The sequence below is a fragment of the Alteribacillus sp. JSM 102045 genome (assembly GCF_041949975.1).
In the GTDB taxonomy this organism is placed as follows: Bacteria; Bacillota; Bacilli; order Bacillales; family Marinococcaceae; genus Alteribacillus.
This window is the reverse complement of record NZ_JBHFQG010000014.1, coordinates 1-89,403: the sequence shown is the minus strand read 5'-3', so window position 1 is coordinate 89,403 and position 89,403 is coordinate 1. Positions and strand designations below refer to the sequence as shown.

Below are 89,403 nucleotides of genomic sequence, written 5' to 3'. Positions count from 1 at the left end.
GCTACTAAGGCTTTATTGCCAGTTTCGAGTGCTTCTTTTACCACTTGCAATTTAAAGTCATTGGAGTAAACGTGTCGTTTCATAGTCCATCAACCCCTTTGATTCTAGTGTAACTAAGTTACCTTTCGTTTGTCCAAAATCGCTAAGGGGCTTTAGAGTTCGGGTCCATTGTTACACTTGTTGGTAGGACACATTATACCGTTCAGCGATGGTTTGATAGTCCTTCTTATTCTCTATACAATCTCTAGCTATAAAAACTCGTTCTTCTAATTTTTGGTTGTTCTTCCTTTGGTCATTGGACGATTCACTTTTCCCCGTGGTTTTCATCTCTTTTTGACCATTATACTGCTTTATCCACTTTCGCAAAACCGACTGACTGGATATCCCGAAACGAATGGTAACCTCCGCCAGAGAATACTTCCCTGAGAGATAGTCGTGGACCGCCTGTAATTTTCTTCTTTCGAATAAGGGGATCCAGCTTTTGGAAGATTGTAAGGCTTCGAGGCCAAGGTGATTGTATTTTCTTCTCCAATCTTTGAAGGTGGATAAGCTAATCTGATAGTGTTCTATGATTTCTTTAATGGAAGACAGACCTTTTTCAAAAGCTTGGATAACCTCAAGCTTTTCTTGTTGTTTAAGAAATTATGTTTTTACAAGTTGTGGATAACTATCTCCATATTGTTTGATCCGCTTCTAGATTAAGCGCCCAGCCTCTCGGAGGCCCAAGACGGTTTAAGGAACTTTTGCTAGAATCGCGAACATCGTGTTCGCAACGCAAAAGTCAGCACATCCTGTGGAAGTAAGAGCGCCTTTCATGACTGAAGAACATTTACCTGTCGAGGCTGAACAGGGGCTTGCGCTTTTGTTCTGCATTAAACCGACTCTGTGCCATAAAAATACTCCCCTCCAGGCCAAACAGATTTTTTATTTTATCTGTCTACCTTTTGGGGAGCATATCATTTGGTACAACAAAAGGAATCTTTTTATGAAGATTTTTAATAGAAACCGGAGTTTCCATATAGATTTCACCGTCTGTATCTGCTTTCATTTGTTTAGAAGTTTGTAAATAAATATTACTGCTGCGGTAATGCTGAATGTCGCTTTGGTCTGCTTCCCAAACAAAAGGATTTTTTGCATTTAAATACTCTCTTAGTAAAGCTGCCCCTCCCTCACTTATAATAAAAATATCAAATTGACCGTCATCCATTTCATTATTTTGAAATGGAAGCTGGTTTGTCCCAATAAAGTTCCCGTTAGAGATAAGAACCATCACTGCTTCTCCATCGATTGCCTCTTCCTTTGTTTGCAAGGAATATGAAAAAGGTGAAGTATTAGTAAACGTTTGAAGAGCACTAATAAAATAACTAACTTTCCCGAATAGTCCCTTCCAATTTTCATTTATATTTTCTGAGGTTTCTGCAATTAAGCCTATCCCATAAAAATTTGCGAAGTATCTCTCATTCATTTTCCCTATGTCCAAATAACGAACTGTTCCGTTAATTAACGTTTCAACTGCTCTTTTTAACATTTGAGGAATGTGCAGTGCACGTGAAAAATCATTACAAGTACCGCCTGGTAAAATTCCAGCAGCAGGCGGATCGTTTAATTTGGCTAATCCATTTATGCATTCATGAAGCGTCCCATCTCCTCCAATAAGGAAAACAGCATCATACTCTCCGTCGATGTTTTCACAAATTTTTTCAGTATGTCCCTTATATTGTGTTTGAATAATGACTAACTTTTCTATATAAGAAGCTAAAACTCCTGAGGTTAACTCAAGATTTTTTTGAATCTTTTCTTGATTTTCATTTCCGTTAAATAGCAACAGGGCTTTTTCAAACATTTATTTCATCCTTTGACACCAATATTTTTTTACTAGATCCTTCGACTACTATTTACCCTTTTTAACAGCACATATAACAAATATTGCTTTCCAATCTTATAAACAACGCGGCAGGTTCTGGACCTTCTTCAGGAGGTCTTTCTAATGACCGGAGGAGGAAGAGATGGACCCCTAGCGGCTGAGGTCTGGAGTTAGACACGGATACCCCAATAAAGTGAGTTACCCACACATCAATAGCTTTATACCTAAAGCATAAAAACTGTCATTGATTACTTACAATGACAGCTGTATTATTTATTATATTCTCTTTTTTTGCATTAAAAACCTCTCTCCTCTTGCCGCATCTAATCCTTTCAAAATCCAGTCTGCATTGGGAAACTTTTTATTCATCATATGAACAGTTTTTCCCCATCTTTTATTTTTTTCCTCTTTATCCCCAGTTAGTAACACCCATGCCTCATTTTTAGTATTGTTTATATGCCGGCATATTACTATATGATTTTCCGTTTCGAATTCCTCCCACTCACTCGAATGGGTGAAAGCAGTAAACATTTTTAAACACTCGTCCATCATTGCAGCAAGAGATGTAATTTTTTCAGACACTGAATTAAAATCTCTGTTAGATATATATTTCCAATTGTGTTTTATGGTTAAAAGTAATTCTTTTCTAGTAGAGATATGGCCATAAGCCAATTCTTTTAGTATATCGTTTAAAAAGGTTTGAAGACTCAATGGCTGCAAAGGAGCGCCTTCGTTATGTAGCAGTAACTGAAAATTTTTCATGCCGCACCTCTCTCATTTAATCTTTTGATAACATAGGACAAGATTCACAAACTTCTTCGCAATGAGTTAATGCTTGATAAATAGAACACCATGACCGTCTCGCATAACAAATCGGTATAGATTGCTCTTTTGCTTTTTCTTTTAATTTAGCTGATACATTATGGTTAATGTAATCGGTAAGAACGAGTACCAAATCTGTGTGAACAGGAATTTTCTTATGAACCATTTTTACTTTTCGTCCGCTCACATGTGAAATTTCTTGAAAACCAATTTCTTTAAGCCTCTTTGGTATTGCTCCTAGCCTATCAGCACCTACAATCATCAAGGAATCCATTTTCAACCTCCAGTTTAATTGAAAATAATTCTCAATACATTTATTATAAGATTATTGAAAATAATTATCATTGTCAACTGATTGTCGAATTTAATTATATTTTTCCCTCACTTAGACACACTACATGGTAAAAGGAGTGATATGTTTTGAGTTTAGACAACTTACAGCCTGGGGATGTTAAATATGTTTTTTTTCGCAATCCTCATTCCCCTGATGTAGCAACAATTCATGCTGTTAAAGTAATGATTGACCCTGAAAATGAAAAGAAGTTATGTTTATTTGCTGACGGAGAAATCTATTCACTTGATGAAGAGTATGCTCTGTTTTCAACCTATCAAGAGGCTTTAACCGCTTATGACAACATTTTTGCTGAGGCTGATTATTAAGAGAAAGAAGTGCTTTTATGGTAAAAAAACCTTTTACTCCCCAGCTTGTCTACATGGAACCTAAGGCTTTAGACTATCCGTTAGGACAGGAACTGCATGAGAAGTTCACAAGAATGGGAATAGAAATAAAACAAACAACATCCCATAATCAAGTCAGAAATCTTCCAGGGAAAAATGATTTTCAAAAATACCGTGTTGCCAAATCAACATTAGTAGTTGGAATTAGAAAAACTCTCAAATTTGATAATTCCAAACCTTCAGCAGAGTATGCCATCCCTCTAGCTACCGGTTGTATGGGACACTGTCATTATTGTTATTTACAAACAACTATGGGCAGTAAACCGTATATCAGAACATATGTAAACGTGGAAGAAATACTGGATGAGGCTGATAAATATATAGACGAGCGTGTACCTGAGATTACCCGGTTCGAAGCTTCGTGTACTTCTGATATTGTCGGAATCGATCATTTAACCCATTCTCTCAAACAGACAATTGAACACATTGGACAGACGAAACACGGACGACTACGTTTTGTGACAAAATTTCATCATGTTGATCACTTGCTGGATGCTAAACACAATAACAAAACAAGATTTCGTTTTAGCGTAAATGCTGATTATGTGATTAAACAATTCGAGCCCGGAACTTCTCCTCTTTCTAAAAGATTAGAAGCTGCTACAAAAGTGTTTGAAGCGGGGTATCCTCTTGGTTTTATCGTTGCCCCTATTTATCTTTATTCCGGCTGGAAAGAAGGCTATGAAAAACTGTTTATAGAATTAGACAGTAAACTCCCTCGAAAGGACCGGGAAAAAATAACATTCGAATTTATTCAGCACCGGTTCACAAAACCAGCCAAACGAGTCATTGCCAAAAATTATCCTATGACCAAATTAGAGCTTGATGAAGAAAAGCGAAAGTATAAATGGGGCCGTTACGGCATAGGAAAGTATGTTTACCAGACAGATGAACAAAAAGAAATAAAAGAGACCCTTATACACTATATGGAAAAATATTTTCCAGGCTCAAAGCTTGAATATTTCACATAAAACTTTATTGTTAAAATAAAAAACGGACAGTCTTCTTAATACTGTCCGTTTTTTGGTGTATTATTTTTTTCTTGCTGCCGTTGAGAATCTAATTTTGCATCTATTTTTTTCTGTTCCTTTACTGGAGGACAAAGGCTTACAATGATATCGCCTGATTCTGGTTTAATGTTATTAACTTCCGTAGTGAAAAATTCGACTTTCCCTGTATGCTTTAGTATAAAGAGCAGTAACGTATCTGGTTCTCTTTCGCTTTTATATTTCTCAAAGTTGTATTGCTTGGTTAATTTTGTTTTTCTGAAGACGTAGCCGTTTTTCACTTTTTTATTAAGCTCTTCATACGTAGCTCCTTTTCTAAATAACACTCTGCCGCCAATTCGCTGTACAAGGTCATTAGGGTGCTCGCGATTATCATCATGCCAGCTCAATTGATATAAATCGTTACGGCCGATTTCGGGAACAAATGTCGTACATACAAGAGAATTGTAGGAATCTCTGTCTGTAGCAGCTATAAGCTTATCATATGGAGTCATATCCAAATAATATTCTGTTTGTTCCGAGAGAATTTCTCCGCGGTAATATGGCACCCCTGCTTTTCTTGAATTAAACAGGTATTCAAAAGAAGTATCCGCAATCAAGACCGGTATGCCTAATTCTTTTAATACTCTTGCTAAAGAGGTGCTGAAGGCGCTGCCCCCAACAATAAGCACACCGGGTTTTCCTTCAAGAGATAATCCTAATTTATTTGCCATCGGTCCTAATGTAAAGCCGTGAGCACAAACTGTAGCAAATACAAGGGCGAAGGTGAGCGGAGTTACAATGGAAGCTCCTGGATACCCTGCTTCTGCCAGGACATTCGCGAAATAACCTGCTACTGTTAACGCTACAATACCTCTAGGAGCAATCCATCCCACCAGTGCCTTTTCTTTCAAGGACAATTCTGTATTCATGGTAGATAACCAAATGGAAAGCGGTCTTACTACAATTAACATAAGAATGACATAGGCAATAATATTAGGATCAAAAATCTGCATAAGTGTTTCCCGTTCTAAAGAAGCTGTTAACATAATAAAAATGCCTGAAATAAGCAGTACAGAAATATTTTCTTTAAAATGCCGCATATCACTTAACGAAGCAATATGCATATTCGCAAGCGTCATCCCCATTGCCGTGACTGCCAGTAAACCTGTTTCATGCATTACTTCGTCTGCTAACGTAAAACAAGCAATCACTACAGCAAAGACGATAGGAGATTTAAGAAATTCAGGTACATAGCCGCGTTCGAACATAGTACCAATGCCTTTTCCGCATCCCCAGCCTACTGCTATCGCAAAAAGGGAGGCTAAAAGGAACAAAATTAAAGCTTCTACTGTAACTGTGTCTATCATTAAAAATTGAATGATTTCAAAAGCAAATACAGCCAGTAAAGCCCCAAATGGGTCAACGACTATTCCTTCCCACTTCAATATAGCAGCAGGTCTTGGTTTTAGCTTAGCCTGCCTTAATAAAGGAAGAATAACTGTAGGACCAGTTACAATAAATAGCCCTCCAATAACAAAGGAAACAGCCCAGGATAAACCAGCTATAAAAAATGCTGTTAATGAACCTAGGATCCATGCAAGAAAGGCTCCCAAGGTAATAATACGAAACACTGATTTGCCCAATCCTCTGATTTCGCGAAAGTCAAGGTTTAAACTTCCTTCAAATAAAATAATAGCAACCGCCATGGAAATAATGGGGTTGAACAAAGAACCAAAATCTTCTTTTGGATTCATAATTCCAAAAACCGGACCAATTAATAAACCAGCTACCGACATTACCACAATAGCAGGCATACGAAAACGCCAAGCAAACCATTGTGAACCGATACCTATAACGCCAATAAGCATAAGATGAGATAGTATTGAATCAAACATATCAGGTTCCTTTCTTTCTTATTTTTTTCAACGGAAGCCTCTTTTTCCTAATAACTGTTTCTTGTCCTGCTCCTCTCCACTTCACACATATAAAAGCTTCCGCAGCCGATATGAATTTATTTTCAAAGGAGAAAAATATCCTTTATTTATCCTTTATTATTCCCGAAATAAAACAATACAATATTTGCCCTTTATATTGCAATCAGTTGGATTCTATTGTATTCGTCAAGTTTTTCTCGATATGGTTAGAACACCACTATTTTCAGCACTCTATTTTTATACACCTTAAAAACCGGCTATCGCGCTTCGCTTGCGCCCCTCAGGCACGGTTTAACGCTTGGAAAACATGATAGGAATCTAATTGATTGAACACCGGATACTCGGACTGGGAAAAGGCTTCCTGAAATTTAAAGCTGTTATCGGTTTTGCAACCGGACAAGTTAAAGACTTAATTCCTAAAGACATTGAAAAAAGAAAAGTTGTTACCTCCTCCATGAAAGAAACCGATGTTTACATTCAAGGCGGAACATGGTTATTTAATAGCAGCCAGGAACTCTTTTGGCACCATCTTGATCAAATCACCTGAGGATCACGCTTCCATAGATGAGATTCACAAAGCGATTAATCACAAATTATAAAACGCTTTTCAATATTAACATATAAAAGCTGGCAAACAGAGCCCCTTTTCTGTTTGCCAGTAATTCAGACTAAACCTTATATACAAATATGGAAACAATTAATATTCATTAATCTCTTCTTTAATTTTTTTACCCAGGTGCCTTCCTGGTTCATCAGGAAAGCAATATATTTCTTCTCTCTCTTGAAGTTCTTTAACAGATACTGCTTCACAGTCTTTGTTTAAAAATGAAACACTATCAGTATATTGCAGGGTAGAAGAAATATGTGTGCCGTCTGCCTCTATTTCTACACGAACCAGCTCTCTTTTTTCCATCTTTACTCTTCCCACCGGAACTTCCTTTTGCTCGCTTCCATTATATACACATAGAAGCCTCCCTCCTCTTAGCTCCGACAAATAAAGAGTACCTTCCTCTTGATATAAATACTGATGAAGACCGCCAGCGTTGATCCGAAATGGCCTTGGCGGATATGTGTCGGTTGATCGATTTTCCGATAGTACAAGTACATAACCATGGCCCGTGTTTCCTACAAGTACTCCCTCTGTAGGTGTAAGAAGATCTGCACAATCAATGCACACTCTTGTACCTTCTCCAACAGGTATTATTTTATTTACAACACCAAGGCTTAATGGCGTTTCATTGTTTATATCATTCATGATAATTAGCTGCCTCCTCTTGCAATTACTACGTCGTTTTCTAGAAAAACTTGGCTTACCTCCGAGTCCTTATGGCGGATGACGTAATTTTACTTATACTGTTAACCATTAAAAATTATATGCTTTCCTGCCAGTATAAATTAAAATTTGAAACTTTTTGGTAACTCTATACGTCTTAATTATTAGAAAAACTTAGTTTTCGCTAAGTAAAGGAAACCGCCTAAGTTACTTCTGCTATGTTCGCGATAATCGTGTTCGCAACGCAGAAGTCACCACATCGTGTGGAAGTACGTTCTGTGACAACTTGGGATTTAGTACGTCCTGTACGTTGAAAGCTCTCGTTTTTTATATTGTTTGGCATAAAGTACTTTTGTAAAAAAAGAAAAAATGTATTCTAATTTCTTTTCTCGTGTAGACAAAGGAGGCTGCCATGCGACACCCTATTCTATATATTCTACTTTTACTCTCCCTGATAGGAAATATACTGATGGGCTCTGCCATGTATTATCAAAATAATCAATACGTAGAGAAAGAGAAAATTGAAAATTCTCTTACCCAAATGGGTTATGATTTAGCTGCTGCCATTAAATTCAGCACTTATCAGAACGAAGATACTGAAAACCCTGATTATCAATTAATGAAGGCCCAGCAATTACTTGATAACATGCTCACTCTATCTGCAAATACTTCGGATGACTCACGTAAATCCAGAATTATACATAAAGAAATAAAGCAGTGGGAAAGTTATATATCTACCGATCAGCCTTTTTCTATTAAGCAAATGAATGAAGAAGAACGCCGACACACTGGGGAATTGATCGGTAAAGCGTTCTCTAGTGAGTCATCTAAAAACTCGAATATTATTTAAATCGAGTAAATAAGTATTTCTCATCAGAATGACCTTTTCAGAGCGGTCTTAAAAATTATGCGTATTCTTTATGTTCCGTTTCTTCTGATTGGGACTTGCTTTGTGTTCTATCAGATAACGTTTCCCCCATTCTTCCATCAAGTAAAAGAGTTTATCAATAGACTTTCCATACTCAGTTAAAGAATACTCGACTCTTGGAGGGACAACAGGATACGATTTTCTAGCAACCAAACCGTCATTTTCCAATTTTTTTAACTGCTGTAACAATTAAAGTTAGTACCTAAATAGCCGTTTTTTTAGGAGGATAAACCTATGAAGGAATCGTCGCCTTTTATCATAAATTTGGCAAAGGAAATAGAAGCAAACAAAGAGGTAATTGCAGATAATGCTTTGTATTCTCAAAATAAGGACTCTGCTCCTCTCAGGAAGTATTCCAGCAGAGTAAAAGATTTATTTTCAGAGTTGGTTCAGTTAATCAGCACCCACCTTTCGACAGGTGAACAGCATGTATCTTCTGAAAGTCTGCAATAGAAACCGCTGAAGCCATTCCTGCCGAATCAGAAGAATTTCATACAGTAGTCCTCTCGGCCATTCCCCACTTAAGCTCGGCTTTATGGCGTTTTATTATAGAAGACAGTAAATATAAGGAACTTACAATTGTTGATTTACGAAAAGTTCATGTCATTATGGAACCTCATATTCATCGAATGACCCAAAAATATATGTCACTTTTCTTCTCTGCAATCTACCGCAAAGTAGATGATTTCAGAGACAAATAAGTGAAATATCTATTCCTGTTATAAAATTAACCAATAAGGTTGGTATGTGTCCTTTAATTGGTTTTATTGATGAAAATCAAGCTCAGGAAATTATGAATAAAACTCTCCATGAAAGAAGAACAAAAAGTTTCAATATCTTATATTTGACCTTTCTGGTGTTCATTATATTGACACCTATGTTACCCGTTATTTATTTAATATTATAATAATGGGTGTTAAGGTTATTATTACTAGTTTAAGTCCATCAGCAGCTTTATCAATGTAAACCTTGGAATTGATTTAAAATCTCTTAACATCAAAAGCAGTCTTCAACAAGTACTGGAATCGGTTGGATTAAAAACAATTGAAACAATTTAATAAGGACATGGAATATATATAGAAGAAAACAAAGAAAAGAAGCTGTCCCCTATAAACAGCCAGTGGTGATAATAAATCACCACTGGCTTTTAGTTTTCTCTTTCTATACAGGCAGTGCCATTGCGCTAATTCAAAAAAACCGCAGCGCTCGAGGTGAATCTTCTTTGATCAGGATCTGCCGCAGCACTTCCAGAAATGCGGGTAACTGGACTTCTAATTCTTTCCAGGTCACCGTTCTCCTGTTCCGGGTTACAAGCACCTAGCTTGATGACTGTTCCTCCTTGCTTCCTCCAGTTCCGAGTCCCAAAAACCTTCTTGGTTACCATTCCGGCTAGATTTCTTCTACTACCCTTCTGCTTTATTGGCCCGACGAATTCTTTTCCAGTTCTCTTACAATACCTTTTTTAAACTCACGTACAATGACCATGGAAAACAACAGCAGGAAAACGATTAATAAATAGTCAGGCAGCACTGCTATGTACCTGCCAAATGCAGAAAGAACTTGCACCATCAGTATAATGAACCAAATTCCAGTGAGAATTTTTAATATATTTGCCAATTTATATCACCTTGCATTTATAAGGATCTTACTTCTGATTATAACGCAAGCTTTTCCTTTCTTCAGCTTTTTTTGTAAAACAAACCAATTTTTATTATGAAATGATTTTGATTTGGAGAAAGTAGGAAGGAAGGAGGGTACATGCATGAAAATAATATTCAATCTTATGTGGGTTTTGTTTACAGCTTTAGTGATCAGCGGATGTAATAATGAAGCATCTCCTTTGGAGGATAATTCAGCAAATGACCAAGCTGTTCCGATGGAAGATGCAGAAGAAGTACTAGCAGATGTGATGAACACTTCAGAAAAAAGTGTAGCTGAAGCAAAAATGCAGAACACTAAAGGGGAAGTGATCGGGAATGTTCGTTTTTATGAAAAAGATAAAGCTGTTGTAGTAGAAGCTTTATTTGAAAAGGGTCTTCCAAGAGGTTTTCATGGCTTTCATATACATGAAACGGGTGTGTGTGACCCTAATGCAGCTGATGGTCCTTTCACTACTGCAGGCGGACATTATAACCCGGATGGTACTGATCACGGGGATCATGCCGGTGATATGACTATTTTATATGGAGTAGAAGATGGTTCCGCTTATTTGTTAACTGCATTAGATCGATTCAATCCTCAACAGTTAGCTAATGAGAACCGTGCTGTTATCGTTCATTCCGATGCAGATAATTTTGCAAATATACCCGACCGATACACTTCTGATTTAAGTAATGAAAGCGGGCCAGACGAGGAAACATTAAAAACAGGAGATTCCGGCGACAGAATTTCCTGTGGTGTTATAAAAGCTTCTAATTAAAAAAACTGCCGAAAGAATAAGCACCTGGTGTGTTTATTACTTTCGGCAGTTTTAATTAAATGGATGTTTCATTTTCTTCTTTAGATAAGAACCATCCTCCTAGAGCAATCAATACCAATACTACATAAAAGGTCACTTTCCATGAAGTTGATTCAGCAAACTCTTCTGGCAGAACTCCCAAGGCTGGATGTGACAATGTATAAATAGAAAGCTTTATCCCAACCCATCCAACAATAATAAAAGCAGCAACCTCAAGACCAGGTCTTTTCTTTAACAGTTTTACAAAAAAAGTTGCTGCAAAACGCATAATGATAACTCCAATTAATCCCCCTGCCAAAATAACAATAAATTTGCCGCCATCTAGTCCCCCTATCGTTTGAAGCGGTGTGTTAGGAAGCGTAACAGCAAGAGCAACGGCTGCTAAAATAGAATCAACCGCAAAAGCAATGTCGGCTACCTCGACTTTTAATACCGTTCCCCAAAAGCTTGCTGCATTGACGTTTTTTTTCTTCGCTTTTTCATCTGGTGTTTCTTTTTTCTTTAGCCAAACTTTTCTAACTATATGATTTCCAGACATGAAAAGTAAATATAGTGCACCAATAGCCTGTACCTGCCAAACATCAATCAAATAGGAAATAGTAAATAATGACGCAAACCGAAAAACGAAAGCACCAGCCAGCCCATAAAACAAAGCTTTTTTTCGCTGGTTTTCCGGCAGGTTTTTTACCATTATCGCCAGAACTAATGCGTTATCGGCTGCAAGTATACCCTCTAGCAAAATAAGCACTAATAATACCCATCCATATTCAAGAAGCAAACTAACGTCCATATAGATCTCCCTCATTTTATAGTTCGCTTATTTTACCCATATCGCCTTTATAGTTATACTGGGTGATTCTACATACTTATCTTATAAGCTTTTCCTTCATGCTATACTTCCTTGATCTTTAATTAAATTAAAAAAAACCTTTATCTGATATGATCAGATAAAGGCTCGAATGATTGATAAAAAAATGGAACATTTTACATTACCAGCACTGCTCTAATTCTCCGCATTTATTTCTTCGATTAATAATGATAATTCCGTCCATCTCTCCATTGCATCATCTAACTGCTCTTCTAATGTTCTTTGGTTTTCCATTAATTCCTGGACTTTTTCGAAATCACTTCCAGCTTGTTCTATTTTATTTTCTATTTCTAATTTCTTCTCCTCTAATTCAGCAATCCGGTCTTCCAAACCGTTCCATTCCTGCTGTTCATTGTAGGAAAGTTTCTTACGAGTACGTTTTGGTTTATGAATATTTTTATTTTTTCCTGGTTTTTCTTTTGGCGGCTGTTTTTGCTGAACGGTTTCTAAGTACTCCGAATAACCTCCTTGAAAACGTTCAATTGTATGACGAGAAGTAAATACTAAAAGAGAATCCACCACTCGATCTAAAAAATAACGATCGTGGGAAACAGTAATGACTACTCCAGGAAAATGATCTAAATAATTTTCTAAAACAGTTAATGTCTGGGTATCCAGATCATTGGTTGGTTCATCAAGAAATAACACATTTGGTTCTTTCATGAGCACCCCAAGTAAATACAGCCGTCTTCGTTCCCCGCCTGATAACCGGTGAATATAATTCCACTGCGACGGACGAGCAAACAAAAAGCGCTCTAGTATCTGTTCTGCTGTTATTTCTTGCCCATCTGCTGTTTGAACAACTTCTGCTATGTCTCTAATATATTCAATAACCCGCTTGTTCTCATCTAAATCTTCGTGTTCCTGTGAATAATAACCGATACGGACAGTCGACCCTGCTTCAATATGACCTTCATCCGCTTCGATTTTACCAGCCAGAATATTTAATAATGTTGTTTTACCGCTTCCATTAGGGCCGATTATTCCTAGTCTTTCCCCTGGTGTAACTATATAAGAAAAAGAAGAAAAAAGAGTACGGCCATCGTAGGATTTGGATAGATTTTCTGCTTCTAACACTTTTTTACCGAGACGTACAGAGCCGATAGCAAAATCAACATCCTGTTTTTTTATAGGGCCTCTTTGTTCTTTTAGATTTTCTACACGCTGCACCCTGGCTTTTTGTTTTGTTCCTCTAGCCTTTGGTCCTCTTCTAAGCCATTCAAGCTCTGTACGCAAAATATTTTTTCTTTTTATTTCATTTTGTTCTTCTAGTGCTTCCCGCTCAGCTTTCTTTTCCAAAAATAATTCGTAATTCCCTTCATAAGTGTATAAATTGCCTTGGTCTAATTCATAAATGCGGTTCGTTACTCTGTTTAAGAAATACCTGTCATGAGTGACAACCATAAAAGCTCCATGATAGGAGGATAAATATCTTTCCAGCCATTCGATTGACTCATTGTCTAGATGGTTCGTCGGCTCATCCAGAATAAGCAGATCAGCGGGTTGGATAAGAGCTTTTGCTATAGCTGTCCGCTTTTTTTGTCCTCCAGAAAGCTCATTTACTTTTTTTGAAAAATTTGTAATACCAAGACGTGTAAGGACTTGTTTTGCAGATGTATTGGCTTCCCATGCTTTATTTTCATCCATTTGCTGCTGAGCTTCAAGCAGCCTTTCCTGAAGTCTGGCATCCTCTGGATTTTGTTCGAGCTCACGAAGTGTTTTCTCATAACGGCGCATCGTTTGCATGACAGCAGATTCGCCGTAATAAATTTGATCAAGCACAGTAAGGTTTTCATTTAGTTCTGGATCTTGCGGGAGGTATTCGATATGAATATGGTTTGCATGATGCAATTTGCCTTTTTCTGCGTTGTCTACCTTGGCTAAAATTTTTAATAATGTTGATTTCCCTGTGCCATTAACACCAATTAAACCAATCCGATCATTTTCTTCAATTACGAAAGATATATGATTAAATAATTCTTTGTCTCCATAGGTTTTATATATTTGTTCCGCCCTCAATAAACTCATGTCGCTTCCCCCTTTTTACGTTGAGGAGATCATACCTATTATCATAACATGATATTAGGTCAAAATAATAACCGCCTGAAATCAGGCGGTTATCTATATTTATTACACATTTTTCTTTCTTTTTCTTGAGGGTCCATCATTACGAGAACGCGATTGTTTATAAGGTTTTTTCTTTCCTCGATGATTTTTCTTAAAGCCTTTTTTCCGGCTGCCTCTTTCTTTTTTTGGACGAAGGGATGCTTCCTCTGTTAATTTAATTTCTACGTTATCTGGCTCATTGGTGTTCATTTTCAAAGCTGCAGCTACAAGCGTAACCGGATCATGACCGCTTAGCAAGGTTTTTGCGGTGCTCTCTAAGTCTTCCGTATTCTCATTCTTCACTGTTTCTAAAAGTTTATTAACAACTTGCTGGTAACGCCCATGCATAGCCTCGGCATACGTTGGAATATCCTGACGGATCATTTTCTTTTTAGTGGTTTCTTCGATGAATTTTAAATGACTGATTTCTTTTGGCGTTGAAAAACTAAAAGCAATGCCTTCTTTACCGGCCCGGCCTGTTCTCCCAATGCGATGTACATAGCTTTCCGGGTCCTGCGGCAGATCAAAATTGTAAACGTGAGTAACGCCGCTGACATCCAGACCACGGGCAGCTACGTCGGTGGCAACTAAAATATCAATTGTTCCTTGTTTAAATTTGCGCAGCACTTTATCACGTTGGGATTGTTTTAAATCACCATGTATTCCTTCCGCCGCATATCCTCTGCGAGTTAAAGCTTCAGAAAGCTCATCCACACGGCGCTTTGTACGTCCAAACACAATAGCAAGTTCAGGTGGAGTAATATCTAATAGATGGCACAGCGTATCAAATTTCTGTTTTTCCGGTACTTCGATGTAACGCTGTTCAATATTAGATACAGTAAGACCTTTACTTTTAACTTTTACTACTTCTGGATCATCCATAAATTTAGCAGTCACGGACTGAAGGCGCTTAGGCATAGTCGCAGAAAATAATAATGTCTGGCGCTCTTCCGAAATTTCACTTAAAATGGTTTCTATATCTTCTACAAACCCCATGCTGAGCATTTCATCTGCTTCATCCAGTACAACCATTTTCATATATTTTGGACGAATCGTTCTTCTTCTCATATGGTCCATAAACCGGCCAGGTGTGGCTACAATAATTTGCGGGTTTCGTTTTAGTGCCTTAATTTGGCGGCTAATTTCCTGTCCCCCATAAACAGCAAGAGCTTGTACACCTTTAAAATGGCCAAGGCGGTTCAACTCTTCGGAAACTTGAATCGCAAGTTCACGTGTTGGCGCAAGCACAAGCCCCTGAGGGTGCGATTCTTCCTGGTTCATTTGTTCAATTAAAGGAATTCCAAATGCAGCCGTTTTACCCGTTCCAGTTTGCGCCTGTCCAATAATATCACGGCCTTCTTTGACCTTTGGAATGACCTCTGCTTGTATAGGTGTAGCTTCTTCAAACCCCATATTATTAACTGCTTGCAAAATCTGTTCATCCATCTTTAAATCAGTAAACAATGTCAATACAATATAACTCCTTTTTATCTATAAATTCTTCTTTATTTGATTTATTTATTCCCAACAAATGAATCAAAAAAACTGTATCCCGATTCCTTAACGGGATACAGCCCATTTTGGATATTATTTAAATTTATTTCGTTTCCAGTTTTCTGTTTATCAAAACAACTTATTCATATTACCACTAATTATGGTAAAGCGCAACTTTTTCTGCCAGAGGATTTACTCTTTGTTTTGCAGCTTCTTTAAAGCCTCGGCTAACGCAGGGTTTTTCATTTCATCGTCATCTTGCTGTTTTAAATATTTTTTTACATCATGCTTTGTTCCCTTACTTTGTTTTTCCTGCTTTTTTCTTTTATTGAAAGAAGACACCTTTTCTTTATAGCCGCATCGGCAGACAAATATTTGTCCTTCCCCTTCTCCACGCAGTTCCATCTTCTTTTTACATTGAGGACACCGCGCATTCGTTACCTTTGAAATATTTTTCTTATATCCGCACTCTTTATCTTGACAAACTTTTATTTTACCGCGTTTTCCTTTTACTTCAAGCAACAACTTTCCGCAATGCGGACAGGGGGTCCCACTAACATTGTCATGTTTAAAAGATTTAGAGCTTTGTTTTATGCTTTGAACTACTTCATTGGCATAGCTTTTCATTTCTTCTATAAAGAGATGTTTAGCAAGATTTCCCTTCTCAATATCTTCTAGCTGCTGTTCCCACTCTGCCGTCAACGTTGGAGATTTTAATTTATCTGGTACAAGCTCCAAAAGTTGTTTTCCTTTTGAAGTAATTTTGAGGCTCTTCCCTTTTTTTTCAATTAGAAAGCTGCTTAATAACTTTTCAATAATATCTGCTCTTGTTGCAACCGTTCCTATACCGCCCTTGCTTTTAATGGTATCTAAAAGCTGTTTATCTTCTCCAGACATAAAGCGGGACGGATTTTCCATTGCAGATAATAGAGATGCTTCATTGAATAGAGCTGGCGGTTTTGTTTCTCCTGTTTCTGAATCTGTTTTTGATATTTTAATTTTCTCTTTTTCGTTTAGCAGCGGAAGTTTTTCTTCTTTATTCTCATATTGAAGATTGGAAATTCCTTTCCATCCTTCCGTTAACACCCTTTTTCCTTTAGCGGAAAAAATCTCTTTATTTATAACTGCTGCTATTTCTGTTTGTACATATTGTGCCTGCGGAAAAAAAGCAGCCAAAAATCGCTTAATGACCAGGTCATAAATTTTCTTTTCCTTGTCAGACATAGCAGAAAACTGCGGGGGTTCTTCTGTTGGAATAATCGCATGATGATCAGACACTTTTTTATCATTAATCATTTTTTTATTTATGTTCCAGTCATTCTTTTTAATTTTCAAGACATGCTTTGCGTAGTTCTGTACGTCACATGCTTTTAAACGCTGTTTCAAAGTACTTCGTATATCAGATGATAGGTAACGCGAATCTGTTCTCGGGTATGTGAGTACTTTATGTGTTTCATAAAGGCGCTGCAGGATATTAAGTGTTTCTTTCGCTGAAAAGCCATAATGGTTATTCGCTTCTCTTTGCAGCTCCGTTAAATCGAACAAAAGCGGAGGGCCGTCACTTTTCTTTTTCTTTTGAACAGCTTTTATCATTATTGGGTGGTTTTTTACCTCTTTTAAGATCTGTTCTGTTTTATTATTAGAAAAGATTCGTGTCTCTCCATTTTGAGGATTCTTCCACCAAAACGTCACACCATTTTCTGTCACAGCAAATATCCGTTGAAAGGAAGTTGGTTTAAACTGAGCTATCTCATTTTCTCTTTGTGCCACCATTGCCAAAGTAGGGGTTTGAACACGCCCGCAAGATAAAGAGGCATTATACTTTGTAGTCAGAGCCCTTGTTGCATTCATGCCGACATACCAATCCGCTTCAGACCTCGCTTGAGCAGCATTATATAGATTTGTGAATTTTCTTCCATCCTTCAACTGCTTAAACCCCTGCTTTATAGCCTGATCCGTCACGGAAGAAATCCATAAACGTTTTACCGGCTTTTTTACCGCTGCTTTTTCAAGAATCCACCGAGCCACAAGTTCGCCTTCTCTGCCGGCATCCGTTGCAATAATCACATCTTTTACATCTTTTCGATGAAGCTGTGATTTTACAGCGTTGAATTGTCTACCTGATTTTTTAATAACGGAAAGCTTTATGCGTGAAGGAAGCATTGGCAAATCTTCGAGGTTCCATGTTTTATACCTTTTATCATAAGCTTCAGGTTCAGCAAGGCTGACAAGATGGCCAAACGCCCACGTTACAATATAACTGCTCCCTTCTATGTATCCATTGCCTTGTTTATTACAGCCCAGAACTTTAGCTATATCTTTTCCTGCCGAAGGCTTTTCTGCAAGAATAACTGATTTACTCATATGTAAAACCCTTTCTTCGTTAGTTATAACAGATTCATTAACGTTCATTTATTTTATCCCTCTTCTCACATATTAGCATATCATTTAACGCTCCTATTTAGCTGATTCCGCCTCTTGACGATTTAAACAAAGAACTTTATCGTAGGTTTCAATAATTGACCTTCTGTGACATATCTGTGACAACGCAGCGTAAAAAAGGGGGAAACCAATGCGCGTTACGATTCAGACAAAAATTATTTTACTGATTCTTGCCTTAATTATTTTTGTTACCATTACTTTGTCTGGTTTTTTTGCCTATTTAGAATCTATGGAAATAGAAGAATCTTTAGGTGATAAAGCGTTGTTAATTTTCACGCCCCAGCAATAGAAGGCAAGGCTTTAAAAGAAATATTGCCTTTCTCCAAAATGGAACGTGTTTTAAAGCATGGAAAGCCGGAATATAATCAGGAGCTTTCTTTAAAGGGAAGAGTATTCATCGTAAACCGACAGCCGATTTTTGATAACAATGAAATAGCAGGCGTTGTTTCCACCTTTCGCGATAAAACGGAGATGATGGAAATGGCAAATACACTTTCTGATATAAAAAGATATTCTGATGATCTTCGCTCTCAAAACCATGAATATACAAATAAACTATATACGCTTTCTGGGTATCTTCATTTAAGACAGACAAAAGAGGCTATTCAGTTAATAGAAGAAGAAACGATGAACCAGGACAAACGTACAGCAATTTTGTTCAGCCAAATAAAAGATACCACAGTGCAAGCAATATTAGTCGGTAAATCAGGAAGAGCTTCAGAAATGAAAATAAAGTTTGAAGTGGATAATGCAAGTCAAATGGAGCCGTTACCAGATCATATGTCACCAACAAAAATTATTTCTATATTAGGAAATGTTATTGATAATGCTTTGGACGCTGCTAAAAGCAATCCAAAACCTGAAGTTAATTTTTTCGTTACTGATATTGGTAATGATGTGGTTTTTGAAATCAGTGATAACGGGCCGGGTCTGCCTGCAGAAGTAGATATCTTAATGAAGAAAGGTTTTTCTACCAAACAAAGCAATAATAAACGGGGCTATGGACTGGCAATCATACGCGAAACCGTTTCTCACCTGAATGGGATGCTCGAATTTGATAACCACCCTCAAGGCGGTGCTATATTCTCAATCTATTTACCTAAAACACCATCTTCGCATAAAGGAGGAGAGGTTTCTTGATACAAACTGCCGTCGCTGAAGACGATTTCAGAATTGCATCTATTCATCAAGAGCTTGTCAACCGTGTAGAAGGCTTTCATTGCGACCATCAAGCTTTAAATGCCAAAGATACATTAAGCATACTAGAAAAGCATTCTATTAACCTTTTGTTACTGGATATTTATATGCCAGATGAACTTGGAACAAGTTTGCTCAAAACTATTCGTGAAAAGCATCCAAAAGTAGATGTACTGATTATTTCGGCTTCTACGGAAGCTGAGCACGTCCAGCAGTCATTGAGATATGGTGTATTTGATTATATAATTAAGCCCGTTTCCCTAGAGCGTTTAGAAAGCACATTAAAGGACTATTTATTATTCCATCAGCGCTTACACGAAACTTCGCAAGTTACTCAAGAAAACATTGACCTGCTCACGTCAATACGCTGCCCCCAGCAAGAGAAAACTTCTATGAGTGCTATCGAAAAAGTCGAAGAACTTCCTAAAGGAATTGATCCTTTCACACTTCAAACAGTTACACAAGAACTTGAAAAAGCAATAGACGGTATGACAGCAGAAGAAATGGGACAATACCTTGGCGCATCAAGAACAACGGCACGCCGATACCTTGAGTATATGATCTCCTCCAATCAAGCCGATGCCAAACCTATTTATGGAATAGTTGGACGACCAGAAAGAAGATATTTTATACGAAAAAAACAAGATTAAATAGAAAAACATCCGCCCAGGAAATCTTACGGGCGGTATTTTTTATTTTATTATATATACATTTATTACCATTAGTGAACAAAATGAACAAAATACATGTTTAATTTTTTTATATGAGTTATTTTGAAAACGGTTACAGATCGGATTATTTTTTTTAAACTTAAAATAATCAAAAAAGGGGGAATTCAACATGAAAAAATGTTGGCTGCCAACATTGGCAATTTTCACCAGTATCACACTTGCTGCATGCGGCGGGGGAGAAGATTCTGGAGAGTCCAGTGCGGAAGGTGATTCTAGAGACGGAAACTGGGAGCCAGAACAATCACTTGAATTTGTCGCCCCTTCCGGAGCAGGAGGCGGATGGGATACGACGGCAAGAATGGCAGCAGAAGGTTTTGAGGAACAGGAAATTATCGATCAAGGAATTGGCGTTGTAAATAAAGAAGGCGGCGGAGGTGCTGTCGGATGGTCTTATATTGCTGGAAAGGCTGAAAATCCTCATCATCTTTTTGTTGCCTCACCGCCGTTACTATTAATTCCTTTAAATGGTCAATCAGAATACGGTCATGAAGATTTCACTCCAATTGCGAACATGATTTCAGATTATGGAGCATTTGCTGTACGTGAGGATGCACCATGGGATGATTTAAATGATTTATTTGAAGACATGAAAGATAGTCCTGATGATATTACTGTTATCGGTGAATCTTCACCAGGAAGCATGGATCATATTCAATTCGTGAAAATTGCAAAAGAAGCCGGCGTCGATCCAAACTCTGTTAAATATGTTTCAGCCCAAGACGGAAGCACGATGACCAACTTATTAAACGGAAATGCAGATGTGTACTCTACTGGGGTAACAGAAACCGTTGAACAAGTACGAGCTGGTGAAATTAAAGTACTGGGAGTTACAGCGGAAGAACGTTTAGAAGGCAACGTAGTGGAAGACTTCCCTACAGCTGTGGAACAAGGAATTGACGAAACATTCGTTAACTGGAGAGGTTTCTTCGGACCTCCAGGAATGACAGATGATCAAATTGCTTACTATGAAGAAAGATTCCAAGAATTAAATGAATCTGAATTTTGGGAAGAAACACGTGAGAAATATGCTTGGAACGAATTGTATATGGACAGCGAAGAGTATGCTGACTTTTTGGAAGAAGAAAAAGAAAGCATGCAGGAACTGCTTGATGAAGTAAGTGTGGAAGAAGAGTAATTCATAGTAAGAATAACCTTCTAAAGGTCGTGATCTTCTTTAGGTCACGACTTTTCACTACCAAAGCATCTTAAAAAAATGATCAAAGGAGGTTTAGGTGCCATGCTGAAGCCAACACACAGAAAAATCAGCCTCATTTTAATTTTACTTGCTATCTATTATCTGTATATGTCCTACCAGCTTCCAAGTTTTGCAAATACTGCCATCGATGCTTCGACTATGCCTAAAATTCTGGGGTTCAGTCTCATTATTTTAAGTATCTTTTTATTTCTTACGCCTGATAAAGAAACAAAAGAGGAAAAAGAAAAGCGTCACATTCCAAAAGCCGATTTAGTCAAAATTGGTGGAGTTATTCTAATGATTCTTGCTTATATATTCTTCTTAGAACGTTTAGGATTTATTGTCGTATCTTTTCTATTTATATTCTTGTGTTCATTTTTCCTCGGTTATACCAGACATAGCATTAATTTAGTAGTTTCCATACTTTTTCCTGTCCTGTTGTACAGTACTTTCACAATGCTGCTCGGAATCAGCTTACCATCAGGAATTATTCCGTTTTAGAAAAGGAGGATTTCAAATGGGTTCTATAGAGGGAATATTAAGCGGTGTTCAATTAGCTTTCAGTATAGAAGGTATTGTATTTGTATTTCTTGGAGTTCTTGCTGGTACGTTAATTGGAATGATGCCGGGTCTTGGCCCTATTAGTGCAATTGCAATCATGATTCCATTAACCTATAACATGGATCCAACTGTCGCTTTAGTTTTAATGGCCGGGGTTTACTACGGCGCTGTGTTTGGAGGCTCAACCTCTTCTATTCTTTTAAATGCACCTGGAATTTCCGGAACAGTTGCCACTTCTTTTGACGGCTATCCAATGGCTCAAAGGGGTGAAGCTGGAAAGGCGCTTGCTATTGCTGCTATTGCATCGTTTTTCGGAGGAACAGTCAGTGTTATATTGCTAATGCTTTTTGCCCCTGTATTATCAAGTGTCGCTATTGTATTTGGCCCGCCCGAATATTTCGCGTTGATGGTGCTCGGCTTAACTGCCATTTCCAGCTTGTCAGACGGATCAACGATTAAGGCATTAATCTCTGCTGTCCTAGGTATTATGGCTGTTACCATCGGTATTGACAGCCAAACAGGAACTACTCGTTTTACATTTGATAATCCAAATTTGCTTGAAGGGATTGATTTCTTAGTTGTTGCTCTTGGATTGTTTGCACTTGCAGAAGTTTGTGCTTTAATCATCAATCGCAATAAAACATCGAAAAACCAGAAGTCTCTTGGTAGTTTAAAACTATCAAGAAACGATATAAAAGATATGAGCAGACCTATGGGACGGCAATCCATATTAGGATTTATCCTCGGTGTTCTTCCAGGAGCGGGTGCAACTATTGCTTCTTTTATAGGCTATATTACAGAGAAGAGATTAGCTAAAAAGCCAGAAGAATTTGGAAAAGGAGCCGTACGAGGCGTAGCCGCTCCAGAAACCGCTAATAATGCAGCAACGAGCGGTGCGTTTGTTCCTTTATTAAGTCTTGGTATTCCTGGCTCTGGAACTACCGCTGTTTTACTTGGAGCTTTGTTAGTGTTAGATATTCAGCCTGGTCCTTTGTTGATGAGTGAACAGCCTCAGCTGTTCTGGGGAGTTATCGTAAGTATGTACATCGGAAATTTGTTTTTGTTAATTTTAAACCTGCCATTAATTCCGTACATTGCTAAAATACTTGCTATCCCTCGCCCCCCTTTTAATCTCACTTGTCATAATGTTTAGTATGATCGGTGTGTATTCGATTAGCTTTAACACATTTGATCTTTATCTTTTATTAATTTTCGGGGTGATTGGTTATTTAATGCGTATGTTTAAATTCCCAGCTGCTCCGTTTATTTTAGCCTTTATTCTTGGCGGTATGATGGAAGAATCCTTTAGACAAGCGATGACAATGTCTAATAACGATCTTAGTATTTTTATCAGCAAACCAATTGCACTTGGCATGCTTATTGCTGCCTTCTTATCCTTTACTGTTCCTATCTGGCAAGGATATCGTAATAAGAGGAAAAAAGCCGTATAACAATTTAAGAGCGGCGTCTGACCTTTTTGGACAGACGCCGCTCTATTTTTTTAGGAAGCACCTTCTCTAAAGTAGTTTCTCTCTTATACAGAGATGTTTTATTTCCTTTTATTCAGGATATTATTTAGATAGTTAAAAGAAAGGGTGGCAGTCATGGACCCGAACAAATTGTTGTTAATTGCTGTGATTGGATTTTTCGTTTTTTCTCTTGATAAAGATCAAAAAAAGTTCCCTGCACCTATCATATTAATCGTTACAGGAATAATCTTAACTTTCTTTCCCTTTTTTTCTAATATTGAACTGACAAGATCATTTATTTTTGATTGGATATTGCCTGCTTTATTATTTATATCGGCTTACCAATTTCCTCTTGATCAATTAAGAAAAAAAGTTGGATTAATCACAACGCTTGGTACTGTCGGTATTTTTCTTTCCGCTATTTTTCTTGGCTTCGCGTTATATTTTGCCGGCCAGCCTCTTGTAGGTATATCTCTTGCAGGGGCTATGGTAATTGCTTCATTATTAATACCTACTGACCCTGTTACAGTAGTTTCCATACTAAATAAGAGTGAAGACAAACATCATCTTGCTGAAGCGGTGGAGGGCGAATCATTAATAAATGACGGTACAAGTATCGTCATTTTTAGTCTGTTTACCGGTTATTATTTCGGTGAAAAATCTCTTCATTTTAGTTTATTTACCTGGGAATTTATTTATACCGCTGCGGGCGGAATACTGGCAGGATTTGTTATAGGCTGGAGTGTTTCAAAAGGGATACACCGGGTTGACTATCATGCTTATCAAGTCTGGCTCAGCCTACTGCTTGCCTATGGAAGCTTTTATATAGGGGAAGCGTTAGGAGTATCGGGAGTACTAGCAACTGTTATCAGCGGCCTCCTTTTGTCAAAAGAGCTATCAGGCAATAAAAAAGAAAAAGAATTACGCAGAGATTTAAAAAGCTTTTGGGGTACAATTGAACCTGTATTATTATCAGTTATTTTTATAATGATTGGAATCGAAAGCTTAGATTTTGTGACGTCAGACGGCCTTCTTTTCACCGTCATTGGATTTGTATTATCAATTATTGTACGGGCAGGAATTCTCTTTCCCATTATAAAAATTATACCTCGATGGAGACGAAATTACACGAATGGAGACATTTTGCTGTTAACATGGGGCGGAATTAAAGGAACAATGTCTTTGGCCTTATTATTAGGGATAACAGACCAATCCGGAGGACAAGATAATGGATTGCTGTCATGGGCATTTATGATGATTATGCTTTCTCTTTTAATTCAAAGTTTAACATTTTACCCATTAAAGAAAAAATTAGGAGATTAAAAGAAGATGTTTTAAACGCCCCTGCATGGTAAACAGCCGGTCGTGAAAATAAATGATGACCGGCTGATTTGCTTCTCCTTTTTCTGTATAGACGGTGTTATTGCGCTTATTCAGAAAGTTGGCAGCGGTGCTCGAGGGGAATCTTCTTCGAGCAGGGCTGAACTTCAAAATCCACGCTTAGTTACCGTTTCGACTCGCTTTCTCCTGATCTGGTCTTCAAATCCTCTCCTTGACTACCGTTCCTCCTGGCTCTCTCTTACTACGGGTTCCAAGAGCCTTTCTTGGTTACCGCTTCATCTTTCTTTTTCATGTATCGGGTTTCAAGATCCTTGCTTGGCGAAAGAGGGACAGGATATAATAGTCCTGCAAATGCTATAAAAAAAGATAGGGCGGTAAAAGTAACAAGGGCTGTCCCTTACTTCCGAGACAACCCCCTTTTCTTTATTTTGTTTTTGTATTAATAGTTACTTCAATGTTTCCACGTGTAGCTTTAGAGTAGGGACAAAACTGGTGAGCAGCTGTTGTCAGCTCTTCTGCCTCTTCTTGAGTCACTCCATTGACTTCTGCTTCTAACTCTACAGCAATTTTAAACCCATCATCTTCTTGATCTTTTAATAAGCTTACTGCTCCATTTACCTTAGAATCAATGTCTTTATTTTGATTTTTCGCTACTAGATTCAATGCGCCGTCAAAACAAGCTGCATATCCTGCTGCAAATAATTGTTCTGGGTTCGTTCCTTTTTCTGAAGAATTCATACCCGGCATGACGAGATTTAAATCAATCAGCCCGTCATCTGATTTTACATGTCCTTCTCTTCCGCCTTTTGCAGAAGCATACGAGGTAAACATTGGTTCCATTTTTTCACCTTGCCTTTTCAATAAAATTTTTAATCTAATTATATCGATGTATAATAATGGTATTCCTCCAATTATCTTAGTAATAAACCTTATATTATCTACTTATACGTTAATTTTGTTTAAAACCTCGTTACACTGCTCTTTAGCAGCCAATAAAAATTTCCCAATAAAAAACAAATTTTTATCTCTATAAAAGTTGCAATCATTTTTGGAACATGATAAGATGTAATTGCTATTTTGTAACCTAGGATCATGATTCACATGATCATAGTGTTTAGCAAGATAAGTAATTTATTTCGTGCGGAAGTCGCACACAGGAGGATCACATGGAACAAGGAACAGTTAAATGGTTTAATGCAGAAAAAGGCTTTGGATTTATTGAGCGTGAAGGAGCAGACGATGTATTTGTTCACTTCTCTGCAATTCAAGAAGAAGGATTCAAAACACTAGAAGAAGGCCAGCAAGTTAACTTCGAGATCGTTGAAGGCGACCGTGGCCCACAAGCTGCAAACGTAACTAAACAGTAATGTTAAACCAATAACCAAAGAACTCTCTGCGGAGAGTTCTTTTTAGTTTCAGAGAACATTAGTAAAACTCGGCTTTAACGGAAACCGCCGAAAGATGGCTAGCTCTGTGGCAATGGTGGCATTAGTAAATCCTGCACGTAGAAAACCGTAGTTTTGCTTATACTTTTTACGAATAAAAGTTTTATACTTTTCTTAACAGTGAAAAAGAGACCCCCATATCCTGGCGGGTCCGTTTTACGATTCATTTTTATAAAAGATTTCTGAATAACTTATAAAAGCTTGCGCAATTCAATCGATTGAAAAATCATTAAGCTAAATGCTGCAAAAAAAGTCTGCCTGCTATAATAAACCGAAAAACATGAAGCGCTGAATTTACAACCCTTCCTTATATTAAACATCATACTCTTCTTAGGCTTTTCTGAAAAGATTGTTCTTCCAGTATTACTATAAATTCTTCTGATTTGATCCTTCCCATGTTTGTGATACCGATTCTCTTGTATCCCCACCTCACTAACATATTTGAATTTCCTCCCGCTTCAATATATCATTCTTAATTTTACCATTTTTCCTTAAACATAAGTTCAATTTTCCTAGGATTAAAAAACAAAAACCGTCATAATAATTATCTTGATTCATATAATGAAAAGGTTAAAAAAAGACGCATTTAAACATAATGAAAAGAAAACAGGAGTGGTAGATGGTATGCAGGTGAAAAACTTTCTTTTGCCCACTGATAAAGTAGTCACATTAGACGTTCACTACACTATCATGGAAGCATTAAAAATATTTAAAGTGTCTGGTTATCGATGTTTACCAGTTATTAAAACAATTCGTTTGTAGGAAATGTGTATAAATCTGATCTTTATGAAGCTTTAACAGAAGGAACACATACAAACAAAGATCCTATTCTTGATTTTATTAGAGATGAAACAGAAGTACTAACTCTCTACACTTCCATTTCACAAAGCGTTCTTTAAAATTCAACGTCTGCCCTATCTTGTCGTAAAAGATAAAAATAACCATTTTGCTGGTATACTGACCCATGCAAATATTATGAATTTGTTAGCTGATTCATGGGGCACCGAGCAAGGGAGAATATACCCTTATTATTACCTCCCATGACTATAACGGTGCTTTAAAAAGATTGATAGAATGCATCAACAAATATTGCAGCATCCGCAGTCTGCTTACGCTAGATTCACATACACAATTTTTACGAAGAGTGATTGTTACCTTACCAAAAGAGATTACACCTCAAGCTTTTTCTCATATTCAAAAAGATATAGAAAAAAGAGGTTTTCGCGTTATCCATACAGAAAGCACTATCGAATAAGAACACCCCGCCTTTTTGCAACAATCTTTAACGTAATTTCTTTATTTATAACGCTTCACTATTTCTAAAAATGTTTTCCCATATGATTCTAGTTTTTGTTTTCCTACCCCTTTTATCTGAAGCATTTGTGACTCATCGGCTGGAAGATAGGCGCATATATCCATTAATGTACGATCAGAAAATACCATATAAGGTGCTATACCCTGCTGTTTAGCAATAGCCACTCGTTCTTTTCTCATTTCCTCGAATAATGGATCTTCTTTAGAGACGTGCTGCGCACTTAACGTTTCTTTTTTCATAACTTTTTGGTTTCCTTTAAGGACATCTAGTGAACGCTGTGTCAGCTTAAGAATTGGATAAGCTCCTTCCATTAACTGAAGATATTGATGAGCAATTAAAAAATCAATAAACTCATTTACGTCTTTTTGTGATTGATTTTTTAATAAACCATATGTTGATAAGGTGTGCAATTTTAGTTGACGGAGCTTTTGATTGGATGAACCGGTTAGAACTTGAGCTACCATTGTTTTTCCATATCTTTCCCTCATTCGTTTCACACAGGAAAAAACCATTTGAGCTTCAGTCGTTACATCTTTTAATGAACGATTATCGGTGCAATGAAGACACTTCCCGCAACTCTCCTGCGGTTTTTCTCCAAAATAACTCAAAATATAGTTTTGCAGGCAATCTTCGGTGTGACAGTAGTTGACCATTTGTCTTAATTTATTGAATTCCATTTCTTTACGAGATTCTTCTAAGCGAGATTGCTCAATTAAATATTGATGAGTATGAATGTCTTTTGGTGAAAACAACAAAATGCAGTCACTGGCTGCTCCATCTCTACCAGCCCTTCCAGCCTCCTGGTAATAAGCTTCAATATTTCTTGGCATCTGTGCATGCAGCACATAGCGGACGTTTGATTTGTTAATTCCCATTCCAAAAGCTGTGGTTGCCACCATCACACTGGACTCGTCATAAACGAAGCGTTCCTGGCCGGCTTCTCTTTGCGCTGCAGTCATTCCTCCATGGTATTTTTCTGCTTTTATATTTTCGTTTTCTAACTTATGGTGAAGCCGTTCTACTTCTTTTCTTGTTGCTGCGTAAACAATACCTGACTGGTCAGGGTGTTTTTTGATGTAATCGATGAGGTAACTGTCACGATCCTGCCCTTTTATAACAGATAAGATTAAATTCTCTCTTTTGAAACCGGTATGAATAATATTGTTCTCAGGTATAGAAAGAGCTCTATTGATATCTGATGAAACCTGTGGAGTTGCTGTAGCTGTAAGAGCAAGCACCGAAATGTGCCTACCGGCAAACTCTAAAAAACGCGGTATAGTGAGATAACTTGGACGAAAATCGTGTCCCCATTGAGAAAGACAGTGTGCTTCATCAATTGCGATAAGAGAGATAGGAACTTTTTTTATTTGGTTTAAAAAAGCTTGATGTTCTAACCTTTCCGGTGCTAAATAAAGTAAGCGGTACTTTCCGTTCTGCAGTTCATTCATGCATTGCTCTGTTTCTTTATAAGTTAAAGAACTATTTATGTAAGTTGCAGAAATCCCGGCCTCGTTGACCTCATCAACCTGATCTTTCATTAAAGAAATCAGAGGGGAAATAACTACCGTTAATCCATCTAACAAAAGAGACGGAATTTGATAACATATCGACTTTCCACCTCCTGTTGGCATCACACCTAAAACGCGCTGCTGTTCGGTAACTTTTTCTATAATTTTTTTTTGTCCAGGACGAAATCGGTCATATCCAAAGTATTCTTTCAAATGTTTTTCCGCTTCTGCTATCATGAACTTCCTCCTGATATAATACGATCCCTAAAAATCTGATATATATTATAACCCTGTTCTAATAGAGAAAAAAGTAAAAAATTTGCAATATTGATTAAGTCAGTTGATTTTAGGGAATATATTAGTTATCAATTAACTTAGAACAGTGGAAGGGGGGCATCCATGGGAAGTTATATGTTGAGAAGAGGTTTTTTTCTCGTAACATTGTCTGGTCTTATTATGGGCTGTACTTTTGAAGATGACTCTTCCAACCAAAAGGAAGAAAGTGAATCTCCTCCTCGGAATTCAGACAACGCTACTAGAGAAGCTGAGGTAGATGAAAATGAAGATTTTCAAGTTGAAACAATCGCCGTAAACCTTAAGTACCTTGGGCTATTCAGCCTTATGGGGATGGTTTTTCGTAACGGAAAGGGAAGGAAATATTGCATTTATTGAAAAGGATGGAAAGGTTAACCGACAGCAAATAGAGCTTGAAAAAGAGACAGCCAGTGAAGGAGAAGGCAGACTTCTCGGTTTTGCCCTCGATGAAGATTTTGATGACAACCAAAAAGCTTATGTTTATCATAATCGTGATAATAATAATCTTTTTAACCGGATCGTGAAGATCAAAAAAGAAGACAACAGCTGGATAGAACAAGAGGTTCTTTTAGAGGAGATACCAGGTGCTGAAATCCATAATGGGGGCCGTTTGAAAATCGGTCCAGAGGAATGCTTTATGCGACAGCAGGTGACGCAAATAGAGAAGAAAACACGCACAGCAGCCGGAAAACCTTGCCGGAAGCATCCTTCGTTTAGAACTCGACTGCAGCATTCCAGAAGACAATCCAATTGAGGATTCTTATGTTATTCTTACGGCCCAGGGATTGATATGGGATGATAACGAAAATTTATATAGCTCAGAACATGGTCCATCTGGTCTTGATGAAAAAAATGCTATAGAACCTGGACAAAGGTCGTTCTTCCATTAAAGAAATCATAGAACACTATCAGATTAGCTTATCCACCTTCAAAGATTGGAGAAGAAAATATAATCACCTTGGCCTCGAAGCCTTACAATCTTCCAAAAGCTGGATCCCCTTATTCGAAAGAAGCAAAATCACAGGCTCTCTCAGGGAAGTATTCTCTGGCGGAGGTTACCATTCGTTTCGGGATATCCAGTCAGTCGGTTTTGCGAAAGTGGATAAAGCAGTATAATGGTTAAAAAGAGATGAAAACCACGGGGAAAAGAGTGAATCGTCCAATGACCAAAGGAAGAACAACCAAATTAGAAGAACGAGTTTTTATAGCTAGAGATTGTATAGAGAATAAGAAGGACTACAAACGATTGCTGGAAGACAAGAAGCAGAAATAAAGCCTAGTATGTCTCGGGTAGGGAAATGCATTGATAATGGACCGATGGAATCTTTTTGGGGCACTCTAAAGTGTGAGAAGTATTATTTACATAAGTTTCATACATTTGATGAGCTGAAACAAGCTATTGTGACTACATGCACTTTTATAATTACGAACGATTACAAAAACGATTAAACGGCCTTACCCCTATGGAATACAGGGATAAAGCCGCTTAGATTCTTTTTATTATTTTTATTGTCTACTTGACGGGGTGCAGTTCATTTATTTGTCTGCTTTTTTTCATTAGAAAAATTTCTTTTTATCTCTTTCTTCTTTTAATATTTCAACTGCTTCCCGAAAGCGCTGTGAATGAACAACCTCTCGTTCTCTTAAAAATTTCAAACCGTCATTTAAGTCGGGATCATCTGACATGTCAATAATCCATTGATATGTTGCACGTGCTTTTTCTTCTGCCGCGATATCCTCATATAAATCCGCTATCGGATCCCCTTTTGCCTGGATATAAGCAGCGGTCCACGGCACTCCGGATGCATTGTGATAATAAAGAGCATTATCATGGTTTGCATAGTGATCACCAAGTCCCGCTGCTTTCATTTGGTCCGGGGTAGCATCTTTTGTCAGTTTATATACCATTGTTGCAATCATTTCTAAATGAGCCAATTCTTCTGTTCCAATATCAGTAAGTAAACCAATCACTTCATCTGGTATAGAATAACGCTGATTTAAATAACGAAGAGCAGCAGAAAGTTCTCCATCCGCTCCGCCATACTGCTCAATTAAAAATCTGGCCAGCATAGGATTACATGTACTCACTCGAACTGGATACTCCAGTTTCTTTTCATAAATCCACATAAGCAGCCTCCCCCTTCTATAGTTGCCACGGCCATGGTGATTGGTTCCAGTTCCAAGGAAAACCACTATAACTGTTTCCGAATTGCTGAAGCGGTCCGTAGTATTGTTCGATTTGCGGCACCAGCTGATGACGGTAATACGCCATCTCGTTAAATTGCTGAATAGCAGCTGTGTCATTTGGATGTGTATCCAAATATAAAGTCAGCTCGACTAATACAAAATCAACGGCCTGCAGTTCCTCCATTAATGGATAGAATTCTTTTGGAAGCTGCTTTTGGCTCATGTTTCATCCCCCCGGGTATAAGATTTTTCATACGGAGAAAATAATACAGGCCAAAGCGTCCCACAAAATAAAGCCTGCTGGGGATTATACTGCGGGAGGCCGGGCGGTTGAAAGCCCAAATAAAGTTCAGGGGGTGTTTCATATGACTTTACCCTGATGGGCGGACAAGGATCAAACGGACTAACATAAGGGTAGTAAAACTTTCGCTGAGTAAATTCTTTCATGCTGATACCTGCCTTTATCCGTTTTACCTCATCCTATGAGTCTTCTTTACTTTTTAGAATGTTTTTTCCAATTTTTTAAAAACGCTTGAATATATTTTAACATCAAAAATGGTACTGATTACTAGGCCGTAAAGCACTACTCCCAATATACTAAGAAGCACTAAGACAATGTTCCCCACCATCGTTGACGGTTCAAAATTAGACCTGCCAAAGAAAATGAAAGAAAGCAGGCCGCTCCAAAATGCTTCTATAAAGCTATTTATTTCTGGTTCTAAATAATAAAGAGGAATAATGACTATAAACAGCATTAGAAAAGATAAAGATATAATAAGAGATATATTCTGCTGTTTTAAAAATCGAATAAACGGCATGGTGTAATACTTTGTTATGGTTTTCAGCCGCAGTAAATGAAGGATCCTGGCTGCTCTTGCCATTTGAAAAAGGGCATCAAGCGGTATAACCGCAATAACGATAAATGGATTGGATTTTATAAACTCCCATTTGTTCCTGCTCGTAAACAGCCTATATAAAAAATCGAGGAAAAATACTCCCCATGTCCCCCAAATCAGGTAGCTGTCAACCCCTGTGTCATACCATAAAGTACCCACAGAGGTAGCAGCTAAAAGAATCATAATAATTTCATAGGTAATGTCTATCTTCGATCGATCCCCGCTTGTTGATGTCATAGGTATGTACACTACTTTCTCTCTTATTTTCAATGCTGAGTTCATTTTACCAATTTGTATTATGAAATTTTTAGTTAAATTTCAGGAAATACCCTTGAACTTTCCTCCTTTTCATTTTATAATATAATTTGTCTTGCGGTTGTGGCGGAACTGGCAGACGCGCACGGTTCAGGTCCGTGTGGGCATTATCGCCCTTGGAGGTTCGAATCCTCTCAACCGCACCAAACTTTCTCCCTTTTATTCCTTTAAATATTATAATTTATATATAACAACGCTGTTATAAGCAGCGTTGTTTTTTTAATCAGTAGGATTCGGTATGGAAATTTATGATTCAACAAACAATTATTTGGGAAGACAGTTGGGAAGGCAATATCAGCCTTCCTAGTCAGAGGGCAGTTTGAGGTGATAAGGTGGAAAAACTTGCGGATTGGATGAAAAATGCGAACTACACTATTGTTATGACAGGTGCTGGAATGTCCACTGAAAGCGGGTTACCTGACTTTCGATCTAACAAAGGCATATGGAAAGATCGCGATCCTATCGCTTTAGCTAGCACCGAAGCATTGGAATATAACCGGGAAGCATTCTTTTCTTTTTACCAATCAAGAATAAAGGCTCTAGAGGAAGTAAAACCCAATAGCGGGCATTATAGACTTGCAGATTGGGAACAACGCGGAATCCTGAAAAGTCTTATTACTCAAAATGTTGACGGCCTTCATTCTAAAGCCGGCAGCAGAAATACGGCAGAGCTTCATGGATCTATTGCTGAGCTTCGCTGTCATGATTGCGGTTACCAAATACCTAGCGAGGCCTACTTGGAAAATAATACAACTTGCCCCAAGTGCAGTGGGTTTTTTCGTCCGAATGTTGTTCTATTTGGAGAAATGCTGCCAGAGAATGCATTATTGTTTGCTCAGCAGGAAACAGCCAAGGCCGACTTATTTATTGTGCTGGGTTCAAGTTTATCAGTAGCACCAGCTTCAGCTTTTCCAGCTGAAGCAAAAGAAAACGGAGCAAAGCTTGTTATCATTAATAAAACTACTACCGAACTAGATGATTACGCCGATTTAGTCATTCAAGAAAGAAGCATAGGTGATGTTTTAAATGAAACAAACAAATTATTATAAAAAAACAGCCTGAGGGCAAGTTCAAGTGACCCTCAGGCTGTTTTTATATTAACAGAACGAGTCTTTAGATTTTGGGACGGATAAGCCGAATAGCGGCCGTAAGAACAGAGCTAAAAATGTTCCAGCCAGAGCAAGAACGCCCCAGATATAACCATGCAAGCTAAAGGAGGCAATTCCTCCAAAGTAAGCACCAATATTACAACCAAATGCCAGACGGGCTCCATATCCCATCATTAATCCGCCAATGACAGAGGCTGCTGCGTTTTTGCCAGTAATGTTGTTAAAACGGAAAAGACCTCCAGCTGCAGAAGCAAGAAATGCTCCTAAAATAACACCGAAGTTCAGTACTGTTGTAGAATCAGCAAAAATAGAAGCTTGCAGCTGGTCTGCATTAGCCTGCCAATATCCCCAGCTTGATACATCAATGCCAACAGCTTCAGCAGCTTTTGATCCCCAAAGAGCAAATGCGGACGTAATTCCCCACGGCTGCCCGCGAGTCATTAAAGTCAAAGCATTTAAAACTGCGAGCACGATGGCAGCAGTAAATAATGGCCATGATCCTCTAAAAATCCGTTTCCATCCCTTAGCTGAAGGTAAAGCTGCCATTTTTGGCGGGTTCTTTTTCTTTTCAATCCGAAGTGTAACAAGAATAATGCCCCCGAAAAATATAATAGAAACAAACCAGGCTCCAAAATATCCAAGTCCTGTAGACGTCGCTATTGAAACCGGCTCAAAGGCTGGCAGATCATTCGTCCAAAAATCAAAATGATAAGCTCCAATAGTGGCACCTATAATAAAGAAGAGCAAAGTAATAAACATTACGGAGCGTCCGCCGCCGACAGCATACAGTGTTCCCGAAGCACAGCCGCCTCCAAGCTGCATGCCAATTCCAAACATAAACGCACCAACTATAAGACTAATTCCTACTGGAGAAACATAGCCTTCAGCCGTTCCTCCAAAGAAAGTGAAACCAGTCGCTAAAATAGGTGCAAATAATGTTACGGCAACAGCAAGCATTATCATATGCGACCGCAGAGCCTGCCCGTTGCCTACTGACATCAATCGTCTAAAAGCAGAAGTAAAACCAAAGCGTGCATGGAACAAAGTGTATCCTAATAAAAGGCCTATAATAAGCAGTATTGGCTGCACGATATCCTGTGTTATTGACAAAAAAATAAACAGTATCGCTGCAGCAATTAATCCTCCAATTACAAGCGGCATTTGCGCCTGCTTTAAAGAGCTGCTGCTTTTTTCGGGCCCTTTTTGTTCTGAAACAGGCTGAACATGGGCTTGCATAATATATTCACCTCATAGCTTATCGTTTTAGTAGGGATTCTACTTTTTATTAGGATACATGGGGCTTTTTTAATTGTCAAAGGAGATGTTTGGAATTAAGAGTAAAAAGCTTATTTTGATACAAACGGATTACCAGTTTCCCAAAATCTCCATGGATAATCTTTGGCTTCTCCTGAATTATCGATTCCTATACGAGGGCCGCTCGTAATTGATGATGGAGCTTGGCCTTCTGCTATATATAAAGGCTTTTCATAAAAGCGCCTGCCATAATCAGCTTTTATAATTCCAAGTGCTTTTGTTAGTTTTCCTGGACCATTTGTTAAATCTTTTTCTTTTTTATTTCCCCTCCGCTCATACATGAGCTCGATACCTTCTACTGGTGCTACTGCTCTAATCAATACAGCTTGGGGCATACCGGGTTTTTCACATACAACATTAACTAAACAATGGGTATGCATCTCATACGTGTACACATGACCAGGCGCACCAAACATCACCTCTGTTCGTTTTGTCCTTCTATTTCCATAACTGTGCGCGGCCCTGTCATCGGGTCCCATGTAAGCTTCGGTTTCAACAATTCGTCCTGCCGCTAATCCTCTTTCTGTTTCTTTGACTAATATTTGGCCAAGAAGACTTTTTGCCATTTCTAGGGTTGGCTGATTAAAAAAGGCAGCATCTATCGGTTCAAAAGACACATTTTTCACCTCATACATATGGTTTAACTTTTCCTCTTAATATTTAAACATACTTGACAGTAACCCGTAACAAGATATATAGTTTTTCTACAAAATAAAGCCATATAACGGAAACAGGTATCTTAGAAATTTCTAAGATTTAAAAGGGAAGTCCGGTGAAAGTCCGGTGCGGTCCCGCCACTGTAACAGAGGAGTCATAGTAACCAGCCACTGACAAAGTTCGGGAAGGCTATTATGGCAAAGATACTGAAGCCAGGAGACCTGCCTGATTTAACAGCACCGTTTAACCTACGGGAGATAGGGAGGTGTTCCTGCGTTATATTATTTACAACCAGGGTATTTTTACTTGCGTTCTCCCATCTACGCATCGTAAAAAATACCCTTTTTTTAATCTTATTTCAAGCAGACTTTTGAGGTGGAAGCAGTGATGGGAATTACATGGACAGAGAAAACAGAGAGTGGAAAAAACTATTAGAGCGTTTATGGAATAATGAACTAGATGAAAAAACATTTTTAAAAGAAATAAAAAATCTTCGTTTAAATTATTTAAAAAAACAAAAAGCCAAAGGCATTCAAAGCATACCAGTAGGCGAATTCACCTTTATACGTTAAAGTCCTTCAAGAGTTGGAAGAGGCAGGAGCAGCTTGGGTGCAAATCGATGAGCCTTCTTTAAATGCATCATTTCCTATTGAAGATTATTCCTTTGTTCAAAAGGTTTATGAAACATTTCAACGAGAAGTGCCTAATATTTCTATTATGCTTCAAACCTATTTCGAAGCTGCGGATCATTACGGCCTTGATTTTGTTCACGGCTGGGAGAAAAATATACACGCACTGAAAACGGAAGGATTCCCTTCAAATAAATCTCTGGGACGGTTTGATTGATGGCCGAAATGTATGGTGTGCAGATTTACAAAAAAATATAGTTAAAGAATCACGATACGCTCAATCCTTAACAGAAAGCCGGTAAAAGGGATGCTGACCGGCCCAGTTACTATTCTAAATTGGTCTTTTGAAAGAAATGATATTCCACGTCAAGAAGCAGCTTATCAATTTTCCTTAGCTTTAAGTTATGAAATAAAAGCCCTCGAATCTGCAGGCATAGAAATGATTCAAGTTGATGAACCTGCTTTAAGGGAAGGATTGCCTTTGAAACAAGAGGAATGGGACCGATACTTGGATTGGGCCGTCCATGCTTTTCGTCTGGCAACATCTGGTGTGAAGCCTTCTATACAAATCCACACCCATATGTGCTACAGCGAGTTTCATGACATGATTGAGGCCATTAGAGCCCTTGATGCTGACGTCATATCTATTGAAACATCAAGAAGTCATGGAGAGTTGATAGAAGCCTTTGAAACCGCGGTTTACGAAAAAGAAATTGGTCTAGGTGTATACGATATTCATAGTCCTAGAATTCCATCTGTAGAAAGAAATGATTGAACGGTCCTTACGGGTTCTGCCTGCTTCTTTATTCTGGATCAATCCAGATTGCGGTTTAAAAACAAGAAACAAAGAAGAAACAGTGAAATCATTAAAAATATGGTACAAGCAGCAAAAGAAATTCGAGAATCCAGCAAACTGCAAATAAAGTAAATTATTTTTTACTGCAGATTTGGGCAGGAGGTATGACATTGACCACTATTACAAAAGACAATGGCAACAGACAGCTTTCTTTTGACCAATCACGTTTAAGCCGTTTTATAGATGATGTTACTCGTGATTATCCTCATCTATCGATTGAGGAATACAAACAAGAAGTAACCGAGAGTATCAAACATAAAGAAAACTATTCATCTGAGCAAATCACCAATCTTTTAACCCTTCACGCCTCAGAAAGAATTGACAGAAATGAGCCAGACTGGACTTATGTAGCTGCAGCCATATATTTAAAAAAACTTTATAAAGAAGCCTCGAAAAATAGAGCTTATGATACGGACGAAAAATATGGATCCTTTTACGGATTGTTAAAAGTTCTCGGCTCTATTGGTGTTTATGACCAAGCACTTTTGCGCGATTATTCAAAAGAAGAAATTTTAGAACTAGAAAACTGTATCGAACCCGAAAAAGATAAGCTTTTCAGTTACATAGGTATACTTACACTGGCTCATAAATATTTAGCCACGGACAAAAGCAAAAATGTCTTTGAGCTGCCTCAAGAAAGATTTATGATCATTGCTATGAAACTCATGATAAATGAGCCTAAGTCCACTAGACTTTCTTTAATAAAAGAAGCATATTGGGCATTGTCTAACCTTTATATGACGGTTGCTACGCCTACTCTATCTAACGCCGGTAAAAATACAGGACAGTTGAGCTCCTGTTTTATTGATACCGTAAACGACAGTCTGCGCGGTATTTTTGATTCAAATACAGATGTAGCTAATCTTTCTAAAAATGGCGGCGGGGTCGGTATTTATTTCGGTAAATTAAGAAGCCGGGGTTCAAATATTAAAGGTTACAAAGGTGTAGCTGGCGGTATTATGGGCTGGATGAAACAATTAAACAACACCGCCGTCTCTGTTGACCAGCTTGGCCAAAGACAGGGAGCTTTTGCAGTTTATCTAGATGTGTGGCATAAAGATATTTTTGAATTTCTTGATGCCAAGTTAAATACCGGTGACGAGCGTCTTCGTACACACGATATCTTTACCGGAGCATGTATACCGGATTTATTTATGGAAAAAGCCGAAAATCGTGAAGACTGGTATCTGTTTGACCCTCATGAAGTCCGTTCCGTTATGGGCTGGTCTTTGGAGGATTTTTATGATGAAACTCCTGGAAAAGGGTCCTTCCGTGATAAATACCAGGAATGTATCGACCATCCCCACCTTTCCAAAGAAAGAGTACCGGCAATAGAAATTATGAAAAGGATAATGAAATCTCAGCTTCAAACTGGTACACCCTATATGTTTTACAGAGACACCGTCAATCGAAATAACCCTAATAAACATGAGGGCATCATATACAGCTCTAACCTTTGTACAGAAATTATGCAGAATATGAGTGCAACCACAATAAAAGAAGAGCGTTTAACAGAAGAAGGAACAATCATTTCAGAAAAAATCCCAGGAGATATGGTTGTGTGCAACCTCTCTTCTATCTCTCTAGCGAAAGCTGTAAGTGATAATGTGCTTGAACGATTAATTCCCATTCAAGTACGGATGTTAGATAATGTTATTGATATGAACACAATTGAAGTGCTGCAGGCCCGCCAAACAAATAAAAAATACCGGGCTATTGGCCTTGGCACGTTTGGATGGCACCACCTTCTTGCCTTAAAAGGCATACGATGGGAATCAGAAGAAGCCGTCTCCTATGCGGATCAGCTTTATGAAAAGATTACATATCTCACCTTAAAAGCATCTTGTGAATTAGCACAGGAAAAAGGGACTTACCCTCTATTTAATGGAAGTGAATGGGAAAATGGCACCTATCTGAAAAGAAAATACAGTACAGAAGATAAGGACGGTCATATTTATTGGGATGAGGAAGAGTGGAAAAACCTTTCTGAAGCAATTCAACACTTTGGTCTTCGAAATGGGTATTTAATGGCTGTAGCACCAAACGCTACTACATCTCTTATTGCCGGTTCTACTGCCAGCATAGATCCCATTTTCCGTCAAGAACATGTCGAAGAAAAGAAAGGTTTTCGATCTCCAGTTACTGCCCCTGACATCAGCGCTAAAACCATTTGGTACTACAAATCTGCTTTTAACCTGGATCAATTATGGAGTATTAAACAAAATGCAGCTCGCCAAAAGCATATTGATCAATCGATTAGTTTTAATCTATATATCCCTCGAAGCATTAAAGCAAAAGACTTCTTTAAAATGCACCTAGAAGCCTGGAAATCGGGATTAAAAACCACCTATTATACTCGTACGACATCTTCAGTGATCGAAGACTGTGAGAGCTGTTCGAGTTAGTGCAGGGATTTTCCCCTGCCCTTTCCAATTACATTTACAAAGGAGCATAGCACGACAATGACTGTGTTAAAAAAGCGAAAATTATATGATACTAATGCCCCTAACCAATCAACCGGGATTATTAATGGAGAAAGTTCTAATGTTTTAAATTGGGACGATACCGCCAGGAAATGGACATATCCTATGTATAAAAACATGCTGCGTAACTTTTGGATACCAGATGAAGTCAGTTTAATAAATGACAGAAATCAATATAACAGCCTGAGTGAAGAAGAACGAGAAGCATTTAATAAAATTATTGGTCTGCTGGCTTTTCTCGACAGTGTCCAAACGGACTTTTCCTCTAAAGTTTCCGATTATCTTACAGATTCAAGTCTGTCTGCATTAATGTCTGTTCTTTCTTTTCAAGAAGTCATCCATAACGAATCTTATACGTATGTCTTGTCTAGTGTCACTGACAGCCAGACCCAGGATGAAATTTTTGAATACTGGAAAACAGATGAAGTATTGCTTGAGCGAAATAAATTTATCGCAGATGGTTACACGGCCTTTACAGAAAATCCTACGAAAGAAAATTTTGTTCGTGCGATTGTCTATGACGTGATCCTGGAAGGCTTGTTTTTCTATTCCGGGTTTGCCTTTTTTTATAACCTTGCTCGAAATGAAAAAATGTTAGGTACAGCTAAAATGATTAATTTTATTAACCGGGACGAACAATTGCATGTAAACCTTTTTTCTAATATTTTAAAAGAAACACTCCAAGAAAATCCTGAATTAAATACAGAAGAATTTGCAGCTTTCGTGCATGAATGCTTTAAAGAAGCTGCAGATTTAGAAATCAAGTGGGGAAATTACATTATAGGAAACAAAATTGACGGAATTCATGCCGGCGAGCTTGAAAGCTATATTAAATTTATGACAAATAAACGTGTCCGTGAATTAGGTTTTGAACCTGTATTCGACGGATACCGCCGAAACCCTATGCGCTGGATCTCCGTATATAACGATAATAGCACGGGAAAAGCAGACTTTTTTGAAACGACAGTAACTGATTACAACCTGGTTGACTCAGACAATGATTTTGACGCCCTTTAATAAAGCAAAGGTTCGGAAATAACATTCCGGACCTTTTTTCTTTATTTTACTGTAACTCTTTTTTTAACATCATGCCGGCTCTTTCTATTGCTTGTTTTCCTATCTCCAGTGCGGAAGCTATGCTCATAAAACCGTGAATTGTCCCATCATAACGGACACATTCAACCCTCCCGCCAGCTTCTTCCAATACCTTTGCATACTGTTCTCCTTCATCTCTCAGTGGATCATATTCAGCAGTAACAATAAATGCTGGCGGCAGACCGGAAAAATCCTCGTTATTCATCGGTGAAAACAATGGGTTTTGTCTATCTTGTTTTTCATTTAAATAATGACTGCGAAACCATGCATCGTTTCTTTTGTAAGAAAATAACCTTCTTTCATAGATAGGGAAGGTGTCTTAGATGCCCCCATGCTTGGATATAACAGTAATTGATAAGCAAGGTTTGGTGAGTTTCTCTCTTTAGCAAGATGAGTAACAACCACAGCTAAATTTCCACCTGCGCTATCACCGCCTACAGCAAATTTCGTTCTATCTGCCTTAAAGTCTTCTGCATGATTATAAATGTATTCCGCTGCGGCATAAGCATCTTCCACAGCTGCAGGGAATTTATATTCTGGAGCCAGCCTGTAATCCACCGAAATAGTTACACAGTCTGCTGCGTTAGTAAGGGGTCGGCATAAACCATCATGACCTTGATACTGCCGACCACCCATCCCCCCTCCATGATAGTAGATGAGAGCAGTGTAATGCTTACGATCTGTTTTTGGATAGTAAACACGAATTGGAATTTTCCCCCTGGTCCTTCTATCGTTCGGTCGATAATATTTCCAACTGGGACGGCATGTTCCTGCCTATTAAAAATTTTCATAAAAGCTTCTCTTGCCCGCTCTGGTGAAAGCTCGTGTAATTCAGGGCTGTCTGCTTCCTTTAATCGTTCAAGAATTTTTTTAGTTTGTGGCTCAAAACCCATATTTCCCTTCCTCCTTTTTGGATTACCATATATATTCGGTAATAAAATTTATCTTTCCTGCGCTTCATTTTTTTCAGTTTACTTGTTTAAAAGGATCAATTCTGGGTACAATAAGTAAAATACAGAATTTTAAAAATGGAGGTGTAAGGGTGGCATTACCTTTCTCTCAATTAGAAACGATTTTTAAAAGAAACCGGCAAGCTTTAAATGAATTTAAAGATATGATTACTCCTGTTATTGAGAATGCCAAAGATGACCATGAAAGGCTGTACTGGCATCATATTTATGAAGAAGAAGACCATCGACATGACCGGCTCGATCATTTATTGCCAGCATTACAATCCTTTAATGAAAACGATTCCTCTATTCAACCATACAACAGTGAATTTGTGCATCTTTTACAAGATATCAGCTTAGAAAAATTCGGCCTCCATAATTTTCTAGAACACCTGGATCTCTCTCTTTATACCTTTAATGATACAGAACTAGAAGAGCCGATACGTTCTTTGAGAGATATGACATCCGCTGATTACCAAGAAACTAAAACAATATTAGACCAGCTCAATGAAGAATTTAAAGGGTCCCTTCAATATAAAGCATCAGTACCCACTGATGAGAAAGAAAATATTAACGAAAATTTAAAAGTAGAAGCTTATACCTCAACTGATAATGAAGCTGAAACTACATTCTCGAATAAGCGGCAATTAACTGTAGGAAGTTTGAAGAAATAAAAGGGGTGCTAATAACATGGATAAAACAAACTTATTTGCTGATTCTCCATTAAATAACAATGAGTGGAATGAATTAGATCAAACTGTTTTTGAACATGCAAAAAAACAATTGGTCGGCAGACGTTTTATCGATATCTACGGACCGCTGGGAGAAGGGGTGCAGTCTGTGCCAACTGACATTTATGAAGCTCCAGGAAGAGGTGGAATGAGCTTTCACGGGGCAGATTCTGAGCTCTCTAACCCAACGAGGCGAGTTAATCTTACCATTCCACTTTTATATAAAGACTTTATTCTGTTTTGGCGTGATATTCAACAAGCTAAAACATTGAATAGTCCAATTGATTACTCCGCTTCTGCTAATGCAGCACAGCAATGTGCTCTACTAGAAGACGATCTTATTTTCAATGGTTCTAAAGAATTTGACCTCAAAGGAATAATGAACATCAAAGGGAAACTGACACATATCCGCAGTGATTGGATGAAATCAGGAAATGCATTTACTGATGTCGTTGAAGCAAGAAATAAGTTATTGAAAATGGGACATACAGGACCTTTTGCTTTAGTTCTTTCTCCAGAATTGTACGCTCTTATTCACCGAGTACATCAAGACACCCACGTATTAGAAATTGAGCACGTACGTGAATTAATGACGGCAGGTGTATTTCAATCTCCAATGATAAGGGGGAACCGCGGCGTAGTCCTCGATACGGGGAAACAAAACCTCGATCTTGCTATAGCCAGTGATTTTGATACTTCCTTTTTAGATGAAGAAAATATGAATTATCTTTACAGGGTATATGAAGCTATTGTTTTAAGAATTAAGCGGCCTACTGCCATTTGTACACTTGAAGATCCGGAAGAGTAAACCAGAAAAGCGCAAACGCCTGTTTCAAATGACGTTCGGCTTAACCCCGAGAGGCTGGGCGTTGAAGCTAGACATCAAAGCGAAAAATTATATACATTCTTATACCTAAACAAAACAGGGTCAGCTCTATTTTCAGAGAACTGACCCTGCTCTTTAAACAATATTCTTATGCTATGGTGTAAATTTTTTCTTCCGGGTAAATAATACTCACGTCTATTTCTTGTTTAGCATTATTCAAGCCGATATCTTCAATAAGGAGGGCTGCTTCCTCTTTGAAAAAAGGATTGTAACTCCCCTCATTTAATTCAAACAGGCGCTTTAAATATTTTAATTTTTCCTTGATCTTTTTATGTTTAAACGACTGGTTACGCAGCTCAAAAATTCTTTTATGTTCTGGCTGATGGATTACACTAATATCTTTAGCATTTATAATAAGTCTCTGCCCATCTTCCGTCACACATCCGATAGAACACATAGCAGAACCTATTAATTCAACTTTTGTAATGACCACGTTGTTAAAGTCTTCTCCACTTGAGAGGCGGAGATAATCACTTTCAATCACACCCCCGATTTTTCTTTCATTCGCAAGGACGGTATTCATATCTTCGTAGCCATTAATCTGGTTTTTCATGCTGATACCTCTCCTTTTTAATAAATCATTCACTTTTATGATAACGATTCTCATTATCATCATTGTAAGTGATAATTTAACACTGGTCAAGATACTTTCTGAATATTTATGGAACTTAATGAAGAAAGGAGAATCATAATGTCAAAAAAATTAACAATAGGGTCTTTAAAACAGGAAAGTTCAACCTTTATTAAAACTGCTGAATTCCCTGCTGTTGCCGCTAACAATACAGAAACTTTTATTGAGATACAACAAAGAAACAAGCATTTCAATGTTAAGCCAGAAAAAAACACTACCTTACTTGATGCTGCTTTAAATCAACATATTAACCTTGACCACAAATGCAAAAAAGGTACGTGCGGCAGGTGCCGCGTAAAGGTGTTGAATGGTGATGATGTGATAACTTCTGTCAACGCTTTAGAACATAAAAAACTGGGAAGCGAAACGGACACCGGATACCGTTTAGCCTGTCAAGCTGTGTTTATATAAATTTATAAAGTGCTGATCCTGTCTTTTTCCCATATACATTTATTAAATGTATTCGTTTAAAAGGGAGGGATGAATATGGCGAATAAACCTCCGCTTCTTCAGGCCGGTGATAAGATTGGAATTGTGTCACTAGGAAGCCCAATTGATCCAGCTGTTGCTAACCCGCGAATCGAAATATTAAGAGAGTTAGGATTTAATGTAATATTGGGAGATTATGTATTCGCTCAAGAAGGTTTTCTTGCCGGGACAAATGAACAAAGAGCTTCTGATTTCATGCGGATGATAACAGAGGATGAAGTGAGAATGATTCTTCCTTCACGCGGCGGTGTTGGCGTTGCCGGCATACTTCCTTACCTGGATTTAGAATTAATCCGTGAGAACCCTAAAATTGTAACAGGATACAGTGATATTACTGCGCTATTAAATGCTTTATACAAATATGGAGACCTTGTTACCTTCCAAAGTTAATGCTGATAGACTTCACTCCTAACACACCAGCTTACAATTTTATTCTGCTGTTTCAACTTTAGAAGCACCACGGCAGATTTTAAATCCTCCAGACATTCCACTTGTCAGCCGTGTACCTGGAAATGTGACGGCTCCAATTGTCGGCGGCAACCTAAGTTCCTTTACTGGATTGCTTGGCACTCCGTTTGAGATTGATACAGTTGGGAAAATTATCGTTCTTGAAGATACGAACGAACCTACTAATACGGTGTACCGTTATTTAAAACAGCTTGAAATGGCTGGAAAATTTGATGATTGCTCAGGAATCATTATGGGAGAGTGTACAGGTTGTCCCGTATCATACGGGGAATCATATGAAGAGGTAATAGAAAATTTTCTAGTTCCATTAGGAAAACCATTAATGACCGGACTTACAACCGCCCATGGAATCTTTAAAACTGCTGTTCCGCTTGGAGCTGAGCTCAACCTTAATACAGAGAATAACACACTGACTCAGACGGATGACAGAAGTCCTTTATTATTAATGGTTTATCACCAGCCAACCACTACCATCTTCTTAACTTTTCCGTACCACGTTTAAAATAAATTAGAAAAGGCTACAGGTTATGGAAAAGATTAGTGAAGGTGGGTTCGGAATGAAAAAAATAAGCTTACTTATTCTTCTCATATTTTTATTGTCTGTAAATCTTTACGCATGCGGTCAAGAAGATATTACAGATGAACCAGGTACAGATGAAAATCCTGATTCTCCTGAATTAGAAGAAGGAGCAAAGGATGGGACCGAAGAAGAAACCTCAGACGGCACGGAAAATGAAAGCAACGAACAAGAAGAAGCAGCAAACCAAGATCCTATTACGGTAACGTTAATGAACGGTGAGGAAAATGAAATCGGGACAGCTAATTTAGAGGAGACCGATAAGGGAATTAAAGTTCTGCTTGAAGCTTCTGACCTTCCAGAAAACAGTGATCACGGCTTTCATATTCATGAAACAGGAGAATGTGAAGCCCCTGATTTTGAATCAGCCGGAGATCATTTTAACCCCGATGACTCCGACCATGGTTTTGAGTCAGAAGATGGCCCTCATGCTGGTGATCTTCCCAATATAACGACGAATGAAAACGGACAGGCTTCCGAAGAATTTGTGGTTGAAGATGTCACATTTGAATCCGGCCAAGAGCATTCTCTATTAGATGAGAATGGTACAGCGCTGGTTATTCATGAGGAAGCGGATGACTATGAATCACAGCCATCCGGAGACGCTGGAGATCGTTTAGCATGCGGTGTCATTGAAGAACAACCAGAATAATAACGTAATTTAAGGGAACGGGTACGATCCGTCCCTTTTTTATGTTCTTTTCCCTATTTTCCATATATGACTTCCATTAATAAGTAAATAAATGGCCATAGCAAGTAAAGCTAAATCGAACTCGTACCCCCCTAAAAAGCCTTCCTTCCATTTTACCGTAACGATCGCTCCCAGCATCACTCCAATTATAAATAATGAAACGATTTTTGTCCCTACACCTAAAATTAAAGCTAATCCCCCAACGAGTTCAATAACCCCTACCAGATAAGCCAAAAAACCTGGAAGACCCAAAGTTATAAAATAATCTACAGTGTTATAGATCCCACCAAGAAACTTATCAAGTCCATGAATGAAAAAAATCAATCCTAAAACAATACGAATTATTAGTGCACCTATTTCTTGTTTTTTTGTCAATTCACCCATCCTCTCTAAATATTTCATCAACTTTAAAGAGGATTTTATCATTATTATAGCAATACAACGATGAAAAATAGTTAATTTGCTTCTATTCTAATGTTTTCATCGTTCCTTTTGCTAACACGGCAAGTTCCATTTTATTTATTCCAAAGCAAAATTCACTGGTCATATCAAAAACAGAAGGAACAGAATAAGTGTACATATAGTCAAGCACTGACAAATCGTGAAACCAATCAAAAATTTCCGGTTGCGCCACTGGTTTATCTTCCCAGGCTCTAGTTAATTCGGGACTATAAAATGGGGGAGCACCTTCTATCAACTTGCATGCGATTAACCGTTCTTTTCCATAACTCCTATGTTTGTATTCTTCACTTGACGAAAACATATGTTCCCAATAATCGGACCGCGATCCTGTGTGTGGATGCTTTTTAGCAAAGAGCAATGCTCCAGCATATACATCTTCCATTCCAAACAGGATAGCATATAATTTTTTCCCTACCTCTATTCGTTCATCTATATTTGCAAAGTTTTCAATTATTAATCCAGCCATTCTATTTTCACTCGACTGCCAGGGAAATTTAGACACCACGTACGGAAGTACTATCTGTGTTAGCTGAACCGCTTCCTGCCCTTTAAATTTCAAGGTTTGAAGGACTTTTTTTTGAAAATATTCCTGATGAACTACTCGATCTTCGATGTAATGCTGTTCATTTATAATTAAGGCAATGGTAAGTAATTTAGGATTTTGTTTTTCTAAAAAATGCTCCCAAAACGGGCGCATAAAAGCAGAAACATGAAAGGCAGGCAAGAGATGAAACAAGTTTTTTTGTTGTTTTTTACTCTCTTCATATAGGAGAAGCTGAGGATAAGCATCTTGAAATATGAGAGCATTAGTACATTCAAGGAAATTAAATAAATGCTGTCTTTCTTGAATATTTAATAAATAGGGCAGCAGTTCACCCTTAAGATCAGTCATGCACCAGCCGCCATTTCTAGACACCATATGTGCTAAAAAAGCCCAATGAAGCTCTGGGTGGTTAAAAAATATAGTTCTGTATGCTTCTGTTCTTGTGATATTGTTTCTGTTATGTTTCTTAGTTTTTTCTTGAAAACGTGAAACTAATTTCCTTTCATGTGGCAGTACAGCAGCTGGTCCTTGATCTTTTTGCCCCTCCTGCATTGTTAATTTTTTTTTGATCCACTCCATGTCTTCTTTTGAAATATTTATTTCTTTTACGTGTTTTTTAGAAAGAAAATTATGAAGCGTGCTTTCGACCTTACTCTGTGCATTGTACAGAAGATGTTTATATGTAAACATTTTTTTCCCTCCCGGCAGCTAAACCATCCCTTTCACTATTTTATTAACCTTAAACGATTCCTATTCGGCGGCGAATAAAAAAAAGCGGGCAGTTCTTCTTCAAACTGTCCGCCATTTCTGATTTTTATTCTATCTCCTCTAAAGAAACATCAATTTGTTCTTCTGTTTGTGGATTAGTTAACACATATGCTTTTACTTTTTTAGTTTCACCATTCTTCTCCAGGGTCATGGTAAATGTAAATTGTTCTCTTTCATCCGATATAACAACTTTTCCGTCATATGAGTAGTCCTTTAACTGATAATCGGGATATTCATTTTTCACCTCGCTTACCGCAACTTGACCCCATTTTGCATATTCTGGCTGGGCTTGGCCAACATTTGAGGGTAATGCAAATAAGATAAAAATAACTAATAATGCTAACTTAAACCAGTTATGGTAATTCAATATATTTTCCTCCTTCATCATTAACTCCCAATAATATTTTCTTCAATATCTACAAAATTATTCAGAAGTTAAAATAGACGAATAAATCATATTCTAGAGCAGAAACTAAGATTAGAAAACCTCGGCTCTCGCCTTTAAAAGGAAACCACCTAAGTTAAAGCTTCTGCTACGTTCGCGAACTCGACGCACAGCACGTGGAGTTTTTGGCAACGAGTGTGCAACGCAGTGTGGAAGTACCTCCTGTGGCAACGGTATCTCTATACGTTGAATGCCCATAGTTTTGCTTATACTGTTTACCAATAAAAAAGTAATACTTACCTAACAGTATAAAAGGAGAAGGATGGAGAGGAAATGTCATTAAAAAATATATTGGTTCGAATCCGCTCTAATTTTTTATACATTCCTTCTTTATACGGTTTCACAGCCCTTTTACTGGCCCTGTTTAGTATAAAAATTGATACTTATATATTTTAACTACGGAACGTTTACATCACTTTCTCCCAGATCCTTTGTTTTTGGATATTGATTTGGCTTTTTCTATTTCAGCCGCCTTGCTTACTATGACAACAATCTATTCTAGTCAGTTTGACCACTTACATATCTGAATTTTCTCCCCGAACATTACAAAATTTTATAAGCGATCCTAATACACATCGTGTTTTAGGCTTTTTCATTGCTGGTATTATTTATACTATGCTTTTACTGCTGCTCATACAGGAGGCTGATACTGATACTGTTACACATTTTATCGCTCCTTCATTTACCGTGTTGTTTAATTTTTCTGAGTATCTTTATAAGTACTTTTATCAAATCCGCCAACATGGCTTTCAAGATATTTCTACGTTATCTGCAGGTCTAAAAGCACTTCGCCATATAGCAGCAAACAATTCAGACAAAATTATATGGCAGTTTACAGAATTTGTTATAGAAGGCATTGAGCAGGAATCTCTCCTACCTTGGGATAAACATCATATTAACCGCCATTTAGAAACCTGGCCACCGTGTGCGGTCATAGTAAGAAATTTACTACAGTATAAAAATGTAATAAAAGAACACTGCCTCTAAAAAGACAGCGTACTATTCTAAATGAGTCATATACTTCAATACAATATTCCAATCTTCTCTTCGGGAGCCTGATGAACTTTCACCTAACATATGGTAGCAACATATGGCAAAATCCATTGCTGATTTGTATTATTTTTCAAATCAGCTGCCTCTTTTCTATTTCTTTATTTCTGTTGACCAAATACAATTTCTATTATTAACCCTGCGTATAAAAGTTCTGTTTTGAAAGAAAATAAAAGAGAAGAATTTACCATATCTCACCAAAAAGGAGCAAGAAATTTGTGAACACGCTAACAGAGATATTCATTGTAGCAGGACGAATTCTCACTATATTGCCTTTATTATTATTTACCGCAATATTTATGGGAAAAAGGGCGATCGGAGAACTTCCTGTATTTGACTTTTTAATAGTTATAACGCTTGGCTCCGTGGTAGGTGCAGACATTGCGGATCCAAACGTCCATCATTTACCAACAGCAGCAGCCTTGGTATTTATTGGTATAGTTCAGCGTTTGGTAGCAAGTCTAAAGATTTCGAACCGTACGATCGGAAAATATATTACATTTGAACCCACCGTTGTCGTTCAAGATGGAAAACTGCTCCGTAAAAACCTTAAAAAAATACGATACTCCATAGATAATATCCTTGAAGCCCTGCGTAACAAAGATGTTTTTGACATCAACGAAGTGGAAACTGCTGTTGTAGAAGCTAGTGGAAGTGTTAGTGTCTTAAAAAAACCTTTAAAAAACACAGTCACGTTAGAAGACATGAACCTTAAGAAAGATTCTTCCTCTATTGCTTTTCCTGTCATTTTGGAAGGTAAAATGTACACCGAGATACTACAAGAATTTAATGTCGATGAAATTTGGCTGCGCCACCAGCTGAAGATGCAAGGTGTGGAGGATATCAATAAAATCTTTTTTGCTTCTATTAATAAAGGGATGGAGATTCATGTCTCTTTAAAAGAGGAACCAGGAGAATCGATTCCTCCTATATACAATTAAGACGAAAGAAAAACCGCCTTTTCATTACAGGCGGTTAGTACATTCATTTATTATTTTCCAATAAACAATTGTGTCCAATGATTTCCGTCTTCTACATACCCGACACCGATATGTGTCACTTCTTCATTTAAAATATTTTTTCGGTGGCCTTCACTATTCATCCACGCTTGTACAACTTCTTCCGGCGTCTGCTGGCCAGCAGCAATGTTTTCAGCTGCAGCAGTATAATCCACCCCAAAGTCATTAAGCATATTAAACGGACTACCATAGGTAGGTGAATTATGAGCGAAATAATTGTTTTCTGCCATATCTTCCGATTTAGCTTGTGCTGCTTCCGCTACTTGTGAATCTGCTTCTAACGGAGAAAGTCCATTTTTTTCTCTTTCTTGGTTGGTTAACTCAATCACTTGTTGTTCAGCATCCGAACCCTCATCACCTTGTTGAGTTTCTTGCTCTTGCTCTGGTGCTTCTTTGGATTCTTCTTCATCTTCAACTGGCTCTTCTTCTGGCATCTCCGGCATATCGAATTCTTCTGCTCCCGGAGCTTCCTGATCAGGCTCTGCTCCTTCTTCAATTTCTAGATCAGGATTCGGAACAGGCAGCATTGGGGCATTACCATCGCCTTCTTCTGCATCATCTGGGAAAAGATTTAATGGAAAACGATTGTTTTGTTCATTTTCTACGTTGTCTGGAGTATAGTCAATTTGTTCATAATCATTGTTTCTATGATCAGCAGCTCCCTGGTTATCTGTATTACACCCTGTCATGATAGTTATTAATAATATACATGATAAGAGCATAAAAACTTTTTTACTCATTTTTTTATTCCTCTCTTTCTTCATAACAGTAATAATCATTAACCATTAATAATATGTACACACTTGAATTTTTTTATCCTTTTTTAAATTTTGTTCCATTTTAAACAGAAATGAATAGGCTAATGTATAAATTATCTAGACAAGGATGAATAAAAATGGAACGATACAGGCTGCCTGTTCCTGTTCAATCTTATCCTATAACGGCCCCGAACATTTCGATTTTTTATCCCCAGCTGAGACATCTAAATCCAATGCATCAACAAAAAATTAAACGAAGCCATTTATAAAAAAGTTGACAGGCTGGGTTATCAAATGAATGAACTTGGTTATTACGAACCTGGTGTAACGGAAATGATCGGGAATTATGAAATGAAAAACAATCAGAGCGGGATTGTAAGTTTTTTCATTTACTCTTTTTGCTAACATGCCGCCTCTGGCTCATCCAGTCGATTTCATGAATTCCTTAACCGCTGATAAACAATCAGGAGAAATTTGCGAATTAGAAGATTTATTTAAACCAGGGAGTAATTTTGAAGAGAGAATAAACGCTAAGATAGAGGAGCAAATTAATCAAAGAGATATACCACTTTTAAATGGATTCCCAGGTATTAGTCCAAACCAAAATACTATATTGCAGATAAAACATTGGTTATTTACTTTGATGAATATGATATTACTCCTGGATATGTCGGGTTTCCAATGTTTCCAATCGTGACATTTGAACTCCAGGATATTGTGAAAGAAGACAGGCCTTTTTATATCCTCAATGTATGATAAAGTCGAACTATTTTTGAAAAATTTCTTCACATGCTATAATAATGAAACAGATATCATATCTTTATGGAGGACATATGCTTACATTTGAAGAGAAATTAAAAATTATCGAAATGTTTCCTGAATTAAAGAAAAAAGAGGTTTCCCTGGGGCGGGTGAATTTTCAGTTCGAAGACAGTGTATATGATAAGAAAAATGTTGTGTACCACTTACACCCAAATGGAAACGGATATGTATATGCCGGGCTGTTAGATGGCTTTGACAGCGATGACAAAGGGCTTGTAAACATTCGTGATTTTTCAGAAGAAGAACTGAAAACGATCGTAACAGCTTCAATTGCCTCTCTATCAGATAATGAGATAGACCAGGAGATGTATTTAGAAGAATGGATCAATAATAACGATCAAGTGCTGGTGCTACTAAAAGAAGATGAAGAATGGAACGTCTATGCCGATACCGATCTTGACGGTACATTTAATTCATATGCTGAAGCAGCAGACTATCTGGAAAAAGAAGGATTTAAGCGAGAATAAAACAGGTAAGAGCCTTCCCAAATGACGTCTCCCCTTAAGGTAAGAGATAAAAATCTGCCTGCAGGAGCATATCAAAAAGGGAAGGCTCTTCTTTTGTGTTTAGAATAATTTGTTGTTTATGGCTATGTTCTTCCAGAAAGAGGAGCATTTTCAACGGAATGCTCCTTATAAAAAGTTTGCATTAGATAGATTAATTGTTGTTCAGCTTCGAAAGAATACTTTCCGGCACTTCATTATCAGAAAAGACTCCATAAACTCTCATACCATCAATCGTAGTAAATTGAACAAAATATTCACCTGTACCAAATTCGCTGTAGTGCTGCAACGCCTCTTCTATCATGTCGTTGTCTTCTACCACTACCATTTTAGCTCCCATATCATTTTGTTCAACAAAAACCTGGTCTGGATAGGTATAATTTCTGGTGCCCGGCTGGTGAAGTATTTCCATTTTTTCAATTTCTTCAGGGAGTGTCCGTGCTTGTTCTAAATATTCATTCTCGTCTAACCAGCTTTCCAATTCGTCAAACGATTTTTTCCATGGGATGCTGGCTTGAGGCTCGTCAAACGAAGGATTTCCAGCAAGGTTATCTGAACTGGCTGGTTCTAAGAGAATATGACCCCAATTCCTTCCTTCCTCAATCATTTCATTTATTTTCAAAGAGGAAATTTCATATTTTAATATTTGTTGAAGCTCTTTTATTTCTTCTTTATCTGTTATTGAAACATTTTTATTAACAAGACCGTCCGCTGTAATGGTTATTGTATCAAGCTCCTGATCGAGGTCCTCTATGTGATATTCTATTCTTTTATATGATTCTGATTCCATAATTCCAGCAAGCTCTTTTTCGACTGTTTCCATTGGGATACGGTATTGCCTTACGAGAGTGGAACCATTTTTTAACTGATATGCAATTACAAGCTCATTTTTCGACGGGGAAGTTAAACGTTTTATTTCTTTGGGCTGCCTTTGTACTAACTCTTCATGAAATTCTCTTACATTTTGTATATAATTTTCGTCTGATAGAAACACTTCTATCTCTTGCCCTGTATCTTCTTCTGCTGTGAGCGGATATAGACTATGGCCAAAATAAACACTGTCTATCTCTTCATTGTCAGGAACACTAGTTTCATAGCCTAAAGCATCTGTATTAATAAGAATAGCTGCAATTATAATCACTCCAGCGTACGCGGTATAATGAATAAAGGTTTTCACCTGAAAAATTCTCCATGTTTTTTGTAAAATCATTTCAGCAACAAGGTAACCGATAAGAGAACCAAAGATATAACCAAATATTAGCCATCCGGTTGTTCCATACATTTCAAAATAAGCGCCTCCAACAATCATCGCGCAAAAAGTTACTCCATACTTAAAAATAGGACGCAGCGGTTGAAAGGTAATTGCCTGAGTAGCCATTTCCACATGACGGAATCTGTATAAAAGTAAAGCTGCAAAGCTAAACAAAACAGCTAGAAGTAAGTAAATAGCAATTTGACCTGTTGGGATATCTCTGTAATTAAGTTCATTCATCATAAGTATTGGCGACCAATTGATAATCGTCTTGCTGCTGTAATATTGTGTGGAAAAACCATATAAAAAATAGTTTAAATTGGTTGTAATTAAAAAGAACACCCCCGCCGGAAGCATTAAAAGGATAAAGCTCAAAATTCCCTGAGCAACTGACATCCCAGTCATCATACCGACAAATACCGAAAAACTAAAATAAAACAATGTCATTACTGTTATCACAACTGTCCAGCTCCAAATATCACTTGAAGAGATAGGATCTAGAGCAGTATATAAATTAACAGTAATAAAAGCGGTAAGAGCAGTTATCCAGACGGGAAGGAGAAGCATCATAATACCACTTATTAAATGATTTCCAAATAATTCTTCTCTTTTTATTGGCAAACTATGAATCATATCAGCTGAAGATGTCACTTGTAAGTATCGGAATAAAAAAATACCAGCCATTACCGGCACAATAAATACAAACAAAAGCTGTATCGGAAAACCCACTTCAAATAAATGCTCGATTGTATTATATTGGGTTTGATTTTCATCGGAAGCAAATAAAATCATTTGCAATGGGACGGAGAATAATAAACCTACAAGATAAATGAGACCGATCCAGCCATGCTGTTTTATGTTTTGTTTTTGTACGCCTTTATTAAATAAGGACGTTTTCGACCTCATAGCCGATCCCTCCCATTTCATAAATAAAAATTTCTTCTAAGGTTAATGGCAGCAAATCAAATATCAGCGGATTTGAAGAACGAACAATTTCTTCAATGTTTCGCTTTTTCCCCCTTACAATTAAAAGGAGTACACTGCCTCTCTTTTCTTTGTGAAGAATGTGCAGTTTTTTTAGAACGTTTTCTTCATGCTCTGCATTTGAAAAAGCAACTTGAATTTTATGAGAATCTGACTTCAAATCATCTAAATCCTTTTCAATCACTACACTGCCATTATGCATAATCCCGACATGATCACAAATGTCTTCAATTTCTCTTAAGTTATGAGAAGAGATTACTACCGTCAGTTCTCTTTCTGCCACATCCTGAAACAGCAGGTTTTTTATTTTCTGACGCATCACAGGATCAAGACCATCAATTGGTTCATCAAGTATTAGAACAGTTGGCATACAGGATAGTGACAGCCAAAATGCAACTTGACGCTGGATCCCTTTTGACAAACGATGTATTTTTCGATTAGGATCTATGTTAAAAATCTGCTGTAACTTATGATAGCGCTCTTGATTCCAATCTGGATAAAACGATCGATAGTAGTCTGCCATTTGTGCTATAGTTGCTTGCGGAAAAAAATAATGGCTGTCTGGAATAAAAACTACTTTTTGTTTTAATGGCACATTTTCATAAACTGGCAGCTTTTCAATAAAGACACTTCCCTTGTCAGTTTTATAAATCCCGGTAAGTATTTTTAACAGTGTCGTTTTTCCAGCTCCATTAGACCCTAAAAGTCCGTATATTGACCCTTTTCTGACTGATAAATCCAGATCTTTTACAGCCGTATCTTTTTCAAAATGTTTGGTTATTCCTTCCATGTGTATCATCTGGTTCTCCCCCTTCCTTTATTTCATAAAACCAGCACTCCAATTCTTCTTTTGTCAGCCCAAAAAAAATGGCTTCTTTTAATAACGGTTGCATTTGAACCTTGATTTCTTCGAGCTTTTTATCATTTGAGATCCAATCAATCGGCGCCACAAAATACCCCTTTCTGTTCGCAGAATATAAATAACCTTCCCTTTCTAGTTCACGGTAAGCTTTTTGTATGGTATTCGGATTAATCGTTAATTCTTTTGAAAGCATTCGAACAGAAGGAAGTTTTTCATCGGGCTTCAAAACTTGTGTCACAATCAGTTCTTTAATATTATCAATCAGCTGTTCATAAATAGGCTTTCGGCTTCTAATATCTAATTCAATCAAAACATCCCCTCCTTCCTTATACGCCGTCTGTATTGCCTGTATTATTTGTAATAATACAGATATTATAAGTAATTTTTCCCAGTTTGTAAATAATTTTTTATATAGGAACAAAAGCGCAAGCGCCCTGATCAGCCTCGACAGGTAAATGTTCTTCAGTCATGAAAGGCGCTCTTTGCCTTTCATGACTGGAGGTTATTTAACCCCCGAAAGGCTGGGCGCTGAAGCTAGACGCGGATCAAACAATATGAAGATAGTTATCCACAACTTGTAAAAACATAATTTCCTAAACAATAAAAAAACCCCGCCGATTGGCGGGTTTTTGACGGTTAATTAGGCATTTGCTTTCTTTTGCATATTTCGGAAAAGTTGCTGGTATGCTTTCGACTCCTCTTCCTTTCCAGCTTCTAAGTAAATTTTTGAAAGCCATCGAACAGGAAGAGGATCAGATTTGTCGAGCTCCATTTCCCAGCTGAAACACTCAATTGCCTGGTCAAGCATGTCAAATTGATAGTACAATTCGCCTAATTGCTGCTGTTTATCAGGATCATCACTTAACTGCTTCATTTGTTCGATACGCTTAACAACTAATGAACGAGAGGAAATTTCTTTTATAGGAATCAGCCATTTTGAAATGTAAGAGAGGTCATGCCTTTCCATTAATTGTTTGACACATTTTTGAAGAATGATTTCTGCCTTATCAGGCTGCGTTTTAAAAAGGGAGGCGATGTAGGTATTCAGTTTCTCCACCTGGGTATTTCCTGAATCAAGGCTCACTGTTTCTAACATATTTTCAAAAGCAGTCCATTGCTCTTCATTCAGTGAAAATCCATGTTCATTTATTATGGAAATAGAATGATTAAGTTGCTGGAAGGTTAGGTAGTAATGAAGTAAGTCCTTCTGAAGTGGTTCTAATGAAGGAGAGCGCTGATACAAATCTTCTAAAACAACCAGAAGATCCTGTTTAGGGTAATAAGTTTCAAGAACTTGTTTAAGTCGATTATACTTCTCTATTCCAGACGTACGTATGAGCTGGTTCATTAATAAGGCTGCAGCATCAATCCAGCGGTTTTCATTTATAAGAAAATCGATAAGTGCTTCTGCTTTTTCTGGATTTTTTTTCCGTTTGAAATATAAAGCTTTTTCCATGTGTATGGGGTCTTTTTCCCATAATTCAACCGCCATCTCTTTATACATAGTCTTAAATTTTGCATACTCCAAGTCATTTACTGTTTGTTTCACCCAGCTGTGGTTTGGTGTAAAATCCAGCAGCACCCATAAAATACGGTAGCCAGCAAATAATTGGCCGTTTCGGCGGTATTGATAAAAGTAGGTTTGAATGTCTTTGAAAAGTTTTTTCTTTGGGATGAAAGCATCGAAGAAGGTTAATATATAGGCGGTCTGATGGGGGGTATACTGTTTCTGCAGTTTACCGTGCAGTTGATTAAAGCTTCGTTTTTGAAAAGGTGTTTCAGAAGATAAAATTGTCCGGCAAAAAGGGTGGGTAGAAGGAAACATCATACCGTGCTTAAAAGCTTTTTCTAAGTAGGAGCGCCGTCGTATACTAGCAGCTTTTAAAGCGGCAAGAAATTCGTTTTTAAAAAAGAAAAGATAATATACATTCCTGTTATTATCTACAGCCTCTACAATTTTACTTTGGAGGTAAACCGCCATTCTTTGCGGATGAATTGTTATATTTTTTTTACCGTCGGCAATGGAGCATTCGAGGTTTTCCATTTCTATCCCTCCTAATCTTTCCTCAAACATATCATACTTTTTCTGTAATTTCATGTATGTATCCAAATATTCTATTTCAAAATAGAAGGATTTCCCAAAAGACAATCCCTTTTAGGAAACCCCGGTTATTTTCTAATTGTTATCTATTTGAGCACGCTGCAGGCTGCCGCTGTAATCCACATATACACTTTTCCATTCTGTGAAAACATCTAAAGAAGCTGTTCCGGAGTCACGGTGGCCGTTACCGGTTTTCTTTGTCCCTCCAAATGGAAGATGAATTTCAGCTCCTGTTGTCCCAGCGTTTACGTATACTATACCGGTATCCATTTCATGCATAGCTCGAAAGACTTCATTTGCATCTTTTGTGAATATGGAGCTTGATAAACCATAAGCTGAATCATTGTTTACCTTCATTGCTTCATCAAAATTTTCTACAGGTATGATTGAAATGACCGGTCCAAAAATTTCTTCCTGGGCAATTCTTGCACTAGGGTGAACGTTTGTTATAACGGTCGGTTCATAGTAATTGCCTTTACTGTGTTTTCCTTCTAGAATACGGCCGCCGCAAAGAAGCTCTCCTTCTTGTCGTCCAATGTTCACATATTCATGAATACTCTCCAAGGCCTTCCGGCTGATAACAGGGCCAACATCAGTATCTTCTTTCGCTCCATCCCCTATCATTAACTCTTTTGTTCGTTTAACAAGAACTTTTTCTAATTCTTTTTTTACAGCTCGGTGAACGATAATTCGGCTCGCAGCAGTGCATCGTTGACCGCTTGTGCCAAAACCGCTCCATAAAATACCATCTACTGCAAGATCTATATCAGCACTATCCATTACTGTAATTGCATTTTTTCCGCCCATTTCAAGTGATACCTTTTTCAGCATACTGCCGGCTTTACTAGCAATCAGGCGTCCTGTTTCTGTAGAACCTGTAAAAGATACAATATCAATCTGACTGTGCTCTACTATTGCATTGCCTGCGGTTTCTCCTGTGCCATGCACTAAATTAACAACACCTGGAGGCAGTCCGCATTCATCTAGAATGCGAACAAATGCATCAGCCATCCCCGGTGTTTCTATAGCAGGCTTCCACACCACCGTATTGCCGCTTATTATTGCTGGGAACATTTTCCAGCTTGCTATTGCAATCGGAAAATTCCACGGGGTTATTAACCCAGCTGTGCCAACTGGGCATCGAATACTCATCGCATGCTTATTCGGAAGCTCTGCCGGTACGGTCTGCCCAAACAACCGCCGGCCTTCTCCTGCCATATAAAAACCCATGTCAATAGCTTCTTGAACTTCCCCCCGTGCTTCCTGAATCGGCTTGCCATTTTCGGATGTTAATAATTGAGATAGCTCTTCTTTTCTTTCCTTTAGTTTTTGAGATATTTCAAAAAGCAGTTCGCCTTTTTCTGGAGCAGGAACCGTTTTCCAAACGGATTGAGCTCGTTTGGCTGCCAGTACAGCTTCATCAACTTCAGAAGGAGTGGACAGGTTCACCTCTGCCAGTACTTTCTCATTTGCCGGATTGATTACTTTCTCCCATTTTCCTTGTGTGCTCCTCCATTTGCCATTAATATAATTTTTATATGCAGGGACTTCTTTCATGATGTTTACCCCTCCCTAACTAATAGTTTCTTTTATGACAACTTCCCTTTTTGCCATTTCATCGATGTATTCTTTCCCTGGCACGATTTCCTCTGGGCAGAAGATTCCTCTTTTATTAATGAGGCCGCTGCCCATCATTTGCGCAACAATAGAAATAGTGTAAGCTGTGGCTCGAGCCATTGCAGTTACGTTTAAAGCCCTGTCCTTGATGGTTTTCATTGCAAATTCATAGGCAGTATTTTTTCCATCTTTTATACCTTCTGTTCTAACTCTCAGTAACACAACATCATCTTTGTCTTTTAAATCAACAACCGGGGCCAACACTTCACGCAGCACTTCTCTTGGCTTTACCTTTTGGCCGCCGATATCAACCTCATAGGAGCGATCTGTCATTTTCAAATCAACAAACAGTTTAAACTTTTCCGCATGTCCTGGGTAGCGGACCGTTTTATAATCTAAATTATTCACATGAGGAAACGTTTTGGGAAGCGTAGAAGTACCGCCAGATGTATGAAAAGCTTCTAATGGACCAAACCCTTCAAAGTAAATTCTCTCTATTTCAGACAAAGGTTTAACATATGTGGGCTCCCCGTTTCGAATAATGAGGGATGGATCCGTATAATGGTCAAAGACTCCTTCGATAGAAAACACATGATTGTATTCAAATGGAGGCTCAGGCTGTAAAGGAAGTCCACCAACACGCAAATTAATATTTTCAACTTTATCGAGCTTTCCTGCGCCATAACCTGTTAAAATATTTATCATTCCAGGAGCCACACCTAAATCAGGTATATAAGTAATTCCAGCCTCTTTTGCTTCTTGTTTCCACTCCAGAATATGATCCGTCGCTTCACCAATATGACCGCCTAAGTCACATGCATGCACACCTGTTTTTATTGCTGTTTTAGCTACCATTTCATTGAAGGTATAAAAAAGGGCGTTAACAACCACATCAAAATTTTTCATAAAATCAGCAAGCTGTTTTTCATTTGAAGCATCTACATAAACAGAAGAAAGGCGGTTGTCTTTTAACGGGGCAATCGCAGCATCTGCTTTTTTCATATTTACATCTGCAAGAGCTACCTCTGTAACAGCTGGATTGGTTAATAAATCTCTTACCACTTCCTTCCCCATAAGCCCAGCTCCTAATACGGCTGCTTTCATTTCAATCACACCTCCGCCCATTTATTAAAGCTCTTCATTTTCTACTTTCAAAAATGTCTTCCATTCAACTTATTCAGGCAGAGGTACTTATATTAAAAAAAATTCTTGTTTTACGAAATAATACTTCTATTCTCTTGTTTGCGGTATGTCTTTAGCGACAGAATGTAATAGGTTATATACGCAACTACTATTAACAATAGTAGTTGTATTAATGTCAGCGGAACGATGAAGAAAATCGAGTAGAAAAAGCTGATCCATAAAACACAGACAGCGAGTATTTTTGATTTCACGGGGATTCCTTTTCCAGATCGATAATTTTTAATATAAGAACCTAATACTTTAGTTCTTAAAAGCTTTTCGTATAACTTTTTCGATGACTGGGCATAGCAGTAGGCTGCGAGAAGCAAAAAAGGAGTAGTTGGAAGTAAGGGAAGTATTATTCCTCCTAATCAAAGAAAAACAGAAACACTTCCTAAAGGGATTCATTTCTGTCCTTCCTTTTTTATGATAAAAATGCATTCTGTGTACATATTTTATCATTTATTGCTCCAAGTTCGGAGAAAGGAATGGGTTTTTGAGAAAAATAAACCTCTTATCTTATCCGCTTCCCAAGGACAGCTGTTCAAGTATGAATCCACTTCTTCTGCCTTTCTTATATGCTGCTGAATAACAGCATTTGCTGCTTCAAAGTTTGAAGAAGCTCTTCTAATTCATCCATTCTTCATCGGTTGAATATACTAGGAGTTTACATTCCTTTGATTCTTCTCTTAATAAATCCTGTAATAATCTAGGATGTGATGTTTTTCACAGAATAATAAATAAAGGATATCGTCAACCAAAAGTAATTGAGCATTGCCGTTTTTTTGTAATAAATGCCGACATTTTGTTGGCTATTTATTTTCATTCTATTTGTCTGTAAATAGACTTCATTAGAGAAAAACATTCTTATAACAGTACTTTCAATACAATATATATTATTTAGTTTTTTGGCACAAACTTTGCACTTAAAAAGTGTGTACAATATACAAAGGAGGAACAAAAGTTATGAAAGCTGCAATTGTTAACCAGTTTCGACAAAAACTAGAGATTAAGGATGTGCCGATTCCTGAGGTAGAACACGGGGAAATTCTAGTGAAAATTCATTCTTGCGGCGTATGTCACACCGATTTACATGCTGCACACGGTGATTGGCCGGTAAAACCTACTCTTCCTCTCATTCCAGGTCATGAAGGGGTTGGAGTCGTTGAAAAAGTTGGTGAGGGAGTAACATCGTTAAAGGTAGGAGATAGAGTTGGAATTCCCTGGCTGTACTCTGCTTGCGGTGAATGTGAGTATTGCCTGTCAGGAAGAGAAACTCTTTGTTCGGACCAACTGAATGCTGGTTACTCTGTTGATGGAGCATATGCCGAATATTGTAAAGCTCCAGCTGCTTATACAGCTAAAATCCCTGACTCGTTGTCTTTTGATGAAGCTGCTCCATTGTTTTGTGCTGGAGTCACTACTTACAAAGCATTAAAAGTCTCAGAGGCTAAACCAGGAGAATGGGTAGCTGTTTACGGGATTGGCGGTCTCGGCCATGTTGCTGTTCAGTATGCCAAAGCTATGGGATTAAATGTAGTTGCAGTAGATATTCGGGAGGAGAAACTGCAACTTGCAAAAGATTTAGGTGCTGATGAAACAGTTAATGGAATGAAGGAAGATCCAGCTGAAGCTATCCAAGATAAAATTGGAGGCGTACAAGCTGCTATTAGTGTAGCAGTGACAAAAAAGGCTTTTGAACAGGCCTATCATTCAGTAAAACGCGGGGGCAGCCTGATAGTAGTCGGCCTCCCTAACGACGAACTACCTATACCTATTTTTGATACAGTGCTTAACGGAGTTTCGGTGAAAGGGTCAATTGTTGGTACTAGAAAAGATCTTAAAGAATGCTTAGATTTAGCAGCACATGGCAAAATTAAAACCATGATTGAAACGAAAGAATTAGATGACATAAATGATGTATTTGACCAGATGGAAAAAGGCGAAATTAATGGAAGAATTGTTTTAAAAGTAAACCAGGGCTAAGGAACATGTAAAGGGTGCATGTTTATTAAGCACCCTTTTCCCCTTTTCAACGAAAGGAGTTATAACACTTATGCTTTATGCAAATCCAAACACAAAGGATGCTTTTATATCCTTTCAATCAAAATATGAAAACTTTATTAATGGCGAATGGAAAGTTCCAGTTAAAGGAGAATACTTTGAGAATGTAACTCCGGTTACAGGAGAGGTATTTTGTAAAATCCCCTGTTCCTCCTCTGAAGATATTGATCTTGCCCTGGATGCGGCACATAATGCAAAAAATGTATGGGGGCATTCTCGCCAACGGATAGGGCAAATATTCTTCTAAAGATAGCAGATCGAATGGAAAAACATAAGGAAAAATTAGCTCTGGCAGAAACCTGGGACAATGGCAAGCCAATTCGCGAGACTTTAAATGCTGATATCCCTCTAGCCATTGATCATTTTCGTTACTTTGCGAGTGCCATTTGATCTCAAGAAGGCTCCCTTTCTCAAATCTCTGAGGACACTGTTGCTTATCATTTTCATGAACCACTTGGTGTCGTAGGCCAAATCATACCGTGGAATTTTCCACTGTTGATGGCTTCATGGAAAATTGCACCCGCTCTAGCTGCAGGCAACACTATTGTATTAAAACCAGCTGAACAAACACCGGCCTCTATTATGATTTGGCTCGAAATCACAGCTGATCTTCTTCCACCAGGGGTGTTAAACATTGTTAATGGCTTTGGGGTCGAAGCAGGTAAACCTTTGGCTTCGAGCAGCCGTATTCAAAAAGTAGCTTTTACCGGAGAAACCACGACTGGAAGATTGATCATGCAATATGCTTCTGAAAATATTATTCCGGTCACGTTAGAACTAGGCGGAAAGTCTCCAAACATATTTTTTGATGATGTAATGGAAAAAGACGATGCGTTTTTAGATAAAGCAGTGGAAGGATTTGTAATGTTTGCTTTAAATCAAGGAGAAGTATGTACTTATCCTTCTCGTGCTTTAGTTCAGTCTTCCATATATGATAACTTTATGGAAAGGGCGCTAGCTCGAGTAGAAGCTATTAAAACCGGCCACCCTCTTGATACAGAAACAATGATGGGGGCGCAGGCTTCTCAAGAACAATTGGAGAAAATCATGTCTTATATCGATATCGGAAAAAAAGAAGGAGCAGAGTGCCTTATAGGAGGAGAGAAACAAAGTAAGAACGGTGAATTAGCTCGTGGTTATTATGTCCAGCCTACTGTATTTAAAGGAAATAATCGTATGAGGATTTTTCAGGAAGAAATATTTGGACCTGTTGTTTCTGTCACCACTTTTGATTCCCCAGAAGAAGCCTTAGAAATGGCTAACGATACACTGTATGGCCTTGGTGCGGGAGTCTGGACAAGAAATATTAATCAAGCATATCGCTTTGGCCGCAACATTCAAGCTGGAAGAGTCTGGATTTATTGTTATCACGACTACCCTGCTCACGCTGCATTCGGTGGATATAAAAAGTTGGGTATTGGAAGAGAAAACCATCAAATGATGTTGTCTCATTACCAACAAACAAAGGATTTACTTGTCAGTTACAGCGAAAATAAACTTGGTTTTTTTTAAGAAGAGAGCTGAACCCGGCTCTCTTCTTTTTAAATCTTTTCATTTAATATGTACCTTAATTTTCGCGGGTTAACGCACAGTTGTTCAGCTGCTTCTTTTTGGCTTCCATTGGCCGTTTGAAGGGCTTTCTTTGCAATCTCTCTGCTTACTTGCCGTTCGGCTTTTTTCATATCCTCTATTACATGTGATAAATTCAGGGTTTCTCCACTATCGATTCGTTTCAATACACTTGACTTCCACTCTTGAGAAATTGGATTTATATCATTATCTTTTATATTGGGGAAAGTAGATTCTCCGGATTGATAGTTTAATGAAATATGCAAATGATTAGGAAAAAGGACATTACCATTTCCTTCTACTTCTGTTGATGCTCTTAACAAAACATTAGTCAGCTCTCTAATATTTCCAGGCCAATCATGTTCTTGTAAAAGGGTTAGAGCCTCTTCACTTATTGAGAGGTGTGACAGACCCTCTTTTTTTAAAATATAATAGGAGAGTTCTAATAAATCCTCTTTTCGTTCACGCAGTGGAGGCAGAGTAATAGTTACCGCTTCGAGCCTGAATAACAAATCCTCCCTGAATCTATCTTTTTCAACTTCTTTTCGTAAATCACGGTTTGTAGCTGATAAAATGCGTGCACCTGTGCGCAGAATTCTCTCCCCTCCCACCCGCATAAATTCTTTAGATTCTAAGATTCTTAAAAGTTTTACTTGAATGGCCATTCCCGCTTCACCAATTTCATCTAGGAGAAGCGTTCCGTTAGAAGCAAGTTCAAAATACCCTTTTCGTCTTTTCGTTGCTCCTGTAAAAGCTCCTGTTTCATGTCCAAATAATTCGCTCTCTAATACTTGTTCAGCTAAAGCTCCGCAATTTAATGCAAAGAAAGGTGCTTCATCTTTATGCTTATTGGCCGCCTCATGTATATATTTTGCCATCACTTCTTTTCCCGTGCCCGTTTCTCCATTAATCAATATATTAAGATTTTTGGCAGCAAATTTTGAAGCAATACGCACCACTTCTTTCATACGTTCGCTTTTCCCAACAAGCAATCCGTTTTGCTCGGCAAGCTGAACGAAAAAGGCCACGTCCTGCTTGTTTTTCTCAGGAAGGATTACTTTTTCTATATGAGTTATATCTTCAAATGGCTTTTCAATATAATCTTCCGCTCCTAGCTTGATTGCTTCCACAGCAGTCTGTACCGTACTGTAACCTGTCATCATAACAACTTTGCATGATGGATACGTTTGTTTTAATTTTTTTAAAAGGTCTAAACCAGATACATCAGGCAATTTCAAATCTATAAAAGCAATATCCAGCGTCCTTTTCTTTATAATATCCTCGGCTGACTTTTTATCATGAGCAAAATATAATTTGTAACCTTTTGAATCTAATAAATGATTAAAAAAATCTAAGATTTCTCTATCATCATCAACCGTAAGTATATTCATGGACTCCCCCCCCTTTATGTGGAAGCCAAAGGATAAACTCGCTGCCGCTGCCTTTCTCACTGTTGACTAATATAGTGCCATTATGAGACTTAGCAATATCTATACTGACTGAAAGTCCAAGCCCCGTACCTTCTTGAGTATTCTTCGTTGAATAAAATGGCTTAAATATATTATTCAAAATGTCTTCGCCCATCCCAATACCATTGTCTTCAATAGAAATATAAATTCCTATTTCTCTAGAATATTCCATTAACCCTGTTGCTATTGTAATAACCCTATTATTCTGTTCTTGACTAAGAAGAGCATCTTTAGCGTTCAACAATAGGTTTATTAGAATTTGTTCAATTTGGTGCGGACTCCCTTCAACTAGAGGCAAGTCAAAAACAAATTCTTTTTTGAACGCAATTTGTTCTCTTTCAATTTGAAAACCAATTAAGCTCAACACATCTTCTGCTGCCTGTTGAAACGAACATAGCATTGTTTCATTTTTTTCAGGTCTAGAAAAAGATAATAAATTTTTAATCGTTGTCTTGCACCGGTTTCCACTTTTCTCAATACCTTCGACTAATTTGAAGTTTGGTTCTTCTCTTTGCAGGGAACGTTTTAACAATTGTGTATTCCCAAGAACAGCGGTAAGTGGACTGTTTAATTCATGTGCAACCCCTGCTGCCATTTCACCGATTGCTGCAAGCTTTCCAGAATGCTGTAATTGCGCCTGAGTTCTTATTTTTTCGGTAATGTCTTTAATGTAAATCACCATTCCAATGCTTGTTTCCGACTCATCTATAACAGGAAATGTTTGTATATCACAAACTCTTTCGGGTTGTAATGTTATTTGATAATTTATCATGTCATTCGTATTAAACGTATCTTCGAATGGACAAGGTTGGTGGGACTCTCTGCATACTAACTCGTGAAAAGTATGACCTAACAGCTTTTCATTATCTAAATCAAAAAAAAGGTTTGCAGCTTTATTGCAGCGGACAATCTGCTGTTTCCGATCAGTTACCATTAGAACATCCGCCACAGCTTGAAAAGTTTGTTCCCACTCGTCTTTTCCTTGAAGAACTGCCTGATACAATCTTGCATTTTCTACCAAAACCGCTAAATGATCAGAAAGCTGCCTTAAAAACTCTATATCTGAAACATCATAGTTTATTCTATTTGCACTTCCAAAAGAAAGCACTCCTACTAACTCTCCTTTTACAATCAAAGGAACAATACATAAATGATAAATATTAATACTCGCGAGAGCTTTTTCTTCTTTAAACCGAATAACTGAATCATCAAATTCATGAATAACAATAATGTCTCGGTCAGCTGCTTTCCAATATAGAGATTTTTCCTTTGGAAAAACAGTCCCAATTGGAAAAGGTGCTAAAATATCAGGATACATACTTTGCAGTTGAAGTTCTCCGTCTATTAATAAAGAAAGACTGATTCGCTGCATAGAATACATTTCATATAATTGACTGATTACTCGTTCTAATGATTCTTCTATAGGTCTATGAACATGAAATCCTTTTGCAAGGTCGCTTAAAATTTCAAGCTTTTTATTTTTTCTTTCTAATTCTACAATAGTGCTTTTGAGTTCAGTATAATAGCTCTTTTTGGAGGACTTTACCCCAGTTAGTTTCTCAATAATTGCTTCCTTTTCGTGAAACATGCTTCCTCTCCTTTTAGTAAGCATCTTGTAACAATTGTTCAATGTCTTTCTTGGTAATATCTCTGGGATTTGTCACCATACATGCGTCATTAAGAGCAATATCTGCCATAAGGGAGTAATCTGGTTTTTTCAACCCTGCTTCCCTCAGGGTTTTTGGTGCTCCAATATCGTCAGCTAAATTCCTTATAGCTGTAATAGCAGCACGTCCTAAATCTAACCGCTTTTCAGTAACGTTTAATTTACAAAAAATACTTCCAATGTGACAAAATCTTTCAGGCGAAGCAATAAAATTAAATTCCATCACATGAGGCAGTAAAATGCTGTTTATTTCTCCATGGGACAGCTTATATTGCCCTCCAATCGCATGGGACATGGCGTGCACTGCACCGAGTATTGCATTTGAAAAAGCCAACCCTGCCTGCAAACTTGACATAGCCATAGCTTTTTTTGCTTCCAAATTGGTTTTTGAAGCGACAGAAGGGCGGAGGTATTGTTCTACCAATTCCATAGATTGTATTGCTTGTACGTCTGTTAATGGAGTAGCTGCTACGCTCACATAAGCTTCAATTGCATGGGTCAAGACATCGAGCCCGGTAGCCGCAGTTAATAAGCTATCCTTTGTCATTAAGGTAAAGGGATCAATGATAGCTATATCTGGGACAAGTGATTTCGAAACTATCGTCATTTTCTTTTTCTTGACTGGATCTAAAATAATGGCAAATTGAGATACTTCAGAGCCAGAACCAGAGGTTGTGGAAATCATTATTGTTGGCGGCAGAGGTTTTTTTATTTTATCGATTCCTTCATAATCTTCTATATTTCCTCCATTACTAACTAATATAGCTATTGATTTTGCCACATCAAGGGCACTTCCTCCACCAACACCAAGCACAGCATCACATTCATTCTCTTGATAGATTTGAGCTCCTTTTTCCACTTCTTTAATTTGCGGGTTTGTGGTAGCTTCAAAATAAGAAACATAGGTTAATGAAGCATCTTTAAGGCTGTTCATTGCTTTTTCCGCCCAACCCGCTTCAGCCACACCATGGTCGCTTACAACCAGTACTCTTTGAGCTCCCAGTCGAAGAAAGCTCTCTCCTGTTTGCTGTATCGCCTCTTCACCAAAGATAATCTCAGGAGCTACAAACTTCGTTATCAACGGCCTCTCCCTTTCCGTTACAGTTCAACTTATTTTCAGTGAATATAATACTTATTATTTCTCTTTAAACGAAGAGTTTTCCTTCATATATAAATGGTTATATAGTTAAATAAAAAAGGCTATCCAGCAGGATAACCTTTTAATAAATTCACTATATTCTTTCTAATAACACAGCCATACCTTCTCCTCCGCCGACACATAGCGTTGCAATGCCATATTTTTCTTGCCTTTTCTTCATTTCGTGAACAAGACTAGTCATTATCTTGCAGCCAGTTGCTCCTAACGGGTGACCCAGTGCAATTGCGCCGCCGTTTACATTAACTTTTTCTGATGGTAAATTGGTGTACAATTGTCTCTTTTTTTCTTCTTGCTTTTCTACTGGCACGATTTCATCTTGAAATCTATTATGATTAATCGCCTCTGCTGCTTTTCGCTGACTTTCATATGCAAATTGGTCTTGATCTTCTCGTGATATTCTGTACCTTTCCGCTATATTTTCTGCCGTAACTCCCATTCCTAGATGAGAGCCATACAGTTCCTGGGGCTGCTGTCCGTTTTCTGTGTTAGAGTCAACAACAGTTGGATTTCCGTTGCCGAAACGTGCATTTCTTAAATAAAAGGGTGCTCTGCTCATATTTTCTGTACCGCCTACCTCCTGCATGCCAGAAGCACATAAGCGATTCACCGTAAAAGCGGGCGACTGTTCAGGAACACCAGCTCGAAGCGCAGCGACACGGGCGACATTTGAAGATTCAGTCGTCTGACAAACTTCCCCTAAAATAACTTCATCAACCTGCTCAGGTGAGACTCCACCTCGCTTTAATGCTTCTTTTATGACAATAGATGCCAACTCTCCGGAGTTTATATCCTTTAACGTGCCTCCAAAACGTCCGACGGGAGTTCTAACAGCACTGACCATTACTACTTCTTCCAAAAACTGCTCCTCCTCTCTCATAGTCTAAGTCTAAATTCCTTTAAAAGCTGGTTTTCTTTTTTCTATGAAAGCTCTCGTTCCTTCTGTCTTATCATCAGAGTCAAACAGGACCGCCTGGGATAATTTTTCAATCGCAAGGCCTGTTTTCATGTCTGTTTCATAACCCAGGTTGACAGAAAGCTTTGCCAGATGTACTGCCAAAGGCCCTTTTGCCATAATGGATGATGCCCACTCTTTCGTTGTTGCAAGCAATTCATCTGGTTCTGTTACCTCGCTAACTAGTCCAAATTGATATGCTTCCTCCGGCGCAACAATTTTGCCGGTAAGTATCCATTCCATTGCTTTGCCTTTTCCTATCAGTCTAGCTAATCTTTGGGTGCCGCCTGCTCCAGGTATAATAGATAAGTTCAATTCCGGAAGACCAAATTTAGCATTTTTTGAAGCAATTCTGAGATCACAGGACATGGCTAGTTCACATCCGCCTCCCAGTGCGAAACCATTTACCATTGCAATCGTAGGCTTTTCAAAACTTTCAATCTTATCATAAACTTCCTGCATTCCGCTTGGGTTTAAGGCATCTATACCGGATTTTTTCTCCAACTGTGCAATATCTGCCCCAGCTGCAAATGACTTTTCTCCGCTTCCTGTAAACACAAGACACCCTGTTTCATGATCTTGTCTGATATGTTCAAGTGCCATGATTATTTCTTCTAAAGTGTTTTTATTTAACGTATTACGTACTTCTGGGCGGTTAATAGTAATAAACGCCAGCTGATCTTTCCTTTCGAGCAAGATATTATTAAATTCCATGTTAATTCACTCCTCTTCTCAAAGTTAAGAGTATACGTAAAATCCTTTTCCTGTTTTTCGTCCAAATTCCCCCTTGTTGACCTTTTCTATAATCGTTTCAGCTGGTTTATCTTCTGGATTTCCTGATTCTTCATAACGCTGCATACGTACGTTGTAATGTATATCGAGTCCGGTTAAATCAATAAGCGCAAACGGGCCGATTGGATGATTTAATGCTTTTGTGCAAGCGAGATCTATCTCTTCTGCGGTAGCATATCCATTTTCATAAAGATAAATAGCTTCATTCATCAGCTTTCCAAGAATCCGGTTTGCCACAAATCCGGAGATTTCCTTCTTTAAAAGGATAGGTGTTTTACCAAGTTTTTTAGCGAGATGAAACGCAGTATTCGCCGTTTCCTCCGAAGTATGAGGACCTTTCACTACTTCTACCATTTCAATAACGAGCGCAGGGTTAAAAAAGTGAAAATTACATACTTTCTCTGGCCTTGTTGTCGCATCAGCCAGTTTTGAACTTACTATAGTAGAGCTGTTCGTTGAAAGAATTGCATTCCCAGGGGCCAGTGCATCAATTTCCTTAAAAACTGCTCTTTTTATGTCTACTTTTTCCACAATCGCTTCTATGACAAAATCAGTATTCGTAACTGCTTCCTCTAAGGATGAGGTGAGAGTTAACCGGCTGAAAGTCTGCTCTAATTCGTCTTGAGCAAGCTTCCCTTTACTGACTCTTCGTTCCAGACGGCTCCTAAGTTCTTTCTCAGCCTTTTTTAAATTCTTTTCTTCAATATCTTGAAGAACAACATCAAATCCTGCCAAAGCACCCACCATGGCAATTTGAGATCCCATGATCCCGGAACCGATCAGACTGATTTTTTTTATATTTTCTGCACTCATTTACCTGCTCTCCTTTTATTTCGTTTTTTCTGCTTCTTCTTCCATCAGTTTGCGGCGGAGTATTTTTCCAACCGTTGTTTTTGGAAGCTTTTTTCGGAAACTGACTTCTTTTGGGACCTTATAACGAGCGATTTTGCCGCTGCACCATTCCATGATTTCCTCGGCATCTATATTCATGCCATCTTTTGGAACTATAACTGCTTTTACAGTCTCGCCGCGATAAGAACTAGGCACTCCGAACACACATGCTTCTTTTACAGAAGGGTGCTCGTAGATAACTTCCTCCACTTCTGATGGATAAATATTGTAACCGCTTGCAATAATCAAGTCTTTTTTTCTTCCGACTATAAAGAAATAACCTTCTTCATCCATAACAGCCAAGTCGCCTGTGAAAAGCCATTCATTACGAAGTGCTATGTCTGTCTCTTCCTCATTGCGCCAATACCCTTTCATCACTTGCGGTCCTTTTATCACTAACTCTCCTACTTCTCCAACGGGCATCTCTTTTTCCCCCGTGTGCTGATCTACTACTTGAGCATCCGTATTGGGCAGAGGGATCCCGATGCTGCCGGGTTTACGATGCTCTCCTAAAGGGTTGCGGTGTGTAACAGGAGAACATTCCGACAAACCATAGCCTTCAATAATAGGCGAATCAGTTTTCGTTTCAAATTGTTTCATTAACTCCACTGGCATTGGCGCTGAGCCGCTGATGCAAATTTTTAATGAGGATAAAGCGTCACTAGAAGCATCAGGATGATTTAAAAGAGCAATATACATGGTCGGTACTCCGGAAAAAAGTGTCGGCCTCGTTTTTTTTATCGTTGCAAGCATGTTGTTAACTTGAAACCTCGGCACACAAATTACAGCAGAGGCACGAAATATACCTAAATTCAAGACGCCAGTCATTCCATACACATGAAAAAATGGAGAGACTGCCAGTACTCGTTCTCCAGGACGTTTCAGTCCCTGTATAGTAAAAGAGTAGCTTTGGTACACATTTGCTACCAGATTATAATGAGTAAGCATAACGCCTTTGCTTCGTCCGGTCGTACCTCCCGTATATTGAAGCACTGCTAGGTCCTCTTTTGGCTGTATATCTATTTTAGGGAGGTTTGGCCAGGAAACGGAATCTAGTAAAGAATAAAAGTCATAGACGTTTGCTTCTTTTCCTTCTTGTCTCCCGACATAAACTGTTTTTAACATCGGTTTGTAAGATAAAGCATCGATTTTAGACTTTTGAGCATGCATTCCAAAAAACCAGCTTGCTCCTGAGTTTTCAAGTAAGTATTCCAATTCTTCTTTTTCATACATGGGATTAACTTGAACAATAATTCCTCCAAGACGCAGCACCGCATAATAAGCCAAAATATATTCTGCCGAATTCAAAAACATAAGTACAGCTCTATCTCCTTTTTTTAATCCATTTTCATATAGAGCAGCCGCAAGCCGGTCCACTTTATCCTTCAGCTCCCCATAAGTCCACTCTGTTTCTCTGTCTATCACTGCTGTCTCGCCAGGATATTCGCCAGCAGATATTTCCAGCATTTGATACACATGCATACAGGGAATATCGACTTTCTTCGGTATATTTTCCGGATAAAATGTATGCCACCTTTTCACTAACTCTGCCTCCTTTCTTATTTATTAAACTTCATTTAACACTTGGCGGGAGACGATCATACGCTGAATTTCGTTGGTTCCTTCATAAATTTTCGTAATTCTTGCATCGCGGTAAAAACGTTCAATCGGATATTCTGCGACATAACCCATTCCTCCGTGAATCTGAACTGCTTTATCTGCAACCCGGTTAAATACTTCTGAGCCATACATTTTTGCCATAGAAGCTTCTTTTATTGCTTTTTTTCCATCATCAATCAACTCTGCTGCCTTTAAAGTAAGCTGCCTGGCTGCTTCTGTTTCTGTTGCCATATCAGCAAGCATCCACTGAATTCCTTGATTCTCTGCAATCGGTTTTCCAAACTGAATACGCTGCTTTGCATAAGCAGCAGACATCTCAATCAGCTTGTCACATGAACCTACTGTCCGAGCTGCCAGACCGATACGTCCCCCCCCCAAGAATTCGTAAAGCATTAACATAACCTAAACCGACCTCTCCAATAACATTTTCTTCAGGTACTGCACAATCCTCAAAAATAATCTGAGAAGTCGATGAACCGCGAAGCCCCATCTTTTTATCGTTTTTGCCAACAATAAAGCCTGTAAAGTCTTTTTCAACTAAGAATGCTGTAATTCCACCTTTTGCTCCTTTTTCTTTATCAGTTACCGCAAAAACGGTCATGACATCCGCAATCGGTCCATTTGTGATAAAATGCTTCATTCCATTGATTATCCACTCGCTGCCTTTCTTTTCAGCCGTTGTAGAAAGATTGGTTGCATCAGAACCTGCGCCTGGTTCGGACAAAGCGAATGCTCCAATTAAGCTGCCTGCTGCCATTTCAGGTAAATATTTCTGCTTCAGCCTTTCAGATCCCATTTTTACTAATCCCGTGCTCCCGATACCCGTATGAGCGCTGATTAACGAAGCATATCCATTGTGGGTTCGTCCAAGCTGTTCAAGTACGACGGCTTTTCCTCTTGCATTTAGTCCAATACCTCCATATTCTTCTGGAATGCTTATTCCAAATAATCCAATTTGCTTGGCACTTTCGACTAAATGAGGGGGAATTTCATCTTCCTCTTCTATTTGCTGAGCAAAAGGGTCTACTTCATTTTCTATAAAATTTCGTACCATTGTTTTCATTTGCGCCACTTCATCTGTCATAACTGCCATAATACTCCTCCTCGTCTGCAAAATATCTCTCCTCCTATTTATAAAAGCAAGATTTATGCCAAGAACAAAAGCGCAAGCGCCCTGTTCAGCCTCGACAGGTAAATGTTCTTCAGTCATGAAAGGCGCTCTTTGCCTTTCATGACTGGAGGTTATTTAACCCCGAGAGGCTGGGCGCTGAAGCTAGACGCGGATCAAACAATATGGAGATAGTTATCTACAACTTGTAAAAACATAATTTCCTAAACAATAAAAAAACTCACCAGCTGGTGAGTTTTTGCAACAGATTAACCGTTTTAACAGAAGTAAATCTTAGATTTTTTTAAACAGATAAAGAATTTAACACATACTTTTTTCGTCGCAATTCAATTTTGAATCATTTACTTTGTTATTATTTACTTCCCTGTCATTCATTTTTGAATTTTAATTCAATAATGTATTAATTATTTTTCAATCTAGCAGTCAATTGATACTTTTTCAACTTTCGAACAATAGTAGCCTGACTTGTTTCCAATTGCTTAGCAATTTCATAGGTCGTGCCGCATCTTTCTGCTGCAATTTTTAATGTTTCGTATTCTGCTTCTTCGACAACCTCTTTCAGAGGGCGGACGGTTGGTTCCGGGCTTACATGCTGGGTTTGCCGGTAATCCTCTGACAAATCTTCCATCTTTAATTCCTTCGAGGGTACTGTCAGCATAAGACGCTCCACTACATTTGATAGTTCTCTGACGTTGCCAGGCCAGTCATAGCGATAAAAAAATTCTTTCAACGAACGATCCAGCACTTTCGACAATTCATATTTTTTATTATATTTTTCGACAAAACTTTGTACTAAAGGTAATATATCATCACGTCTTTCTCGTAAAGGAGGAATCCATACCGGTACAACATGAAGTCTATAATAAAGATCCTCTCGAAATTTCCCTTCTTGAACCATCTTTTTCAAATCTTTATTGGTTGCCGCTACTACGCGAACATCTACCTTTTTTGAATTAGTCCCCCCCACGCGTTGAATTTCTTTTTCCTGAAGTACTCTTAAAAGCTTCACCTGCAAGGGTTCTGGCATTTCTCCAACTTCATCGAGGAAAAGCATTCCTTTATGAGCCATTTCAAATACACCTGGTTTCCCATTTTTGCTCGCTCCGGAAAATGCACCACCCTCATAACCAAAAAGTTCCGACTCTAACAATTCTTTAGGAATAGCGCCGCAATTAATTTTGACAAATTTGCCTTTATCTATTCGATTGCTTACCCTGTATAAATGGCGGGCCAAAACATCTTTCCCCACGCCGGTTTCACCTAAAAATAAAACTGTTGTATCCACATTGGCAAGCCGTTCAACGGTCGTAAACAATTCATTCATTTTTTTGCTCTTTACTACGACATCCGGATCCTGCTTCGTATGCGCTTTCAATTTTTCCAGTTCTTTTTTATATTCTTTATTTAGTTTTTTAACCTCATTTAATTTTTGATGAAGGTCGTTCAATTCGGTTAAATCCCGTATATTTGTTACGATCTTTTCTACTTCACCTTCCTCATTAAATACAGGACTTCCCGTCATTAAAGTCTCTTTTCCGTTAAAATTCTTCTGTACCACATTTACTGTTTTTTTTGCCTCCAGTACTTTCATTGATACAGATTCTTTTAGGATGCCTCGTTTAATTAAATCATGAATATTCTTCCCTAAATAATAATGCTTTGGAATCCCTGAAATACGTTCAATGGCAGAATTGGTTTTTAACGTATTTCCTTTATTATCTGTGATATAAATACCATCGTAAGAATTTTCAATAATTGCGTCTAATTCATGGTTTATCTTATTTAGTTCATCTATTTTTTTCTGCATTAACGCATAGGATTCCCCAGGTACAGCTAAATAAAAAGTATTGTTTTCGTCTTCTTTCCTTTTCTTTGGAAAAATTAAAAATTTTTTTTAGCTGCTTCTGTTACGAACATGTCTTTTTCCGGTTCAAACTTTTCAAAAAAATCATAAACATTTTCTCCTTTTTGAAATTGTTCAGGAAACAGCTCTCTGGCCTCCTGATTTAAATCAATAATTGTTCCTTTTTTATTTGTTTGAAAAAAAGCAAAAGGGCTGTCCTGAAGGGTATCTATTACTGTTGCTTTCACTATTTTTCAATCCTTTCCTTATGGATTTTGAAAATAAGTAAAGCAAATGATCAAGGTTTTCTCCTATCCTTTTCTTTCCCAGCTCTAACAACTCCTTCTTTATGTAAAAATATCTCTATTGTCGCAGGGGACATTACAAAAAGATATGTCTAAGCACCCGGAACAAAAGCGCAAGCGCCCTGATCAGCCTCGACAGGTAATGTTCTTCAGTCATGAAAGGCGCTCTTTGCCTTTCATGACTGGAGAACATTTAACCCCGAGAGGCTGGGTGCTGAACCTAGACGCGGATCAAACAATATGAAGATAGTTATCCACAACTTGTAAAAACATAATTTCCTAAACAAAAAAAGAGCCGTTCCGAGTGGAACAGCTCCTAGATTATTTTAAATAAATTCTCCTAATTTCACATGCCCTTTTAATAAGTTTCGTGAAATAATTAATCTTTGAATTTCGTCTGTCCCGTCATATATTCTCCAAAGACGTGCTTCTCTGTACCAGCGCTCAATCGGAAGTTCTCTAGTGTATCCCATTCCCCCGTGAATTTGCAGCACCCGGTCCACTACATTATTACCCATGTTTGCTCCGTATAATTTAGCCATCGAAGCAAGGTGCCTATTATCCTCACCATTATCCAGGGTATAGGCAGCATTTAATACGAGCCATTTTGCAGCTTCAATTTCTACAGCTGAATCAGCTATCATCCATTGAATTGCCTGTCTATCAGCAATAGGTTTACCAAATGTCTTACGTTCCTGAGAGTAATCAATGGCCATTTGGAGCAGACGTTCTGCCGCTCCTACTGCTCTCGCACCGACAATCCATCTTGCAAAGCCGATCCATTCGAGCCCTAAATTATAACCACCATGTAATTCCCCCAGGATATTTTCTTCAGGAACCCGGACGTTATCAAAAATCAGAGCCGCCGGCCCCCACTCTCCCATCGTATCTATATACTCAGATTTCCAGCCCATATCACGGTCTACGATAAAACAAGTGACACCATCTCTTCCTTTTTCTTTATCGGTCACTGCAATGACCATAACAAAATCAGCTTCATTCCCACCGGTTATGAAAGTTTTCTCCCCATTCAGCACCCATTCGCTGCCATCTTTTACAGCAGTCATTTTAATATTTCTTGTGTCTGAACCAGCTCCAGGTTCGGTCATAGCAAAACATGATTTTTTCTCGCCATTAATTGTAGGAATCAAATAACGCTTTTTTTGTTCTTCATTTCCATAATACAATATATTGTCTGCTGATCCCCCAAATGTGAAGGGGACAAACGTTTTAGAAATTTCCATAGCCACGAGCGCCATCATCATTTGTCCAAGATTTGCTCCGCCGTATTCTTCCGGAGTATTGATTCCCCAAAAACCTGCTTTTTTCGCTTTATCCTGAAGTTCTTTTAATTTTTCAGCTGAAATCCCTGGTTTTCCTGCTCTTTCATTTCTTAACACATCATTTTCTAAAGGCATTAATTCTTTTTCAACAAACTGACGTATTGTTTTTTGTACCATCCGCTGTTCATCGGTTAAGCGAAGCTCCATCTTTCGTTCCTCCATTTCGATGTCTATCTATTGATTCATCTATTCCTCTATTACAATCTCTTCTACGGTACCGTCTTCTACTACTCCCAAACGATATTCAGAAGTAAAACCACCCCAGTCATCTATGCCTCCAATAGTGTAAACTTGCTTTTCTTCTGGCAGTGCATGTATTCCATCTTCAATATGGTCTCTAATAGCCCCTGTATCTTCAACCGTTCCCGCTGCTTTCATTGCTTCTACTAAAATATATAAGGAAACGTAATGGAAACCTGCTTCAGACCCTGGCATTTTGTCATATTCTGACTGATAGGTTTCAATAAATTGGTCTGTTCCAGGGAAATCTGATTCTCTTAGTGGCAATACCCCAACAGAACCTTCAAAAATATCATATTCCCCATCGTAAACAGCAGCCATTTCATCTAGTTTCGCCTGGTCCATTACGATAAATCCGCCTTCAAATCCCTGTTCACGAGCCTGTTTAATGACTTTCGCTGTCGGCTCAGAAGGACCGCCTACAAACATGACGTCAGGGTCATTCTGTAAAGCATTAGATAAGATCGTAAAAAAGTCTGTTTCCTTGTTAAAGTCAATAGAAGTTTCATATACGATTTCTCCGCCTTTTTCTTCCCATACAGGCTTTAACATTTCCGCCCAGTCTTTCCCGTATTGTGTAGAAGTAGGCAAAAATGCAATCTTGTCACCAAAGCGGTCCATCTCATATTCTGTAAATGGTTCAATATATCCGTCATAACGAGGCGGGATCCGCATCGTTAAAGAATTATCATTGTCTGTCACCCCAGGTTCACTGGTATAAGCTGCAATTAAGAAATCCATATCCTCATTAAATACTTGCATCGCATAAATACCGCCGCTGTGCGGGGAGTAGATGATAGAAGCATCATCTTCCTGGACTAGCCTTTTTGCATTGGAACCTGTTTCATCCGGGAGGTATTGGTCATCTAAAACTTTTAGATCAATCTCGTATTTCTCTCCATCGATTTCAAAACCGCCCTCTTCGTTGATTTCTTTTGCAGCAAGCTCTAATCCGCTTAATGTGTTTTCACCATAGTACGCTGCTGGTCCACTTAACGGACCGCTGTACCCAATAGTTACTGGTGTCCCTTCCCCAGTTGTCACATCAACGTCCTCTTCTTCCCCTGCATTTGCTCCTTCTTCTTGAGTTCCTTCTTCTGATTCAGCTGATTCACTATCAGAAACAGTGCCTTCAGCACATGCAGTTAAGAATACAAGCAGAAACAACAACACAAAGTAAATAAGCGCGCTACCCCTCAAATTTTTCATTGAAATTGCCTCCCTTTTTTATTTTTTCTTTTCATTAAAAGCTAAATTACGCTAAGTTCTCCTTCCTTTCCTTAAGCTCCAATGTATGCTTTTCTAATATCATCATTTTCAAATAATTCATCGCTGGTCCCTTGAAGAATTAAACGTCCGTTTTCAATTACATAGCCTCTATCTGCTATTTTTAATGCTGCGCTGGCGTTTTGTTCAGCAAGCAATACAGTCGTACCTTCTTGGTTGATCTGCTCAATGATGTGAAACATTTGCTCCACTACCAAAGGGGCTAAACCTATCGATGGTTCGTCAAGCATAAGAAGTCTTGGCTTCCGCATTAATGCTCTTCCGATAGCAAGCATTTGCTGCTGTCCGCCGCTTAATGAACCTGCTGGATTATTTCGTTTTTCTTCTAAAATAGGAAACAGTTCGTAGACTCGTTCAAATGCCTCTTTCATTTCCTTTTTATTCTTACGGATCACATATCCGCCCATTTTTAAATTCTCTAATACTGTCATCTCAGGAAACAGCTTTCTTCCCTCAGCACATTGAACAATACCTTGTCTCACAATGCGATTGGCAGATAATCCGTCTATTCTTTTGTCTAGAAAAAGAATATCTCCTTCACTTCGTTTATGAAGGCCGCTGATCGTATCAAAAATAGTACTTTTGCCGGCTCCATTAGCACCAAGAAGAACAACAAGCTCCCCTTCCTGTACGTTCATCGTGATTTTTTCCAACGCCTGGAACGGACCATAATGTACGGAGACATTATTGAGCTTCAGCAACAGCATCCCCTCCTAAATAAGCATCGATTACAGCATTATTATTTTGCACTTCTTCGGGAGTACCTTCAGCAATCTTCTTACCTTGATTTAAGACCATAATCTTGTCAGCAAGGCTCATAATCATCTGCATTTTATGTTCAATAGTACAAACCGTAATTCCGTTTTCAGCAATTTTCCTCATGAGAGCTGCGAGGCCGTCGGTTTCATCAGGGTTTACTCCGGCAGCCGGCTCATCTAAAAAAACAATGTCTGGATCTGTTGAAAGCGCAAGTGCTATTGCTGTTCGTTTTTTTGCTTCCTGGGAAATAGAACCTGCCGGCTGATATGCCAGATCCGTTAACCCTGAAAATTCCAGCATTTCTTCTGCTTTTTCCTTCGCTTGACGTTCTTCTCGTTTTTCTCTAGGTGTTCTAAAAATGGCATCAAACAATCCTGCTTTAGTTCGGAGACGATGTCCTACAATCACATTGTCGAGAACGGTTGATTGTTCAAATAAATTTGTGGTTTGAAAGGTCCTTGCGACTCCCAATCTTGCAATTTTATGAGCGGGTTTTTTCGTTATGTCCGTTTCATTGAAAACCACACTACCAGAAGTAGGACGATGAAAACCGCTGATCAAGTTGAAAAAGGTGGATTTCCCTGCCCCATTAGGTCCAATAATTGCTGTAATGGCACCTTTTTCTATCTCGAAATCTACTTCTTGAACAGCCTTCAACCCTCCAAATGATTTCGTTAATTTACTGGTTTCAATAATATTCATCGGCCTTACCCCTCCTTTACACGCTGGTGTGTTTCGCCTGTATGCCCGGTATAATCTATCGAATTTTTTTGTTTCTTTTTTTTCTTCAAAATTCGTTTCTGCTTCCACATCATATATCCGCCTACCAAGCCGTGGGGATAAAAAATAATTAAAAGCACTAAAATCGGACCAAAAATCAGCATTCTAAGTTCCTGAAGAAACTGCAGCTGCTGAGTCAGCCATACAATAGTGAGCGTACCAACAAGCGGTCCTGCCAGCGTACCAATGCCGCCTACAAGCAAATACATAAGCATATCAAATACGGCTGTCGTATAAGCGATATCTGGACCGATAAATTGAGTAAAGGAAGCGTATAATCCTCCAGCCAGGCCTGCAAAAAAAGAAGATACAACAAAGGAAATCAGCTTTTGCTTCATTGTTGAAATCCCTAAAGTCTGCGCCAGTTCTTCACTGTTTCGAATCGCGATGTATGTTCTTCCAGTCAAGGAATGAACAATTCTTACAGCCAAGAAGATAGAAACAATCAAAAAAAATAAAACAAGATAATACATAGACAACCCACTGTTAAACGAAATCGGACCGATTGGATCTGGGGCTGGAATCCCTATCAGACCGCGTACACCACCCGTTAAGCTATCCCATTTGTCAATCAGAAGGTAGATGATGTAGCCGACAATTAAGGTATAAATGGCAAAAAAGTGACCTTCCGTACGCAAAGCAATAAGTCCAATCAAGAAGCCGGCCATCGTAGTGATCATCAGCGCAAGTGGAAGGGCAAGCCAAAAACCAATTCCTGCTTTAACAGAAAGAAGGCCGACCGAATAGGCACCAATGGCAAAGAAACCAGCATGAGCAAGAGATAAATACCCTGTGTAGCCAGCAATTATATTCATTCCATACACAGCAATTGTCCAAATAAATCCAAGCGTTATAACGTGAAGAACATATTGGTTTTGGCCTAGCATAAAAGGAAACAAAATGGCCAACAGTACAAGCCCTATTAGTCCGTTTCTCTGGGTCATTAATTGCTTCAATTAGTGAACCCCCTTTACAAACAGACCTTTTGGTTTTATGGAAAGAATGATTACCAGCAATAAAAACGCAATAAGGTCTTTATAATCATTTGAAATGTAAGTAGCACCGAAGCCTTCAGCAAGGCCAAGTACATATCCCATCAAGATAGCCCCTGGAATACTTCCCATTCCGCCAATGATTATAATGACAAATGCTTTTAAAATAACGAGGTGTCCCATACCAGGAAATACAAGGTTAATTGGAGAAGCCAATGAAGCCGCTACTGCAGCAAGAATCCCAGAAATTGCAAATGTCATCATTGCTACTTTGTTTGCATTAATTCCGACTAAAAACGCACCTTTTCTGTTTTGAGCCATTGCTATGATGGAAGCTCCAATCATTGTTTTTTTCAAAAATAAATATAGAAGAACCATCATAAGGGCCGAAGCTCCAATCACAAGCAGCCGCTGCACTGTAGTTGTCATACCGCCGATATTTACTACTTCGTTATAAGGAGTTGGCATATTACGAAATTCCGCGCCCCACATTAACTGCGCTAAAGCTTCTAAAAATAATAAAATACCAATAGCAGCAATTTTATCGTGAATAGGCGGAGCATCTCGAAGAGGATTAAATACAATTCTTTCCATCAATACAGCCATTAGGGCAACAACTAGTGCTGATGCTAATACCGCAATCCAATAATGAGCTCCAGAAACCGTCATTACCATTAGAGTGACATAGCCTCCAACCATATATAAGGCACCGTGAGCAAAATTTGGAACATGAAGAATTCCGTATACAAGCGTCAAACCAAGCGCTACTAAACTGTAAACACTTCCTATAGTCAGGCCATTTAAAATCTGCTGCATCACCATGTACCTGCCACCTCCCTTTCTTAATCAGCCGCGTTCAATAATTGTTGCTATGCCTTGACCACCGCCAATACACGCTGTAATTAATGCCCGGTTTTTACCTGATCTCTTTAATTCATAGACTGCTTTCGTGGCCAATATTGCTCCAGTTGCACCGAGTGGATGTCCATGTGCGATTGCCCCGCCATTTACATTTAATTTTTCTTCTGGAATTTCCAGTTCACGGTTGCAAGCAAGTACCTGAGCGGCAAAAGCTTCATTAATTTCAACTAAATCTATGTCTTTAAGAGCCAACCCTGCTTTTTCAAGCACTTTACGAGTCGCAGGAACAGGCCCAATCCCCATAATATTAGGGTCAACTCCACTTATGGCATACTGTTTGACTACCCCTAGTATGTTAAGCCCAAGTTCATTTACCTTTTCGCTTGACATAATGACCAATGCAGCAGCTGCATCATTTAATCCTGAGCTGCTTCCGGCTGTTACGGTTCCATTTTGTTTAAATGCAGCCGGAAGTTTTTCCAACGCTTCCATGGTTGTTTGAGGCCGTGGGTGCTCGTCATTCTCCAAAAGAACTGGCTCCCCTTTTCTTACTGGGACTTCTACTGGAACAATCTGCTCTTCAAAACGCCCTTCCTCCATTGCTGTTTTCATCTTTTGCTGGCTTTTAAGAGCAAACTGATCTTGTTCAGTTCTGAAAATTCCGTATTTTTCGGCAAGGTTTTCAGCAGTTATACCCATCGGAGGATCTCCTATTTCTTGAGGAGAAAGCTGTGATTTTCGAAAATTTGGGGGCACCGGACTAAAAGGCTTTGTTGGTCGGTCCATCAAATAAGGCGCGCGGCTCATGCTTTCAACTCCTCCAGCGATGAACACATCCCCATCGCCTGCCCGGATTGCCTGCGCTGCCAAATTAACAGCGTTTAAGCCGGACCCGCACTGCCTGTCTACTGTCAGTCCCGGGATTTCAAGAGATAATCCTGTTTGCAGGGCTGTTAATCTAGCAATATTTCCTCCTCCGCTAAGCACGTTTCCCATAATCACATCATCAATCATATCTGGTGTTATCCCTGCTCTATTAATTGCTTCTTTAATAGCAGCAGCTCCAAATTCATGGGCTTGAAGGGCTGCCATTGCTCCCCCTTGTCGTGCAATGGGTGTTCTAACAGCTGAAACAATTACTGCCTCTTTTGTCATCTTTTTTCCCCATTCTTTGTAATACAGTGTTTTCTATGGACGACTAACTCACAGTTACACCGCCGTCAACGACTAATGTATGACCAATAATATAGTCTGACGAAGCGGATGCTAAAAATAGAGCAGCCCCTTTCATATCACGATCAGAACCAAATCGTTTTGCTGGTGTTTTTTCCAAATAAGAATCTCCAATTTTTTCAAGTACACCTTTTGACATTTTTGTTGGAAAAAATCCAGGAGCGATAGCATTTACTTGAATATTATCAGGAGCAAGCTTCACAGCTAAATCTCTTGTGAAAGCTAGAACTGCTCCTTTACTTGAGCTATATCCAATCGCATCCAAAGTACCTGCTGGTGAACCATGCAGACCTGCAGTCGAAGCGATATTAATGATCTTTCCATATTTTTGCTTCACCATATGTTTAGCCGCAGCTTGAGAAAAAAGAAAAGTACCCGTAGCGTTTACAGCCATTACTTTTTCCCATTTATCGAGCGGCATGTCTAATGTAGGTGCCCCCCAGGAAGCTCCGCTGTTATTTACTAAGATATCAACGGACCCCATTCTGGCAATTGTCTCATCGATTACCCGTTGTACATCCTCCTGTTTAGAAACATCACATGGCAGCGCAAGTGCTTGAACGTCCTTTTTGAGTAAAGACTCAGCTGTTTCCTCACAAGCTTCTACTTTTCTAGAACATACAACGATATTCGCCCCCGCTTCTGCTAAACTTTCAGCAATCTGCTGGCCGAGGCCCCTTCCTCCACCAGTAATAATGGCGGTTTTCCCCTCCAAATTAAACAAATCTTTAACGTGCATAGCAGTCTCCTTTTCTAGCTATAATTGTAATCGCTTTCACAATTTTCTAAGATATTATAACTGCCCTTTATATAATGCAATAAATATGCCAAATTATGGATTTTTCTGTTATGTAAGGCAGGAGCTTTCACGTTCTAAGGGATGAGTGCACTTAAATTAGCTATGCGAAATTTCGTGTTTCTGAATAATGATTCACTCTTGAATCAAGGAAGAAAAAAACCTTTACTGACGTTGATTCATTTAAGAATTAACAATTCATTATTGAATTCCTTTAATCCTTCTATGCCCATTTTATTCGTATATTGTGTGCTTAGCAGTGTCTTTAATGGAAGACGAAGGGGCTGCCTAAAGTCGGTTGGTTTGTACAACTTCTAAGACAGCCCCATACAGCAGGTAATTATTTTGCGGCCCCTTGCGGATGATCGTCTTTCACAATATCAAGCTCTGCTGCTTTCGCGTTAGATTCGACTTGTTTCGGATCTTTGCATCCTGGAATCACACAAGTTACAGCACGATGCTTTAAACACCATGCCAGTGCCCATTGTGCCATTGGTACACCTTCTGGCACTTCATTTTTTTGCAGTTCCGCAGCTACTTCTAATTTTCTTCTCGTTTCATCCTTGTCGTGCCTATGGCGCACGTCGTTTTCAGCAAAAACATCACCTGGTTTGTATTTTCCGCTTAAATAACCACTGGCAAGCGGTACGCGGGCAAGAACACCAAGATTTTGTTCCTCACAATATGCAAATACTTCTTCTTCTGGAGTTCGGTCAAGCCGGTTATACACTACTTGAATGGTTTCAGCTCCAATTTTAGAAGCCCGGCTTGTTTGATAAATATCATCATTTTTCTTTATCGATAATCCTACATGACGGACTTTCCCAGCCTGTACCTGTTTGTCGAGCATCGTCCATAGTTCATCGTTATCAAATTCTTCCCCTACTCCTGAATGAAACTGATACAAGTCAATGTAATCTGTACGGAGGGCACGTAAAGAATCTTCAAGCTGCTGCAAAACTTCCTCTGCTTTATAATGACGAGTCCGATCATATAACCCGTGATACTTATGACCGAATTTTGTAGCAAGTATCCATTGATCTCGATCCTTTTCTATAGCTTTTCCAATGAATTTCTCAGAGAGGTGGTCTCCATAACACTCAGCGGTATCAATAAAATTAATTCCCATTTCTTTCGCTTTTTCAAAAATAGCATCTACCTCTGACTGGGTATATTCTCTTCCCCATTCACCGCCAAACTGCCATGTTCCAAGTCCTATCACTGAAATGTCCATTCCTGTTTTTCCAAGCGTTCGGTATTTCATCGAATATCGCTCCTTTAATAAAAGGTTCTCTACTACTATAATGTACTCTTTTTTTACATTCGAATCATTTGCCTTATAATCCTCCTTTGAAAAAAACTGAGGTTATCTGGAAAGTAAGGGGCATCCTTCTTTTTTGCAGCATGCGCGTCAAAAGCACTCCTGTATCTTCTTCGTCAAAAAAGGAGCCTGAAGCCCGAGACAGATGTGAATAAGATGAAGCGGTAACTAAGGAAGGTTTTTGGCGCCTAGACATCGGAGAAAATAAGAAGGAGCAGATATCAAGCTAGGTTCTTGGAACCCGGTGCAGGAATAAGAGAAAAGGTGATCAAGAAAGGGTCATGAAGCCGAGAGCAGGAAAAAGAAAAGCGGAACAGTACTCAAAGATGGGATTTAAAGACCGCAGTCGGAGGAAAAGAAGAAATACGTAACCAAGAAAGAACTTGAATTAAGATCTTGGAAACCCAATTCCTGCTGTAATATTCTGAAACCCCGATGCAACAGCTATCTATGTGTCGCCATCTGTCAAAAAGAGAAAACCAAGTAAAACAGCCGGTCGTAAGACAAATGACGACCGGCTGTTTACCATGCATTTGCTTTTTGCGACAGTTCCCTTTACATTTTTATTTAATTTCTTCAATAGGTTTTGAGTTTCCATATATAGGACGATGACGATTTACTGGCAGCGCCCAATCTACCCCATTTTGTATTACTCTTTGAATTTCTTCATTATGGTAGGTTGGGTAGATTTCATAACGGAAATAAAAGATACTTGAAATAAGTGCAGCCGCTCCTGAAAACTTCACCGCCTTCAAACCAGCTCAAAAATATTAGTTCATCTGGAGCTGGAATATCAAAATGGTCTCCATACATTTCTTGCTTTTCAAGTTCAATTTCATCGTGAGCTTTGTGCCCCCACCATACTAACTCTGTCTCATTTATTACTTCCTCCGATAATCCATGCAATTCTTCGTCCAGAGTGGCCGTTCTAACTTGGTGTCCTTGTTTTTTCAAACATTCCGCAATAGTGTGGTTATTGCCTGCTAAATTCTGTGTTCGAAAAAGAAGCGGCGTTTTACCTTTGTTGGGACAAAAGAGGGGAAGACGATCTTTTCTCTTTTTGCCTGACAACAGCTTACTACAATTTTTACGGGCGACTGCTACGATAAAATGGAAATGCCTTGTGGGAGCATTAATCCCATGATTACTGTTAAGGACAAAAAGACAATAAGGATAACATGTAAGTATTTAGGCGCGTCGTTTTTTAATTTGTGGACGAAGTAAATTTCCATTAATCCGATGCTGCCAATACCTAAAAACACCTTAAATAAGCCTCCCAAGTACACGGGCAGTATTCCAAGCAGCATGAGACCAGTCAGGGCAGCAAACAAATACAGGAGCCGAAGTACTTGGTGGAGAATGACAGCTGTTCTCTTCTTTTGGCGTGTGTACAGGTGGTTGACAACGATAAAAAGGAAAATAATCAGAGTAATAGAGCCAAGATGGTAGTGGACAATCATATATACCTCCGAAATCTTTAAGGGATATATTATTATTTTAACGTTTTTCTGGATAGAAGGAATATGAAAAAAGTGACGATTTGTGAAGATGAAGGTCAACGCAATCCCAAAGTGAGAAGAAAAACTCGATTTTAACTTTAATACTGCCCCTATGAAGTTAGGTGCTTTGTAATTGGCTTTTTGATATCGGGCCTTTAAGTACAGAGAGGTAAGCATAAAAACCCATCATAGATATTGATTTGACGGTTTTCTATGTTCGGAATTTATAAATTGTGTTTGTGTTTGTTTTCTCGGGTTTGGGGAATAGAGATAAACAAATGAAAACAACCGGCCGAAAACTATAGATTTCACGACCGGCTGTGCAGACTTGGACTTGAGACGATAGTTCCCTTTTACTCAGCTAATTCTTGAATTCGTTCAATATAATCTCCATATTCATCTGTATGTTTCTCATAGACTGGTTCTACAAGTTCTCTATATTCTTCTGTATCTACTTCTTCTTCAGGAATAATTTCTACTCCTTCCTCTTCTAAGCTTGCTTTTTGTTCTACTTCAAGTTCCTGTGCAATCTCACGCTGTACTTCTGCATATTCTTGTCCAAGTTCTACAATTGTAGTTTGAATATCTGCAGGCATACTTTCATAAAGGTCTTTATTCATTAATAGAGTAGCAGACGCATAGTACAGACCATTTTCCGTTAAATAATCAAGCTGCTCGTATGTGCCTGTGCTCCACATCACACCGTAAGATTGATCGGTCCCATCAATAACCCCTTGCTGCAGTCCTCCATATACTTCAGGAAAAGCCATGGGCGTGGGACTAGTTCCTAGCGCCTCATATGTATCAATAAGCAGTTCACTTTCAATAGTGCGCATTTTTAACCCATTTAAGTCTTCCGGCGATTCAATAGGATGTTTATTATTGGCAATATGGCGCATCCCGTTTTCCCAAAATGCAATACCTTTATAACCGCTCTCTTCGATATGCTCTAATAATTCCTGCCCTATTTCTCCATCCATAACTTCATAAGCATGGTCGAGGTCTTCAAACAAAAAAGGAAACTCTAATACAGTTGTTTCCGTTACAAAGTTTGTGACCACTCCCGTAGTTACCACACTCATATCCAGGTTCCCAAGTTGAACACCTTCCATTAATTCACGCTCGCCTCCGAGGGTTCCGTCTCCAAATATTTCAAACAGTACCCGGCCGTCCGTTTCTTCTTCAACTGCTTCAGCGTATTCTTGCATACCAAGAGCATAGGCTTCATCTTCTGGAGCAATGTGACCGACTTTTAATGTATATGTTTCATTCTCGCCAGCTTCTTCCGTTTCTGTATCGGAAGCTTCCTCCTCTGCTGCTTCACTGGTTGCTGTGTCAGTCTCCTCCGTTGATTCGTCTGCTCCACAGGCAGCAGCCAGCATCAACCCTGCCAGTACAGGAGCAAGTTTCTTTAATTTTTGCATTTTTTCATCCCCCTGAATCCATTAATTACTTTATAACAGTTTAAAGCTTTTAAGCACTAAAGCTAAAGTAAATAGGTGAAAAATTTTCCTGCATCGATTAATAAGTTCATTTCTTATACAATAGATGAAAAGACCTGCGGTGATATGTCAATAAAAGATTAATGAGAAATGAAGATGTCAAAGGTCATTTTTGCGAAAAAAGAGCGCAAGAAACTAGACCAGTAATAAATTGGTAATTAAACGCATCAATCTCATCCGGCTTATTCATATCACTGTAGCTTTTCTTAAAGTTTGCGATTTGTTTAGGATTTATCACAAACACTTTCGCGTCTAGAGCTTGTAGGTCTTTATCTGATGTAAGAACATTGACGGATGGAAACTGTACACAGACGTTGATTCGAGACCAATCTTTAGAATGTCCACCTCTGTATCAGCCGTCAAATCAAGCAATCGTTATTTCAACTTCGTGGCTCCTGGCAGGTCATTGGATACCGAAAAGGTATCTACCCTGGCACCGTCTTGATCGAGCACACACACTTTCATATCAAAGGAACTAACGTCTAAGCCTACAAAAAATCGCATGGGGGGAACCCTCCTTTCGTTTTAGAATCATTGGGCCTTTCTTTGGACGCCTCGAGATATCTCTAGTGTGAACGCCGATCAACAACCTCGTGTATCAGAGTTCGACCTGCATCGAAAGCCGCCCCGGGGCTACTATCATCCGGGTTCGAGGGGCAGGAGACTCAGCCTGCGAGTAGGGAGTGCCGCACGTACACTGAGAAACAGTCTTAACATGTGGTCGTGCCACAGGAGGAAAAAGAATTGTCCAAATGATCCTAAGATCATTATCTAGAAATATCTTGAGACGTCCAAGAAAAACCTTTGTTAAAAAGGCGATTTTCTAATAGATTGTTGTTTTTCTACATGGAAAAACACTGTTAGTTAACAGTTGAAATCACGTAGACTCCCTCCGGAAAGGTTGATATACCAGTGGTTAAAAGGTAATAAAGTTTCTTTAAAAAATTTTTTGTTATCAAAGACCACCAAATCCTTCCGTTGAATGCAGGAAGTGGTAATAAGGGT

General features: G+C 38.5%; 83 protein-coding genes, 1 tRNA gene, 10 pseudogenes and 1 riboswitch. Of the genes and pseudogenes, 37 read left to right on the top strand and 57 right to left on the bottom strand.

Annotation, left to right across the window (positions count from 1 at the left end):
- Positions 1-171: 171 nt before the first annotated feature.
- The 4 genes and pseudogenes from ACE1TI_RS11380 to ACE1TI_RS11365 all read right to left on the bottom strand — a co-directional run.
- Positions 172-624: pseudogene (locus ACE1TI_RS11380) on the bottom strand (transposase); the annotation flags it as partial.
- Positions 625-937: 313 nt separating this feature from the next.
- Positions 938-1,843: a diacylglycerol/lipid kinase family protein gene (locus tag ACE1TI_RS11375; protein ID WP_375007683.1), complete on the bottom strand. Its 906-nt coding sequence runs from the start codon at positions 1,841-1,843 to the stop codon at positions 938-940.
- A gap of 297 nt (positions 1,844-2,140) precedes the next feature.
- Positions 2,141-2,626: a hypothetical protein gene (locus tag ACE1TI_RS11370; RefSeq protein ID WP_375007682.1), complete on the bottom strand. Its 486-nt coding sequence runs from the start codon at positions 2,624-2,626 to the stop codon at positions 2,141-2,143.
- 16 nt (positions 2,627-2,642) lie between these two features.
- Entirely contained in the window at positions 2,643-2,960 is a 318-nt protein-coding gene (locus tag ACE1TI_RS11365) for a DUF2325 domain-containing protein (RefSeq protein ID WP_375007681.1), read from the bottom strand.
- A gap of 146 nt (positions 2,961-3,106) precedes the next feature.
- Between ACE1TI_RS11365 and ACE1TI_RS11360 the strand changes: the two genes are divergently transcribed.
- Together ACE1TI_RS11360 and splB are read left to right on the top strand one after the other, a co-directional pair.
- On the top strand, positions 3,107-3,346 hold the full coding sequence (locus ACE1TI_RS11360) for a transcriptional regulator SplA domain-containing protein (RefSeq protein WP_375007680.1): 240 nt from the start codon (positions 3,107-3,109) through the stop codon (positions 3,344-3,346).
- Between the two features lie 17 nt (positions 3,347-3,363).
- Positions 3,364-4,395, top strand: coding sequence for a spore photoproduct lyase (gene splB / locus ACE1TI_RS11355; protein ID WP_375007679.1), 1,032 nt, complete (start codon positions 3,364-3,366; stop codon positions 4,393-4,395).
- Between the two features lie 35 nt (positions 4,396-4,430).
- Here splB and ACE1TI_RS11350 read toward each other — a convergent pair whose 3' ends face one another.
- Complete coding sequence (locus tag ACE1TI_RS11350) at positions 4,431-6,308, bottom strand: cation:proton antiporter domain-containing protein (RefSeq protein ID WP_375007678.1); 1,878 nt, start codon at positions 6,306-6,308, stop codon at positions 4,431-4,433.
- 361 nt (positions 6,309-6,669) lie between these two features.
- Between ACE1TI_RS11350 and ACE1TI_RS11345 the strand changes: the two genes are divergently transcribed.
- Complete coding sequence (locus tag ACE1TI_RS11345) at positions 6,670-6,894, top strand: thioredoxin domain-containing protein (RefSeq protein ID WP_375007690.1); 225 nt, start codon at positions 6,670-6,672, stop codon at positions 6,892-6,894.
- 150 nt (positions 6,895-7,044) lie between these two features.
- Here the strand turns inward: ACE1TI_RS11345 and ACE1TI_RS11340 are convergent, their stop codons facing one another.
- The gene (locus tag ACE1TI_RS11340; protein WP_375007677.1) at positions 7,045-7,602 is read right to left on the bottom strand and encodes a 3-dehydroquinate synthase II domain-containing protein; all 558 of its coding nucleotides are present in this window, start codon (positions 7,600-7,602) and stop codon (positions 7,045-7,047) included.
- Between the two features lie 430 nt (positions 7,603-8,032).
- Between ACE1TI_RS11340 and ACE1TI_RS11335 the strand changes: the two genes are divergently transcribed.
- Positions 8,033-8,470, top strand: a complete 438-nt coding sequence (locus tag ACE1TI_RS11335; protein ID WP_375007676.1) for a hypothetical protein — start codon at positions 8,033-8,035, stop codon at positions 8,468-8,470.
- A gap of 48 nt (positions 8,471-8,518) precedes the next feature.
- On the opposite strand, the gene ACE1TI_RS11330 is transcribed toward ACE1TI_RS11335, so the two are convergent.
- Positions 8,519-8,737, bottom strand: a complete 219-nt coding sequence (locus tag ACE1TI_RS11330; RefSeq protein WP_375007675.1) for a winged helix-turn-helix transcriptional regulator — start codon at positions 8,735-8,737, stop codon at positions 8,519-8,521.
- A gap of 45 nt (positions 8,738-8,782) precedes the next feature.
- Here ACE1TI_RS11330 and ACE1TI_RS11325 point away from each other — a divergent pair, with 45 nt between their 5' ends.
- Positions 8,783-9,001: a hypothetical protein gene (locus ACE1TI_RS11325; RefSeq protein WP_375007674.1), complete on the top strand. Its 219-nt coding sequence runs from the start codon at positions 8,783-8,785 to the stop codon at positions 8,999-9,001.
- A 963-nt stretch (positions 9,002-9,964) separates the two neighbouring features.
- Here ACE1TI_RS11325 and ACE1TI_RS11320 read toward each other — a convergent pair.
- The gene (locus ACE1TI_RS11320) at positions 9,965-10,165 is read right to left on the bottom strand and encodes a hypothetical protein (protein WP_375007673.1); all 201 of its coding nucleotides are present in this window, start codon (positions 10,163-10,165) and stop codon (positions 9,965-9,967) included.
- Between the two features lie 145 nt (positions 10,166-10,310).
- On the opposite strand from ACE1TI_RS11320, the gene ACE1TI_RS11315 reads away from it, so the two are divergent.
- Entirely contained in the window at positions 10,311-10,967 is a 657-nt protein-coding gene (locus ACE1TI_RS11315) for a superoxide dismutase family protein (protein WP_375007672.1), read from the top strand.
- Positions 10,968-11,022: 55 nt separating this feature from the next.
- Here the strand turns inward: ACE1TI_RS11315 and ACE1TI_RS11310 are convergent, their stop codons facing one another.
- The 4 genes from ACE1TI_RS11310 to ACE1TI_RS11295 form a co-directional block, all read right to left on the bottom strand.
- Positions 11,023-11,796 (bottom strand): TerC family protein, encoded by a 774-nt coding sequence (locus ACE1TI_RS11310; RefSeq protein WP_375007671.1) that lies wholly within the window; start codon positions 11,794-11,796, stop codon positions 11,023-11,025.
- 213 nt (positions 11,797-12,009) lie between these two features.
- On the bottom strand, positions 12,010-13,902 hold the full coding sequence (locus ACE1TI_RS11305; RefSeq protein ID WP_375007670.1) for an ABC-F family ATP-binding cassette domain-containing protein: 1,893 nt from the start codon (positions 13,900-13,902) through the stop codon (positions 12,010-12,012).
- Positions 13,903-14,004: 102 nt separating this feature from the next.
- Positions 14,005-15,450 carry a degradosome RNA helicase CshA gene (cshA, locus tag ACE1TI_RS11300; protein ID WP_375007669.1) on the bottom strand — a complete coding sequence of 482 codons (1,446 nt, stop codon included), beginning with the start codon at positions 15,448-15,450 and terminating at the stop codon, positions 14,005-14,007.
- A 216-nt stretch (positions 15,451-15,666) separates the two neighbouring features.
- Positions 15,667-17,838, bottom strand: a complete 2,172-nt coding sequence (locus ACE1TI_RS11295; RefSeq protein WP_375007689.1) for a DNA topoisomerase III — start codon at positions 17,836-17,838, stop codon at positions 15,667-15,669.
- Positions 17,839-18,046: 208 nt separating this feature from the next.
- Between ACE1TI_RS11295 and ACE1TI_RS11290 the strand changes: the two genes are divergently transcribed.
- From ACE1TI_RS11290 to ACE1TI_RS11260, 7 genes and pseudogenes are all read left to right on the top strand, one after another.
- Complete coding sequence (locus ACE1TI_RS11290; protein ID WP_375007668.1) at positions 18,047-18,205, top strand: hypothetical protein; 159 nt, start codon at positions 18,047-18,049, stop codon at positions 18,203-18,205.
- A 38-nt stretch (positions 18,206-18,243) separates the two neighbouring features.
- Positions 18,244-19,056, top strand: a complete 813-nt coding sequence (locus tag ACE1TI_RS11285) for a sensor histidine kinase (RefSeq protein WP_375007667.1) — start codon at positions 18,244-18,246, stop codon at positions 19,054-19,056.
- Complete coding sequence (locus ACE1TI_RS11280) at positions 19,053-19,763, top strand: response regulator (protein WP_375007666.1); 711 nt, start codon at positions 19,053-19,055, stop codon at positions 19,761-19,763. The genes ACE1TI_RS11285 and ACE1TI_RS11280 overlap by 4 nt, the downstream gene beginning before the upstream one ends.
- 190 nt (positions 19,764-19,953) lie before the next feature.
- Entirely contained in the window at positions 19,954-20,979 is a 1,026-nt protein-coding gene (locus ACE1TI_RS11275) for a tripartite tricarboxylate transporter substrate binding protein (RefSeq protein ID WP_375007665.1), read from the top strand.
- 102 nt (positions 20,980-21,081) lie between these two features.
- Positions 21,082-21,540: a tripartite tricarboxylate transporter TctB family protein gene (locus ACE1TI_RS11270; RefSeq protein WP_375007664.1), complete on the top strand. Its 459-nt coding sequence runs from the start codon at positions 21,082-21,084 to the stop codon at positions 21,538-21,540.
- Positions 21,541-21,556: 16 nt separating this feature from the next.
- Positions 21,557-23,051, top strand: a pseudogene (locus ACE1TI_RS11265) (tripartite tricarboxylate transporter permease).
- A 153-nt stretch (positions 23,052-23,204) separates the two neighbouring features.
- Positions 23,205-24,392, top strand: a complete 1,188-nt coding sequence (locus tag ACE1TI_RS11260; RefSeq protein WP_375007663.1) for a cation:proton antiporter — start codon at positions 23,205-23,207, stop codon at positions 24,390-24,392.
- A 441-nt stretch (positions 24,393-24,833) separates the two neighbouring features.
- On the opposite strand, the gene ACE1TI_RS11255 is transcribed toward ACE1TI_RS11260, so the two are convergent.
- A complete protein-coding gene (locus ACE1TI_RS11255; protein WP_375007662.1) occupies positions 24,834-25,250 on the bottom strand; it encodes an organic hydroperoxide resistance protein in 417 nt (138 codons plus the stop codon).
- A gap of 326 nt (positions 25,251-25,576) precedes the next feature.
- Here ACE1TI_RS11255 and ACE1TI_RS11250 point away from each other — a divergent pair, with 326 nt between their 5' ends.
- Entirely contained in the window at positions 25,577-25,777 is a 201-nt protein-coding gene (locus tag ACE1TI_RS11250) for a cold-shock protein (protein ID WP_091586007.1), read from the top strand.
- Between the two features lie 1,374 nt (positions 25,778-27,151).
- Here ACE1TI_RS11250 and recQ read toward each other — a convergent pair.
- Positions 27,152-28,915: a DNA helicase RecQ gene (recQ, locus tag ACE1TI_RS11245; RefSeq protein ID WP_375007661.1), complete on the bottom strand. Its 1,764-nt coding sequence runs from the start codon at positions 28,913-28,915 to the stop codon at positions 27,152-27,154.
- Between the two features lie 162 nt (positions 28,916-29,077).
- Here recQ and ACE1TI_RS11240 point away from each other — a divergent pair, with 162 nt between their 5' ends.
- From ACE1TI_RS11240 to ACE1TI_RS11215, 6 genes and pseudogenes are all read left to right on the top strand, one after another.
- Complete coding sequence (locus tag ACE1TI_RS11240; RefSeq protein WP_375007660.1) at positions 29,078-29,350, top strand: hypothetical protein; 273 nt, start codon at positions 29,078-29,080, stop codon at positions 29,348-29,350.
- The gene (locus tag ACE1TI_RS11235) at positions 29,283-29,747 is read left to right on the top strand and encodes a PQQ-dependent sugar dehydrogenase (RefSeq protein ID WP_375007659.1); all 465 of its coding nucleotides are present in this window, start codon (positions 29,283-29,285) and stop codon (positions 29,745-29,747) included. Before ACE1TI_RS11240 ends, ACE1TI_RS11235 begins: the two co-directional genes overlap by 68 nt.
- Complete coding sequence (locus ACE1TI_RS11230) at positions 29,698-29,883, top strand: PQQ-dependent sugar dehydrogenase (protein WP_375007688.1); 186 nt, start codon at positions 29,698-29,700, stop codon at positions 29,881-29,883. The genes ACE1TI_RS11235 and ACE1TI_RS11230 overlap by 50 nt, the downstream gene beginning before the upstream one ends.
- Positions 29,858-30,109: a helix-turn-helix domain-containing protein gene (locus ACE1TI_RS11225; protein WP_375007687.1), complete on the top strand. Its 252-nt coding sequence runs from the start codon at positions 29,858-29,860 to the stop codon at positions 30,107-30,109. Before ACE1TI_RS11230 ends, ACE1TI_RS11225 begins: the two co-directional genes overlap by 26 nt.
- Positions 30,110-30,143: 34 nt before the next feature.
- Positions 30,144-30,266 carry a hypothetical protein gene (locus tag ACE1TI_RS11220; protein ID WP_375007658.1) on the top strand — a complete coding sequence of 41 codons (123 nt, stop codon included), beginning with the start codon at positions 30,144-30,146 and terminating at the stop codon, positions 30,264-30,266.
- Positions 30,266-30,483: pseudogene (locus ACE1TI_RS11215) on the top strand (transposase); the annotation flags it as partial. The gene ACE1TI_RS11220 and the pseudogene ACE1TI_RS11215, both read left to right, overlap by 1 nt.
- A 67-nt stretch (positions 30,484-30,550) precedes the next feature.
- On the opposite strand, the gene ACE1TI_RS11210 reads toward ACE1TI_RS11215, so the two are convergent.
- From ACE1TI_RS11210 to ACE1TI_RS11195, 4 genes are read right to left on the bottom strand one after another with little or no spacing between them, the layout of a single operon-like run.
- Complete coding sequence (locus ACE1TI_RS11210; protein WP_375007657.1) at positions 30,551-31,120, bottom strand: manganese catalase family protein; 570 nt, start codon at positions 31,118-31,120, stop codon at positions 30,551-30,553.
- Between the two features lie 16 nt (positions 31,121-31,136).
- Entirely contained in the window at positions 31,137-31,403 is a 267-nt protein-coding gene (locus ACE1TI_RS11205; protein WP_375007656.1) for a spore coat protein CotJB, read from the bottom strand.
- On the bottom strand, positions 31,400-31,627 hold the full coding sequence (locus tag ACE1TI_RS11200) for a spore coat associated protein CotJA (RefSeq protein ID WP_375007655.1): 228 nt from the start codon (positions 31,625-31,627) through the stop codon (positions 31,400-31,402). The genes ACE1TI_RS11205 and ACE1TI_RS11200 overlap by 4 nt, the downstream gene beginning before the upstream one ends.
- Positions 31,628-31,680: 53 nt before the next feature.
- Positions 31,681-32,325: a hypothetical protein gene (locus tag ACE1TI_RS11195; protein ID WP_375007654.1), complete on the bottom strand. Its 645-nt coding sequence runs from the start codon at positions 32,323-32,325 to the stop codon at positions 31,681-31,683.
- Positions 32,326-32,448: 123 nt separating this feature from the next.
- Here ACE1TI_RS11195 and ACE1TI_RS11190 point away from each other — a divergent pair.
- Positions 32,449-32,537 (top strand) — tRNA-Leu (locus tag ACE1TI_RS11190).
- Between the two features lie 186 nt (positions 32,538-32,723).
- Entirely contained in the window at positions 32,724-33,440 is a 717-nt protein-coding gene (locus ACE1TI_RS11185; protein ID WP_375007653.1) for an NAD-dependent protein deacylase, read from the top strand.
- 48 nt (positions 33,441-33,488) lie between these two features.
- Here the strand turns inward: ACE1TI_RS11185 and ACE1TI_RS11180 are convergent, their stop codons facing one another.
- Both ACE1TI_RS11180 and ACE1TI_RS11175 read right to left on the bottom strand, forming a co-directional pair.
- Positions 33,489-34,736, bottom strand: a complete 1,248-nt coding sequence (locus ACE1TI_RS11180) for a YeeE/YedE family protein (protein WP_375007652.1) — start codon at positions 34,734-34,736, stop codon at positions 33,489-33,491.
- A gap of 110 nt (positions 34,737-34,846) precedes the next feature.
- Complete coding sequence (locus ACE1TI_RS11175) at positions 34,847-35,449, bottom strand: DNA-3-methyladenine glycosylase (protein ID WP_375007651.1); 603 nt, start codon at positions 35,447-35,449, stop codon at positions 34,847-34,849.
- Positions 35,450-35,529: 80 nt separating this feature from the next.
- Positions 35,530-35,714, top strand: a riboswitch (cobalamin riboswitch).
- 155 nt (positions 35,715-35,869) lie between these two features.
- On the opposite strand from ACE1TI_RS11175, the gene ACE1TI_RS11170 reads away from it, so the two are divergent.
- The 4 genes and pseudogenes from ACE1TI_RS11170 to ACE1TI_RS11155 all read left to right on the top strand — a co-directional run bounded on the left by ACE1TI_RS11170 (position 35,870) and on the right by ACE1TI_RS11155 (position 40,456).
- Positions 35,870-36,043 carry a hypothetical protein gene (locus ACE1TI_RS11170; RefSeq protein ID WP_375007650.1) on the top strand — a complete coding sequence of 58 codons (174 nt, stop codon included), beginning with the start codon at positions 35,870-35,872 and terminating at the stop codon, positions 36,041-36,043.
- Positions 36,030-37,028, top strand: a pseudogene (locus tag ACE1TI_RS11165) (hypothetical protein); the annotation flags it as partial. The gene ACE1TI_RS11170 and the pseudogene ACE1TI_RS11165, both read left to right, overlap by 14 nt.
- A 32-nt stretch (positions 37,029-37,060) precedes the next feature.
- The gene (locus tag ACE1TI_RS11160; RefSeq protein WP_375007649.1) at positions 37,061-39,361 is read left to right on the top strand and encodes a ribonucleoside-diphosphate reductase subunit alpha; all 2,301 of its coding nucleotides are present in this window, start codon (positions 37,061-37,063) and stop codon (positions 39,359-39,361) included.
- A gap of 57 nt (positions 39,362-39,418) precedes the next feature.
- Positions 39,419-40,456, top strand: a complete 1,038-nt coding sequence (locus ACE1TI_RS11155; protein ID WP_375007648.1) for a ribonucleotide-diphosphate reductase subunit beta — start codon at positions 39,419-39,421, stop codon at positions 40,454-40,456.
- A 46-nt stretch (positions 40,457-40,502) separates the two neighbouring features.
- Here the strand turns inward: ACE1TI_RS11155 and ACE1TI_RS11150 are convergent.
- Positions 40,503-41,191: pseudogene (locus tag ACE1TI_RS11150) on the bottom strand (alpha/beta hydrolase).
- Positions 41,101-41,427, bottom strand: coding sequence for a hypothetical protein (locus ACE1TI_RS11145; RefSeq protein ID WP_375007647.1), 327 nt, complete (start codon positions 41,425-41,427; stop codon positions 41,101-41,103). The pseudogene ACE1TI_RS11150 and the gene ACE1TI_RS11145 overlap by 91 nt, the downstream one beginning before the upstream one ends.
- Positions 41,428-41,576: 149 nt before the next feature.
- Here ACE1TI_RS11145 and ACE1TI_RS11140 point away from each other — a divergent pair, with 149 nt between their 5' ends.
- Both ACE1TI_RS11140 and ACE1TI_RS11135 read left to right on the top strand, forming a co-directional pair.
- Entirely contained in the window at positions 41,577-42,158 is a 582-nt protein-coding gene (locus tag ACE1TI_RS11140; protein WP_375007646.1) for an IMEF encapsulin system ferritin-like cargo protein, read from the top strand.
- Between the two features lie 16 nt (positions 42,159-42,174).
- Positions 42,175-43,023 carry a family 1 encapsulin nanocompartment shell protein gene (locus tag ACE1TI_RS11135; protein ID WP_375007645.1) on the top strand — a complete coding sequence of 283 codons (849 nt, stop codon included), beginning with the start codon at positions 42,175-42,177 and terminating at the stop codon, positions 43,021-43,023.
- Between the two features lie 166 nt (positions 43,024-43,189).
- Here the strand turns inward: ACE1TI_RS11135 and ACE1TI_RS11130 are convergent, their stop codons facing one another.
- The gene (locus ACE1TI_RS11130; RefSeq protein ID WP_375007644.1) at positions 43,190-43,654 is read right to left on the bottom strand and encodes a hypothetical protein; all 465 of its coding nucleotides are present in this window, start codon (positions 43,652-43,654) and stop codon (positions 43,190-43,192) included.
- A 138-nt stretch (positions 43,655-43,792) separates the two neighbouring features.
- On the opposite strand from ACE1TI_RS11130, the gene ACE1TI_RS11125 reads away from it, so the two are divergent.
- The 3 genes and pseudogenes from ACE1TI_RS11125 to ACE1TI_RS11115 all read left to right on the top strand — a co-directional run bounded on the left by ACE1TI_RS11125 (position 43,793) and on the right by ACE1TI_RS11115 (position 45,918).
- Positions 43,793-44,143: a 2Fe-2S iron-sulfur cluster-binding protein gene (locus ACE1TI_RS11125; RefSeq protein WP_375007643.1), complete on the top strand. Its 351-nt coding sequence runs from the start codon at positions 43,793-43,795 to the stop codon at positions 44,141-44,143.
- 75 nt (positions 44,144-44,218) lie between these two features.
- A pseudogene (locus ACE1TI_RS11120) lies at positions 44,219-45,191 on the top strand (S66 peptidase family protein).
- A 55-nt stretch (positions 45,192-45,246) separates the two neighbouring features.
- Complete coding sequence (locus ACE1TI_RS11115) at positions 45,247-45,918, top strand: superoxide dismutase family protein (protein WP_375007642.1); 672 nt, start codon at positions 45,247-45,249, stop codon at positions 45,916-45,918.
- A gap of 39 nt (positions 45,919-45,957) precedes the next feature.
- On the opposite strand, the gene ACE1TI_RS11110 is transcribed toward ACE1TI_RS11115, so the two are convergent.
- From ACE1TI_RS11110 to ACE1TI_RS11100, 3 genes are all read right to left on the bottom strand, one after another.
- Entirely contained in the window at positions 45,958-46,332 is a 375-nt protein-coding gene (locus ACE1TI_RS11110) for a DoxX family protein (protein WP_375007641.1), read from the bottom strand.
- 91 nt (positions 46,333-46,423) lie between these two features.
- A complete protein-coding gene (locus ACE1TI_RS11105) occupies positions 46,424-47,653 on the bottom strand; it encodes a DUF2515 family protein (protein WP_375007640.1) in 1,230 nt (409 codons plus the stop codon).
- Positions 47,654-47,777: 124 nt separating this feature from the next.
- Positions 47,778-48,098, bottom strand: a complete 321-nt coding sequence (locus ACE1TI_RS11100; protein ID WP_375007639.1) for a DUF3889 domain-containing protein — start codon at positions 48,096-48,098, stop codon at positions 47,778-47,780.
- 585 nt (positions 48,099-48,683) lie between these two features.
- On the opposite strand from ACE1TI_RS11100, the gene ACE1TI_RS11095 reads away from it, so the two are divergent.
- Together ACE1TI_RS11095 and ACE1TI_RS11090 are read left to right on the top strand one after the other, a co-directional pair.
- Entirely contained in the window at positions 48,684-49,163 is a 480-nt protein-coding gene (locus ACE1TI_RS11095; protein ID WP_375007638.1) for a DUF2254 family protein, read from the top strand.
- Between the two features lie 281 nt (positions 49,164-49,444).
- On the top strand, positions 49,445-50,167 hold the full coding sequence (locus ACE1TI_RS11090; protein WP_375007637.1) for a DUF421 domain-containing protein: 723 nt from the start codon (positions 49,445-49,447) through the stop codon (positions 50,165-50,167).
- Positions 50,168-50,217: 50 nt separating this feature from the next.
- Here the strand turns inward: ACE1TI_RS11090 and ACE1TI_RS11085 are convergent, their stop codons facing one another.
- On the bottom strand, positions 50,218-50,985 hold the full coding sequence (locus ACE1TI_RS11085; protein ID WP_375007636.1) for a CAP domain-containing protein: 768 nt from the start codon (positions 50,983-50,985) through the stop codon (positions 50,218-50,220).
- 630 nt (positions 50,986-51,615) lie between these two features.
- Between ACE1TI_RS11085 and ACE1TI_RS11080 the strand changes: the two genes are divergently transcribed.
- Both ACE1TI_RS11080 and ACE1TI_RS11075 read left to right on the top strand, forming a co-directional pair.
- Entirely contained in the window at positions 51,616-51,759 is a 144-nt protein-coding gene (locus tag ACE1TI_RS11080; RefSeq protein WP_375007686.1) for a hypothetical protein, read from the top strand.
- A 77-nt stretch (positions 51,760-51,836) separates the two neighbouring features.
- Entirely contained in the window at positions 51,837-52,292 is a 456-nt protein-coding gene (locus ACE1TI_RS11075; RefSeq protein ID WP_375007635.1) for a hypothetical protein, read from the top strand.
- A 190-nt stretch (positions 52,293-52,482) separates the two neighbouring features.
- On the opposite strand, the gene ACE1TI_RS11070 is transcribed toward ACE1TI_RS11075, so the two are convergent.
- The 7 genes from ACE1TI_RS11070 to ACE1TI_RS11040 all read right to left on the bottom strand — a co-directional run bounded on the left by ACE1TI_RS11070 (position 52,483) and on the right by ACE1TI_RS11040 (position 60,685).
- Positions 52,483-54,486, bottom strand: a complete 2,004-nt coding sequence (locus ACE1TI_RS11070) for a DUF6449 domain-containing protein (protein ID WP_375007634.1) — start codon at positions 54,484-54,486, stop codon at positions 52,483-52,485.
- Complete coding sequence (locus ACE1TI_RS11065; protein WP_375007633.1) at positions 54,461-55,363, bottom strand: ABC transporter ATP-binding protein; 903 nt, start codon at positions 55,361-55,363, stop codon at positions 54,461-54,463. The genes ACE1TI_RS11070 and ACE1TI_RS11065 overlap by 26 nt, the downstream gene beginning before the upstream one ends.
- Positions 55,329-55,736 (bottom strand): GntR family transcriptional regulator, encoded by a 408-nt coding sequence (locus ACE1TI_RS11060; protein WP_375007632.1) that lies wholly within the window; start codon positions 55,734-55,736, stop codon positions 55,329-55,331. Before ACE1TI_RS11060 ends, ACE1TI_RS11065 begins: the two co-directional genes overlap by 35 nt.
- 330 nt (positions 55,737-56,066) lie before the next feature.
- Positions 56,067-57,470 (bottom strand): tetratricopeptide repeat protein, encoded by a 1,404-nt coding sequence (locus ACE1TI_RS11055; RefSeq protein ID WP_375007631.1) that lies wholly within the window; start codon positions 57,468-57,470, stop codon positions 56,067-56,069.
- Between the two features lie 132 nt (positions 57,471-57,602).
- On the bottom strand, positions 57,603-59,084 hold the full coding sequence (locus tag ACE1TI_RS11050) for an aldehyde dehydrogenase family protein (protein WP_375007630.1): 1,482 nt from the start codon (positions 59,082-59,084) through the stop codon (positions 57,603-57,605).
- A gap of 15 nt (positions 59,085-59,099) precedes the next feature.
- Positions 59,100-60,248 (bottom strand): saccharopine dehydrogenase family protein, encoded by a 1,149-nt coding sequence (locus ACE1TI_RS11045; protein WP_375007629.1) that lies wholly within the window; start codon positions 60,246-60,248, stop codon positions 59,100-59,102.
- A 110-nt stretch (positions 60,249-60,358) separates the two neighbouring features.
- Complete coding sequence (locus ACE1TI_RS11040) at positions 60,359-60,685, bottom strand: YbaN family protein (protein ID WP_375007685.1); 327 nt, start codon at positions 60,683-60,685, stop codon at positions 60,359-60,361.
- Between the two features lie 607 nt (positions 60,686-61,292).
- Here ACE1TI_RS11040 and adhP point away from each other — a divergent pair.
- Positions 61,293-62,312, top strand: a complete 1,020-nt coding sequence (gene adhP / locus ACE1TI_RS11035; RefSeq protein WP_375007628.1) for an alcohol dehydrogenase AdhP — start codon at positions 61,293-61,295, stop codon at positions 62,310-62,312.
- Between the two features lie 70 nt (positions 62,313-62,382).
- Positions 62,383-63,902 (top strand): annotated as a pseudogene (exaC, locus tag ACE1TI_RS11030) (acetaldehyde dehydrogenase ExaC).
- 29 nt (positions 63,903-63,931) lie between these two features.
- Here the strand turns inward: exaC and ACE1TI_RS11025 are convergent.
- From ACE1TI_RS11025 to ACE1TI_RS10915, 23 genes and pseudogenes are all read right to left on the bottom strand, one after another.
- Positions 63,932-65,350, bottom strand: coding sequence for a sigma-54-dependent transcriptional regulator (locus ACE1TI_RS11025; protein WP_375007627.1), 1,419 nt, complete (start codon positions 65,348-65,350; stop codon positions 63,932-63,934).
- Positions 65,331-67,016: an ATP-binding protein gene (locus ACE1TI_RS11020; RefSeq protein WP_375007626.1), complete on the bottom strand. Its 1,686-nt coding sequence runs from the start codon at positions 67,014-67,016 to the stop codon at positions 65,331-65,333. Before ACE1TI_RS11020 ends, ACE1TI_RS11025 begins: the two co-directional genes overlap by 20 nt.
- Before the next feature lie 13 nt (positions 67,017-67,029).
- Positions 67,030-68,175 carry an iron-containing alcohol dehydrogenase gene (locus tag ACE1TI_RS11015; protein WP_375007625.1) on the bottom strand — a complete coding sequence of 382 codons (1,146 nt, stop codon included), beginning with the start codon at positions 68,173-68,175 and terminating at the stop codon, positions 67,030-67,032.
- A gap of 151 nt (positions 68,176-68,326) precedes the next feature.
- Positions 68,327-69,130: a thiolase family protein gene (locus ACE1TI_RS11010; protein WP_375007624.1), complete on the bottom strand. Its 804-nt coding sequence runs from the start codon at positions 69,128-69,130 to the stop codon at positions 68,327-68,329.
- A gap of 9 nt (positions 69,131-69,139) precedes the next feature.
- Positions 69,140-69,919: an enoyl-CoA hydratase/isomerase family protein gene (locus ACE1TI_RS11005; RefSeq protein WP_375007623.1), complete on the bottom strand. Its 780-nt coding sequence runs from the start codon at positions 69,917-69,919 to the stop codon at positions 69,140-69,142.
- Between the two features lie 24 nt (positions 69,920-69,943).
- A complete protein-coding gene (locus tag ACE1TI_RS11000) occupies positions 69,944-70,810 on the bottom strand; it encodes a 3-hydroxyacyl-CoA dehydrogenase family protein (protein ID WP_375007622.1) in 867 nt (288 codons plus the stop codon).
- A 15-nt stretch (positions 70,811-70,825) separates the two neighbouring features.
- The gene (locus ACE1TI_RS10995; RefSeq protein ID WP_375007621.1) at positions 70,826-72,430 is read right to left on the bottom strand and encodes a long-chain-fatty-acid--CoA ligase; all 1,605 of its coding nucleotides are present in this window, start codon (positions 72,428-72,430) and stop codon (positions 70,826-70,828) included.
- 24 nt (positions 72,431-72,454) lie between these two features.
- A pseudogene (locus ACE1TI_RS10990) lies at positions 72,455-73,601 on the bottom strand (acyl-CoA dehydrogenase family protein).
- A 436-nt stretch (positions 73,602-74,037) separates the two neighbouring features.
- Positions 74,038-75,444 (bottom strand): sigma-54 interaction domain-containing protein, encoded by a 1,407-nt coding sequence (locus ACE1TI_RS10985; RefSeq protein ID WP_375007620.1) that lies wholly within the window; start codon positions 75,442-75,444, stop codon positions 74,038-74,040.
- A 74-nt stretch (positions 75,445-75,518) separates the two neighbouring features.
- Positions 75,519-75,728, bottom strand: coding sequence for a PAS domain-containing protein (locus ACE1TI_RS10980; protein WP_375007619.1), 210 nt, complete (start codon positions 75,726-75,728; stop codon positions 75,519-75,521).
- Positions 75,729-76,111: 383 nt separating this feature from the next.
- Positions 76,112-77,275 (bottom strand): acyl-CoA dehydrogenase family protein, encoded by a 1,164-nt coding sequence (locus ACE1TI_RS10975; RefSeq protein ID WP_375007618.1) that lies wholly within the window; start codon positions 77,273-77,275, stop codon positions 76,112-76,114.
- Positions 77,276-77,314: 39 nt separating this feature from the next.
- Positions 77,315-78,577, bottom strand: coding sequence for an ABC transporter substrate-binding protein (locus ACE1TI_RS10970; RefSeq protein ID WP_375007617.1), 1,263 nt, complete (start codon positions 78,575-78,577; stop codon positions 77,315-77,317).
- Positions 78,578-78,648: 71 nt separating this feature from the next.
- Positions 78,649-79,356, bottom strand: a complete 708-nt coding sequence (locus ACE1TI_RS10965) for an ABC transporter ATP-binding protein (protein WP_375007616.1) — start codon at positions 79,354-79,356, stop codon at positions 78,649-78,651.
- Positions 79,340-80,116 carry an ABC transporter ATP-binding protein gene (locus tag ACE1TI_RS10960; protein WP_375007615.1) on the bottom strand — a complete coding sequence of 259 codons (777 nt, stop codon included), beginning with the start codon at positions 80,114-80,116 and terminating at the stop codon, positions 79,340-79,342. Before ACE1TI_RS10960 ends, ACE1TI_RS10965 begins: the two co-directional genes overlap by 17 nt.
- Before the next feature lie 5 nt (positions 80,117-80,121).
- Complete coding sequence (locus ACE1TI_RS10955; protein WP_375007684.1) at positions 80,122-81,138, bottom strand: branched-chain amino acid ABC transporter permease; 1,017 nt, start codon at positions 81,136-81,138, stop codon at positions 80,122-80,124.
- 12 nt (positions 81,139-81,150) lie between these two features.
- Complete coding sequence (locus ACE1TI_RS10950; RefSeq protein WP_375007614.1) at positions 81,151-82,008, bottom strand: branched-chain amino acid ABC transporter permease; 858 nt, start codon at positions 82,006-82,008, stop codon at positions 81,151-81,153.
- Between the two features lie 24 nt (positions 82,009-82,032).
- Entirely contained in the window at positions 82,033-83,202 is a 1,170-nt protein-coding gene (locus tag ACE1TI_RS10945; protein ID WP_375007613.1) for a thiolase family protein, read from the bottom strand.
- Between the two features lie 43 nt (positions 83,203-83,245).
- Positions 83,246-84,019 (bottom strand): SDR family oxidoreductase, encoded by a 774-nt coding sequence (locus ACE1TI_RS10940; RefSeq protein WP_375007612.1) that lies wholly within the window; start codon positions 84,017-84,019, stop codon positions 83,246-83,248.
- Between the two features lie 397 nt (positions 84,020-84,416).
- On the bottom strand, positions 84,417-85,340 hold the full coding sequence (locus tag ACE1TI_RS10935; protein WP_375007611.1) for an aldo/keto reductase: 924 nt from the start codon (positions 85,338-85,340) through the stop codon (positions 84,417-84,419).
- Between the two features lie 620 nt (positions 85,341-85,960).
- Positions 85,961-86,378, bottom strand: a pseudogene (locus ACE1TI_RS10930) (hypothetical protein); the annotation flags it as partial.
- A 119-nt stretch (positions 86,379-86,497) separates the two neighbouring features.
- Entirely contained in the window at positions 86,498-86,857 is a 360-nt protein-coding gene (locus ACE1TI_RS10925) for a DUF1516 family protein (protein ID WP_375007610.1), read from the bottom strand.
- A 392-nt stretch (positions 86,858-87,249) separates the two neighbouring features.
- The gene (dctP, locus tag ACE1TI_RS10920; protein WP_375007609.1) at positions 87,250-88,320 is read right to left on the bottom strand and encodes a TRAP transporter substrate-binding protein DctP; all 1,071 of its coding nucleotides are present in this window, start codon (positions 88,318-88,320) and stop codon (positions 87,250-87,252) included.
- A gap of 238 nt (positions 88,321-88,558) precedes the next feature.
- A pseudogene (locus ACE1TI_RS10915) lies at positions 88,559-88,902 on the bottom strand (IS110 family transposase); the annotation flags it as partial.
- Positions 88,903-89,403 lie beyond the last annotated feature (501 nt).

Coding starts and splice junctions, on each gene's coding strand:
- ACE1TI_RS11370 (WP_375007682.1), bottom strand. CDS start 2,626: ATGAAAAATTTTCAGTTACTGCTACATAACGAAGGCGCTCCTTTGCAG.
- ACE1TI_RS11020 (WP_375007626.1), bottom strand. CDS start 67,016: ATGTTTCACGAAAAGGAAGCAATTATTGAGAAACTAACTGGGGTAAAG.
- ACE1TI_RS11325 (WP_375007674.1), top strand. CDS start 8,783: ATGAAGGAATCGTCGCCTTTTATCATAAATTTGGCAAAGGAAATAGAA.
- ACE1TI_RS11240 (WP_375007660.1), top strand. CDS start 29,078: ATGGGAAGTTATATGTTGAGAAGAGGTTTTTTTCTCGTAACATTGTCT.
- ACE1TI_RS11275 (WP_375007665.1), top strand. CDS start 19,954: ATGAAAAAATGTTGGCTGCCAACATTGGCAATTTTCACCAGTATCACA.
- dctP (WP_375007609.1), bottom strand. CDS start 88,320: ATGCAAAAATTAAAGAAACTTGCTCCTGTACTGGCAGGGTTGATGCTG.
- ACE1TI_RS11310 (WP_375007671.1), bottom strand. CDS start 11,796: ATGGACGTTAGTTTGCTTCTTGAATATGGATGGGTATTATTAGTGCTT.
- ACE1TI_RS10960 (WP_375007615.1), bottom strand. CDS start 80,116: ATGAATATTATTGAAACCAGTAAATTAACGAAATCATTTGGAGGGTTG.
- ACE1TI_RS11340 (WP_375007677.1), bottom strand. CDS start 7,602: ATGAATGATATAAACAATGAAACGCCATTAAGCCTTGGTGTTGTAAAT.
- splB (WP_375007679.1), top strand. CDS start 3,364: ATGGTAAAAAAACCTTTTACTCCCCAGCTTGTCTACATGGAACCTAAG.
- adhP (WP_375007628.1), top strand. CDS start 61,293: ATGAAAGCTGCAATTGTTAACCAGTTTCGACAAAAACTAGAGATTAAG.
- ACE1TI_RS11365 (WP_375007681.1), bottom strand. CDS start 2,960: ATGGATTCCTTGATGATTGTAGGTGCTGATAGGCTAGGAGCAATACCA.
- ACE1TI_RS11205 (WP_375007656.1), bottom strand. CDS start 31,403: ATGAGCCAAAAGCAGCTTCCAAAAGAATTCTATCCATTAATGGAGGAA.
- ACE1TI_RS11000 (WP_375007622.1), bottom strand. CDS start 70,810: ATGAGTGCAGAAAATATAAAAAAAATCAGTCTGATCGGTTCCGGGATC.
- ACE1TI_RS11295 (WP_375007689.1), bottom strand. CDS start 17,838: ATGAGTAAATCAGTTATTCTTGCAGAAAAGCCTTCGGCAGGAAAAGAT.
- ACE1TI_RS11255 (WP_375007662.1), bottom strand. CDS start 25,250: ATGGAACCAATGTTTACCTCGTATGCTTCTGCAAAAGGCGGAAGAGAA.
- ACE1TI_RS11045 (WP_375007629.1), bottom strand. CDS start 60,248: ATGAAAGCAGCCGTATTAGGAGCTGGGCTTATGGGGAAGGAAGTGGTA.
- ACE1TI_RS11285 (WP_375007667.1), top strand. CDS start 18,244: ATGGAACGTGTTTTAAAGCATGGAAAGCCGGAATATAATCAGGAGCTT.
- ACE1TI_RS11350 (WP_375007678.1), bottom strand. CDS start 6,308: ATGTTTGATTCAATACTATCTCATCTTATGCTTATTGGCGTTATAGGT.
- ACE1TI_RS11135 (WP_375007645.1), top strand. CDS start 42,175: ATGGATAAAACAAACTTATTTGCTGATTCTCCATTAAATAACAATGAG.
- ACE1TI_RS11335 (WP_375007676.1), top strand. CDS start 8,033: ATGCGACACCCTATTCTATATATTCTACTTTTACTCTCCCTGATAGGA.
- ACE1TI_RS11085 (WP_375007636.1), bottom strand. CDS start 50,985: ATGAGTAAAAAAGTTTTTATGCTCTTATCATGTATATTATTAATAACT.
- ACE1TI_RS11170 (WP_375007650.1), top strand. CDS start 35,870: ATGGACAGAGAAAACAGAGAGTGGAAAAAACTATTAGAGCGTTTATGG.
- ACE1TI_RS11260 (WP_375007663.1), top strand. CDS start 23,205: ATGGACCCGAACAAATTGTTGTTAATTGCTGTGATTGGATTTTTCGTT.
- ACE1TI_RS10925 (WP_375007610.1), bottom strand. CDS start 86,857: ATGATTGTCCACTACCATCTTGGCTCTATTACTCTGATTATTTTCCTT.
- ACE1TI_RS10970 (WP_375007617.1), bottom strand. CDS start 78,577: ATGAAAAATTTGAGGGGTAGCGCGCTTATTTACTTTGTGTTGTTGTTT.
- ACE1TI_RS11075 (WP_375007635.1), top strand. CDS start 51,837: ATGCTTACATTTGAAGAGAAATTAAAAATTATCGAAATGTTTCCTGAA.
- ACE1TI_RS11175 (WP_375007651.1), bottom strand. CDS start 35,449: ATGTATGAGGTGAAAAATGTGTCTTTTGAACCGATAGATGCTGCCTTT.
- ACE1TI_RS11290 (WP_375007668.1), top strand. CDS start 18,047: ATGCGCGTTACGATTCAGACAAAAATTATTTTACTGATTCTTGCCTTA.
- ACE1TI_RS10950 (WP_375007614.1), bottom strand. CDS start 82,008: ATGGTGATGCAGCAGATTTTAAATGGCCTGACTATAGGAAGTGTTTAC.
- ACE1TI_RS10935 (WP_375007611.1), bottom strand. CDS start 85,340: ATGAAATACCGAACGCTTGGAAAAACAGGAATGGACATTTCAGTGATA.
- ACE1TI_RS11180 (WP_375007652.1), bottom strand. CDS start 34,736: ATGCAAGCCCATGTTCAGCCTGTTTCAGAACAAAAAGGGCCCGAAAAA.
- ACE1TI_RS11145 (WP_375007647.1), bottom strand. CDS start 41,427: ATGGGTTTTGAGCCACAAACTAAAAAAATTCTTGAACGATTAAAGGAA.
- ACE1TI_RS11270 (WP_375007664.1), top strand. CDS start 21,082: ATGCTGAAGCCAACACACAGAAAAATCAGCCTCATTTTAATTTTACTT.
- ACE1TI_RS11025 (WP_375007627.1), bottom strand. CDS start 65,350: ATGAATATACTTACGGTTGATGATGATAGAGAAATCTTAGATTTTTTT.
- ACE1TI_RS11250 (WP_091586007.1), top strand. CDS start 25,577: ATGGAACAAGGAACAGTTAAATGGTTTAATGCAGAAAAAGGCTTTGGA.
- ACE1TI_RS10945 (WP_375007613.1), bottom strand. CDS start 83,202: ATGACAAAAGAGGCAGTAATTGTTTCAGCTGTTAGAACACCCATTGCA.
- recQ (WP_375007661.1), bottom strand. CDS start 28,915: ATGATAGCAGAAGCGGAAAAACATTTGAAAGAATACTTTGGATATGAC.
- ACE1TI_RS10985 (WP_375007620.1), bottom strand. CDS start 75,444: ATGCAGAAAAAAATAGATGAACTAAATAAGATAAACCATGAATTAGAC.
- ACE1TI_RS11065 (WP_375007633.1), bottom strand. CDS start 55,363: ATGATACACATGGAAGGAATAACCAAACATTTTGAAAAAGATACGGCT.
- ACE1TI_RS11115 (WP_375007642.1), top strand. CDS start 45,247: ATGAAAAAAATAAGCTTACTTATTCTTCTCATATTTTTATTGTCTGTA.
- ACE1TI_RS11210 (WP_375007657.1), bottom strand. CDS start 31,120: ATGTGGATTTATGAAAAGAAACTGGAGTATCCAGTTCGAGTGAGTACA.
- ACE1TI_RS10955 (WP_375007684.1), bottom strand. CDS start 81,138: ATGACCCAGAGAAACGGACTAATAGGGCTTGTACTGTTGGCCATTTTG.
- ACE1TI_RS10940 (WP_375007612.1), bottom strand. CDS start 84,019: ATGCACGTTAAAGATTTGTTTAATTTGGAGGGGAAAACCGCCATTATT.
- ACE1TI_RS11130 (WP_375007644.1), bottom strand. CDS start 43,654: ATGAAAAACCAGATTAATGGCTACGAAGATATGAATACCGTCCTTGCG.
- ACE1TI_RS11070 (WP_375007634.1), bottom strand. CDS start 54,486: ATGAGGTCGAAAACGTCCTTATTTAATAAAGGCGTACAAAAACAAAAC.
- ACE1TI_RS11005 (WP_375007623.1), bottom strand. CDS start 69,919: ATGGAATTTAATAATATCTTGCTCGAAAGGAAAGATCAGCTGGCGTTT.
- ACE1TI_RS11315 (WP_375007672.1), top strand. CDS start 10,311: ATGAAAATAATATTCAATCTTATGTGGGTTTTGTTTACAGCTTTAGTG.
- ACE1TI_RS11105 (WP_375007640.1), bottom strand. CDS start 47,653: ATGTTTACATATAAACATCTTCTGTACAATGCACAGAGTAAGGTCGAA.
- ACE1TI_RS11050 (WP_375007630.1), bottom strand. CDS start 59,084: ATGAAAGAAGTCCCTGCATATAAAAATTATATTAATGGCAAATGGAGG.
- ACE1TI_RS11305 (WP_375007670.1), bottom strand. CDS start 13,902: ATGAGTTTATTGAGGGCGGAACAAATATATAAAACCTATGGAGACAAA.
- ACE1TI_RS11200 (WP_375007655.1), bottom strand. CDS start 31,627: ATGAAAGAATTTACTCAGCGAAAGTTTTACTACCCTTATGTTAGTCCG.
- ACE1TI_RS11160 (WP_375007649.1), top strand. CDS start 37,061: ATGACATTGACCACTATTACAAAAGACAATGGCAACAGACAGCTTTCT.
- ACE1TI_RS11125 (WP_375007643.1), top strand. CDS start 43,793: ATGTCAAAAAAATTAACAATAGGGTCTTTAAAACAGGAAAGTTCAACC.
- ACE1TI_RS11055 (WP_375007631.1), bottom strand. CDS start 57,470: ATGGAAAACCTCGAATGCTCCATTGCCGACGGTAAAAAAAATATAACA.
- ACE1TI_RS11010 (WP_375007624.1), bottom strand. CDS start 69,130: ATGAGAGAGGAGGAGCAGTTTTTGGAAGAAGTAGTAATGGTCAGTGCT.
- ACE1TI_RS10975 (WP_375007618.1), bottom strand. CDS start 77,275: ATGGAGCTTCGCTTAACCGATGAACAGCGGATGGTACAAAAAACAATA.
- ACE1TI_RS11375 (WP_375007683.1), bottom strand. CDS start 1,843: ATGTTTGAAAAAGCCCTGTTGCTATTTAACGGAAATGAAAATCAAGAA.
- ACE1TI_RS11155 (WP_375007648.1), top strand. CDS start 39,419: ATGACTGTGTTAAAAAAGCGAAAATTATATGATACTAATGCCCCTAAC.